The organism is Bradyrhizobium nitroreducens (genome assembly GCF_002776695.1).
In the GTDB taxonomy this organism is placed as follows: Bacteria; Pseudomonadota; Alphaproteobacteria; order Rhizobiales; family Xanthobacteraceae; genus Bradyrhizobium; species Bradyrhizobium nitroreducens.
This window is the reverse complement of the sequence record NZ_LFJC01000003.1, coordinates 1484684-1598770: the sequence shown is the minus strand read 5'-3', so window position 1 is coordinate 1598770 and position 114087 is coordinate 1484684. Positions and strand designations below refer to the sequence as shown.

Sequence of the window (114087 nt, the reverse complement as noted above, 5' to 3'; positions counted from 1 at the left end):
CGACCTCGACCAGCGCCGCCTTGGGCCCGCGCGGATCGGCCCAGATGAAGTCGCCGACCAGCACGAAATCGGCGCCGCTGAGAGCGAAGTCGTGGGCTTCCTGCAGTGACATGGCAAAGCCGACGCAGGGCGGCTCGAACAGCTCGGCCCACCAGTCCAGCCGCTCCGCGATCGCCTGCGCCGAGGGGCGCTGTCCCTTCGCATCGGGCTCGCCGAACAGCAAATAATCCGCGCCCATCTCGCCCGCGTCCATGGAATGGTGCCGTGTCGTCAACCCGCCGACACCGGCGATGCGATCGGGCTTGAGCGATGGCAGCGCCTCTTTCAGCGCGGCGAGGCCGGGCAGGTGTGCACCGTCGGCGCCGCCGCGCGCCACCAGCTCGGCATGGCCCTCGACCAGCAGCGCGGCGCCCGCCTTCTGCACCGGCGGCGCCAGCGCCTTGATGCGCGAGATCATGCTGCGCTGATCGGTCTCCTTCAGGCGCAGCAGCACGGCGGCGATATCGGCGGCGGCGAGCAGGCCCGGCAGCTCGGCGACCAGAGTAGCGGGATCATCGACGACGGGCGTCGCGAGATAGAGGCGCGGCGCGGGACGCGGCGGAGGCGATTTGTTCGACAAGGTCTAGGCCGCTTTCTTTTCCAGGCTACTTTGCCATTCGCCCTTGGAGGCGAGGCCGTTCATGCGTGCACGATGGCTGAAGGCGGCTTGGCCGGCCGCGATGTTCTCAGGCCTGCCGGACCAGGCCTTCTGCGGCGCGGCCTGCAGCGCGCGGCCGTAGGAGAAGGTCAGGCCCCAGGGTAGCGGACCGAGCTTGTGCATGGCGTTGAGATGCGCGGTCGCTTCTTCATCCGACTGGCCGCCGGAGAGGAAGGCGATGCCGGGCACCGCCGCCGGCACGCAGGCCTTCAGCATCCGGATGGTCTTCTCCGCGACCTCCTCGACGGAAGCCTGCTTCACGCATTTCTTGCCCGATATCGCCATGTTCGGCTTCAGCACCATGCCTTCGAGCGCGACGCGCTGCACGCGCAATTCCTGGAACGTCTTGTTGAGCACGCGGCTCGTGACGTCATAGCAGCGGTCGATGTCGTGGTCGCCGTCCATCAGCACCTCCGGCTCGACGATCGGCACGATCTGCGCGGCCTGGCACAGTGCGGCATAGCGCGCCAGCGCATGGGCGTTGACGCTGATCGCGGTCATCGAGGGGATGCCCCGGCCGTCAGTGCCGCTGCCGATGTCGATCACCGCGCGCCATTTGGCGAAGCGCGCGCCGCGCTCGTAATATTTCTTCAGCCGCTCGGCGAGCTTGTCGAGCCCGACGGTCACCGTTTCACCCGGGCACATCGGCAGGGCCTGCGTGCCCTCGTCGACCTTGATGCCGGGAATGGCGCCGCTCTGTTCGATCAGCTTCACCAGCGGCGTGCCGTCCGCAGCATTCTGCCAGATCGTCTCGTCATAGAGGATCACGCCGGAGATATACTGGCTCATGGCCTCCTTCGACCGGAACAGCATCTCGCGATAGTCGCGGCGGTTCTCTTCAGTCGATTCCACGCCGATCGCGTCGAAGCGCTTCTTGATGGTGCCGGAGGATTCGTCGGCGGCGAGGATACCCTTGCCGGATGCGACCATGGCGGTCGCGATTCTGTTGAGCTCAGTCAGATTCATCGAGAGGTCCTCCCAAAACGATTCTGCCCTTGCCTGTGAAAATAGACCGTTCTCGGGCAATTGCCGAGTTAACGTTGGTCGCAGGGTAAAGGGGCGGGAGGTCAGGGTTGTTCGCCTCTCCCCGCTTGCGGGGAGAGGCCGGAATGCGCGCTGAAAGCGCGTATTCCGGGTGAGGGGGACTCTCCGCGGGTCCAATTGCCAGCGTCCCCGGGGAGAGTCCCCCTCACCCCAACCCTCTCTCCGCAAGCGGAGAGAGGGAGAGGATAGGGCGCAGCCAGCCTCACGCCGCCGCGCGATCGCTTACGCCACCTTCGGATCGAGCTCGCCCTTGGCGTAGCGCTTGGCCATCTCGGCGGTGGTCAGGACGCGCTTGATCTTGGAGGCATGGCCGGCGGTGTTGAACTCCTGCAGCCGCTGTTTGCACAGCTTGGTCATGGCTTCCATCGCCGGCTTCAGGTACTTGCGCGGATCGAACTCTTCCGGGCTGTCCTTCAACACCTTGCGGATCTGACCGGTCATCGCCATGCGGTTGTCGGTGTCGATGTTGATCTTGCGCACGCCGTTCTTGATGCCGCGCTGGATCTCGGCCACCGGCACGCCCCAGGTCGGCTTCATCTTGCCGCCATAGGCGTTGATGATGTCCTGGAGGTCCTGCGGCACCGACGAGGAGCCGTGCATGACCAGATGCGTGTTCGGCAGCTTGCGGTGAATCTCCTCGATCACGTTCATGGCGAGGATGTCGCCGTCGGGCTTGCGGGTGAACTTGTAGGCGCCATGCGAGGTGCCCATCGCGATCGCGAGCGCGTCGACCTTGGTCTCCTGCACGAACTTCACGGCCTCGTCCGGATTGGTCAGGAGCTGGTCGTGGCTGAGCTTGCCCTCGGCGCCGTGGCCGTCTTCCTTGTCGCCCATGCCGGTCTCGAGCGAGCCGAGCACGCCGAGCTCGCCTTCCACCGAGATGCCGCCGAGATGGGCCATGTCGGTCACGGTCTTGGTGACGCCGACATTGTAGCTCCAATCGCCGGGCGTCTTGCCGTCGGCCTTGAGCGAGCCGTCCATCATGACGGAGGTGAAGCCGGCCTGGATCGCGGTCATGCAGGTCGCGGCCTCGTTGCCGTGGTCGAGATGCACGCAGACCGGGATGTGCGGGTAGATTTCGGTGACGGCGTCCATCATGTGCTTGAGCATGATGTCGTTGGCGTAGGAGCGCGCACCTCGCGAGGCCTGGATGATGACGGGCGCGTCGACCTGGTTGGCCGCGTCCATGATCGCCAGCGCCTGCTCCATATTGTTGATGTTGAAGGCCGGTACGCCGTAATCGTTCTCCGCCGCGTGGTCGAGCAATTGACGTAACGTGATCCGAGCCATCTGTCTTGTTCTCCCGTTGGGGCCTCTCGGGCCGCTTGCTTACTTGATGCGCAGAACTTCAACGCCGGGCAGGGGCTTGCCTTCCATCCATTCGAGGAATGCGCCACCGGCGGTCGAGACATAGGTGAAGTCGCCGGCCACGTGGGCCTGGTTGAGGGCCGCGACGGTGTCGCCGCCGCCCGCGATCGAGATCAGCTTCTTGGCCTTGGTGCGCTCGGCGGCGTGCTTGGCGGCCGCCACCGTGCCACGGTCGAACGGCTGCATCTCGAACGCGCCGAGCGGCCCGTTCCAGACCAGCGTCGCCGCGTCGTCGATCGCCGCATGAACGCGGGCGATCGATTGCGGGCCGACGTCGAGGATCATGCCGTCGGCGGGGATCGCGTCGAGGCCATAGGCGTGCGACGGCGCGTTCGCCGCGAAGTGATACGCGACCGTGGCGTCGACCGGGAGGATGATGGCGCAGTTGGCGGCGTCCGCCTTCTCCATGATGCGCAGCGCGGTCGGCGCGAGGTCCTTCTCGGCCAGCGACTTGCCGACGGCGACGCCCTGGGCGTGCAGGAAGGTGTTGGCCATGCCGCCGCCGATCACGAGCGCGTCGACCTTGGTGACGAGATTTTCCAGGAGGTCGATCTTGGTCGAGACCTTTGCGCCGCCGATGATGGCGATGACGGGCTTGGTCGGCGAGCCCAGCGCCTTCTCCAGCGCATCGAGCTCGGCCTGCATGGTGCGGCCGGCATAGGCCGGCAGCTTGTGGCCGAGCCCTTCGGTCGAGGCGTGGGCGCGGTGCGCGGCCGAGAACGCGTCATTGACCCAGATGTCGCCGAGCTTTGCGAGTTCGGCGACGAAAGCGGGATCGTTCTTTTCTTCCTCTTTGTGGAAGCGGGTGTTTTCGAGGCAGAGGATGTCGCCATCGCTCAGGGCCGCGACCGCCTTGGCCGCGGGCTCACCGATGCAATCCTCGGCAAACGCGACGGGTTTCTTCACGACCTTCGACAGCGCCTCGGCGACGGGCTTCAGCGAGTCCTTGGCGTCGCGCCCCTTCGGCCGGCCGAAATGCGCGAGCAGGATGACCTTGCCGCCCTTGTCCGAGATCTCGGTGATGGTCGGCGCGACGCGCTCCAGCCGGGTCGTGTCGCTGACACGCCCATTGTCCATGGGCACGTTGAGGTCCACGCGCAGCAGCACGCGCTTGCCCTTCAATTCGACGTCGTCGAGGGTGCGGAATTTGTTGGTCATCTGTCTTGTCCCGGGCGCTGCGCAGCGCGCAAGCGGTGCGCTGCAGAACCGGGACCCACATGACAGCGAGTCCCGCGGTTGAATGGGTCCCGGCTCTGCGGAGCAGCGCCGAGGCGCTGCACCGCGTCCGGGACACGAGACCTACGTTCTCAGATCACCTTCGCAATCGCGGCGGCGGTGTCCGCCATGCGGTTCGAGAAGCCCCACTCGTTGTCGTACCAGGACATCACGCGCACCAGCGTGCCGTTCTGCACCTTGGTCTGGTCCTCGTGGAAGGTCGAGGAGTGCGGGTCGTGGTTGAAGTCGATCGAAACGTTCGGCGCGCTGGTGTAGCCGAGGATGCCCTTGAGCTGCTGCTCGCTGGCGCGCTTCATCGCCGCGTTGATCTCCTTGGCGTCGGTGGCGCGCTTGGCGACGATCTTGAGGTCGACCACCGAGACGTTCGGGGTCGGCACGCGGATCGCGACGCCGTCGAGCTTGCCCTTCAGCTCGGGCAGCACGAGGCCGATCGCCTTCGCGGCGCCCGTCGAGGTCGGGATCATCGACATCGCCGCCGCACGGCCGCGGTAGAGATCCTTGTGCATCGTGTCGAGCGTCGGCTGGTCGCCGGTATAGGCGTGGATCGTGGTCATGAAGCCGGTCTCGATGCCGACGAGATCGTTCAGCACCTTGGCGACCGGTGCGAGGCAGTTCGTGGTGCAGGAGCCGTTGGAGATGACGAGGTGATCCTTGGTCAGCGTCTCATGGTTGACGCCGTAGACGATGGTGGCATCGGCGCCGTCGGCGGGCGCGGAGACCAGCACGCGCTTGGCGCCGGCGGTCAGATGCGCGGACGCCTTGTCCTTCGAGGTGAAGATGCCGGTGCATTCCATCGCGATGTCGACGCCGAGATCCTTCCAGGGCAGCTTGGAGGGATCGCGCTCGGCGGTCACCTTGATCTTGCCGCTGCCGAGGTTGATGGAGTCGCCGTCGACGGTCACGGTGCCGGGGAAGCGGCCATGGACAGAGTCGAAACGGAGCAGATGGGCGTTGGTCTCGACCGGGCCGAGGTCGTTGATGCCGACGACCTCGATGTCCTTGCGGCCGGACTCGGCGATAGCCCGCAGGATGTTGCGGCCGATGCGGCCAAAACCGTTAATTCCAACGCGGACTGCCATGTTTCGTCTCCTTCAATGACCGTTGTCATCCCGCACAACGCGCTCTACGCGCCTGCGAGGGTTTTTTTAGGGGCGGACGCCCGGTTCGGCCGGGCGGTGCTTGATCATATGAGAGACTACGTAGTCCTTTTTTACGGCAAGCTCAACTCTCAGGAAACGCGCTTCAGCACAGCGTTAACCGCAGCCTCGGCGGTAATACCGAAGTGCTTGTAAAGCTCCTTTGCAGGGCCGCTTTCGCCGAAGGAATGCATGCCGATGAATTCGCCATCCTGGCCGATCACGGCGTCCCAGCCCCAGCGCACCGCGGCCTCGATCGCCACCTTCACCGGCGCGTTGCCGATGATCGCAGCACGCTTGGCCTCTGGTTGCGCTAACAAGAGCTCGAGCGAGGGGACCGAGACCACCCGTGTCGGAATGCCGCGCTCGGCGAGCTGTTTCTGGGCCGCGACCGCCATCTCGACCTCGGAGCCGGAGGCGAACAGCGTGGCCTTGGCTTCGCCCTGGGCTGCGACAAGCTCGTAGGCGCCGGCCGCGCAGGGATTGTCGTTCGGTGCGGTGGTACGCAGCTGCGGCAGGTTCTGGCGCGTCAGCGCCAGCACGGTCGGTCCGTCGACGCGGTTGAGCGCGAGCTCCCAGCACTCGGCGACCTCGATGGAATCGCAGGGACGGAACACGCGCATGTTGGGGATGGCACGCAGCGCGGCGAGATGCTCGACCGGCTGATGGGTCGGGCCGTCTTCGCCGAGCCCGATCGAGTCATGGGTCATGACGTAGACGACGCCGGCGCCCATCAGGGCGGCAAGGCGCATCGCAGGCCGCGCGTAGTCGGTGAACACCAGGAAGGTCGCGCCGTTCGGCGCGAAGCCGCCATGCAGGAAAATGCCGTTCATCGCGGCGGCCATGCCGTGCTCGCGAATGCCGTAATGGATGAAGCGGCCCTTCGGCGTCTTGGCCGAGAAGGCGGTCGCCGACTTCGCCTTGTTGTTGTTGGAGCCGGTGAGGTCGGCCGAGCCGGCCAAAAATTCCATCGGCATGGCGCCGGCGATGACTTCGATCACCGCTTCCGAGGATTTCCGGGTGGCCGCATTCATCGGCTTTTCCAGCAGCTCCTTCTTGTAGGCGCGCACGGCCTTCGCCAGCGACGCCGGACGCTCGTGGCGCAGGCGGCGCTCGAACTCGGCGCGCTTGCGGCTGCCGAGCTCGCCGAGCCGGGTTTCCCATTCCTGCCGTGCGGCCGCGCCGCGGCTGCCGGCAGCGCGCCAGGCCTTCAACACGTCGTCGGGCACCGAGAACGGCTCGAGCGAGATGCCGAGATTTTCCTTGGTGGCCTTGAGCTCGTCGGCCCCGAGCGCCTCGCCATGCACCTTCGAGGTGCCGGCCTTGTGCGGCGAGCCGAAGCCGATGGTGGTGCGGCAGGCGATCAGCGTCGGCTTGTTGGATTTCTTGGCGCGCGTGATGGCATCTGCAATCGCCGCCTGGTCATGGCCGTCGATCTTCTCGGCGGCCCAGCCCGCCGACTTGAAGCGCTTCACCTGGTCGACGGAATCGGCGATCGAGGTCGGGCCGTCGATCGAGATGCCGTTGTCGTCGTAGAGCACGATCAGCTTGTTGAGCTTCCAGTGGCCGGCCATCGCGATCGCTTCCTGCGAGATGCCTTCCATCAGGTCGCCGTCGGAGGCGAGCACGAAAGTGTGGTGGTCGACGATCTTCTTGCCGAACTCGGCAGCGAGCATCTTCTCGGCGAGCGCCATGCCTACCGCGGTCGAGATGCCCTGGCCGAGCGGCCCGGTCGTGGTCTCGATGCCCTTGGTGCGGAAGTTCTCTGGATGGCCCGGCGTCAGCGAGTCGACCTGCCGGAACTGCTTGATCTGGTCCAGCGTCATCTCGGCATTGCCGGTCAAATAGAGCAGCGAATAGAGCAGCATCGAGCCGTGGCCGGCCGACAGCACGAAGCGGTCGCGGTCCGGCCAGGCGGGCGCGGCGGCGTCGAATTTCAGGAACTGCGTGAACAGCACCGTGGCGATGTCGGCGGCACCCATCGGCAGGCCGGGATGGCCCGATTTCGCCTTCTCGACGGCGTCCATCGAAAGGCCGCGGATCGCGTTGGCCATACGGGTGTGATCGACCTGCGTCATGTCTGAAATCCGTCTGAAATGAGGCGCTTGGAGGCGACGTGCGCCCGCGCGGGAGGAGCCTGGCGGCCACTGAAGGTCGGGGCTGGGATAGCACCTCGGTTCCGGGAGTCCAAGGTGATCAAACGCCGATTTGGCCGCAAAAGTTGCCTCTGTGGAGATCGGTTTTCCGCAAGATGCGGCACGGGAGGAACCGAGGGATCGCAGCAGCCTCCGTCCGATTGATCGGTGCATAGTTTCGCGGCGGCGTTGCGCTCGGCTAGCTTGCCACGTAAATTTCTGCTTCTAACCGCTTGCCGAACCGAGTCTTTTGCCGGGCGGCAAGCCCCAGGAAAAGGCCACTGGGCAAAGGCCGCCAGGTTCCACCGCTGACTACATGAACGATCGCGTGTCCAACAGTGCCGCCATGACGGAGTCCTCCGCGGTCGAGATCGAGATCGCGACCCGCAGGCTGATGGCAGCACTCGACGCGCTCGAAAGCGCGGTGGAGCGGCGGCGCGATGCCGATCGCGACGAGAACGAGCTGGCGGCGCGGATTCAGGCGCTGGGCGCCGACCGTTCGCGGCTCGCCGACGAGCTCGACGGCGCGCTGGTGAAGGCGCGCAAGCTCGAGCGCACCAATCGCGAGATCTCCGACCGGCTGGATTCCGCCATCGTCACGATACGCTCGGTGCTCGATACCGGAGAGGACGGATGAGCCACATCAACGTCACCATCAACGGCCGGCAGTACCGCATGGCCTGCGAGGAGGGCCAGGAGGTGCGGCTGCTCAAGCTCGCCGAAACCCTGGAAACACGCATTCAGTCGCTGCGCGGAAAATTCGGCGAGATCGGCGATGCGCGCCTCACGGTGATGGCGGCGCTGACCGTCTGTGACGAACTGGTCGACACCAGCAACCGCGTCCGCACCCTGGAGCAGGAGCTGACCGAGCTCAGGGATTTCCGCAACGCCGCCGTCGAGCGCGCCCGCATGACGCAGACCGCCGTGGTCAACGCCCTGAACGCCGCTGCCGAGCGCATCGAGAAATCGACCCAGGTGCTGAACCGCACCGTCGGGAATGGGATTGCGATCGGGTAGAGATTGGCGAGGCCGCTTCTCTTACCCTCCCCTGGAGGGGGAGGGTCGGCTTACATTGAGCGCAGCGAAATGTGAGACGGGGTGGGGTGACGGTCTCTCCGCATCGAACAGTGCCCGCGTGGAGAGATCACCCCACCCCGCTCGCGCTCCGCGCGATCGACCCGCCCCCTCCAGGGGAGGGTAAGAAAGCCCGGGCTGGCGATTCGTCAGTATCGTTGTTACATTGGCTTTGCGAGGCTGCGACGCGCGTCAGGAGCCATATATCCCCGGGGCCTTATCGATCCTTTAGGGAACTGTCCCTGGCCGGGCCCGTGGGCCCGGACATATGGTGCCCACCTACTTTCGTAGGGAACTCCGGGATCGAGTGCTTCAACGGCGTACGCGGCTTCGCACTGTTTCTTCTGGTTCGCGCTTGTTGAATGACGGCGGCCAATTCAACAGGTGTCATGCCCCGGCTTGACCGGGGCATCCAGTACGCCGCGGCATTTGTGTGAATCACTAACGCCTCTGGAATACTGGATCACCCGCATGCGTGGGTGATGACATGGGGGACCAGCACATGCCCAACACCAAATCCGAACTCCGTGCCAAAGCCCTCGCCGCGCGCGACGCGCTGAGCGAGAAGAAGCGCAGCGCCGCCGCTGCAAAGCTCGCCAAGCGCGGGCTGCCGTTCAAGCTGCTGCCCGGCAGCATCGTCTCCGGCTATTCGCCGATCCGCAGCGAGATCGATCCGATGCCGCTGATGAAGAAGCTCGCGGAGGAAGGCGCAAGGCTGGCGCTGCCTTGCGTCACCGCGCGCGGCCAGTCGCTGGTCTTCCGCCTCTTTCATCCAAACGACCGTCTGATGATGGGCCCGCTCGGCATTCCCGAGCCGTCGCCGGCCGCCGCCGAGGTCATCCCCGACATCATGCTGACGCCGCTCGCGGCGTTCGACCGCCTCGGCCATCGCATCGGCTATGGTGCCGGGCATTACGATTTCACCTTCGCGCATCTGCGCAAGACCAAGAATATCCTCGGCATCGGGCTCGCTTTCGCGGCGCAGGAGATCAAGGCGGTTCCGGCACTAGCCCACGACGTCGCGCTGGATTATGTGCTAACGGAATCGGACGTGTTCGATTTCCGGAGTTCTGAAGTTGCGCATTCTGTTCGTGGGTGATGTCGTCGGGCGCGCGGGGCGAAACGCCATCGCCGAATATCTGCCCGGCCTGGTCAAGGACTGGTCGCTCGATTTCGTCGTCGTCAACGGCGAGAATTCCGCCGGCGGCTTCGGCATCACGGAAGCGATCTATCAGGAGTTTCTCGACGCCGGCGCCGACGCGGTGACGCTCGGCAACCACTCCTGGGACCAGCGCGAGGCCCTCGTTTTCATCGAACGCGCCGAGCGCCTGGTGCGCCCCGCGAACTATCCGCGTGGCACGCCCGGCCGCGGCGCCGCCCTGGTCGAGACCAAGAACGGCAAGCATGCCCTCGTCGTCAACGCTTTGGGCCGCGTCTTCATGACCCCGTTCGACGATCCCTTCGCCGCGCTCGAGCGCGAGTTGGGGGCCTGTCCGCTCGGCGTCGCCGCCGATGCCATCGTCGTCGATTTCCATTGCGAGGCCAGCAGCGAGAAGCAGGGCATCGGCTTCTTCTGCGACGGCCGCGCCAGCCTCGTCGTCGGCACGCATACGCACGTGCCGACCGCCGACCACCAGATCCTCGCAGGCGGCACCGCCTACATGACCGACGCCGGCATGACCGGCGATTACGACTCCATCATCGGCATGCAGAAGGAAGAGCCGCTGCGCCGGTTCACCTCGGGGATTCCGTCGGGCCGGTTCGAGCCGGCGGCGGGCGCGGCGACGCTGAGCGGTGTTGCGGTGGAGACGGATGACGCAACGGGACTCGCGCTACGGGTCGCACCGGTGCGCGTCGGCGGCCGACTGGAGCCGACGACGCCGCGGTTCTGGTTGAGTTAGCTGGCGCGGCATCCGCGCCACCCTCCCCTGGAGGGGGAGGGTCGATCGCGCGCAGCGCGAGCGGGGTGGGGTGATCTCTCCACTCGGGCAGTGTTGGATGTGGAGAGACCGTCACCCCACCCCGCTACGCATTGCGCTTCGCTGCATGCGTAGCGACCCTCCCCCTCCAGGGGAGGGTAAGAGAAGCATCACTCCGCCGTCTGCTGCCGCAGCCCCGCCACATCCTTCGCCGTCAGCTTCGAGCCCTTCGTCCCGAACCGCGCCGTCACGTAATTCGCCACCGCCGCGATCTCGTCGTCGGTATACGCCTCGCCGAACGCCGGCATCGACAGCGCGCCGTCAGGCGTATGCCGCTTGGTGCCCGAGATCACGATCTGCGCGACGTTGGTGGCGGCGGGGTCGTTGACGGCCCAGGTGCCGGTGAGTGTTGCCATCGGCGAGACCGGGCTTTCGCCGCTCCAGCCATGGCAGCTGGCGCAGGCGCCGGCGAACAGCATCTTGCCGCGTGCGTCTGCCGTGATGCCTTCCTTGTGCGAGGCGGGCGCGACCGGGGCCGTGGTGGCGGGCAGCTCGGGCGAGGGCTGCGGCGGCACGCTGCGCAAGTAAGCAACGATAGCGCGGATGTCTTCCGGCGCGAACTGGCTGAAGCTGCGGTCGACGGCTTCACCCATGGGGCCCGAGGCCGAGCCATGGCCAGGTGCGTGCCCGAGCGACAGATACGAGATCAGGTCCTGGTCGCTCCAATTGCCGAGACCCGTGGCCTTGTCGGATGAAATGTTGAAGGCGCGCCAGCCCGCCGTGATCGCGCCTGCGAACTTCTTGCGGTTGTCGAGTGCAAGACCGAGATTGCGCGGGGTGTGGCACTCGCCGCAATGCGCCAGCGCTTCAGCAAGATACGCACCGCGATTCCACTCCGGGCTCTTCGAGGTGTCGGGCGCAAAGCGCGTGTCAGGATTGAACACGGCCGACCAGACGATCATCGCCCAGCGCTGGTTGAACGGGAACGACAGCGTGTTGTCGGGCGCTTTCGCGCGCACCGCCGGCAGGCTGAACAGATAAGCCTTCACCGCCAGCACGTCCTCGTCGGTCATGAACGTGTAGGAGGTGTACGGCATTGCCGGATAGAGCCGCGCGCCGTCACGACGCTTGCCATGCTGGACCGCGTTCAAAAAATCCTGGTCGCTGTAATTGCCGATGCCGGTGTCCTTGTCCGGCGTGATGTTGGTGGAATAGAGCGTGCCGAACGGCAGCTTGAAGGCGAGCCCGCCGGAATAGTCCTTCTCGCCGGGCTTGGTGTGGCAGACCATGCAGTCGGCCGCCTTCGCCAGATATTCGCCGCGTTCGACCAGGCTCGCTTTCTCCAGCTTGGCCGGCACGCCCGTGGGCTTGCCGGCGCGATAGTCCGCCAGCGCCACTTTCGTGCCGCCGGCGAAGTCGAGCGGGCCCGGTCCGCGGATGATCCAGGCGCCGAGCCCTGCCGCGACGACGCCGATCACAACGACGCTCGTGAGGATACGCATCTTGCCGCTCATGCCTTCTTCCCCGCAGCCAGCAGTTTCCGATCGATCGGCAGGCGCCGCAGCGCCACGCCGGTTGCGGCGTAGATCGCGTTGCGCAGGGCAGGCGGTCCCGCGGTCGTGCCGGTCTCGCCGATGCCGCCGGGCGCCTCGCCGCTCCTCACGACGTGAACCTCGATCTTGGGCATCTGGTTGATCCGCAGCATCCGGTAGTCGTTGAAGTTGGATTGCTGGACGCGGCCCTTCTCGATGGTGATCTCGCCGTAGAGCGCGGCGGTCAGGCCGAAGACCAGACCGCCCTCGACCTGGGCGACGATCGTATCGGGATTGACGGCAATGCCGGTATCCACCACCGAGGTCGCGCGGCGCAGATTGATCTCGCCTTGCTCGTCCACCTCCGCTTCCACGACCGTTGCGATGAAACTTCCGAACGACGGCTGCAGGCACACGCCGCGCCCGACGCGGGCCGGCAGGGGCTGCCCCCAATTGGACTTCTCGGCCGCGAGGTTGAGGACGGAGAGGAAGCGCGGCGAATTGGCCAGCATGCCGCGGCGAAACTCGACCGGGTCCTTGCCGGCCTTCCGCGCCAACTCGTCGATGAAGCATTCGACCGCAAACACGTTGTTGTTCGGGCCGACCCCGCGCCAGAAACCGGTCGGGATCGCCGGCGGTTCGGCCCTGACATACTCGACGTGGACATTCGGGATCTCGTAGGGCACGTTGACCGCGCTGTCGACCGCGTCGATGTCGATGCCCTTCTGGAACGCCGGCGGCAGCCAGCGTGCGATGATCGCAGCGCCCGTGATCTTGTATTTCCAGCCGACGATCTTGCCGCCCGACAGGGTTGCCGCGATCGTGTCGCGATAGACCGGCCGATAGACGTCGTGCTGAATGTCCTCCTCGCGGGTCCACACCACCTTGACCGGACCTTCGACCTGCTTGGCGATGCGAACGGCCGTGACCACCATGTCGGGCTCGAGCTTGCGGCCGAAGCCGCCGCCCAGCAGGTGCTGGTTGACCGTCACCTTCTCGACCGGAAGCCCGGCGGCCTTGGCCGCCTCCGATTGCACGCGCGCCATGATCTGCGTGCCGGTCCAGATCTCGCAGGAATCAGGCTTGCAATGCACCGTGGCGTTCAACGGCTCCATCGTCGCGTGGGCGAGAAACGGCAATTCGAACGACGCCTCGAATTTTTCACCGGTCGCGAGGCCCTTGGCGACGTCGCCGGTGGATTTGGCGACCACGCCGTCCTTGGCGCTGGCGGCGCGCAGATCGTCCCAGATCGCCTTCGAATTGATCTTTGCGTTCGGTCCCTCGTTCCACTCGATCACGAGCGCATCGAGGCCTTTCTTGGCCGCCCACATGTGATCGCCGACGACGGCGACGAGATCGTCGAGCACGACGATCTGCCGCACGCCCGGGATCTTCTTCGCGGCGCGGTCGTCGACCTTGCCGACTTTGCCGCCGAACACCGGGCACTGCGCCAGCGTCGCGAACTTCATGTTCGGCACGATGGCGTCGATGCCATAGACGGCCTTGCCGTTGACCTTGTCGGGGGTGTCGAGCCGCTTGAACGGCTGGCCGATATAGACGAAATCCTTGGGGTCCTTGAGCGGGACGTTGTTGGGTGGCGTCTGGCCGCTCGCGGCAGCCGCGAGCGCGCCATAAGCGAGCGTCCGGCCGCTCGCCTTGTGGGTCACCACACCCTTCGATGTCGTGCAACTGGCGGGATCGACGCCCCATTGCGCAGCCGCAGCCTGCACCAGCATGGCGCGCGCGCTGGCGCCGGCGTCGCGCAGCGGCTTCCAGAAGGCCCGGACCGATGTGGAGCCTCCGGTGGCCTGAATGATGAAGATCGGATTGCCGTAGAGTTTCTCGTTGGCCGGTGCGTGCAGCAGCTGGACCTTCGACCAGTCGGCGTCGAGTTCTTCCGCCAGGATCATCGAGACGGCGGTGTAGATGCCCTGTCCCATCTCGACCTGCGGCATCACCAGCGTGGTCACGCCCTCCGGGTCGATCCGGATGAACGCGTTGGGTGCGAACTTGCCGTCGGTCGTATCCTTCGGCTGCACCGGCTCGTTGACGGCCGCGCGCAGCGGCAGATGGAAGGCGAGCAGGAAGCCGGTGGCGATGCCGCCGGTCAGAAGCGAGCGGCGCGAGACGGTGTCGAGTGCATTCATGGCGGACCTCACGACTGCCGGCCGTTGGCGGCCTGCTTGATGGCCTCGCGGATGCGCACATAGGTGCCGCAGCGGCAGATGTTGCCGGCCATCGCGGCGTCGATGTCGGAATCGTCAGGATTGGGCGTTGTCGCCAGCAGCGCGGCGGCCGCCATGATCTGGCCGGACTGGCAATAGCCGCACTGGATCACCTCGGCTTCCAACCAGGCCTTCTGCACCTTGGCGCCTGCGGGCGTGCTGCCGACATGTTCGATGGTGGTCACAGTGCGGTTCGAGACAGCGCTCACCGGCAACACGCAGGAGCGCACCGCCTTGCCGTCGACATGCACCGTGCAGGCCCCGCATTGCGCGATGCCGCAGCCGAATTTGGTGCCGGTCATGCCGAGGATGTCGCGCAGCACCCACAGCAGCGGCATGTCGGGTGGTGCGTCGAAAGTCTTCTGTTCGCCGTTGACGGTGAGTGTCGTTGCCATATGCATCCCCTTGCTCGACGAACGCTCGCGGCGTTCGGCGATTTGCGCGCGACCATAATCATACCGATGCGAAACGATGAAGCTTCCAAATTCGCAGCAATGCATATTTGCGCAGCTGAGCCGGCAGACCATGACGTTCACGAATTTGTGCGGCGATCACTGCAGCCCATTTGGGCTAAATGATATGATAATCGTCATTTTTTGGCGCATTTTCATCGCGCGCGTCGTCGTCCTTCGCAAATTGTCGTGCGAATGTGCAAATGATGCGGTGATGAAATTCGTGCGTTTGTAAAAGTCAGTCGGCGGTGGTCCGACGGATCATCCGCGACGCCGATTGCTGTGCCCTCTCCCCTTGTGGGAGAGGGCGGCGACGTCAGTAGATGCAGACTCACTCGGGTGAGGGGTCTGTCTCCGCGTATGATCCTCTCTCATTCTCACGCAGCTCGGCCCGCGGTAGGCAGACCCCTCATCCGGCGCTTCGCGCCACCTTCCCACAAGGGGAGAAGGGAAGAGGATGACAATGATTTCGGAATAATAGCATTATGCGCCTGTTTTGCCCGGCGAGTCAAAACGGGCCGCAGGCTGTCGGCGTAAGCCATTGATTTCGCATGCCCCGGCTACTGTGCATGGGGTTGTTTTTCATATTTTTGGTTGAGCGGTGGTCAGCCCTGCCGGAATCCCATCCGGAAGGCGCCCCAGTGCTTGCCGCGGATCATGATCGGCGAGGACAGATCCTTCATCAGAACGAACTGCCCGCCGCCCATGTCGCGGCGGTAGGTCTGGAGCAGGAACGGCTTGGTGCTGCCGGCGACCTTCTTCACCGTGCGGTCGTTGAACAGGCGCCGGTTGCGGCAATTGGCGTTGTTCCAGACCGGGTCCTTGCCCTGCGGCAGGCGGTAGTTCGGGTTGTGGGTCGGCAGGTAGCCGCTCCGCGCCCAGGCCACGCAATAGACGATGCGCGGATCCGATTTCTGGATCGGGTCCTGGATCGCCGGCAGCACGCGGTCGGTGAACTCGACGTAATTGGTGAGATACTGCTTCGGGTCGGTGCCCGGAATTTCGCGGTAGGTCTCGTCGAGCAGCTGGTCGAGTGTGATGTCGCCACGATCGAGCGCGGCTTCGAATTCGGCCGAGATCCGCTTCGCGGTGTCGACCACGATGCGGATCAGCGGCGTGTCCGACGTCTCCACGCCGCTGTCGGCGATCAGCGCGATCAGGCCCTCGGACGTGTCGAGCAGCTTCGCCACCCGCTCGTCGGCGTTCTTGAGGTCGCGCGAGGAGAGATCGACGCCCTTGGCGAGCTCGCTGAGCTCGCTGATGACGGTGTCGCAATGTCCGAGATTGGAGGTCGCCGCGCGCGTGACGCTGCCGATCTCCGCCTCCACGGAAGCGAACCCTTGCTGGACGCGCGAGATGATGCCGGAGATCGCTTGCGCGCCTTCGCCGGCGGTCTTGGCGCGCTGCGAGGCGTCGCTGCTCTCGCCGATCAGGCCTTCGATCTGGCCGTCGAGATCGCGCACGGTGTCGGAGATCTGGTGCGTGGCCTGACGGGTGGCTTCCGCGAGGTTCTTCACCTCGCTTGCGACCACCGCAAAGCCGCGGCCGGCATTGCCGGCGCGCGCGGCTTCGATGGTGGCGTTGAGCGCGAGCAGATTGGTCTGCTTGGCGATCGCCTCGATCGAACCGGAGACTTTCGCGACCTGGGCCAGCGCCGAGCCGACGGCGCTGAGGCGGGCCTCGATCCGCTCCACCGCTGCAACGAGCTCGGAGATATGGCTGACGGCGGTGTCGACGGCGCTGCGCGACTGCGTGATCTCGCCGACCGCGGCCGACGTCGTGGTCTGCACGGCCTGCGAGGCGTTGGCGATGTCGTGGTTGGCCGAGACCATCGTCTCGGCCGTCTTCTGCAAATGGTGGAACCGTTCCGACTGGTTTGCGACGCGGCTGGCGACTTCCTGAACGTTGCCGGCAATATCGGCGAGTTCCACGCCGAGACCGCCGATGCGGTCGGCAAGCTGGTCGATCAGCCGCTCGGCCAGCGTGCGATTGGAGCCGGTGTCCATGACTGCAAGTTGTACGACGGACATGTTCGATGAGTCCTCCAGTCAGAGCCGCAACCCGGCTCACGGCGGCATTCCCATTCCGATTCAGCTTAAAAGGACGATTCGCGGCCGGCGTCTTGCCTGAGCGTGCACTCAGACGAAATCTACGCCCTATTTCTCTATTTCGAGCGGGGGCCGTTCGAAATAATGCGGCACCCTTTTGAAATCTACGAGAGCTTGTAAGCCGTGCGGAATCCACCCCAGTGCCGGCCCTGCACGCGGATCGGGACGTCGATCTCGCGCATCATCACCGTATTTCCATTGCCCATGTCGCGCGCATAGCTCTGGACCAGGTACGATCGCAGGTTGCGCGCGGCAGCGAGCCCCGCCGGATCGTTGAATATCCGCCGGTTGCGGCTGTTGGCCGTGTTCCAGGCGGCGTCGCCCGGTCGCTGCGGGTGCGAATAGATCTTGTTGTGCACCGGCAGGAAGCCGTTGCGGTCGACCATGGCGCAGAACGCCATGCGTTGGTCCTTCGCCAGAAAGGCCTCCTGGAACGGCGGCAAGGCGCGGTCGGCCCAGTCGAGATATTTCGTGCGGAATTGCTGCGGATTGGTTCCGGCGATTTCGACATAGTCGGTGTCGAAGAGGTCGTCGATCTTGATCTCGCCGCGCGCGACCGCCTGCTCGAAGATCGCAGTCAGCGCGTTGCCCGCCTCCATGGCGCGGGTAACGAACTCGGTGTTCTCCCCGTGGATCGACCAGAGCTTGTCCTCGATCTTTTCGCGGAGCTCGGCATTGGGGGCGACGAATTGCGCGCGGGCGCCCGCCTTGGATTGCTCGATCACGCGCAGGCGGCAGGCGCCGACGTCTTCCAGCGTGCCCTCGATCATGGCTTGCGCTGCGAGCCGGCCTGCGTCCGTGCCGCCGATCAGCACACCGTCCATCGAGATTTCATAGACCGGCATGATGCCGCGCGCGCTCTCGAACTTGAGATGGCAGGGCAGCCGCTCGGTCTTGCGGCGGTCGTCGTGCTCGCTCTGGCGCAGCAGCACGGCGCAGCGCGATTTCAGCTTCTGTGCGAAGGTGGTGACGGCCTTGCCGGCGCTGGCGACGTTCTCGCCGTGGGATTCGGCCGCCTTGGTCGCGGCGTCGATCTCGGCCGCGCTCTCGCCGACCGAGACGATGAACTCCGAGGCGCTGGCGGCGTTGCCGGAAACTTCGCTCGTGGTGGCGTTCTGTTCCGCGACCGCGCCGTTGACGGTTTCGAACACCGGGCGGATCGCCTCGATCGCCTGCGAGATGCGGTGCACGGCATCCGCGGAGCCTGCGGCGTCGCGCTGCAGCGCGTCGATCTTCTTCGTGATCTCTTCGGTCGCGCTCTGCGTCTGCACCGCGAGGGCCTTGACCTCGGTGGCGACGACCGCAAAGCCCTTGCCGGCTGCGCCCGCGCGCGCGGCCTCGATCGTCGAATTGAGCGCGAGCAGCGTCGTCTGCCGCGCGATCTGCGCGATCAGATTGACGACGTTGCCGATGGCGGCGGAGGATTCGCGCAGGCGATCGACATTGGCGCGGGCTTCCTGCGCCGCGGCGCTGGCCTCGTCGGCGAGCTTGCCGGCTTCGCGAACCTGCGCGCCGATGCCCTGGGCGGACTGGGTGAACTTGTCGGCGGCATGGGCGAAGGTGGAGGCGGTCGATTGCGCCGCGTTGGTCCGGCCGGTCAGGGCGTCGGTGCGGTCGCGGATGGCGGCAAGGGTCGCGGCGGTCGCCTCGGCCCCGCCGGCCACCGAATTGGCGGCGCGTTCGAGTTGGCGGATCATGGCGCCGAGCTCGAGTTCCAGCAGCTCCAGGATTTCCCGGGCCGAATCAGTTTCGGCCATGGCCGCGGGCTCGGAATGGGCCGCCGGGTGCGGAGCCGCCGGGGCGGCCGCCGGCGCAGCCGGGTCCGGCAGACGCTTCCGAAATAGTCCGAACGCCATCAGCTCTCTCTTGTCAGGGAAAACGGTCGGACGCTATTTTCGCAGCCCGGAATGAAATCAGGGTTAACAATGCCCGATCTCTAGGCACCCGGCCGTACCCAGGGCTACCTTTACGGTGCTACCTTAGGAGTAGGAGATCCCTTTGATTCCGGTGGGCGGCGGCCTATAAGGCCGCGCTTCCCACGCTCACCTTTGGCTGACGATTCCTCGAGAGACCACGCATGGCCGGACATTCCCAATTCAAGAACATCATGCACCGCAAGGGGCGGCAGGATGCCCAGAAGTCCAAGCTGTTCGGCAAGCTGGCGCGGGAAATCACGGTCGCCGCCAAGCTGGGGACGCCCGACCCCAACATGAACCCCCGCCTGCGCGCCGCCGTGATCGCGGCGCGGCAGGAGAACATGCCCAAGGACAATATCGAGCGCGCCATCAAGAAGGCGCTCGGCAGCGACGGGGAGAACTACGACGAGATCCGCTACGAGGGCTATGGCCCCGGCGGCGTCGCTGTCATCGTCGAGGCGCTGACCGACAACCGCAACCGCGCCGCCTCCGATATCCGCTCCTTCTTCACCAAATCGGGCGGCAATCTCGGTGAAACCGGCTCGGTCTCCTTCATGTTCGACCGCACCGGCATCATCGAATACGATCGCTCGGTTGCCTCCGACGACGCCGTGCTCGATGCCGCGATCGAGGCCGGCGCCGACGACGTCGTGTCCGGCGAAGGCGGCCATGAGATCTACGCCTCGACCGAAGGCTATCGCGACGTCGCCAAGGCGCTGGAAGCCAAGTTCGGCGAGCCGCGCAAGGCCGCGCTGATCTGGAAGCCGCAGAACACGGTCGCCGTCGACGACGAGACCGGCGAGAAGCTGCTCAAGCTGATGGACTTGCTCAACGAGCATGACGACGTCCAGCAGGTTTACGCGAATTTCGAGGTGTCGGACGCGCTGATGGCGAAGATGGGCGGGTGAAGGCCTCCACCGCTGTCGTCGCCCGGCTTGACCGGGCGACCCAGTATTCCAGAGACGCCAGAGAGATACGGATAAGCCGCGGCGTACTGGATACCCCGCCTTCGCGGGGGATGACGACGGAGTTTGCCGCGGGCGGCAGCGCGCCCGCCACTTCCCCTGTTACTTCCGTTCTGTTTCTGTTTCGCTTCCAGCGGCCAGCCGCTATCACTGGCCCATGACTGCGCTCCCGATTCGTGGCCCCGTCCGCATCATCGGCATCGACCCCGGCCTGCGCCGCACCGGCTGGGGCGTGATCGAGGCTGACGGCAACCGCCTGATCTATGTGGCCTGCGGCTCGGTGGAACCGCCGAACGACCTGCCACTGGCAAGCCGGCTGCTCGCGATCCACGAAGGGCTCGCTTCCGTCCTGTCCGATCACCAGCCGATGGAAGCCGCGGTCGAGCAGACCTTCGTCAACAAGGACGGCGTTGCGACGCTGAAGCTCGGCCAGGCCCGCGGCGTCGCCATGCTGGCGCCCGCAATGTTTGGCATCTCGGTCGCCGAATACGCGCCCAACCAGGTCAAGAAAACCGTCGTCGGCGCCGGTCACGCCGAGAAGGCCCAGATCGCGATGATGCTGAAGATTCTTCTGCCGAAGGCCGATCCGCCATCGGCCGACGCGGCCGACGCGCTCGCCATCGCCATCACCCACGCCCATCACCGCCAGAGCACCGCGCTGCGGCTGAAGGTGGCGAGCCTATGATCGGCAAGCTCAAGGGCCTGATCGATTCCTACGGCGAGGATTTTGTCATCCTCGACGTCGGCGGTGTCGGTTACCAGGTGCATTGCTCATCGCGTACCTTGCAACATCTGCCCTCGCCCGGTGAAGCGGCGGTGCTGTCGATCGAGACCTATGTTCGCGAGGACGCGATAAAGCTGTTCGGCTTCCGCACCGACCAGGAGCGCGAATGGTTTCGCCTGCTCCAGACCGTGCAGGGCGTCGGCGCCAAGGTCGCGCTCGCGGTGCTCGGCACGCTGGCGCCGGCCGATCTCGCCAATGCCATTGCGCTCCGCGACAAGGCCGCGGTGGCGCGCACGCCCGGCGTCGGCCCCAAGGTCGCCGAGCGCATCGTCACCGAGTTGAAGGACAAGGCGCCGGCCTTCGCCAATGTGGACCCGGCCGTGGTGCATCTCGCCGGTGCCGTCGACGACCAGCGCGCGCCGCGCCCGGTGGCGGACGCGATCTCCGCGCTGGTCAATCTCGGCTACGGCCAGCCGCAGGCAGCCGCCGCCATCGCATCGGCCTCGCGGAGTGCGGGTGAGGGCGCCGAGACCGCGCAGCTCATTCGCCTCGGCCTGAAGGAATTGGCGAAGTGAGCGATCCCAAGGCCAGCCGCATGGTCTCGCCCGAGCGCCGCAGCGACGATGTCGGCGACACCGCCTTGCGCCCGCAATCGCTGTCCGACTTCGTCGGCCAGCAGCAGGCGCGCAAGAATCTCTCGATCTTCATCGAGGCGGCGCGCAAGCGCGGCGAGGCGCTGGATCATGTGCTGTTCGTAGGTCCTCCGGGCCTCGGCAAGACCACGTTGGCGCAGATCGTGGCGAAGGAGCTCGGCGTCGGCTTTCGCGCCACCTCGGGCCCTGTCATCGCCAAGGCCGGCGATCTCGCAGCCCTTCTCACCAATCTCGAAGAGCGCGACGTGCTCTTCATCGACGAGATTCATCGCCTCAGCCCCGCGGTGGAGGAGGTGCTCTATCCCGCGATGGAGGATTTTCAGCTCGACCTCATCATCGGCGAGGGCCCGGCGGCGCGCTCGGTGAAGATCGAGCTGTCGAAATTCACCCTCATCGGCGCCACCACGCGCGCCGGCCTGCTCACCAATCCCTTGCGCGACCGCTTCGGCATTCCGGTGCGGCTGAATTTCTACACCATCGAGGAGTTGGAAAGCATCGTCAGCCGCGGCGCCCGCGTGCTCAACGTCGGCATGAGTGCCGACGGCGCCAACGAGATCGCGCGCCGCGCCCGCGGCACGCCGCGCATCGCCGGCCGCCTCCTGCGCCGGGTGCGCGATTTCGCCTCGGCGGCCGATGCCGACAAGATCGACCGCAAGATTGCCGACCACGCGCTCAGCGCGCTCGAGGTCGATGCCGCTGGCCTCGATGCCATGGACCGCCGCTACCTCACGACCATCGCGACGAACTATGGCGGCGGCCCGGTGGGTGTCGAGACCATGGCCGCGGCCCTTTCCGAGCCGCGCGATGCGATCGAGGACATCATCGAGCCCTATCTGATCCAGTGCGGCTATCTCCAGCGCACCCCGCGCGGCCGCCTGCTCACCTCGCACGCCTTCCGCCATCTCGGCATCGCCGAGCCCTCGCGCGATGCAGCGGCACAATTCGGCTTGTTCGGCACCGACCAGGCCGAGGACGACTGACTGCCGCCGCCGGTGAACCCTCAGGTCCAATCCCGTCACTAATCGAACGCGCGGCGGACTTCGCCGCTGATGCAGACGGATTGGAGTGGGAAGAATGGAGCCGACGGGAGACGCTGGATTGCTCGGGGTGATCGCGGCCGTGCCGCAACTGCGCACGCCCGACGAGACCGAGGCGTTCCTCGATTCCCTGGCCCTCGACGAGTTGGCGTCGATGTGGTGCGCGCTTCAGCGCGTCAGCCGCCGCGACCAGGTCAGCAGCGTCTGGACTCTCAAGCTCTATTTCGATCATCTGCCGCATCGCAGGCCTGAAGCCGCGCTCGATCTCGTGCTGGAGGTGCTCAGGACCGAGGCTGACAAGCCGACGGTCATGCAGCTCGACGACAAATTCCTTCCGGTGCTGCTCCATGCGCGCGATCCTGATCTGATCGCGCGTATCGAGCACGAGGCCGGACACAATGACCGGCTGCGCTGGCTGCTCGGTGGTGTGCATGTCGCGCCCGACGACCCCTCGATGTCGCGCATTGCAGGACTTGCCGACAGCAAGGCCTGGCAGGCCGACCGTCAGGCGCAGCGCACGCCGCGCGCGCCGCTGGATTGCGCCGGCATGTCGGTGCCCGCGCTGGCGCGCGCCTGGGTCGAGCAATATTCCAGATCCGAGCGTGACCAGGACGACAATCTGTTCGCGATCATGGATTTCGAGCGCGACCTGTGCGAGGACGATCCCGACAAGTTGATCGATCTCATTCTGGAAATCCTGGAGATCGAAGCCAACCCGGTGCTGCTGTCGCTGCTGGCCGCAGGTCCCCTCGAAGACGTGATCAGCGCCGCCACGATCGACCGCATCGAGCGCGAGGCGCGGAGCAACGAACGTTTTCGTGATCTGCTCGGTGGCGTCTGGTACTACCGCGCGTCCGACGAGTTGAAGGCGCGGCTCGACGCGCTGGTCGGCGAGAGCCGTTGGTAATCCCTGTGCAGACCGTCTGCACGCAGATGCTGGCCGTCTGCACGCGTGCACCCCAATTCCGCTCCAATCCGATCGCATCGAGAGGCTGTAGCTGAAGCGGGTTTTTCATGATCACGCGCCGTCACTTCATTCGCTCCATCGGCGGTCTGTCCGCCCTCGGCATCTCGACCGCCGCCTATGGTGTCGGCGTCGAGCCGGTGCTGCGGCTCCGCGTCACCCGCTATCATCCGACGCCGCGGCAATGGCCGAAGGATTTCCCGCTGAAGATCGCCGCCATCGCCGACATCCACGCCTGCGATCCCTGGATGTCGCTGGAGCGGATCGAGGGCATCGTCGAGCGCACCAATGCGCTGAAGCCCGATATCATCGTGCTGCTCGGCGACTATGTCGCCGGCCTCCACCACGTCACGCGGCTGATCCCGTCGCGCGAATGGGCGAGGGTGCTGGCCGGCCTCAAGGCGCCGCTCGGCGTCCATGCCGTCATGGGTAATCACGACTATTGGGACGACCGGACCGTGCAGCGGGCGGGGCACGGGCCGACCATCGCGCATCGGGCGCTGGAGGCGGCCGGCATTCCCGTCTACGAGAACGACGTCGTGCGTCTGTCCAAGGACGGCCGTTCGTTCTGGCTCGCCGGGCTCGGCGATCAACTGGCTTATTATCCTTCGAAGCGTTATGGCCGCGCGCACCGGCTGGGCGCCGACGATCTCGCAGGCACGCTGGCGAAGATCTCCGACGATGCGCCGGTCATCCTGCTCGCGCACGAGCCCAACATCGCGCCGCTCGTGCCCGCGCGCGTCGCGCTGCAACTGTCCGGCCATACCCATGGCGGCCAGGTCCGCCTGCTCGGCTGGTCGCCGGCCGTGTCGCCCAAGAACGGCATGCGGCTCGCCTATGGCCACTTCCGCCTGAAATGCGATCTCATCGTCTCCGGCGGCCTCGGTTGCAGCATCATGCCGGTCCGCGTCGGCGTGCCGCCCGAGATCGTCGAGGTGACGCTGGGAAGGACAGGGCTGGTTGTATCCGATAGCGTTTTCGAGCGAAGTGGAGACCGGTTCGCGTAAAGAAAACGCGACCAAGAAAAAGCGACACGCTTGCGCGGCCGGCCGTTTTTGCGCAAAACGGGCCGGTTACCGACAAGCGAAGAGGCTCGCGACGTGACAGCTCATCTCGACGGCGAGATCCGCGATGGCCGCCACCACATGCAGGTCCGCGTCTATTACGAGGACACGGATTTTTCCGGCATCGTCTATCACGCCAATTATCTGCGCTACATGGAACGTGGCCGCACCAATCATTTGCGGTTGATGGGCGCCGAGCAGCAGGCGCTGTTCGAGCAGGCCGAGACCGAAGGCACAGGCTTTGCCTTCGTGGTGCGCTCGATGCATCTCGATTTCCTCAAGCCCGCGCGGATGGACGACGTGCTCGACGTCGTGACCTGGCCGGTCGCGGTGAAGGGCGCCTCGATCATGCTGGCGCAGGAAGTCCGTCGCGGCGGGGAGGTTCTGGTGAAAGCCGAGGTCCGCGTCGCCTTCATCAGCGGCGGCCGCGCCCAGCCGATCCCGAAATCGATCCGCGCATTGATGAAGGCCGATTTGATTTCGTGATCGCCCGATAAGTGATCAGCCGATTTGCGGTGGCCTATCGACTCCACCCATTGCGGCGATAGATTGCGGCCCCGACCAACCGATGAGGCCATCATGTCGCGCCCGCCGCTTCCACCCTTCACCCGCGAAACCGCCGCGCAAAAGGCCCGCATGGCCGAGGACGCCTGGAATTCACGCGACCCGGTGCGCGTCTCGCTCGCCTATACCGAGGACAGCCGCTGGCGCAATCGCTCCGAGGTGTTCCAGGGCCGCGAGGCCATCGTCGCCTTCCTCACCCGCAAATGGGAGAAGGAGCACGACTACCGCCTGATCAAGGACCTCTGGGCCTTCGACGAGAACCGCATCGCGGTGCGCTTCCAGTACGAATGGCACGATGGAAACGGCCAGTGGTATCGCTCCTACGGCAACGAGCAGTGGGAGTTCGACGAGCACGGCCTGATGCGGCGGCGCGAGGCGTCGATCAACGACATCATGATCGCCGAGAAGGATCGCCGGTTTCACTGGGCGGCGCCTGGGCCGCGGCCGGCGGATGTGGCGGGATTGGGAAGTGAGCCGTTCTGAACTATCTCTCCTCATGGTGAGGAGCCGCGAAGCGGCGTCTCGAACCATGCCGGCCCCGCTACCGCAGCGGGGCCTCGATCCTTCGAGACGCGCGCGAAGAGCGCGCTCCTCAGGATGAGGAGATGGATTTGCGCGCCAGAAACCTCGTGATCGCCCCACCCAGCTTCGCGTTGTCCATCGGCTCCGCCAGTGACTGCCTCGCCTTAGCCACAACATCCTCCGGCGCCTTGCCGTCGCGCAGATCGCAGCACACCTGCGCGAAGTCCACGTCGAACTCGGGGTGAGGCTGCACGGTCAGCGTCGCGCCGTTGGCGTAGAGCAGACCGGCATGCGGGGTGAAGTCGGACGAGAGGATCGTCAGCGCATCACTTGGGGGCTCGATCACCTGGTCCTGATGCGAGGCGGCGATCGCGACTGCCTCGCCGCCAATGACGCCATTCTCCGGCAGCACCTGGTAGACGTGCCGGCCGATGCTCCAGCCCTTTTCCGACTTGCGCACGGTGCCGCCGAGCGCCTGCGCGATCAGCTGATGGCCGAAACAGACGCCGACCATCGGTGTCTTGTTGGCATAGGCGGCGCGCACGAAGTCTTCCAGCGGCGCGATCCAGTCGAGCCCGTCATAGACGCCGGCGGCCGCGCCGGTGATCAGCACCGCTTCGAGCTTGCTCGGATCGGGCAATGCATCGCCATTGGGGATGCTGACGATCTCGACCGTGGCCGCCGGATCCTCGGCGCGGACCATGCGCTCGAACATGTCGGGAAACGAGCCGTGGCGCTCGCGATATTCGGAAGGGACGAGCCCGGTCTCGATGATGGTGATGCGTGCCATGTGCCCTGCTTCGGTTGCATCGCTATAACACCGCGCCCGTGGCGGCCGCGTCAACCGCCTTCGGACGGGCTCTGTCTAATCCTCGAAGCTGTCGAGCGCCTTGCGCATGGTTTCCACGAGATCCAGCGCCACCGGCGACGGACTGCGCTGTGCCGGGAAGACGGCGGAGAATTCGAAGTCGATGCGCGGCAGGAAGCGGCGGGCGACCACGCCGCGGGTGGCGAACTCCCGCGCGGTGAAGGGATCGCAGATCGCAACGCCGAGCCCCGAGGAGACCATGCCGCACATGATCTCCGACAAGGTGGTCTCGACCCGGAGCACGCGGCGAACCTCATGCCGATTGAAGACCTGGTCGACGAGATGCCGGCTCGATGATCCCGCCGACAGCGAGATGAACGTCTCGCCCTCGAAATCGCGCGGCTCCAGCACGTCCTTTTCCGCGAGGCGATGGCCGGTTGGCAGCACCGCGACGCGCGCGGGCGCCGGCAGCCGCAGGCTCGGCAGCCCGGAATGGGCGATGGGTACCTCGGCAAAGCCGATGTCGCATTGATTGTTCAGGACCCAGTCGACCACGATCGGCGAGATCACGCCGAAGAAAGCGAGGTTGAGGTTTGGCCGCTCCTGCAGGAAGTGCCCGGCCAGGCGCGGCAGATAGCCATTCGCGAGCGCCGGCAGCGCGGCGATGCGCAGCGAGCCGGTGCGGCGTCCCCGGATTTCCTCGGCCGCGGCCGTGATGCGTTCGAGGCCGACGAAGGAGCGCTCGACCTCGGTATAGAGTGCCATCGCCGCGGCGGTCGGCACCAGGCCGGTGCCGCGCCGCTCGAACAGCTCCATCTTCAACAGGGCCTGGAGGTCACGCAGCAACCGGCTCACCGCAGGCTGCGTCACCACCATCAGCTTCGCAGCCTCCGTGACGCTGCCGGTCAGCATCATCGCGCGGAAGGCCTCGACCTGCCGTGAATTGATCCGCGCCATCTCACCTTCCAATCATAACATTTTGGCATGCAGAGGGTGCCATTATTCATTGGACGATGGAAGTATAGGTCTGCGATCTTTTTCATCAGGGCTGGAGCTAGCCCGCTTTTTCGGCAGATTGGAGGGGTTCAAACCTCCAAATCGCGCCAAATCCCACCGAACAGGGGCCGGAGCCCTGGGCCGGGGAGGGGTTTGCGCGGAAGGAAATGCGGAAGGCGACCCAGCCGGAGATTTGTCGGCACGTCACCTCATTCCGGTATGGAGATCGGTCCACATGACAACTTTTCGCCTTCTGACCGCGGTCAGCATCGCAGCGCTCATTGCCGCCCCGTCGGTCGCCCCGGCCCAGCAGAAAACGCTCTACGTCGCCGGCTATGGCGGCTCGTTCGAGAAGACCATCCGCGACGAGGTGATCCCGGCCTTCGAGAAGGAAAACGGCGTCAAGGTCGAATACGTCGCCGGCAACTCCACCGACACGCTGGCCAAGCTGCAGGCGCAGAAGGGCAACCAGCAGATCGACGTCGCCATCGTCGATGACGGCCCGATGTATCAGGCGATCCAGCTCGGCTTCTGCGGTAAGCTCGACGGCCTGCCTGCCGATCTCTACGACGCCGCGCGCTTCAAGGACGACCGGGCCGTCGCCATCGGCATCGTCGCGACCGGCCTGATGTACAACACCAAGGTGTTCAAGGAAAAAGGCTGGGCGCCGCCGACCTCGTGGAACGATCTGAAGGATGCCAAATACGCCAAGCAGCTGGTGATCCCGCCGATCAACAACACCTACGGGCTGGAAGCGCTGGTGATGCTGTCGAAGATGAACGGCGGCGGCGAGACCAACGTCGATTCCGGCTTCAAGATCTTCAAGGAAGAGATCAATCCGAACGTGCTCGCCTATGAGCCGTCGCCGGGCAAGATGACCGAGCTGTTCCAGTCCGGCCAGGCTGTGATCGCGGTGTGGGGCACCGGCCGCGTGCAGAGCTTTGCCAATACCGGCTTCCCCGTCGACTTCGTCTACCCGAAGGAAGGCGCGGCGACGCTGCTGACGACGGCATGCCCGATCGCCAAGCCGAATGCTTCGCCGCTCGCCTCCAGCTTCGTCAAGATGCTGCTCGACCCGAAGATCCAGCTGGTGATGCTGAAGGATTACGGCTACGGCCCGGTGCTGAAATCGCTGGCGATCCCGCCGGAGCTCGGCAAGATGGCGCCGATCGGCGAGCGCGCGGCCAAGCTCTATAATCCGGACTGGACCGTCATCAACGAGAAGCGCGAGGAGTGGACCAAGCGCTGGAATCGCGAGGTCGAACGCTGACCGGTCGCGGCGGAGACAGCGTCATGGCCTATCTCGAACTCGATCGGGTCGCAAAGCAGTTCGGCGCGCAGACTGTGGTCGAAGACTTCAGCCTGTCGGTGGGGAAGGGGGAGTTCATCTCCTTTCTCGGCCCGTCCGGCTGCGGCAAGACCACGACCTTGCAGATGATCGCGGGCTTCCTCGATCCCACGCGCGGCGCGATCCGCCTCGAGGGCAAGGACCTGACCGCGATCCATCCGGCCAAGCGCGGTCTTGGCATCGTGTTCCAGAGCTACGCGCTGTTCCCGCACATGACAGCGGCGGAAAACGTCGCCTTCGGCCTCGAGATGCGCAACGTGCCGCGCAATGAGCGCGCCGAGCGCGTGCGTGCCGCGCTCGCGATGGTGGGTCTCGCCGGTTACGAGGACCGCCACCCCCGCCGCATGTCCGGCGGCCAGCAGCAACGCGTGGCGCTGGCGCGGGCGCTGGTGATCAAGCCGAGCGTGCTGCTGCTCGACGAGCCGCTGTCGAACCTCGACGCAAAACTGCGCGAGGAGATGCAGATCGAGCTGCGCCAGATCCAGCGCACCATCGGCACCACCACCATCCTCGTGACCCACGACCAGAACGAGGCGATGTCGCTGTCCGACCGCATCGTGGTGATGAGCCAGGGCAAGATCGAGCAGATCGGCACCCCGCAGGAGACCTATGAGCGGCCGGCCTCGGCCTTCGTCTCGCAGTTCTTGGGCAAGACCAATGATTTTGCCGGAACGATCGACCGGACCGTCGCGCCCACGCAACTGTTGGCGGGCTCCTGGCGCGCACCGGCGCCGGCCGGGCTCGGCGGCCCTGTTACCGTCAGCATTCGTCCCGAACGAATCGGCTTCGGCGATGCCGGCCTCAGCGCAAAGATCATCACGCGCATCTTCCAGGGCAATCACTGGCTGTTCCAGTGCGACAGCGAATGCGGCCCGGCGATCGTGATCCGCCAGAATGACGGCCAGGCGCAGCCGGCCGAAGGCGACGCGGTTCGCCTCACCTGGCGTCCCGAGGACATGAGCGTACGCGCGAGGGCCGGCGCATGAGCATGGCCGCCGAGGAGCGCAGCGTACGCGCGCCGTGGGCGCTGACGGCGCCCGCCCTGATGCTGTTCGTCGGCGTGCTGCTGATTCCGCTGGCGATGACGGTGATGCTGTCGTTCCACGATTGGGGTCAGTACAAGGGCATCGAGCCGGTCTTCATCCTCAAGAACTGGCACGAGATCGCGACCGATCCCTATTACGCCGAAATGTTCTGGCGGACGTTCCGCATTGCCATCCTGACCACGCTGCTCACGGCCCTGCTCGGCGCGCCCGAGGCCTACATCCTCAACCGCATGGACGGCCGCTGGAAGAGCTTCTTCCTGCTGGTCATCCTCGGCCCGCTGCTGATCTCCGTCGTCGCGCGCACGCTCGGCTGGGCGCTGCTGTTCGGCGGCAACAACGGCCTCGTCAACAAGCTCCTGATGTCGCTCGGGGTGATGCGTTCCCCCATTCCCTTCATGTTTACCGAGACGGGCATGATCATCGCGCTCGCGCATGTGATGATGCCGTTCATGGTGCTGTCGGTGTGGGCGGCGCTGCAGCGGCTCGATCCGCAGATCGAGAATGCCGCGATGTCGCTCGGTGCCGGACCCGTCACCATCATCCGCCGCATCATCATGCCGCAGATCATGCCGGGCGTGCTATCGGGCGCGATCATCGTGTTCTCGCTCTCGGCCAGCGCCTTTGCGACGCCCGCGATCATCGGCGGCCGCCGGCTCAAGGTCGCGGCGACGCTCGCCTATGACGAATTCCTCAATACGCTGAACTGGCCGCTGGGCGCCGCCGTCGCGACGCTGCTGCTGGTCGCGCTGGTCTTGATCGTCGTCGGCAGCAACGCGCTGATCGAGCGCCGTTACGCGGAGGTGTTCCGATGAGACGGAACGGTCCGCTCGCGCTGATCTTCCATACCATCTTCGTCATCGTCATGGTGGCGCCGATCCTGGTGGTCTGTCTCGTCGCCTTCACGCCCGAAGGCTTTCTGTCGCTGCCGACCAACGGGTTTTCGCTGCGCTGGTTCAGGGCGATCGCGAACTACCCCGAATTCATCCACGCCTTCTGGGTCAGCCTCGGGTTGGGCGCGCTGTCGTCCTTCGTGGCGCTGCTGTTCGCGGTGCCGGCCGCGCTGGCGATCGCGCGCTATCGCTTCCGCGGCCGTGATGCGCTGGCGGCGTTGTTCCTGTCGCCGCTGATGATCCCGCACGTCGTGCTCGGCATCGCTTTCCTGCGCTTCTTCACATCAGTCGGCCTCGGCGGCAGCTTTGCCGCGCTGATCATCGCGCATGTCATCATCGTGTTTCCGTTCGCGCTGCGGCTGACGCTGGCGGCGGCGACCGGCATGGATCGCACGGTCGAGATGGCCGCAGTGTCGCTCGGCGCCGGCGGCTGGACGCTGTTTCGTCGCGTGACCTTGCCGCTGATCCTGCCCGGCGTCATCAGCGGCTGGGCGCTCGCCTTCATCCAGTCCTTCGACGACCTCACCATGACCGTCTTCCTCGCGGCACCCGGCACCGAGACGTTGCCGGTGCGCATGTTCCTTTATATCCAGGACAACATCGATCCGCTGGTGACGTCGGTCTCGGCCTGCGTGATCGCTGTGACCATGACCGCCCTCATTCTGCTCGACCGCTTCTACGGGCTCGACCGCGTGCTCGCAGGCAAGGGCGGCGATACGGGGCGATAGGAGAACCCATGTCAGGAGAATACGACGTCGCCGTCGTCGGCGGCGGACTGCTCGGCTCCGCCATTGCCTGGGGCCTCGGCCGGCTCGGCAAGCGCGTCGCCGTGCTCGACGAAGGCGACATCACCAAGCGCGCCTCGCGCGCGAACTTTGCGCTGGTGTGGGTGCAGAGCAAGGGCCTCGGCATGCCGGCCTATACGGTGTGGACAGTCCAGGCATCGCAGGCATGGGCCCGGCTTGCGTCCGAGCTGAAGCAGCAGACCGGGCTCGATGTTGCCCTTCAGCAGAATGGCGGCTTTCACCTGACGCTCGGCGAGGACGAATTCGGCCAGCGCACCGAGCTCGTCAAGCGCATGCACAATCAGGTCGGCGCCGCCGATTACAAGATGGAGATGCTGCGGCCCTCCGAGATCAAGAAGGCGCTGCCGCTGATCGGGCCCGAGGTCTCCGGCGGCAGCTATTGTCCGCTCGACGGTCACGTCAATTCGCTGCGCACGTTCCGCGCGTTCCATACCGGCTTTGGGGCGTTCGGTATCGATTATCTTCCGGAGCGGCCGGTTTCGGCGATCAGCAAGAGCGGCGGCGAATTCCGCCTGACCACGCCGAAGGGCGAGCTGCGCGCTGCCAAGATCGTGCTCGCCGCCGGCAATGCCAACCAGACGCTCGCGCCGATGGTCGGCCTCCATGCGCCGATGGGTCCGACCCGCGGCCAGGTCGTCGTGACCGAGCGCACCATGCCGTTCCTGCCGCATCCGCTGACCACGATCCGCCAGACCGACGAGGGCACGGTGATGATCGGCGACAGCAAGGAAGACGAGCTCGACGACCGCACGCTGAAACATTCGATCAGTGCCGTCATGACCGATCGTGCCCAGCGCATGTTCCCGCATCTGTCGCGGCTCAACGTGGTCAGGAGCTGGGCCGGCATCCGCGTGATGCCGGAGGACGGCTTTCCGATCTACGACCAGTCGGAGACCCATCCCGGCGCCTTCGTCGCCTGCTGCCATTCCGGCGTGACGCTCGCCTCCAACCACGCTTTCGAGATCGCGCGCATGGTGGCGCAGGGCGCGCTCGAGCCCGAGCTGGTCGGCGCGTTCTCCGCCAGCCGCTTCGGCCGCGCGGGTGCCGCGAACAACAGCGGCTATTAGAGATTCCAAAGGAGCCATGAGGCATCCCATGTTCAAGAGATCCGAACAGGACAAGCGTGCGCAGGTCCAGATCTTCGTCGACGGCGTGGCCGTCGCGGCGCGCCAGGGCGACACTGTCTCCGCTGCGCTGTTGGCGTCCGGTCGCGACGTGCGGCGGTCCACCGCCGTCAGCGGCGCGCCGCGTCTGCCTTACTGCATGATGGGCGTGTGCTTCGACTGCCTCGTCACCATCGACGGCGTCGGCAACCGCCAGGGTTGCCTCGTGCCCGTCGCCGAGGGCATGCAGATCGAAATCCAGAAGGGCAAGCGGGAGATTGGACGATGAGCGTGGCTCCCAAGCGTGAAGACTACGACGTCGTGGTGATCGGCGCCGGTCCGGCCGGGCTTGCTGCTGCGGCGACCTCGGCCGGCGCAGGTCTGACGACGCTGATGCTCGACGAGAACATCGGCCCCGGCGGTCAGGTGTTTCGCGCGATTTCCTCGACGCCCGTGACCGACCGCAACCAGCTCGGTGCGGATTATTGGGTCGGTGCTGATCTCGTGCAGGCGCTGCGCGCGAGCAATGCCGAGGTCATTCATCGCGCCACGGTCTGGAGCCTCGACCGCAATCTCGACATCGCCGTCTCCATCGGCGGCGCCTCCGCCTTCGTTAGGGCGAAGCGCGTGATCCTCGCGACCGGCGCGCTGGAGCGGCCGTTCCCGATTCCCGGCTGGACGGTGCCGGGCGTGATGACCGCCGGCGCGGCGCAGACCATGCTGAAATCATCGGCGCTGGTGCCTGACGGCCGCACCGTGATCGCGGGGCAGGGGCCGCTGCTCTGGCTGCTCGCCGCGCAGATCCTGCGGCTCGGCGGCCGCATCGACCGCATCCTCGACACCACCGGGCGCGGCAATTATTTCGCGGCGCTGCCGCACGCCTTCGCGTTCCTGACCTCGCCTTATTTCGCCAAGGGCCTGTCGATGATGCGCGAGGTCAAGGCCAAGGTGCAGGTCGTCTCCGGTGTCACCGAGCTTGCGGCGGCCGGCGACGGCCAGCTTGCGAGCGTCAGCTATGTCGCGGGCGGCAAGCGCGAGACCATTCCTGCGGATTTGCTTCTGTTGCATCAGGGCGTCGTGCCCAACGTCAATCTGGCGATGGCGGCCGGTGTCGAGCATCGCTGGGATGATCTGCAACTCTGCTGGTCGCCGGTGCTGGATGCGAGCGGCAATTCGTCGGTCGCCGGCATCGCGATCGCCGGTGACGGCGCGGGCATCGGTGGTGCCAATGCCGCCGTGGTCCGCGGTCGCATCGCCGCGCGTGCGGCGGTCGAAGCGCTTGCGCCCGCAGTTGCGGCGAAGCTCCCTGCAATGGCAGCGCTGCGTGCCGATCTCGCCAAGGCCGAACGCGGCCGCGTGTTCCTCGACACGCTGTTCCGGCCCGCGCCGCAGTTCCGCATTCCCTCGGGCGATACCATCGTCTGCCGCTGCGAGGAGGTGACGGCCAAGGACGTCCTCGATTCCGTCGCGATCGGCGCGACCGGGCCGAACCAGCTCAAGGCCTATCGCCGCACCGGCATGGGCCCGTGCCAGGGCCGGCTCTGCGGTCTCACCGTCACCGAGCTGATGGCGCAGGCGCGGGCTAAGACCCCGCAGGAGATCGGCTACTACCGGCTGCGCGCGCCGGTGAAGCCCATCACGCTCGCCGAGCTCGCCGCGGTGCCGAAGAGCGAGGCCGACGTCAAGGCCGTGGTGCGCGGATGACTGTGAATGTGGATGCGATCGTCATTGGCGGCGGCATCCATGGCTGCTCGACCACGCTGCATCTCTGTCTCGCCGGCCTGAAGCCGGTGCTGATCGAGAAGGACTATGCGGGCCGCCACGCCTCCGGCGTCAACGCCGGCGGCGTGCGTCAGCTCATGCGGCACATCCCGGAGATTCCGCTCTCGATCCGGTCGATGGGGATCTGGGAGAAGATCAACGATCTCCTCGACGACGATTGCAGCTTCGAGAGCTACGGCCAGGTGCTGGTCGCCGAGAACGAGGAGGAGCTCGCGGCTTGCCGTGCGCGCGTCGCCGAGCTCAACGCGCTCGGCTTCACCCATGAGGAGCTGATCGACGCGGCTGAATTGCGGCGGTTGGTACCGGCGGTCGCCGAGACCTGTCCCGGCGGCGTGGTCTCGCGCCGCGACGGCGCGGCCAATCCGGCACAGACGACGACGGCGTTCCGCCGCAAGGCCGCGCAGCTCGGCGCTGCCGTGCGCGAGGGCGTCGCCGCCAGCAACATCCGCTACAGCGACGGCCTCTGGCATGTCGATGCCGGCACGGAGACCTTTGCTGCGCCGGTGCTCGTCAATGCCGCCGGCGCCTGGGCCGGCAGGATCGCGGCCGATCTCGGTGAGCCCGTGCCGGTCGAGACCGTGGCGCCGATGCTGATGATTACCTCGCGCGTGCCGCACTTCATCGATCCCGTCGTGATCCTGCGCGGCCGAAAACTGTCCTTCAAGCAGTTCAAGAACGGCACCGTGCTGATCGGCGGCGGCCATCTGGCGACACCCTATCAGGATCGCAACGAGACGGTGCTCGACTGGAAGAGCCTTGCGACCAGCGCGCAGACCGTGTTTGAGCTGTTCCCGGTGATGCGTAGCGCGACGATCGTCCGCGCCTGGGCCGGCATCGAGGCCAAGATGAAGGACGATATTCCCGTGTTCGGGCCGAGCAGCCGCCACAGGGGGCTCTACCACCAGTTCGGCTTCTCGCTGCACGGCTTCCAGCTCGGTCCCGGCGCCGGCGCCGTGATGGCGGAGCTGATCGTCAACGGCGGCACGCAGACCAGAATCGGCGATCTCGGCATTGATCGCTTCCATCCCTCCACGCTCTAAACTCAAGAGGACATCATGAGCATCACCCGCAGCATTCGCACGCCCATTCAGCACCGCGCCGTCGAAGCCAACGGCTTCGTCTTCATCGGCGGCACCATCGCTGACGACATTTCGGGCTCGATGGGCGACCAGACCCGCAACATCCTTGGCAAGATCGCCGGCTACCTGAAGGAAGCCGGCACCGACAAGAGCCGCGTCGTCAGCGCCTCGATCTTCGTGACCGACCTCTCCAAGAAGAACGAGATGGACCCGGTCTGGACCGAGTTCTTTGGCGACAACCTGCCGACCCGCGCCACCGTCGGCGTCGCCGATCTCGGTGGCGCGCTGATCGAGGTGGTGGTCACCGCGCTCAAGGGCTGAGCGCGCTTGCCGACGAAGGGACGACAGCGCCTCTCGCGCGGTCGTCTCCTCGCGCCGCGCCTTGATCTCGCCCTTCGAAGGGAATACTTGGAGGGTTCCTCAACCAGGATCTTCGCAGCCATGGATTTCACCCCAACCGCAATGCCCATCCGCCTTGCTCACGGGGAATTCCATGCCTGCTTCAATCATCCTGTCGAACCTGTCGCTGTCCACGCCTGACGGCCGTTCTCTCCTCTCCAACCTCGATCTGACATTCGCGGCCGAGCGGACCGGTCTCGTCGGCCGCAACGGCGTCGGCAAAACCACGCTGCTTGCCTCGATCTCGGGGCACCATCTTCCCCAGTCAGGACGCGTTCTCGTCAACGGCAGCATCGGCCTGCTGCGCCAGGACGTGCAATTGCCTGCAGGTGCGACCGTGGCCGACCTGTTCGGCATACGGCCGGCGCTGGACTTGCTGCGCCGGGCCGAGCGGGGCGATGCTTCGGTCGACGACATCGCGGAGGTCGACTGGACGCTCGAAGCGCGGCTCGAGGCCGCGCTGGCACGCCTGGGGTTCGATCCGTCGCCCGACACGGAGCTGTCGTGCCTGTCCGGCGGACAGATCACGCGGGTTCGGCTCGCTGCGCTGATCTTCGCCCGGCCGGACTTCCTGTTGCTGGACGAGCCCACCAACAATCTCGACCAGGATGGACGCAAGGCGGTGACCGATCTCCTCGCCGCCTGGCGCGGCGGCGCGATCGTCGTCAGCCACGACCGGAACTTGCTCGAAGCCATGGATGCGATCGTCGAAGTGACGTCGCTGGGCGCAACCCGATATGGCGGCAATTGGACGAGCTACCGCGAGCGGAAGGCCGTCGAGCTCGCGGCCGTCAGGCACGATCTCGCGCATGCCGAGAGGCGTCTTTCGGAGATCGACGGCAAGGCGCAGGAGGCCGCGGAGAAGAAAGCGCGCAAGGACAGCGGCGGGCGGAAGAAGCGAGCCAAGGGCGACATGCCGCGCATTCTCGCCGGCGCGCGCAAGGATCGCAGCGAAGATACCGGCGGCAAGACCGCGCAGATCGCCGAGCGGCAGCGCGCGGAGGCGCGCGAGGCCGTTGACGCCGCGCGCCGCCGCATCGAGATTCTTCAGCCGATGTCGGTGAAGCTGCCCGTGGCGAGCCTGCCGGCGGGCCGGGAGGTGGTCTCGCTCGACGGCGTCAGCGCCGGCTATCAGCCGGAGCGGCCGATCTTGCGCGATCTGTCGTTCTCGATCGTCGGACCCGAGCGGGTCGCCCTGGCGGGGCCGAACGGCTCGGGCAAGACCACGCTGCTGAAGCTGATCGCGGGCGACATGCGGCCGCTCGCCGGCATCGTGCGGGTTCGGCCCGACTTCGCGCTGTTCGACCAGAAGGTCAGCCTGCTCGATCCCGGAATCTCGATCCTCGGGAACTTCCAGCGTCTTAACCAGAAGGCGGGTGCGAATGAATGTCATGCGGCGCTGGCGCGGTTCATGTTTCGCGCAGATGCGGCCTTGCAGATCGTCGGGAGCTTGAGCGGCGGACAGATGTTTCGCGCAGGGCTTGCCTGTGTGCTGGGCGGTTCAGCGCCGCCCTCGCTGCTGATCCTGGACGAGCCGACCAATCATCTCGACATCGAGTCCATCGAAGCGGTCGAAGCGGGCCTGCGGGCCTATGACGGCGCGCTGCTCGTCGTCAGCCATGACGAAGCATTCCTGGAAGCGATCGGGATTGCGCGGCGGATCGATCTTGCCGCCAAGGCGCAGCACAATGGCGGGATCCTCTGATCCCGCGTGGCGATTTGGATATGGCAGTGATTTTCAAAAACCCGACGCCCTGCCCCCAGCGCGTCGGGTGGAAAAAATGAGTATCAATCGGTGATCCCAATCCGATTGTTGTGACGCGTGCCGCATCACTTTGCTACTCCGGGAAACTACCGCGTTGGAACCGGGCTTTGCCTTCCCCGCGCGTGTCTACGAGGCAGCGCTTCCACCCGGCTCCAGTGCTTCGCCGATCTCCAGCGGATGCGCCATGGTCTCGTGCAGCGCCTCGCGGTCGAGCTCGCCTTCGGAGATGCTGATGACGACGCAGGCAACGCCGTTGCCGATCAGGTTGGTCAGCGCGCGGCATTCGCTCATGAACTTGTCGATCCCGACCAGGATCGCGATCGACTGGATCGGAATGTCGGGCACGATCGACAGCGTCGCGGCGAGCGTGATGAAGCCGGCGCCGGTGACGCCCGAAGCGCCCTTCGAGGTGATCATGGCGATGCCCAAAATGCCGAGCTCCTGCCAGATCGTCAGATGGGTGTTGGTCGCCTGCGCCAGGAACAGCGTCGCCAGCGTCATGTAGATGTTGGTGCCGTCGAGGTTGAAGCTGTAGCCGGTCGGGATCACGAGGCCGACCACCGAGCGCGAGGCGCCGAGATGCTCCATCTTCTGGATCATCTGCGGCAGCACCGTCTCCGACGACGAGGTGCCGAGCACGATCAGGAGTTCGTCCTTGATGTAGGCGATGAAGCGCAGGATCGAGAAGCCGGCGAGCCGCGCGATCGCACCCAGGACCACGAGCACGAACAGCATGCTGGTGAGGTAGAACGTGCCGATCAGCGCGGCTAGATTGAGCAGCGAGCCGAGGCCATAGGCGCCTACCGTGAACGCCATCGCACCGAAGGCGCCGATCGGCGCTACGCGCACGATGATGCGGATGATGCCGAAGAACATCTTAGCGGCCTTGTCGATCGCATCCGCAATGGGCTCGCCGGCCTTGCCGAGGAAGGCGATGGCGAAGCCTGATAGAATCGAGATCAACAGCACCTGCAGCAGGTCGCCACGCGCGATCGCGCCGACATAGCTGTCCGGAATGATCGCCATGAGATGGGCGACGATGCCGTCTTCGTGGGCCTTGTTGACGTATGACGCCACCGATTTCGGATCGATGGTGGCAGGATCGATGTTGAAGCCGTGGCCCGGCTGGAGGATTTCGCCGACCAAGAGGCCGACGGCGAGCGCGACGGTCGAGACCGTCTCGAAATAGATCAGCGACTTCAGCCCGACGCGGCCGACGCGCTTGAGGTCGCCCATCGAGGAGATGCCGTGTACGACGGTGCAGAAGATGACGGGCGCGATCATCATCTTGATCAGCGCGATGAAGCCGTCGCCGAGCGGCTTCAGGGCCTTGCCGAGATCAGGATAGAAATAGCCGATCAGCACCCCGAACGCGATGGCGATCAGCACCTGCACATAAAGGATCTTGTACCAGGGCTGATGCCGGCGGTGGATGGCTGGCTGGATCGCGACTTGTGTCATAGGCTGGGCCCTGGAACGCATTGATCTTGCAAAGATTTGAATCTTTGCATCATGTGATGGTCACCGCAGAAGCGACAATCACATTTTTGTCGGATCGCACGACGATCGATCGCTGCACCGCAACTGGGGGGAACATGTCGACTGCAACCGGCTCGGACGAGCAAGCACAGAGCTATTTTCCGCGCTGGACGCTGAAGACCTCGGGCGTGATCATGCCCGAGGAGCGGCTGTCATGGGGCCAGACCGTCGTCTCCGGTCTTCAGCATTGCGTCGCGATGTCCGGCTCGACGATCATCGCGCCGTTGCTGATGGGGTTCGATCCCAATGTAGCGGTCCTGTTCTCCGGCATCGGCACGCTGATCTTCTTCGTGATCGTGGCCGGGCGCGTGCCAAGCTATCTCGGGTCGAGCTTCGCGTTCATCGCCGTCGTCATCGCCGCCACGGGCTATGCCGGACATGGGGCGAACCCCAATATCTCGGTCGCGCTCGGCGGCATCGTCGGAGCCGGCGTGCTCTACGGGGTGATCGCGCTGGTCGTGATGTGGTCGGGGGTCGGCTGGGTCGAGAGGCTGCTGCCGCCGGCCGTCACCGGCGCCGTGGTCGCGGCGATCGGCCTCAACCTCGCGCCCGTGGCGGTCAAGGCGGTGAGCGCCAACGCCTTCGACACGGGGATCGGGCTCGCCACCGTTCTGATCATCGGCGTGGTTGCGGTTGCAGCTCCCGGCCTTTGGCGCCGGCTGCCGATCATCCTCGGCGCGATCGGTGGATACCTCTTGTACCTGCTGTTTGCGAACGGCCTCGGCTTCGGCAAGCCGATCGACTTCGCGCAGCTGAAGGCCGCGCCGTGGATCGGCCTGCCGAACTTCACCGCGCCGACGTTCGAGGCCAATGCCATCTTCCTGATTGCGCCGGTCGCCATCATCCTCGTCGCCGAGAACCTCGGTCACATCAAGGCGGTCGGCGCCATGACGGGCCGGAGCCTGGACGCCTATCTCGGGCGCGCGCTGTTCGCCGACAGCCTGGCGACCATCGTCGCGGCCTGCGGCGGCGGCACCGGGGTCACCACCTATGCCGAGAACATCGGCGTCATGGCGGCGACGAAGGTCTATTCGACATTGCTGTTTGCCTTCGCCGCCATCGTGTCGATCCTGCTCGGCTTCTCGCCGAAATTCGGCGCGCTGATTCTGTCGATCCCGGGGCCGGTCATCGGCGGTCTCTCGATCGTGCTGTTCGGACTGATCGCGGCGATGGCGGGCCGGATCTGGGTCGAGAACAAGGTCGACTTTGCAAATCCTGCAAACCTGATCACCGCCGCCGTGGCGTTGACCGCGGGCGCGGGCGACCTCACGCTCAGATTTGGCGCATTCACGATCGGCGGCATCGGCACCGCAACCTTCGGCGCCATCATCCTCCACCAGATTCTGACCTCGCCGCTGGCGAGCCGCGCGGAGTGAATCCCAGCGATGCGCTGGAGGGATGGAACAAAAACCCCGTTCCATCCATGATGCATGGCATTCCGGAGAGACCCCATGCCGCAACCCAACCTCCCGACTTCCTATCCTTCGCGCCTTGTCGGCCGATACGCGCTGGTGACCGGCGCCTCGCAAGGCATTGGCCGCGCCGTCGCTATCAGGCTCGCCGAGGAGGGCGCCACCGTCGCCATCAACTATTTCGATCACGCCGGGAGGGCCGAGGAGACGCTCGCGCTGGCGCGGACCGCATCGAGCGACCGCGGCCACGGCAGACTCGATCACATCGTCGTCAAGGCCGACGTCAGCAATGAGCGGGACATCGCCGCGATGTTCGAGACCATCCTGGCGCGCTGGAAGCGTCTCGACTGCCTCGTCAACAATGCCGGCTTCCAGCAGGAATCGCCGAGCGAGGCGCTTGACGTCGAAACCTATCGCCGCATCATCGACGTCAACCTGAACGGCGCCGTGCTCTGCGCGCAGAAGGCGCTCGCGCATTTCGTGGCGCGCGGGGGAGGCGGCAGCATCATCAATTGCTCCAGCGTGCACCAGATCATCCCGAAGCCCGGCTATCTCGCCTATTCGATCAGCAAGGGCGGCATGGCCAACCTGACGCGCACGCTGGCGCTGGAGTTCGCCAGCCGGGGCATTCGCGTCAACGCCGTGGGTCCCGGCGCGATCGACACGCCGATCAACGCGGCCTGGACCGGCGATCCAGAAAAGCGCGGCGTCGTCACCAGCCACATTCCGATGGGGCGCGTCGGCACGCCGGAGGAGATCGCCGCCGTGTTCGCCTTCCTCGCTTCGGACGATGCGAGCTACATCACCGGACAGACCCTCTATGCCTGCGGAGGCCTGACGCTGTTTCCGGAGTTTCGCGAGAACTGGGCGAGCTAGCAGTCTGCTGAAAAACCGGCAAATTCGTTGCTGATTGGCGTTTGGGTTGGACCTTGGTCGGAAGTTTGATGTCGGAGCGGCGATTGCCTCTCCGATCGGCGACCTCAACCTGCGACGAGCTTGGGTATCCGGACGAGGTTGTAGGCAATCAGATTGAGCAGGAAGTCGGCGGCGACGCGAGCGATGCCCCGATGTTTGGTCTTGCGCATGGTGCCATGCTGCTTGCCCCATCCGAAGATGCACTCGACCATCGCCCGCCGTGACTGGGACATGCTGTAGCCCGGGTGCCGCGTTGTGCGCTCGTCGATGGCGCTGTTGCGGGTCTTGCCGGTTTTGGTGACGGCCTGGTTCTGGGTCACATGCGGCGTCACGCCGATGGCACGAAGATTGTCGACATGCTCGGCCGTATCGTACGCCTTGTCCTCACCGGCGGTGATGCGGCGGCCTGCGGCTTTGCGTCTCGCCTTCAGCATCGCCTCTGAAGCCCGGCGTTCGGCGGTACCATTGGCATGCGTGACCTTGCCGGCTACCGCCAGCCCGTGCCGGTTCTCCATGGTGGCGTGGCCCATATAGCAAAGCCTGGCCTCTCGCCCGGCCGCCTTGCGATAGAGCCGGCTGTCAGGGTCGCTGGTGCTCGCATGGGTGTCGTTCTTGCGCTTCTGGCCATGGAAGTTGGCGCCGTCATCATCGTCGCCGCTGCCGTCCTTGGGGCGAAAGCTCTTCTGTGAAGCCCAGGCCTCGATCAGCGTGCCATCCACCGAGAAGTGCTCGCTCGACAACAGGGGCTTCACATCCGGATGGTTCAGAAGCTTCGCCATGAACTTGGCGAACACCTCGCCGTTCTCCAACCGGGCACGGTTCTTCGTAAACGTTGTCGGGTCCCAGACCGGATCATCCGGCGAAAGCCCCACGAACCAACGATACAGCAAATTATAGTCCAGCTGTTCCATCAGCTGTCGTTCCGAGCGGATGCCATAAAAGGCCTGCAGCAGCAGAGCACTCAACAACTGCTCGGGCGGGATCGAAGGACGACCTTCCTTCGAATACAGCCCGCTCAATGTCCGGTTCAGATCGCTCAGAACGGCACGTACAAGATCTCGTATCTTGCGCAACGGGTGGTCCTTCGGAACCAGCGCCTCAGGCAAAACATACGAGAACAGTCCACCCTGATCCTCGAACTTGCCACGCATCCCCAGCCTCCGAGATCCAATGCAAATCAGTGAATCACGAAACTCCGACAAAAACGATAGTTTTTCAGCAGACTGCTAGCGCTTGGCCGGGACTTCCTGCGGCGGCTCGTCGTCGGCAATGGCGCGCCAGGCGGCGCCGTCGAGATCGTCGTACTGGCCGCTCTTGAGCGACCACAGGAAAGCGACGAGGCCGGCGCCGCCGAGCATCAAGGCCAGCGGGACCAGGATGACCAGGATCTCCATCACACGATCTCCCGCGAGGACGTGCGCGCACGCAGCGAATTCAGCATGACCAGGATCGAGGATCCGCTCATGGCGGCCGCCGCGATCAGCGGCGTCACGATGCCACTGATCGCAACCGGCACCGCGAGCACATTGTAGCCGATGGCGAGCCAAAGGTTTTGCCGCATCAGGTGCAGCGCCTTGCGCGAAGCGTCGATGGCGGCAACCACCGGGGCGAGCGGCCGGCCGAGGAAGACGAGGTCGGCGGTGGCCTGGCTGAGATGCGCAGCCGAGATCGGCGACATTGAGACATGGGCCGCCGCCAGCGACGGCGCGTCGTTCATGCCGTCGCCGACCATCAGCACCTTGGCGCCGCGCTGCTTCAGTTCCTCGATCCGCGCGATCTTGTCGGCCGGCGTGACGCCGGCGCGCCATTCGGGAATTTCAAGCGCTTCGGCCGCCGCCCTCACGGCCGGCTCGCGATCGCCGGAGAGGATCTCGATGCCGATATTGCGCGCCTTCAGCGCCGCGATCACAACCTTGGCATCCGGCCGCAGGCCCTGGCGGACCGAGAGGACGAACCGCTCACTGCCTCTGCTGAATGCGACGATGGAGGCCTCGGGATCGACGAGAGTGCTGCCGATCAGCGCCTCCGCACCGCAGAAGGAGGGGCGGCCAAGGCGGAGCTCGACGCCGTCCACGGTCGCGCGGACGCCCTGACCGGCCTCTTCGACCGCACCGACAACGGGCGATTTGGCGCCGGCAGCCTGCGCCACGGCGGCGGCAACCGGATGATGGCTCGACAGTGCGAGCCGGCCGGCGACCTCGAAGATGTCGGCGGGGATATCGGCGGCATTCATCACTTCGAGATCGGGCAGCGTCAGCGTGCCGGTCTTGTCGAAGATGACATGGTCCGCCTCGGCCAGCCGCTCGATCGCGTCGCCGGAATTGAGTAGCACGCCGGACTTGAACATCGCGCCGGAGGCGATGGTCTGCACGGTCGGAATGGCGAGGCCCAGCGCGCACGGGCAGGTAATGATCAGCACGGCGACGCCCGTCACGATCGCATCATGCCAGCTCGCGCCGGCGATGACCCAGCCAAGGATGGTCAGAAGCGCGGTCGCATGCACCACCGGCGCATAAAGCCGCGAGGCGCGGTCGGCCAGCCGCATGTAGCGCGAGCGCGCCTGCAACGCGTTGTCGAGCAGCCGGGTGATCTCAGCCAGCAAGGTCGCCTCGGATGCCGCCGAGACCCGCACCCGTAGCGTGCCGGAGATATTCATCGAGCCCGCATAGACCGGCGTACCCTGCTCGGCCGTGACGTAGAGCGTCTCGCCGGTGATCAGGCTCTGGTCGATCTCCGAACGCCCCTCGATCACGGTGCCGTCGACCGCGCAACGCTCGCCGGGCCTGAGCAGCACGATGTCGCCGGGATGGATCGCGGCCACCGGCACCTGCGAGATCTCGTCGGGACCGACGAACTTGGCCGCCGTCTCCGCCTTCAGCGCGGCGAGATTGCCGGCGACCGCGCGGGTCCGCCGTCGCATGTTCTGGTCGAGGAAGCGGCCGACCAGCAGGAAAGTCAGCAGCATGATCGCCGCGTCGAAATAGGCGTGCTCGGCGTGGTGGATGGTCTCGACCACCGACATGCCGAGCGCCAGGATCACGCCGATCGAGATCGGCACGTCCATGTTGGTCGTCTTGGCCGACAGCGCGCGCCAGGCCGAGCGGAAGAACGGCTGGCCGGCATAGGCGGCCGCCGGCAGCGCGATCAGCGCCGAGAGCCAGTGAAAGAAGTCACGCTGCTCGGGCAGCATGTCCGAGACGTTGCCCGACCACACCGGGATCGACAGCATCATCACGTTCATAGTGGCGAAGGCGGCGACGCCGAGGCAGCGCAGCAGGAAGCGCGATTCGGCGACCTCCGCCACTTCAGCGCTTTCGGTTTCGAACGGATAGGCCTTGTAGCCGAGCTCTTCGAGCCGGTCGATGAAGCGGCCGGGGTCGAGTGTGCCCGCCTTCCATTCCAGCGCGACGCGGCGGTCGGTGAGATTGACGCGCGCCAGCGTGACGTCGGGGATGGCGGACAGGCCGCGCTCGATCTTGGCCATGCAGCCGGCGCAGTGAACGCCTTCGACCGCGAGATCGATGTGCTGGACGCCCTCGCCCGCTTCGCGAACGTAGTGAGAGAAATCGCGCGTGACCTGCATGACAAAATCCTTCAGTTCAGGATCACGCGGTTGCGCGACAGGAACACGCGCGTGCCCCGCGCCTCGCCCTCGATCACCAGGTCCCACTGGCCCGGCGCGACGGATGCGGCATCGCCGCGATAGAGGCCGATGCCGGCCTCGGTGAGCTCGACGGCGAGATCGGCGCGCTTGTCGGTCGGCCGCTCCAGCCGTCCGCCGAATTTCAGTCCGGAGATCGGCTGGCCGCCGGCATCGCGCGCCTCGACCTGGACCACGGCGCTGCCGTCGTTGCGGCGCTCGATATGGGCGTTGACCTTCCATTTGCGCGCGGCCTGGTCCTGCGCCGCCGAGATCTCGCGGTCGTAGGTCAGGCCGGCGGCATAGGGGCTGTCGACCTCGGTGCCGGGCAGCGTCGCGATCGCGAGCTTCATCATCGTGACGTTGACGCCGATCACGAGGCCGAAGAAGGCGAGCAGCATCAGGAAGACCTTGGTTCCGGTCAGCGGCTTGGATGACATGATGCTCTCCTGGACTTACGGCGCGACGAAATTGTCGGTGGCGCTCGCGGCGACGCCCAGCCCGATGTCCATGACGTGGAAGCGGACCGGAATCGACTTCTCCGGATTGTTTTCAGCCGGCGCGGTGACGAGCAGCCGCAGCTCGCTGGTGGAGTCGCGCGGGATCACGATGATCGGCCGGTCCGGCGTCACCGAATCGGCGCCGACGACGTGCATCGTCGGGTTGATCGGTCCCTCCACGTCGATGGCGATGGCGCGATCGTAGCCGCTCTTGTTCAGCAGCCGCACCGTGTAGGCGTTGCGGATCGAGCCGTCGCTGAGCTTGACCGCGACCGGGTTGCGGTCATGCAGCACGTTGACGTCGAGCAGGCTGCGGGTTGCGAGCATGTAGACCATGAAGCCGCCAATCGCGGCGATGATCGCGCTGTAGACGATGGTGCGCGGCCGGACGATCCGGTAGATCGGCGCCTTGCCTTCCTGGCGGCGATGGATGTTGATGTCGTTGTCGTAGCCGATCAGCCGCTTCGGACGGCCGATCTTGGCCATCACGTTGTCGCAAGCGTCGATGCAGAGGCCGCACTGGATGCATTCCATCTGCGGTCCGTTGCGGATGTCGATGCCGGTCGGGCAGACCGCGACGCATTGGTAGCAATCGACGCAGTCGCCGACCTGCTGGCCGAGCGCGCGCAGCTCGGCGGCCTTCTTGACCGAGGTGCGCTTCTCGCCGCGGTCGTAGCGATAGGTGACGTTGAGCGCCCATTCGTCGGTGAGCGCGGCCTGGATGCGCGGCCACGGGCACATGTAGGTGCAGACCTGCTCGCGCATGTAGCCGGCGAGGACGTAGGTCGTCGCGGTGAGGATGCCGATCCAGATATAGGCGATCATCGGCCCCTGGAAGGTGACGAGCTCCTTCACCAGGGTCGGCGCGTCGTTGAAGTAGAGCACCCAGGCGCCGCCGGTCCACCAGGCGATCATGAGCCAGATCGAATGCTTGAGCACGATCTCGGATATCCGCTCGAGCTTCAGCGGATCGGACGATTTGTCCTTCTTCATCCGCTCGCGGCGGTCACCCTCGATCAGGCGCTCGACGGCATAGAACACGTCGGTCCACACCGTCTGCGGACAGAGATAGCCGCACCAGATGCGGCCGCCGACCGAGTTCATCAGGAACAGCGCCACCGCGGCCACGATCAGCAGGCCGGTAAAGTAGTAGACCTCCTGCGGCCACAGCTCGATGAAGAAGAAGTAGAAGCGACTGTTGGGAAGATCGATCAGCACCGCCTGGCTGGGGGCACCGAGGCCGCGGTTCCAGCGCACGAACGGCAGGAAGTAGTAGACGCCGAGGCAGACCGCCATCAGGCCCCACTTGATCCGGCGAAACGTGCCGGAGACGCTCTGGGGATAGACCTTCTTGCGGGCCGCATAGAGCGGCCCGACGTCGCCGGCAGGCTTGAGCTCGTTCGGGTTGACGGTCTTGTTCATCGCTTGGAACTTCTAAAAAGAGGTGCGATTAAACCTAGACCCGACACCGCCGCGCCAGTTGATCCAGCTCAAACGGGGGCACTTTTGTTCACCCCCGTTTGAAGCCTTTGAGCCGCGGATCTGCTACTTTCCGCCGCCGAGCGAGTGGACGTAGACCGCCATCGCCTTGATGGTGGCGGGATCGAGCCGCCCTTCCCAGGCCGGCATGACGCCGGCGCGGCCTTGGCTGATGGTCTCGATCAGAGCCGCTTCGTCGGAGCCATAGAGCCAGATCTTGTCGGTCAGGTTCGGTGCACCCATCTCCTGGTTGCCCTTGCCGCCGTCGCCGTGGCAGGCAACGCAGTTTTCCGCGAAGATCTTCTCACCCTTGGCCTTGTCGAAGCCCTGGCGGGTCGGCAGGCCCGACAGCGACCGCACGTAATTGGCGACCGTGACGATCTCGTCCGGCTTCAGCACGCCGTCCTTGCCGAAGGCGAGCATCTGGCCCTCATGCGTCTTGGCATGACCGGAGCGCGCGCCGAACTGGATGGTCTGCATGATCTGGTCGAGCGTGCCGCCCCACAGCCAGTCGTCGTCGTTCAGGTTCGGATAGCCCTTGGCGCCGGCGGCGCCGGAGCCGTGGCACGGCGCGCAATTGTCGCCGAACACGGTCTTGCCCTTGGCACGGGCGAGCGCCAGCAAGGCCGGGTCCTTCTCGATGTCGGCGAGCGAAGCGGTACCCAGCGCCGCCATCTTGTCACCGCGGATCTTCTCGAGGTTGGCGAGCTCGACCGCGACGTCGGCGCGCGAGGAGTAGCCGAACATGCCCGTGGTGTTGCTGGAGATCAGCGGCCAGGCCGGATAGACGACCCAGTAGGCGATTGCCCAGACGATGGTGAGGTAGAAGGTGATCACCCACCAGCGTGGCAGCGGTGTGTTGAGCTCCTTGATGCCGTCCCACTCGTGCCCGGTCGTGGACTTGCCGGAGACGGAATCGATGTCGCTATGATGGTCGGTCATGTCTCTCACTCCTCCCGCAACGGCAGGTGCGCTGCTTCGTCGAAGGCAGCCTTGTTACGGGGCCAAAAAGCGTAGGCGACGATCGCGAGAAAGATCGCGACGAACACCGGGGTCCAGATCGTCGTCACGAGCTCGGACGCTAGATTGTGGACTGTCAGGATGGCTTTCATCGTTCATGCCTTCTCAGCGAAGATTGGCTTTCTCGTTGTAGATCTTGAAGTCGACCAGGGTGCCGAGCATCTGCAGGTACGCGATCAGCGCGTCCATCTCGGTCGGCGTGCCGGCCTTGCCGTCGAAATTGCGCACGACGGCCTTGGCGTAGCGCTTGTTGAAGGCGTCGGTGCCCGCATTCTCCGGATCGGCCTGAGCCTTCATGTCGGCACCGGCGCTGGCGATCTGGTCATCGGTGTAGGGCACACCGACGGTTCTCAGCGTGCGCATGTGATCGGCGATGGAGTCCGGATCGAGCTCGTTGCGGCTGAGGAACGGATAGCCCGGCATCACCGACTGCGGCACGATCGCGCGCGGATTGGTCAGATGGGTCACGTGCCAGTCGTCGGAATATTTGGCGCCGACGCGGGCGAGATCGGGACCGGTACGCTTGGAGCCCCACTGGAACGGGTGGTCGAACATGCTCTCGGCGGCGAGCGAGAAGTGACCGTAGCGCTCGACCTCGTCGCGCAGCGGCCGGATCATCTGCGAGTGGCAGAGATAGCAGCCCTCGCGGACGTAGACGTTGCGCCCGGCGAGCTCCAGCGGCGTGTAGGGCCTGACCCCATCGACCTTCTCGATCGTGCTCTTGAGGTAGAACAACGGGGTGATCTCGACGAGGCCGCCGATCGCGATCACCAGCAGGATGCCGACGACCAGGATGATCGAGTTCTTTTCGAAGACTTGATGACGTGTCCAGAATGACATTGTTTGCTCCTCATTCCGCCGGCTGAAGAGCGACGGGCATCTGGACTTCCGCCTCGCCGACGCGAACCGTCATCCAGAGATTATAGGCCATGATCAGCGCTCCGATCAGGAACAGGCCGCCGCCGGCTGCGCGGATGATGTAGAAGGGATGCATCGCCTCGACGGTCTCGATGAAGGAGTATTCGAGGAAGCCGAGCGAGGTGTAGGCGCGCCACATCAGACCCTGCAGGATGCCGGACACCCACATCGCCGAGATGTAGAGGACGATGCCGAGGGTCGCGACCCAGAAGTGCCAGTTGACGAGCTTCAGGCTGTAGAGCCCCTTGCGATTCCAGGCCCACGGCACCAGGCAGTACAGCGCGCCGAAGGAGACGAAGCCGACCCAGCCGAGCGCACCGGAATGCACGTGGCCGATGGTCCAGTCGGTGTAGTGGCTGAGCGAGTTGACCACCTTGATCGACATCATCGGGCCTTCGAAGGTCGACATGCCGTAGAAGGCGACGGAGACCACGAGCATGCGCAGCACGGGGTCGGTGCGCAGCTTGTCCCAGGCACCCGACAGCGTCATCAGGCCGTTGATCATGCCGCCCCAGGAGGGCATCCACAGCATGATCGAGAAGGTCATGCCGAGCGTCTGCGTCCAGTCAGGCAGCGCCGTGTAGTGCAGATGGTGGGGACCTGCCCAGATATACAGGAAGATCAGCGCCCAGAAGTGGATGATCGACAGCCGGTAGGAATAGATCGGCCGCTCGGCGCGCTTCGGGATGAAGTAGTACATGATGGCGAGGAAGCCGGCGGTCAGGAAGAAGCCGACCGCGTTGTGGCCGTACCACCACTGGAACATGGCGTCCTGGATGCCGCCCCAGGCGACGTAGGACTTGGAGCCGAACACCGAGACCGGAAGTGCCGGGTTGTTGCCGAGATGCAGCACCGCGATCGTCACGATGAAAGCGAGATAGAACCAGTTCGCGACGAAGATGTGCGGTTCCTTGCGTTTGATGATGGTGACAAGGAAGACGAGCAGATAGACGACCCAGACGATGGTCAGCCACAGATCGGCGTACCATTCCGGCTCGGCATATTCCTTCGACTGGGTAACGCCGAGCAGATAGCCGGTGCCGGCGATCAGAATGAAGAAATTGTAGCCCACCACGACGAACCACGGCGCGAGATCGCCGGCGAGGCGCGCACGGCAGGACTTCTGCACCACGTAGAAGGAGGTCGCGAGCAGGACGTTGCCGCCAAAGGCGAAGATCACCGCGGAGGTGTGCAGCGGCCTCAAACGGCCGAAGCTGGTCCAGGGCAGATCGAAGTTCAGCGCGGGCCAGGCCAGCTGCGAGGCGATGATGAGGCCGACCAGGAAGCCGGCAATGCCCCAGAACATCGCCATGAAGGAGGAGAACTTGATCGGGCCCATGTTGTAGTTCGGGCGACCGTTGATCTCCTGCGGCGGCAGCGCCGCCGGGCGGTCGAGGTAGCGGTTGATGATGACAAACACCGCCGCCAAGCTCGCCGCCGCGCCGAGCGCGGCGTGGAAGGCGAACGGCGCATCGAGCGCCTTGGCCGAGGCGATTACGCAGAGGAAGGCGGTGACTGCGAACACGACAGCCAAGCCGCTTTCACCGATGGTCATGGATTTGGAGATGGAGGGCTGGCTCATGCGGATTCTCTCTGAAAGAACACAGCGCCAAAAACCACATTCACCTTCACCGGGAATTGATTGAAATCAAGAACGGCACTTAAGTTCTTCGGAACTGACGAAGATCCGTTAATTCCCGACAGATTTCCGCATCGCAGCCGGGATGTTTCGCGTGGAAGGAGACCTCTGATCCGGCGCCGCGACCGAAGCTTCGCTTCGGCGTTCTCGAGGACGCCAAAGGCTCTTTCTTTCCAGCGGATGCGGGAAAGCGGGTCGAACGTGACGCGCGAAGGGGCGCGGCCTCCGTATAATCACGGAGCCGACAGCGAATTCCGATCAGGGATGGTCGATCAGTCGCGGGCCGTCGCCTTGAGTGCCGCGATGACATCCTCGCGGGCGATGATTCCGACCAGCTTCTGCGCGCTGTCGAGCACGATGATGCTCCTGATGCGGTGCTCGACCATGATCTGGAGCACGCGCGTCAGGCGCGTGTCGGGACTGACATAGATGAACTCGGGCGTCATGACGTCGCCGATCTTGCGGCTCATCAGATCGTCGTAGCGCGGCAACATCTGGGTCGGCGTGAAGGCGAAGCACTTCAGGATGTCGAATTTGGTGACGATGCCGACCACCTGCCCGTCGTCCTCGACCGGATAGGAGTTGAAGTCGTCGGTCTCGAACATCTCGCTGAGCTCGAACAAGTCGAGGCCGCGCGGCACCGTCTTGACGTTGCGCGTCATGTAGCCGTCAACGGTCTGTTCAAGAAATTTGTACACGGCGCGTCCTCCTCGATTCGATTCCGGCCGGCCGTCAATGCGACAGCAGCACGCTGCGGGCAGTCTGCGTGACCAGATATTGGGTGACGCCTCCCAGGATCAGTTCACGAAATCTCGAATGACCATAGGCGCCCGCTACGATCAGGCCGGCATCGACATCGCCGGCGACTTTCTCCAGCTGCGCGGCGGTGGTCTCGTTCCGGGCGCCTTCGCAGATTCGCGCCGTCGCGGCGACGCCGTGACGGGCGAGCCAGGCGGCAACGTCGGTGACGCCTGCCGTCACGACCGAACGGTCGTCGTCGCGCTCCGGAATTGCGGCGATGGTGACGTCCCTCGCCTTGCGCAGCATCGGCAGCGCATCGGCCACCGCCCGCCGCGCCTCCGGCGTGTCCTTCCACGCCACCAGCACGCTGCGCAGGTCGAGCCAGTTGACCCGGTCGGGGACGACGAGAAGCGGACGGCCGGCCTGCATCACCAGATCCTTGGGGCTTGCAAGCGCGAACGCATCGGAGAAGGCCGGGCTCTGCCCGCCGCTCACGACGATGTCGGCGCAGCGCGCCTGCGCCAGGGCGAATCGCGCCGGAAAGTCCATGGCGCTGCGCCACTCGGCATGTCCGCCGCGATTCTTGGTCGCGGCCCGGAATTGCGCCTCGAGGCCAGCCAGCCGCCGCTTGACCGAGGCTTCGCCCTCGTCGATCACCGCTTGCGCCTCGGCGCCGTCGGTGAAATAGAGCGGCGGTGCGAACTGTGCCGCGGCGACCCCGACGATGGCCGCCTCGAATCGTTCGGCGAGCTCGCCCGCGACCTGAAGACGCGCTTCGTTGGACTGGTCGAGCGCCAGGCTGACCATCACCGTCGCGTATGTCATCGGAATTCTCCAGTGCAGAAACCTTGATGAAATCTACGCCGGCCTCCGCACTTGGAGATGAGATAGATCAAGGAGGCCGCCGGCGCCCGGCCTGCCGTCAATCCGCAAGCGACGGAACTTGCCACCGACCCCGCCTTGAGCGACATTAGGGAGCGGTAACCGCGTCCGGAGCCGCCGCATCAGAATAGGAGCATCACTTGTCGCCGACCCGCGTAACGCACTTGCACGACGATGGTCGGGGCGAACGTTTTCGCGTTCGGATCGAAGGGTTTGGCGTCGGCACCTGGGATCTCGACCTCGCGACACGGGCATTGGACTGGTCCGACACCACCAGGGCTCTGCTCGGGATCGAGCGGGATCAGCCAGCGACCTACGAGCTCTTCCTGTCGCGGCTTCAGCCCGCGGACAGGGAGCGGGTCGAGAGCGCAATCAAGCGCGTCTCCGAGCGCGGCGGCAGCTTCGACGTGTCTTTCAGGGTGGCGAATGCCTCCGGCAACGGGCAGTGGATCCGCGCCCGGGCCGGGGTCATTCGGGACGAAGCCGGCGCGGCCCGTCATCTCAGCGGCATCTTTCTCGACGTCGACGAGGAAAAGCAGGTCGAGGAGGCGCTGCGCACCCGCGAAACCCACCTCCGCTCCATTCTCCACACCATTCCCGACGCCATGATCGTGATCGACGGTCACGGCATCATGCAGCTCTTCAGCACGGCCGCGGAGCGCCTGTTCGGCTGGTTGGAGCACGAGGCGATCGGCCAGAACGTCAGCATCCTGATGCCGGAGCCCGATCGCAGCCGCCACGACGACTACATCGCCCGTTACCGCACCACAAACGATCCGCACATCATCGGCATCGGCCGCATCGTGACCGGCAAGCGCCGCGACGGCACGACCTTTCCAATGCACCTGTCGATCGGCGAGATGGAATCCGGCGGCGAGCCCTATTTCACGGGCTTCGTCCGCGACCTCACCGAGCACCAGCAGACCCAGGCCCGGCTGCAGGAATTGCAGGCCGAGCTCGTCCACGTCTCGCGGCTGACCGCGATGGGCGAAATGGCCTCCGCGCTCGCCCACGAGCTCAACCAGCCGCTGGCGGCGATCAGCAATTACATGAAGGGATCGCGGCGCCTGCTCGCCGGGAGCAGCGATCCCAACTCACCGAAGGTCGAAAGCGCGCTGGACCGCGCGGCGGAGCAGGCCTTGCGCGCCGGCCAGATCATCCGACGCCTGCGCGACTTCGTCTCTCGCGGCGAATCGGAGAAGCGGGTCGAGAGCCTGTCCAAGCTGATCGAGGAGGCCGGCGCGCTCGGGCTCGCCGGCGCACGCGAGCAGAACGTGCAGCTCCGCTTCAGCCTCGATCCGGACGCCGATCTCGTCCTTGCCGACCGGGTGCAGATTCAGCAGGTGCTGGTCAATCTGTTCCGCAACGCGTTGGAGGCGATGGCGCAGTCGCCGCGGCGCGAGCTCGTCGTCGCCAACACCCGCGTCGGCGACGGCATGATCGAGGTGGAGGTTTCCGACTCCGGCACCGGCTTCCGGGACGACGTCATTCCAAACCTGTTCCAGACCTTCTTCACCACCAAAGACACCGGCATGGGCGTTGGGCTCTCCATCAGCCGCTCGATCATCGAGGCACACGGCGGCCGCATGTGGGCCGAGAACAATGCATCGGGCGGCGCGACATTCCGCTTCACCCTGCCGGCAACCGACGAAAGCTGATTCATGGCGACCAAGGGACATGTCTACGTCATCGACGACGACGCAGCGATGCGCGATTCGCTCAATTTCCTGCTGGAGTCCGCCGGATTTGGCGTCACGCTGTTCGATGACGCACTCGCCTTTCTCGATGCCCTGCCCGGCCTCGGCTTCGGCTGCGTCGTCTCCGACGTGCGCATGCCCGGCCTCGACGGGATCGAGCTCCTGAAGCGGATGAAGGCGCAGCAAAGCACATTCCCGATCCTGATCATGACCGGTCATGGCGACGTGCCGCTCGCGGTCGAGGCGATGAAGCTCGGGGCGGTCGATTTCCTGGAAAAGCCGTTCGATGACGACCGTCTCACCGCGATGATCGAGTCGGCGATCCGCCAGGCAGAGCCCGCCGCCAAGAACGAAGCCGTCGCGCAGGACATCACCGCCCGCGTGGCCTCCTTGAGCCCCCGGGAGCGCCAGGTCATGGAAGGGCTGATCGCGGGCCTGTCGAACAAGCTGATCGCCCGCGAATACGACATCAGCCCGCGCACCATCGAGGTCTACCGGGCCAACGTCATGACCAAGATGCAGGCCAACAGCCTGTCGGAGCTGGTCCGGCTGGCGATGCGCGCCGGCATGCTCAACGACTGAGGCTGGTCAACTGAGGCAGGCCGGATTGAGGCAAGTCAAGGCCGCATTCCGGCGCCATGCTAGCCATGCAGTATGATTGAGGTCAGTTCACATATTGAGCGGCCGCCATCGTCAGCGCTCCCCACCGTCTATGTGGTCGATGATGATGCCGCCGTTCTGGGCTCTCTGCGGTTCCTGCTGGAAACCGACGGCTTTGCCGTGCGGACTTTCAGGAGCGGCACCGCGCTGCTCAATGCGGGCAGCGCGCACGGGGCGGATTGCTACGTCATCGACTACAAGATGCCTGACATCAACGGCATCGATCTGGCCGGCCGCCTGCGCGAGACCTATGGCAGCACGCCCGTAATCTTGATCACCGGCTATCCGGACGAGAACATTTCGGCCCGGGCTGCGGCGGTTGGCGTCAAGGACGTGGTCTTGAAGCCCCTTCTTGACGAGAATCTGGTCAAGCGCATCCGCAGGGCGATCCAGGATCGCTCCAACTAATCCTCTGTTTGATCTAGCTTTTTTTGAATATCGCGGGATGCACTTGCCCGCGCGGCCGAACGGGTGCGGATCGGGGTCCGACCTCCGGAATTCTACGTAAGGCAACCCCCTTAAGATATCGCTCTAAATTTTCGAAGCCCCGGATACCGCGTACCAAAGCGCCATCACAACGGAGATGGCGCAGATGCTCACCCAGACACTCAACACCCAAGCGATCAACACCCAGATCGTTGGCAAGATTGCTCCCGCCCATCCCGTCGCCGACCAGTTCGGCGCCATCACCGGCCATGTGGGCCTGGTCGCCACGGAATTCTCCTACCGCAAGGACGAGGAGATCTACGGCGAGGACGAGCCGGCCGAATATGTCTACCAGGTCGTCACCGGCGCGGTCAGCAGCTACAAGCTCCTGTCCGACGGCCGCCGCCAGATCGGCGCCTTCCATCTTCCCGGCGACGTGTTCGGCCTCGAATCTGGTCCCGCGCACCGTCTTGCTGCCGAAGCGATCATCGACACCACCGTGCGCCTCGTGAAGCGCGCCAGCCTTGAGAAGGCGGCAGCCACCGACGTCCAGGTTGCCCGCAAGCTCTGGGCCATGACGGCCGGCGAGCTTCGCCACGCCGAGGACCACATGCTGCTGCTGGGTCGCAAGACCGCGATGGAGCGCGTTGCGACCTTCCTGCTCGAAATGGACCGTCGCCTCGCCGTTGCCGGCATGATGGCCCTGCCGATGTGCCGACGCGACATCGGCGACTATCTCGGCCTCACGCTCGAAACCGTGTCGCGCGCGCTGTCGCAGCTTCACGCCCAGGGCATTCTCGGTTTCTCCGGCGCCCGCCAGATCGTGCTGCGCAATCGCCAGCGCCTGCAGCATCTCGACGCCTGATCGGTTTCTCCCCCGTGACTTGGCCGGCCGAACTCGCTTCGGCCGGCTTTTCCTTTGCGGCTATCGCACGGTGCGCCGCGTCTCCGGCATCACCAAGAGAATCAGCAGCAGCCCGGTCGCGGCAACGCCGGACAGCCCGATGAAGGCGGTCGCGTTGCCGAACTTGTCGCTGACATAGCCGCCGAGCACCGTGCTCAGGGACGCGCCGATGCCGGTCGCGGTGCCGACAATGCCCTGCGCCAGGTTGAAATGGCCGCTGCCGAAGGCGACGTCGGCGACGATCAGCGGGATCATGACCGCGAATACCGCCGCGGTAATGCCGTCAAACACTTGCACGAGCACCAGGAGATACGGGTCGCGCACGGTCGCGAACAACAAACCGCGAATCGCCAGCGCGCCGAAACCGATCAGCAGCAGCGGCCGCCGGCCCCAGAGCTGTGCCTTGCGCCCCACCGTCGGCGACAGCAGGGCCACGATCGCCTGGGGAACCACGATGCAAAAGGCGACGAGCACCGTCGCCCATTGGGCGGACCGCGCCGTCACCGCGCTTGCCATCAGCGGCATCATGGAAGCGTTCGCCAGCTGCAACAGCAGAACGCTGAGGGCGAAGACGATGAGCGGACGCTGCCGGATCAGATGCCAGATGTTGGTGTCGCCGCGATCTGCCGATTCGCGCGGCATCTCGCCGTGACAGCGGGCGATGTCGACCTCCTTCTCGCGGATGTACGAGAGCGCGATCAGGGTCGGGATCGCGAGCAGGAAAGTGACCAGGAACACCGAGCGGCTCGACAACAGATATCCCGCGGTGCCCATCACGGCCGCCGCGACGCCGTTGCCGAGGGAGGCGAAGCGCGCGTTGCGGCCGAGCCGCTCGCCGATCGCGAGCGGGCCGACCAGGCCAAGGCTGATCGCCGCAATCGCCGGCCCGAGCACACAGCTCGCCGCCGCATGCAGGGTAGCGGCGGCCACCACGACCGGGAAGATCGGCATTGCGGCATAGGCCAGCGCGCAAGCCCCGATGGTCGCGATCGCGAGCCCCGCGACCAGACGCTCCGATTTGGCGGCGTCGATGATCGCGCCGCCCGGCATCTGCCCGATCAGGGCGACGATGCCGCCGATCGACAGCACGAGACCGATCTCGACCTGGGTCCATTTCTGCGTGGTCAGATAGACCGCGATGAAGGGGCCGAACCCGGTCTGCACGTCGGCGAGGAAGAAGATGAACCAATCGAGACCGCGCAAGCTCCGGCGCGACGGCGCCGGAATGCCGGCGGCCGGTGGCGCGGCGACGTTGTCCTGTTCAACGCGGCCTTCGCGATCTGCACGGTTGGGCTTCCTCGACAACAGCACAGGCGGTCATCCCTCCCTGCGCCTCACTGGATCGCTTGCAGCGGTTGAAGGCTGCCGGACGCACCGAGCACGACGATCGGCGTGTCCTCCTTGTATTCCGGCGCGGCCGCGACCTGCGCCTTGGTCAATTCCAGCGTGATGCTGTCCTTCTTGTTGGCGATCTTGCCGAAGCGCAGTGCGTTCCAGTCCACCACGATCTTGCGGCTGCCAACGCCGAGAAACCCGCCGAAATCGATCGCCGCCGCGCGCACATGGCCGGTGCGATCGACGATGACGTCGACGATGCGGCCCATGTCCTCGCCGGCTGCGCTGCGCACGTCGCGGCCTAGCACGCCATGGGCCTCGCTCGCGCCGATGATGGTCACCGACGGCGGCGGGGCGGCATCCTTCGGCGTCACGGCGACGGTCGAGGCCGGCGGCTGGGCCGTCGCCGGCGCATTGGCCTCACTCTGGCCTACGGGCGGCTCGTCCGCGGCACGCACGGTCGCGACCGCCAGGCTCGCGACGACGGCCGTACCAAGGATCAATGCTGCTATCCCACGCATGACGTCCTCCTTGCGCGCCGCTAGCGCGCCAGCACGATCGAGACCTGGATCTGGCCGCGCGTGCGCAACACCTCCAGCGCCACGTCGTCGCCGTGGCGGCTGACGCGAAGATCGACGCTGGATTCGCCGAGGCGCAGATCGCGCAGGATCACCTCGTTGAGGAACGCCGGCAGGTGCGGGTTGCGCAGGCGAATCTCGCCGCGTGCGACGTCGAACTCGAGGCCGAGCGCCGCTTCCAGCAGCGTGAACGGCGTCGCGCTGGCCCAGGCCTGCGGCGCGCAGGCGACCGGATAGAGCGTCGGGCCGCGCCGCTTCTCGCGCCGGAAGCCGCAGAACAATTCGGGCAGCCGGCGCAGATCCATGTAGGTCGCCGCGTCGAACAGTCCCTTGAAGACGTGCGCCACCGAATGCTTGAGGCCATAGCGCGCGAGCCCGAGCGCGATCAGCGCGTTGTCGTGCGGCCAGATCGACCCGTCATGATAGGACATCGGGTTGTAGCGCACCTCTCCGACGGCGACCGTGCGGATACCCCAGCCCGAGAAGAAATGCGGCCGCATCAGGTCGGCGGCGACGAGGCGGGCGCGGTCCTCGCGGATCATACCGCTGAACAGGACCTGACCGGCGTTCGAGGTCCGCACCTTGCACGGCCGCTTCTTGCCGTCGAGCGCGAGCGCATAGGTGCCGAGCTCCTCACACCAGAACGCCTTCTCGAAGCGTTCGGCCAGCGCCCTGGCGTCAGCCTCGAGCTTGCGCACGCGGTCCGGCTTGCCGAGCCGCAAGGCGCAACGCGCAGCGAGCTGCTTGGCGGCGTAGACGTAGCCCTGGACTTCGGCGAGTGCGATATTGCCTTCCGCGAGCTGGCCGTCGGCGTGGAAGATCGCGTCATACGAATCCTTCCAACCCTGATTGGCCAGCCCCTTTTCGGTCGCGCGCTGGTATTCGACGAAGCCGTCCTGATCGGGATCGCCGGGACCGTCGATCCAGGCCAGCCCCGCCTCGATCGCCGGCCACAGCTCGATCAGGGTCTTCTCGTCGCCGGTGCGTTCGAAATAGCTTCCGGCGAGCAGCACGAACAGCGCGGTCGAATCGACGCTGCCGTAATATTGCGCGAATGGCACCTCGCGCAGCGCCGCCATCTCTCCGCCGCGCATCTCATGCAGGATCTTGCCCGGCGCGGCATCGGCAAGCGGATCCGTCGCCTGGGCCTGGAAATGCGCGAGCCGGCGCAGGACGCCCTTGGCGACCCGCGGATCGACCCACAGCATCTGGAGCGCGGTGATCAGACCGTCGCGGCCGAACGTCGTCGAATACCAGGGAATGCCGGCATAGGGATAACGCCCCTGCGGCGTCTCCGTCATCAGCATGTTGAGGTCGGCCATGGCCTGGCACAGCACCTCGTTGAAGATGTTGTTGGAGGTCTCGATGCTGGCGGCGCCAACGGTGGACTGGCGCATCTCGCGGCGATGGGCGAGCAGGCCCCGGAAGAAGCGCGCCGGCTTCTCCGCCATCGGGCGGTTGCAGGACACGGCCACGAACAGCGATTTCGATTCATGCGGATCCAGCTCGAGCTGCCAGGTCGCGGCATTGACCGACAGTCGCGTCGGACGCGGATCGAGATGCAGGCCCGTGGTGCGCTCGACGTCGTCGAGACCGCGATATTCGAACAGCACGTCGGTCGGCCCGAGCAGCTTGCTCGTGCCCACCCCGCGGCGCGGGCGGCGCTCGCCGCGAACCTCGAACAGGTCGGCAAAGTCGTTGTCGAACAGCAGCGTCAGCTCGAAGCTGGTGCGCCGGTCACCGTGATTCTGCACGCCGATGCGCTGATACGCGGTGCCACGCCACAGGAAAATGGTGCGCACGATGTGCAGCAGGTCCTTTTGCAGAACGAGGCTGTTCTGCCGGTAGATGTCGGGATTGGTGAGGTCAACCGTCAGCGCCGAATTGTCGTCGCGCAGATTGGAGCCGAGCAACAGCGGCTGGAGATCGTCGAGCACGAGCTCCAGCCGCGCCAGATAGCGCGTGTCGTGGTGGAACAGACCGTCCGGCCCGCCGGCGGAGGCACCGATGTCGCCATGGCTGTCGAGCACGATGAACATGTCGTCGTGCTTGAGAGACCGCCGCGGTCGGGCGGCAGGCCCGGTCATGGGAATGTAGAAAGGCTGCTCCGCGACCTGTTCGGAGGTCCGTGTCACGGAGACGAATTGAGCTACGGCTTCGGCCGACATGAGCTGCTTCCCTGCGCTTGTTTTCGAAACGCAACCGACTCGAGAACGCGACTGTGGGTTTACGCGGCGGCTTGCGCGAGCCGGCTCATTTCCTGCGTCACCAGCTCGCGATATGGCCCGTGGCCCTGCATCAGGCGCTCCGGCGAGCCATCCTCGATGATCTTACCATTCCTCAGCACCACCACGCGGTCGAAATTGCGCAGCGTCGCCAGCCGGTGCGCGATCGCGATCACGGTGCGGCCGCGCATCAGGCGCGACAGCGCCTCGCGGATGGCCTCCTCGGACTCGCTGTCGAGCGCCGCGGTGGCTTCATCCAGCAGCAGGATCGGCGCATCCTTCAGGAAAGCGCGCGCGATGGCGATGCGCTGGCGCTGGCCGCCGGACATTTTGACACCGCGGTCGCCGACCATGGTGTCGAGACCATCCGGCAGGCCATCGATGAAATCGCAGCGCGCCGCGATCGCGGCCCGCAGCACCTCGTCGTCGGTCGCGTTCGGCCGGCCATAGCGGATGTTCTCGCGGATGGAGCGGTGGAACAGGGAAATGTCCTGCGGCACGACCGAGATCGCCTCGCGCAAGCTGAGCTGCGTGACCATCGAAATGTCCTGGCCATCGATGGTGATGTTACCCTCGTCGGCGTCGTAGAAACGTTGCAGCAGCGTGAACAGCGTGGACTTGCCGCCGCCGGACTGGCCGACCAGGCCGACGCGCTGGCCGGGCTGGAGCCGCAGACTGAACCGCTCGAAGATCTTCTCTCCGCCGGGATAGCCGAAGGTGACGTTGTTGAACGCGATTGCCGCACCGCTCTTCACCAGCGGCTCGGCGTCGGGGTGGTCGCGCAGCTCGTGCGGCACCAGCAGGGTGGCGATCGCCTCGGTCAGCCGCGCGACATGCTGGGTGACGTCGACCAGCGCCACCGCGAGATCGCGCGTCGCGTTGAGAATGGACAGGCCGAGGGTGCAGACCAGCACCACGTCGCCTGTGGTCGCCTCGCCCTTCTGCCAGAGCGTGATCGCCCAGGCCATCAGCGCCACCGTCAACAGTACGGTGACGCCGGCATGGATGAGCCGCAGCTTCTCCAGATAGCGCAGGCTGCGGCCGCGCGCGGTGAGCTCCCGGTTCACGGTCGCGTCGAACCGCTCGTGCTCGTGGCTGATGCCGCAGAACGCGCGGACCAGCGGCATGTTGCTGATGACGTCGATCATCTCGCCGTCGACCACGGCGGCCTTGTCGGCGAAATCGTCATGCAGCGGCTTGCCCGCGGCGGCGAGGCGGAACATCGCGATCACCATGCCGCCGGCAATCGCGATCAGGCCGAGCGCCATGTAGGGACTGACGGTTCCAATCAAGGCGATTGCCGCAATTGTGGCAATGCACGGCGGCAGCACATTCCATACGAACATGTTCTCGACCGTGAACACCGCATTTGACGTCGCTGTGATGCGGCTCGTCAGCATGCCCGGCATCCGGTCCGAGAAGTAGCTCGGCGCATGACCGGTCAGATGACGAAATATGTCACGTCGTAAATCGCCCGTGACCCCGACAAAGGTAAAGCTCGCCGTCCAGCTCGCGATCCGCCAGAGAAAGTTGTCGGCGGCGATCAGCGACATGAGCAGAATGAATGCCAGCCATACACCGCCGCCCTGTGACGGGCCAGCGGACAAGGCGTCGACGAGAGATTTGACGCCGTATTGCGTGCCTACAGAGCAGGCAACTGCTCCCACCACCGCAGTCAGGATCACCAGATGCGACGCCATTCGCATCTGAAGATAGCGCAAGACAAAGGCAAATGGCCTGCGCGCGTATCCAGAAAGATGATCCATATGGCTATCGCCCCGTTATGCTGATTTTTGTTTTGCGACTGATCGACTGAACATCGACCGTTCGCCACCGGTTCCCGGCCGAGCGATCACGACATGCAGATGCGGACGATGTGAGATGAGGTGATGGCATCATCGCGACCACGCTGCAGTGTGTCGAAGAAGTAACGTCTGGGGAAGGAACTTCGCAGATGCGAGAACGTTCCCAGTCTGGCGTGCCGGTGCCAAGACACGGCGGGGGCTTTGACTCCATGATCGCAGAGGAGATGGTGAGATGCGCATCGCGCAGGTAGCTCCGTTGACGGAGGCTGTTCCACCCAAGCTGTATGGCGGCACCGAGCGGGTGGTGCATTGGTTGACGGAAGAGCTGGTGGCCCTTGGACACGACGTGACGCTGTTCGCCAGCGGCGATTCGCAGACATCGGCCAAGCTGGATGCCCTGTGGCCGAGAGCGCTACGCCTCGACGGTTCCGTGCGCGATCCCAATGCGCTGCACATGGTGCTGCTCGAGCGCGTGCGGCAGAAATGTGACGACGAGGAATTCGACTTCCTCCACTTCCATCTCGACTATTATCCCTGGTCGCTATTCCATCGGCAGCCGACGCCGTTCTTGACCACGCTGCACGGCCGGCTCGATCTTCCGGAGCATCAGCCGGTCTTCAACACCTTCTCCAAGATGCCCGTCATCTCGATCTCCAATGCGCAGCGCCGTCCGGTGCCGCAGGCGAACTGGGTGAAGACGATTTACCACGGCTTGCCGGAGAAACTGCTGACGCCGAAGCCGGCAAAACAGGAATATCTCGCCGTACTCGGCCGCATCGCGCCCGAGAAGGGCGTCGACCGCGCCATCAAGATCGCGTCCCATTGCGGCATCCCGCTGAAGATTGCGGCCAAGGTCGATCGCGCCGACAAGGACTACTACGACGAGCTGATCCGTCCCATGATCGAGAACAATCCGCTGGTGGAGTTCATCGGCGAGATCAGCGATCACGAGAAGTCGGATTTCCTCAGCGGTGCGCTCGGGCTTCTGCTGCCGATCGACTGGCCGGAGCCGTTCGGCCTGGTGATGATCGAGGCCATGGCCTGCGGAACGCCCGTCGTCGCCTTCAACCGCGGCTCGGTGCCTGAGATCATCGACGAAGGCCTGACCGGATTCGTGGTCGAGGACGTGCTCAGCGCGGCCGGCGTCGTCGGCCGCCTCGCGCAACTCGACCGCGCCGCGATCCGCAAGCAGTTCGAGACGCGCTTCACCGCACGGCGCATGGCGCTCGACTATCTCGCAGCCTACCGCAGCCTCGCCGAGGAAAAGGCCCCGCGGATCAAACTGGTGAGCAGCGCGGAGTAAGGGCGGCCGCGACCGCAACTGTCGTCCCGGACAAGCGCGCCTTGAGCGCGCGCCGATCCGGGACCCATACTCCGCAGCATTGGTTTTGCGAAGGCTCGGAGTTACCAGCTTCCTGTGGCTATGGCTCCCCGCGTTCGCGGGGACGACAGCGGAGTGTGACGCGCCCTCAGCGCGTCAACGCGGGCCTCCCCCTACCTCACCACCGCCCGCTTCGGCTCAACGATCTCGAACATCCTCGGGAATTCGTCCATCAGGCCCATCAGCTCGGCAAGCTTCATCGGGTTGCCCGACAGCTTGACCTTGCCGGCGGCGACGACTTCCGGGAAGCTCGTCAGCTTCGCGATGACCTCATCGAGCGTGGCACGCGCCAGCGTGAAGCTGGCGTCGGCGCCCTCCGCCTGCACGCCCTCGGTATAAGTGAGCGCGCAGTTCTCGAGGTTGAGCACGAAGGTCTCCCCGGTGTCGGAAAAGCGCCAGTTCAAGACGATATGCTTGCCTTCCGCCTTGGGGCCGTTGAGGCGAATGCCCAGCACGTCCCAGAGCTGCGAGGTGCGCAGCGCCGCCAGCGTCTCGCGCGGCATCGGCGGCCGGGCCGGCACCTTCGGCATTCCCTGGCGCAATTCCTGCGCGCCGAACAGATAGGCGTTGCGCCAGGTCGCGCTTTCGGCGGCGTAGCCGAGCTGCTCCAGCGTGTCGGCGAGCAGAGCGCGCGCCGCCGCATGATCAGGCTCGGCGAAGACCAGATGACTGAGCGCCTGCGCGACGAAGCGAAACTCCCCCTTGTCGAAATCCGCTCGTGCGCGCACAAGGATGGCATCGGCGCCGCCCATGTACTCGACGTATTTCCTTCCCGACTCCACCGGCGGCAGCGGATCGAGATTGACCGGGTTGGCGTCGTACCAGCCGAGATATTTCTGGTAGATCGCCTTCACATTGTGCCGGATGTGGCCGTAATAGCCGCGGCCGTGCCAGGCGCCCTCCAGGCTGTTCGGCAGCCGGATCGTCTCGGCGATCTCGGCCGCGGTGAGGCCGTGGTTCATCAGGCGGATGGTCTGGTCGTGCGCGAATTTGTAGAGGTCGCGCTGCTGGCGGATCATCGTGCCGATGCGCTCGCGTCCCCACACCGGCCAGTGGTGCTGACCGCACATCGCCTCCGCCTTGCCGTCCCACAGCTGCAGCGCCTCGCCCAGATATTTCGACCAGGCCAGCGCATCGCGCACGTCGGCGCCGCGGAACGGCAGCAGATTGTGGAAATTGTGAGTGCAGTTCTCGGCGAGGTTCAGGAGCTTGTAGCGCGGGATGAAGAAGTGCATCTCCGCCGGCGCTTCGCTGTTCGGCGCCATCTGGAATTCGAATTCGACGCCGTCGATGACGCGCCTGTCGCCGGTCGCCATGATCAGATCGGTCGGGCGCAGCAGCGCCACCGATCCTGCCGCCATCGACTTGCCGAGCCCGCAATCGACCTGCCCGCGCGCGCCCTTGGCGAGCAGCGGCCCGAACTGATATTGCGCCCGGCGCAGCATGGCCGGTCCCGCGATGATGTTCTCGGAGACGGCATGCTCCATGAACAGGTTCGGTGCGATGATGGGCACGCGGCCTGTCGCCAGCGCATCCTCCTCCAGCACGCCGCGCACGCCGCCCCAATGGTCGGTGTGGGTGTGCGTGAAGATGACGGCCGCAACCGGCTTCAGGCCGCGGTGCTTGAAGTAGAGATCGAGTGCGGCCCGCGCCCCCTCGATCGAGGTCAGGGTGTCGACGACGATGACGCCGTTGTCACTCTCGATCAGCGTCATGTTGGCGATGTCGAGCCCGCGCACCTGGTAGACGCCGGGCACGACCTCGAACAGGCCGTGCTGCATGTTCAGCCGCGACTGCCGCCACAGGCTCGGATTGACCGTCGGCGGCGCCTTCTCGGGGGACAGGAAGCCGTAAGGCTCGAGACTCCAGACCGTCCGCCCCTGCGGGTTGGTAATCGTCGCGTTCTCGATCGTGCCGAGGAAGCCGCGCGCGGCGTCGTCGAAATCCCGCGTGTCGGAAAACGGCAGCGCGTTCAGCATCGCCTCATGCTGCGCGATGACGGACGCGCTCGCGTCCTTCGGCTCGTTGCTGGCGTCGGTCATGTTTCTCCCTCCCGGCCGGTTGCGCGGCATCTAACCGCATCTCGCGGTCGATTGCCATCACTGGCGGAGGTGAAAGGACAATGGCCTTTTCTTCTTCCCCATTCCCTTTATGGGAGAAGGTGGCGCCGTCTATGCCGCTTGCGCGGTCAATCCTTCGGTCACCGCCGTTGCAACACCCGCCTCGGCCACGCGCAATTCCCGCGCCAGCACATAGCCGCCGCGATGTTGCTTGGCCCGGTACAGCGCCTTGTCGGAGCGCGACAGCAGCGCTTCCGCGGTGCGCCCGTCGTCCGGCGCGACGGCAACGCCGACGCTGACGCCAAGCTCGATCACCTGTCCGTCGACGTCGTACGGCGCGCTGATCGACTGCACGATGCGCTGCGCCATCGCCTCCGCATCAGCCGCCGCGCTCTGGACCAGAACGAATTCATCGCCCCCCATGCGGATCAACAGGTCGTCTTGCGTGACGAGCGCCTTGAGCCGCCCGGCGACCTGCTTCAGCAGCGCATCACCCGCGGGATGGCCGAACCTGTCATTGGCTTCCTTGAAGCGGTCGAGATCGAGCGTATGGACCGCAACCATCCCGGCTGACAGCATCAGGGGCAGATCCGCCGCCAGCACCGAGCGGTTGGATACGCCGGTCATCGAATCCGAGCGCGCGAGCTGCTCGAATTTCCGCTTCAGCGTGATCTGGCTGATCGAGGCGTTGAAGCTCAACCGCACCATCTCGAAACTCGCGACCACGTACATCAGAATGAGAAGCCCGAGGCCGACGTGGCGCAGATCCGGCTGCATGAACGTGACGATCGCGGTAGGCCCGGCGATCGCGACCAGATCGAGCAGCGCCGCGACGGGACGCAGCGCCAGCCGCGCCACCACGCCGGCGCCGAAGCCGAATCCGATCCCGATCGCCATCACGGAGCAGAGCGCATCACCCAGCACGATGCTGCGCGCCGCGAACACGCCAAGCACCAACGCCGTCGCGACGGTGCCGGCAATGTAACGCCGCTCCCAGGTCGCGGCCTCGGCCCGACCGAGTTGCGGTGAACGGGTGAGACGACGACGGAAAGCAAGAATCTCGAGCAGACGGACGATTGCCACCACGACACCGGCGACCGTCAGGATCGCCGTCACCATGTCTCCGGTCTCGTAGGTCGTGATCGCGCCGACCATTGCAAGGCAGGAGGCCGCGAGAATGTTCGGCATCGTGGTGCCGTGAAGGCCCCCGATGACTTCCAGATAGACGGCATCGGAAATCGACGCCCGTCCGGATTCCATTCTGTCGAAGAACATGCCAGCTCCCATCTGCTGGCATGGTCCTACCTCATATCCGTAAAAAGGGGTGCGTCGCACCACGCCAGCATTTTAGCGCGCGGGTTAACCGCGCGTTAGCCATGCGTGATCTTCGCCCACATTACATCCCGAGCAGCCTCGGCAGCCACAACGACAGGCCCGGCCAGTAGGTCACCACCACCAGGAATCCCAGCATCGTCAGCAGCCACGGCCACACCGCGACCGTGAGCTCGGTGATGCCCATCTTGGCGATGCCCGAGGCCACGTAGAGATTGAGGCCGACAGGCGGATGGCACAGGCCGACCTCCATGTTGACCGTCATCAGGATGCCGAAGTGAATGGGGTCGATGCCGAGCTTGACCGCGACCGGAAACAGGATCGGGGCCATGATCAGGATGATCGAGGACGGCTCCATCACGTTGCCGGCCACCAGCAGCAGGAGGTTGACGAGCAGCAGGAAGCCGATCCACCCCAAGCCCTGGTCGATCATCCATTGCGCCAGCGCCTGCGGCACGTTCTCGTAGGTCATCAGGAACGAGAACAGCACGGCGTTGGTGATGATGTAGAGCAGCATCGCCGACAGGTTCGCCGACGACAGCAGCACCCTCGGCACGTCCCGCAGCTTGAGGTCCTTGTAGATGAACACCGCGACGATGAAGGCGTAGACGGCGCTGACGGCGGCCGCCTCGGTCGGCGTGAACAGGCCGCTATAGATGCCGCCGATCACGATCACGATCAGCAGGATGCCCCAGATCGACTTGCGGAAGGCGTCGAGACGCTCGAGGAAGGTGGCCTTCCGCATCCGCGGATAGTCGTTGCGCCAGGCCCGGTAGAACGTCGTGGCGCCGAGCAGCGAGGCCAGCACGAATCCCGGTACGATGCCGGCGATGAACAGCTTGCCGACCGAGCTGTTGGTGGAGACGGCGTACAGCACCATCGGGATCGACGGCGGAATCAGGATTCCGAGCGAGCCCGACGTCGTGATCACACCGGCGCCGAACCGCTTCGGGAAGCCTTGCGCGACCATCGCCGGCAGGATCACCGAGCCGATCGCCACCACGGTTGCCGGCGAGGAGCCCGAAATCGCGGCGAACAGCGCGCAGGCGACCACCCCGGACAGCGCCAGACCGCCGTACCAATGGCCGACCAGCGAGGTTGCGAAGGTGATCATCCGCCGCGCCACCCCGCCATGGGTCAGGAAATTGCCGGCGAGGATGAAGAACGGGATCGCCATGATCTCGAAATTCTCGATCCCGGTGAACAGCTTCAGCGCCACCGATTCCGTTCGCACGTCGGTCAGCGTGAACATGAAGCTGAGCACGGTGAGACCCAGCGCGATCGAGATCGGCATGCCCGTCAGCATCAAGGACAGCAGCAGCGCGAACACGATGACGACGCGCAGGCCCTGAGGCAGCGTGATGATGTGAGCCGAATGAGCGAAGCACAGGGCGACGATCAGCACCGGCAGCAACATCAGGATCCAGCCGAGCGGGCTGCGCTCGTCCCGGACCACCTGGGTGGGCGTCACCGGCGCCGGATGCACCGGGTCCACCTCGACGCCTTCGACGCCGGCCATGTCGTGATGCGGCAGCTCGCCGGTGCGATAGAACGACCAGGCGACCTGCAGGAAGCGGAAGCACATCAGGCCGGAGCCGAGCGGGATGGTGAGATACACCATCCACATCGGTGCTTCCAGATCGTTGGACTGCTGGCCGGTCTGCCACATCTGGCCGACGAACGCGGCGCCGAAATAGGCGACGATGGCGGTGAAGAGCGCGCCGCACAGAAGACCGAAGGTGATGACGCGCCGGCGCGATCCGCCGGGAAGGATGTTGACCAGCACGTCGACGCCGACATGGATGCCGGTCCGCACGCCGTAGGCGGCGCCGAACTTGGCCATCCAGATGAACATGTAGATGCAGAGTTCCTGCGCCCAGGACAGGTCCAGCGCAGCGAGCCAGACGAACGCGGCTCGCATGGGGACCGCAAGGAAGGTCAGGTTGCGGGCTTCCGCCCATTTGGCGATGTCGATCGACAGCCCGGCGCCGTAACGGTGCAGCACGGCGACGAAAATGAGCGACGTCGCGGCCGCGATCATCGTCGCGATCAGCCATTCCTCGAGATGATCGAGAAAACGATTCAGCACACGCAGCAACTTGGTCCCCCCAGCATTGGCTCGTCCCTTCAAGAGCGAAACGGCCGGGAGTGCGATCACCCCCGACCGTTGCTGTTGTTCTTGTTGGGCCGCGGCCGTCAGTTCATCTTGACGTCGAGTTCCTTGGCGACGAGATCGAGCACCTCCTGCCCGACCCGGCCCTTCGCCCATTTGTAAGTCGGCTGCATCGCCTCCTGCCATGCCTTGCGATCGGCATCGGTGAGGTAATGAAGCGTGGTCTTGCCCGTCTTCTTGATCTCGGCCAGCGCGTCCTCGTTCTCCTGTCGCGCGATCGAGTTGGTGTAGTCGGTCGCCTCGGCCATCGCCTTGTCGAGCTGGGTGCGGATATCAGGCGGCAGACCCGACCAGAACTTCGAGTTGACGATGACGGCATATTGCAGGTGCGCGTGATAGGATACGGTGATGTCCTTCTGCACCTCGTAGAACTTCTGCGTCAGGTAGTTGGACGCAGTGTTCTCGCAGCCGTCGACCACGCCGGTCTGCAGAGCCTGGTAGACTTCGGAGAACGCCATGATCTGCGGGATCGAGCCCATGATGCGGAGATATTGGTCGGCGATCTTCGACCCGGAGATGCGGAACTTGAGACCCTGGAAATCGGTCGGCTTCAGCAAGGGGCGGTTGGCCGAGAGCATGTGGAAGCCATTGTCCCAATAGGCGAGCCCGATGATGCCTTTGGCCTCCAGCTTCTGGAACAGCCACTTGCCGACCGTGCCCTTCATCGCGTTGGCATAGGTCTGGTCGTCCTTGAACAGCCAGGGCAGGTCGAGCGCTTCGAACTCCTTGACGCCGAGCGGCGCGAACTTCGCGGTGGAGGGCGCGAGCATCTGCACAGAGCCGAGCTGCAGCGCCTCGATCTCCTCCTTGTCCTTGTAGAGCGTGGAGTTCGGGTACACTTCGACCTTGACCTTGCCGTCGGTGTATTTCTCCGCAAGCTCCTTGAACTTCAGCGCGCCTTTGCCTTTCGGGGTGTCGTTGGCGACGACGTGGCTGAACTTGATGACGATCGGCGTCTGGGCCTGCGCAACGGCAGGAGCGAGAATCAGCGCGGCCGCCGCGACCGCAAGAAGCAGTTTGCGCATGAAGACCTCCCCAACAACCCCAGACAAACCGGGTGCTTTTTTGTTTTCCGGTTTGAGTAGTGGCAGCAATCCGCAAGCCGAACAACTAGACCTAAGCCCAATTTGCCGCAGCCAAGCTATCTTGACGAGCGCAGTTAATGCAACCTCGCTCCCGCGCTCGTCCCAGGGAACGAGCGCTTATGTCGCATTGCGGCAGCGCATCAATCCTTGCGCTGGGCGACCATGAACAGACGGCGGAACGGGAACAGGGTCTGCCCTGCCGCATTCTTGGGATAGGCCTTCGCCACACGCGCGCCATAGGCGGCTTCGAACGCGCTTCTCTCGTCGCCCTCGAGCACGTCGAGATAGCGCGTCAGCCAGGTCCCCTTGGTCCATTCCTTGACCGGGTTCTCGCCTTCGAGAACTTGCAGATATTCGGTCTCCCAGATGTCGATATTGGCCGACATCGGCGCGAGAAGATCATGGTAGTAGGCCGGCCCCTCGACCGGCGGCGGCGTGACGAGGTGCTCGACCTTGGAGCGCCACGGACCACCGAGCGCGGTCTCGCCGATCAGCACGTGCGAAGGCGCCAGGAAGTTGCGCGGCATCTGTACCGCAAGCATGCCGCTAGGCTTCACCTTCTCCATCACCGAGGGAAACAGTGCCGCATGATTGGGCAACCAGTGCAGTGCGGCATTGGAATAGATCAGGTCGTATTGCCTGGCGGGGCGCCAATGGCCGAGATCTTCATGCGACCATTCCACGTCGGGCGCGGCCTTGCGGCCGGCGGCGACCATCTCGGCCGAACCCTCGACGCCGGTTACGCTCGCCTCCGGCCAACGCTCCTTGATCAGCTTGGTGACGTTGCCGGCCCCTGCCCCGAGATCGGCAATCTCGCGCGGGCCAAAATCCGGAATCCGCACCAGGAGGTCGACGGCGGGCCGGAGCCGGTGGCCGGAGAACTTCAGATATTGCTGCGGATCCCAGACCATCGATTCTGCCCTTTTCTTTTTCGTGTTTCCTTCACCGTGGCTCTTCGTTACCACTGCTCGTCCCGCTCAGGCAATTCGCAAGGCCGGCGGGACGGGCAGGAAACGAACGGCAACAGGCAAAAGCAAACAAGAGAGCGTGTGACCATGGATCTCGGGCTCAAATCCAAAACCGCTGTCGTGACGGGCGCAAGCATCGGTATCGGCCGCGCCATCGCCAAGGGCCTGGCCGCCGAAGGCGTGCGCGTCGTCGGCGTGGCACGCCGGACCGACCTGCTCGCAGAGCTGGTGAAGGAGGTCGGTGGTGGACTGATCATTCCGCTCGAGCAGGACGTGATGGCCAAGGACGCCGCGGAGAAGATCGCCGCTTTCGCGGTGAAGGAGCTCGGCCATGCCGACATCCTCGTCAACAATGCCGGCGGCAGCCGCCCCCTGCCCGTCGATGCGCCCGACAGCAAATGGGACGAGGCGATCGCACTGAACTTCACCAGCTACCGCCGCATCGCGCACGCGCTGCTGCCCCAGATGATCGCGCGCAAATGGGGCCGCATCGTCAACATCACCGGCAAGTCCGAGCCGGAAGGCCTCAACGCAGCCTTCGCGGCAAAGGCCGCCGTGCACGCCTGGGCCAAGGGCCTGTCGCGCGAGATCGGCGAGCACGGCATCACCATCAACTGCATCCCGCCCGGCCGCATCATGAGCGAACAGATCCGCCGCAACTATCCGCCGGATTATCGCGAACGGTTTGCGGAGGAGGAAATTCCGGTCGGCTATTGGGGCGAACCGGAGGATCTCGCCGCGCTTGCGGTGTTCCTGGCGTCGCCGGTGGCGCGGTACATCACGGGGACGGTGATCCCGGTGGATGGAGGGCTGCGGAGGTATCAGTTCTGACGCCTTCTCGCAGCAACAGGAGCGCTGCCCGGATCGATCGCCTCGATCCAATCGGAGAAGAGCATCATGGAAAATTATCCGTTCCGAGATCTCCCTTTTATCGGCGTTCCGATCTTTCTCGCCATGCTCTACTACGCAATCTTCGAAATGAGGAAGCAGCATGGGCGTGAGATCTATCTCATCTGGTACATCTTCTCTTTCTGCTTCCTGATCTTCCTTGCCTTGGGCTACGGCAGCGGAACCCAAGAGCGTCACATGCTCGCCGAGAATGTCGAACAGATGCTCGGATCATCACGTTCGATTTTTCGGCCTGTTTATCACGCTCTGACCGACTTCGACGGGGAGATGAAGTTACTCGCGACGCTATTCGGCATCGTCGTAGGACCTCAGATCATGGCGTATCTCCTGAGCGGAATATCAGGGTCGGCCTCACCGCCGGTTTTCATTTCTCAGGTTACCAATGTAGTTGAATGGAGCTACATCAAGTTCATGGCCGGCTTGGGCGGAGTCATCCTTGGCAGTTCGAGCGCCGCAATTATAACAAGCATGAAATTCGACTGGGGCGACATTGGTAGCGGGCTTGCGCCGATAGCTATGAGCTTTACTTACGCCTCGGTAAAATGCAGCACCGCCGATAGAGAGACGGAGTTCCTGCGGATCTTCCGCAAGGTTCACAGGTATTGCACGAGGCACGCGCAAGTGGAGCGGGCAAGAATTTCGAGCCAGAACGACAATGACCGAGACCGAGGGCCGACATGACCAGCGAGCCTTAGTCAGCAGGATGGATCGGGCGCAGCGAAACCGATCGACGAACATCCAACTTGAAGGATGATGGGTTTCGCAGGTGCTCTACCCATCCTACAGCCTACCCCCTATTCATGCAGCAACGTTTGCCAGTCTGAAGGCACGGCCCCAGCCGGCCCGGGCACCGGCTGATCCGACGGATGGGATTGAGGGCCCTGAAGCTTCGGGCCGATGAAAGCCTCTCCCGTCCGATAGTCGTAGAACCATCGCTCGCCCGGCTCGAAGCTCGTGATAACAGGGTGACCTGTCGCCGCGTTGTGTTTCGACGCATGCTGGTTGGGCGACGCATCGCAGCAGCCGATGTGGCCGCATTCGGCACATCTGCGGAGATGAAACCACCACCCGCCTGCCGCTGAACAGTCCGCGCAACCCGTTCCGCTCGGTTTAGCTGCGAGGTTGATGCCATCGCTCTCAGACGTCATAGGTCAATCCACTGGAAGCACCGGCGGGCACCGCCGATACATTCACGCCGCGATCTCGGCCATGATCGCATCTTGCCAATGTTTTGTCCGACGGGTCAACGTCACGGTCGCCCGGAGCCCTCTGCCGGCACCGCGCGAAAATCACGTGATCGATCAACGGACATTCTACTGTGCGATGGCGGCTTGCGGCGACATCAGTTTTAAGGGGTGCCCGAATGGTGGAAACGCCCGGATCATCAGCATTCGCGAGCCGGTAGGTTCCGCGCAAATTGGCGTCGGTTCGATGCCGGAACGGTCGGTCGGCCAACGCGTTGTCTCCCATATAGAAGGAGAACATCATGAGCGTTGAAGGCAAGATCAAGGAAGGCGCCGGCTACATCAAGGAAGAGATGAACGAGCACGGCAAGGATCCCGAGAGCCAGCGCAAGGCTCAGGAGGGACGCGATCTTCGCAACGAGGGCCGCATGGAAGACGGCAAGCCCCCAAAGACCACGAAGCCGGGCACCGGCCACTAATCCGATCTGATTCAAACCGCCTCCGGCTGTGTCGGGGGCGGTTTTATTTTTGGAAGCAAAGAGCGCACGGGGCGTTACCCTGAAGCCGCCGTTGTGTAACCCTGACTGAGGAAAGTTCATGTCCAAGAAACCGCTGGCCGAGATCGCAAAGGACATGGCCGGCATCGACATCGCCATTCTCTCGACCCACACCGACAACGGCGAGATCGCCAATCGTCCGATGAGCAATAACGGCGATGTCGCCTATGATGGCACGTCATATTACTTTGCCTATGAGCAGACCCGTACCGTATCGGACATCCAGCGAAATCCGAAAGTCGCGCTCGGATTTTCGTCAGAAGCGGGTCTCTTCTCGAAAGGGATCTATGTCGCCGTCGAGGGGACCGCCGAGCTGATCCGGGACAAGGCCGTCCTCCGACAGCATTGGACCAGCGACCTCGACAAGTGGTTCGACAACGGCATCGACACGCCTGGCATCGTCCTGATCAAGGTGAAAGCCAACCGCGTCACGTACTGGAAAGGCCGTGAAGAGGGCGAGATTGCGCTCTGATCGGTACGATCACAATGCGGCAATTCCTTCAGTGGTTCTTCCGCAATCGCGCAACGGGCGCCATCACCATCGCGCAATGGCCCAATCTTCTCCTTTGGATCGTGATCGTTGCGGGCGTTCTGCTCTGGATCTGGCCTTCCGCAGACAAAGCCAGCGTCGGCTTGACCATCGTCATGAAAGGCGGCCTCATCATCTGGGGCGCGGACGAGATCTTCCGCGGCGTGAATCCCTGGCGGCGCTGCATCGGCGCCGCCGTGGTGACTTATGTATTCATGACGCTCATGCCGTGAAGCCTGGAAAAGACATCGAGGAGCGTCATGCTCGAACGCGAACGGCGCGTCAGTCCATCGCGTGATCGGCGCCGACGGGAAAATTCTCGGGGATCACGAGGCCGAGCGCCTTGACCGCCTTCAGATTGATGGTCAGCACAGCGCCGCCGCTCCTGCCAAAACGACCGTTCGCGTCTTCGCCGGAGCCTCCTGCCACAAGGCCGGTCATCGTCCCGACATCGCGAGCCGGCGCTCGCGAGGTGCCACGCGCCCCGCCTCTACGAACGATGTGCGAGCACACATCGTCGGCCCCCCCCAGTGTTCTGCCCGACGGGTCAACTTGATCGCAGCCTCAAATGATGTGGCAATACTTCGAACGTCCCGTGTCGCGTCGCGAAGGTGTCGAGGCGTCGACAATGTTGATTTGCGTCAAGGGAGCGGTCGAGGCATTGCGGGATCCTTGCGCCCTGCCGGCGCGTGCCAATCGAGCCCTTGCGATGACATTGCCAAGGACCTTGCCAAGGACCTTGCCAAGGCAGATCAGATAGGTTTTCTCGCCCCCGCCGCCACAATCCACATGGCGATAGGCTTTGGGAGTGAGCGCAGTGAGCGGTTGGACGCGTTGGGTGCCCGGGATCGACACGCTTCGCCACTACGAAGCTGATTGGCTTCGGCGCGATGTATTCGCAGGTCTCGTGCTGGCGACCATGCTCGTCCCGGTCGGAATTGCCTATTCCGCGGCGTCTGGTCTGCCGGGCATCCACGGCCTTTACGCAACGATCGTCCCTCTTCTGGCCTACGCGATGTTCGGTCCGAGCCGCATCATAGTGCTCGGGCCCGACTCGGCGCTGGCTGCGGTCATCCTCGGTGTTATTGCGCCCCTGTCCGGCGGCGATCCGGTACGCGCCGCAATGCTCGCCGCGATGATGGCGCTCGTTTCAGGAGCTGTGCTCATTGTCGCCGGCATCGCGCGATTGGGGTTTGTGACCGAGCTTCTGTCCAAGCCGATACGCTACGGCTATATGAACGGGATCGCACTGACCGTTTTGATCAGCCAGTTGCCGAAGCTGCTCGGCTTCTCGATGCAGAGTGAGGGCCCGCTGGGAGACCTGTGGGCAATCGCCGTCGGGATCAGCACTGGCAGGATCAATTGGGCCGCCTTCGCAGTCGGACTTGGCACGCTGATCGTGATCCTGCTGCTCAAGGACAGCAAGCGACTGCCGGGAATCCTGATTGCCGTCGTCGGGGCGACCCTTGTCGTCTCGCTCCTCGACCTCGGAACGGGTTATGGTGTGAAAGTTTTGGGGCCGCTTCCACAAGGCCTGCCGGCCTTCTCCATACCCTCGATCGACTATAGCGACCTGATCCCCGTGCTGGCCGGCGGGTGCGCCGTCGCTCTGGTCTCTTTCGCCGATACCAGCGTGTTGTCGCGAACCTATGCTGCTCGTCTGGGCGACAAGGTCGATCCGAACCAGGAGATGGTGGGTCTCGGCGCCGCCAACCTGGCGACCGGCTTCTTTCAAGGCTTCCCGATCAGCAGCAGTTCCTCGCGCACGCCAGTTGCCGAGGCGGCCGGTGCCCGCACCCAGCTCACATGCGTGGTAGGTGCGCTTGCCATCGCGTTCCTTCTGATGGCTGCGCCAAATCTCTTGCAGCACCTGCCAAGCTCTGCCTTGGCCGCGGTGGTGATCGCAGCCTCAATCGGCTTGATCGAGATTGGCGACCTCAAACGGATCTACCGGATCCAGCGCTGGGAGTTCTGGCTGACGGTGCTGTGCTTCGTGGGCGTGGCCGTGCTCGGGGCAATTCCGGGAATCGGCCTTGCCATCGCGGTCGCCATCGCAGAGTTCCTGTGGGACGGCTGGCGTCCGCACTCTGCGATTCTGGGGCGGGCGCAAGGCGTCAAGGGCTATCACGACATCACGAGATATCCCGATGCCCGCCTGATCCCCGGGCTCGTGCTGTTCCGCTGGGATGCGCCGCTGTTCTTCGCCAATGCCGAGTTTTTCAAGGAGCGCATTCTGGCCGCGATCGAGACATCGCCAACACCTGTGCGCTGGCTGGTCGTCGCCGCCGAACCGGTCACGAGCGTGGACGTCACCGCCTGCGACACCGTTGCCGAACTGGACGAAGCGCTCCACGCCAGGGGCATCGAACTTTGCTTTGCCGAGCTCAAGGATCCGGTGAAGGACAAGCTAAAGCGTTTTGGTTTGTATGCGCAGGTCGGCGAATCCCAGTTCTTTCCAACCATTGGCTCGGCCGTTGCCAGCTATCTCGAAATCAACAACGTGGCGTGGGAGGACTGGGAGGACCAGGTCAAGGTGGGCCGCAGCGTCGAACCGTGACTTCGGGCCAAGGCAATGTGCGACCCTGGTTCGTCTCAGGTGCGAACCTCATCCCTGGCCCGCCAGCGGAGCACATACAGCGTCAGTGCGAACACCGCGTAGATGAAGACCATCAGCGCACCTCATTGAAGCCTTCACCAGCATCCAGAGCAAAGGGTTCTCGCGGATTTCCCTGAACAGAGTCTGCATGTCGGCTCCCTTCATCGATGCGATCACGGGAAGGTCCGCTGACGCGCTACGGATCTGGCTCAATGAGAGGCTGGGAGATGCGTGCCGCCATGCGGCGAGGACATCGCGGGTGACGACAGCGTGCTAGCGCTCAGCCCCCGCTCACGACCAGCGCCTTGGTGTTTTGCCCGACGGGTCAACGTCATCGCCGCCGCGAATGTCGCCGCAACACGGTCGGAAAACCCCTTATCGATCAAGGGCATTCTACTGTGCATGGGGTTGTTTTGCGACTTTTTGGTTCGAGCCCCGGAAAAAATTGCGAGAGGTCCTCACCCCGCCTGCAGGGTCTCGGCAATCGCCGCCCCCGCCGCGATCGTGCCGAGCCTGCCGCCGACGTCGCGCGTCGCCCTGCCCTCGCGAAGCGCCTTCGCCACCGCCGCCTCGATCGCACGCGCCGCCTCCTCGTAGCGGACAGCGCCGGTCTTCTCTCCGTGCCAGGCGAGCAGCAGCGCAGTCGACAGGATCAGCGACACCGGATTGGCGACGTCCTGCCCTGCGATGTCAGGCGCCGAGCCGTGCGCGGCCTGCGCCATCGCGTAGCGGTCGCCGACATTGAGCGAGCCGCCGAGGCCGAGGCTGCCTGACAGCTCCGCGGTGAGATCGGACAGGATGTCGCCGAACATGTTGGTGGCGACGATGACGTCGAACCGGTCGGGGTTGCGCACCACATGCGCCATCATGGCATCAACGAGGATGTCGTCGACCGCGAGGCCGGGATAATCCCTCGCCGCCGCGCGGCAGATGTCGAGGAACATGCCGTCGCCGAGCTTGAGGACATTGGCCTTGTGCACGATGGTGAGGTGCCTGCGCCGCTTCATCGCCAGCCGGCAGGCAGCGTGCGCGATGCGCTCGCAGCACAGCCGCGTGATCCGTCGCAGCGAGATCACGACATCGGGCGTGACCAGCATTTCGCCATTGCCCTGCTCGAGGTTGCGGTCGGCGTAGAAGCCCTCGGTGTTCTCGCGCACCACGACGAGGTCGAAGTCACTGATGCGGCCGGGCTTCCCCGCATAGGTGCGCGCGGGCCGGACATTGGCGTAGAGGTCGAGGTTCTTGCGGAAGTGGCGCGAGGGGTTGATCTCGCCATGTGCCTCGTCCTTGAAGTCGAAGGTCGCGGTCGGCCCCAGGATCAGGCCGTCGGCGGCACGGACGATATCGAGCAGATCGGGCCGTACGGTGGTGCCTGACAGCTTCAGGCTGGCATGCCCGACCGCATGCTCCTCCAGCCGCAGATTGAGCTGGAAGCGCTCGGAGGCCGCGCGCAGCACGCCCGTGGTCGCGGTCGTGATCTCGGGTCCGATGCCGTCACCCGGCAGAACGACGATTTGCATGGCGATCCCCTGAATTTGCCGTCGTGCCGCGATCATATGCCGGCACGCGGCCACATCGCCTTACCTTCGCGCATACACAGCATGCAAGCATGCGCCTGTGGAAGGCGGTCCCACCGTAGTACATGCCGAATGTCCCTTTTGAGCCGCGCCGCCGGAGCCACGCGTCCACGCAATGACAATCACGTTACCCTCCGCCGCACGCGAGCCCGACCATCCTGTCGCCGATGGACTTCCGGCGGCCCAGCGCCGCTGGGCGATCGCGGCGATCTTCACCGCGCTGGCGATGGCCTCGCTCGACACCGCGATCGCCAACATCGCGCTGCCCGCCATTGCCGCCGATCTGCATGTCTCGCCGGAGCAGTCGGTGTGGGTCGTCAACGTCTACCAGATCGCGCTGGTGGCGACGCTGCTGCCGCTCGGAGCGCTCGGCGAGATCGTCGGGCACCAGCGCATCTATCTCGGCGGCCTGATCCTGTTCACCATCGCATCGCTGCTCTGCGCGGTCGCGTGGTCGCTGGACAGCCTCCTCGTCGCGCGCACGCTGCAGGGCCTCGGCGCCAGCGGCATCATGAGCGTCAACACCGCGCTGGTGCGCTTCGTCTATCCCGGCAGGATGCTCGGCCGCGGCTTCGGCCACAACGCGCTGGTGGTCGCGACCGCGTTCACGTTCGGACCTTCGGTCGCCTCCGCCATTCTCGCGCTCGGCCCGTGGCCGTGGCTGTTCGCCGTCAACATTCCGTTCGGCCTCGTCGCCACCGGCATCGGCTTTGCGATGCTGCCGAAGACGCCGCGGGCCGATCACGGTTTCGATTTTCTCGGCGCGCTCCTGGCGTCGGCCTGCCTCGGCCTGTTCATCACCGGCATCGGCAGCGCCGCGCACAATCTGTCGCCAATTGTCGTCGGCATCGAGCTGATCGCGGCGCTCGCGCTCGGCTTCGTCCTGACCCGTCGGCACGCCGATCATCCCGCGCCGATGCTGCCGATCGACCTGTTCGCGCGGCCGATGTTCGCGCTGTCGGCGGCGACGGCCGTCTGCTCCTTCGCCGTGCAGGGCCTCGCCTTCGTCTCGCTGCCATTCTATTTCGAGGACGTGCTGGGGCGCTCGCAGGTCGAGACCGGCTTCTTCATGACGCCTTGGCCGCTGGTGGTCGGCATCATGGCGCCGATCGCCGGCCGCCTCTCCGACCGCCACGCGGTCGGCCTGCTCGGCGGCATCGGTCTCGTGCTGCTCGGCCTCGGCATGGCGCTGCTCGCGATGCTGCCGTCCAATCCGGCCATTCCTGATATCATCTGGCGAATGGTGATCTGCGGCATGGGCTTCGGCTTCTTCCAGGCGCCGAACATGAAGGCGGTGATGTCGAGCGCACCGCCGCATCGCAGCGGCAGCGCCTCCGGCATCGTCGCCACCGCGCGCCTGACCGGGCAGACGACCGGAGCGGCGCTCGCCGCAGCCTGCTTTGCACTCGCCGGTCACGAGGGTGCGACGCTGGCACTGGCCCTCGGCGCCGGCTTTGCCGCGCTCGGCAGCGTGATGAGCTTCCTGCGGCTGGCGGTGAAGTAACCCCCTCAGGCCAGATGTCTGGCCGCCGTGACGTCGATGCTCGCAGCGAGCATGGTCGGCGCGTCATCGAGCTCGGCGAGGCGCGCGTCGATGGCGTCGATGACCTTGCGCGAGAACGGCCCGAGATGCGCATAGGCCGCGATCATCTGCACCGCGATGCGCGCCGACGAGGTATCGCGCTTGGCGCAGTTCATGAAAGTCTGCCACAGCGGTCCGCGTGCCTCGGGGATCGCGGTGATCACGCGATGCACGGTCTCCATCGCTCCGACCCGCGACCGGATGTCGCCCTCCGCAAGCTCGTGACGCTGCCGCGAACGGTCGAGCAGCGTCATCAGCTTGTCCACGCGTCCCGCATAAGCGGCCGGGCTATAAATGCGCTCCAGCACGGTCCTGTAGTCCATCAAGATATCCCGCAACGGCCGCACCGGATCGAAATTGATGCCGCTGGTGCACTGGTCGCCCCCCTTCGTCGATGCCAGATCATGGTCGGCATGCAGCCGTCCCTCCTTCTCCAGCCGCCGCGTCAGCTGCGTGTTCGGCAACGCATAGAGCAGCCCGACCATCGCGACCGGGATGGCGGCTTCCTCGATGAAATCGACCATGGCGTCCGCCATCGAGACCTTCTCATTGTCGAAGCCGACAATGAAGCCGGCAGTGACCAGCATGCCGGCCGCATAGATCTTGTGGATGCTCTCGGCGATGTTGCGCCGCGTGTTCTGCTTCTTCCGCATCGCGACCAGCGTCGCAGGATCCGGGCTTTCGATGCCGACGAAGATGCCGAAGAAATTGGCGGCCCCCATCATCTCCAATAGCTCGGGATCGTCGGCGAGATTGACCGACGCTTCGGTCGACAATTCGAAGGGATAATTGTGGGCGCGCTGCCACTCGGCGAGCTGGGGCAGGAACTGGCGCAGCGACTTCTTGTTGCCGATGAAATTGTCGTCGACGAAATCGAGATGGCCGCGATAGCCCATCTTGTAGAGCGTCTCGAGCTCGACGAACATCTGCTCGGCCGTCTTGGTCCTGGGCACGCGGCCGTAGAGCTCGATGATGTCGCAGAACTCGCAGGTGAACGGACAGCCGCGCGAATATTGCACACCGAGATAGAGATAGTCCTCGAACTTCAAGAGGTCGAAACGCGGCACCGGCGTCCTGGTGACGTCGGCCTGGAACTTCGGCGCGGTGAAGACGCCGGACCGCTTTCCGCCCTCCCAGGCCGCGATGAAGTCGTCGATCACACTCTCGGCCTCGCCGAGCACCTGGAAGTCGGCCTTCTCGTAGATATGCGGGCTCGAGGTCGGATCGGGACCGCCGACGACGACCGGCTTGCCCGCCGCGCGGCACGTGTCGATCAGGCGCAGCGTGTCGGCTTGCTGCGGCAACATGCCGCCGGTGAAGACGACGTCGGACCAGGCGAGATCGTCGTCACCGAAGGCCTGCGTATTGCAGTCGATCAGCCGGACGATCCAGCTCGAAGGCAGCATCGCAGCGACCGTGATCAGGCCGAGCGGAGCCGCAGGCCGCCGAACGCCCATCAGCTTGCAGGATTCGCCGAAGCTCCAGAACGATTCCGCCGTGAACAGCGGATAGAGCATCAGCACGTTGCAGGGGCTCGGCACCATCATGGAACTCCTCGAGGCGTCGCCCCAGTGTAGCAAAGCATCGCCGCGTTGCATCCCGACAATGGTGGCAAACCTCCCGATCGATGCGCCCGGAACAATCGGGGCGTCGTCCCAGACCGCATCCTGGCGGCGAGAGAGGACCCTTGTCTGCGCCGGGCACGTCTCGGCCGTGACACCGCTCGGCCCGTTATCTTCCCATGCCGTGAAATTTTCCGGCAGCCACCCCTCGCACTGTTGATTTGAACAGTTCCAATTTGCCGGACACATTGCGCCCCGGAGTTCAATCGGTGGATTGGGCCAATCAGGGGACTGCGATGGCAAACCTAACAATCAACGGAAAAACCTTCACGCTCGACGTCGAGCCGGATACGCCGCTGCTCTGGGCGATCCGCGAGAATGCCGGCCTGACCGGCACCAAATACGGTTGCGGCATTGCACAATGCGGCGCCTGCACCGTCCACATCGAAGGCGTCGCGACCCGCTCCTGCGGCGTCTCGGTCAGCGAAGCCGAGGGCAAGAAGATCACCACGATCGAGGGACTTTCCTCGGGCGACACGCTGCACAAGGTGCAGGAGGCCTGGATCGCCCAGGACGTACCGCAATGCGGCTATTGCCAGAGCGGCATGATCATGGCGGTGGCGGCGCTGCTGAGCGAGAAGCCGAAACCGACCGACGCCGACATCGACGAAGCCATCACCAACATCTGCCGCTGCGGCACCTTCCAGCAGGTGCGCGAAGCGATCCACACGATCGCAAGCGCTTAAGGGAGCCGCCCCATGAACAAGCATGTTTCTCCCAAGATGAACCGCCGCGCCTTCGTCATCGGCAGCGCCACGCTGGGCGCCGGCCTTGCCATCGGCCTCGACCTCCCCTTCGGCGGCCCCGCATTGGTCCGCGCCGCCGACGGATCGCCCGAGATCGGCGCATGGGTCGTGATCAGGCCCGACGACACCGTGGTGATCCGCATCGCCCGCTCCGAGATGGGCCAGGGCTCGCTGACGGGCCTTGCCCAGCTCGTCGCCGAGGAGCTCGAATGCGACTGGACCAAGGTCACGACCGAATATCCGACACCCGGCCAGAGCGTCGCCCGCAAGCGTGTCTGGGGCGATTTCTCCACCGGCGGCAGCCGCGGCATCCGCTCCTCGCAGGACTACGTCCGCAAGGGCGGCGCAACCGCGCGCGTGATGCTGATCCAGGCCGCCGCCGACACATGGAAGGTGCCGGCCTCCGAATGCGCGGCCGAGAACAGCGTCATCACCCATAAGCCCTCGGGCCGGACCACGACCTACGGCAAGGTCGCGGAAGCCGCGGCAAAGCTGACGCCGCCGGCGGACGTCAAGCTGAAGGACCCGAAGGACTGGAAGCTGATCGGCAAGGGCGTGAAGCGCCTTGACACCGTCGACAAGACCAACGGCGCCATGATCTACGGCGTCGACGTCAAGCTGCCGGGCATGCTGAATGCCGCGATCAAGGATTGCCCGGTGTTCGGCGGCAAGCTGAAGAGCTTTGACGAAGCCAAGATCGCCGGCATGAAAGGCGTCAAGAAGGTCGTCAAGGTCGGCGATACCGCGGTCGCGGTCGTTGCCGACACCTGGTGGCACGCCAAGACTGCTCTGGACGCATTGCCGATCGTCTGGGACGAGGGCGACAACGCAAAGGTCTCCAGCGCATCGATTGCGAAGTGGTTGGCCGAAGGCCTCGACAACGACCAGCCGGCCTATGTCGGCAACAAGAACGGCGACGCCAAGGCGGCGATAGCGAGTGCGGCGAAGAAGGTCGAAGCCGTCTACTCCTATCCCTACCAGAACCACGCCACGATGGAGCCGATGAACGCCACCGCGCTCTACACCGCGGACAAATGCGAGGTCTGGTGCGGCACGCAGAATGGCGAAGCGGCGTTCGCCGCGGTGCTGGAGGCCTCAGGCCTGCCGGCCGACAAGTGCGACGTCCAAAAGGTGATGTTAGGTGGGGGCTTCGGCCGGCGCGGCCAGACCGACTATGTCCGCCAGGCCGTGATGATCGCCAAGCAGATGCCGGGCACGCCGATCAAGCTGTTGTGGTCGCGTGAAGAGGACATGGCGCACGGCCGGTATCACCCGATCACCCAGTGCAAGATGACCGGCGCATTCGATGCCAACAACAATCTGGTCGCGCTGCACTACCGCCTGTCCGGGCAGTCGATCCTGTTCTCGCTGCGCCCCGAAGCGCTGCAGAACGGCATGGACCCGGCGGCCTTCCAGGGCGTCGCCCAGTCCGGCGAGGCCGCGTTCGGCTATTCGGTGCCGAACCTGTTGATCGAGCATGCAATGCGCAACCCGCACGTTCCGCCGGGATTCTGGCGCGGCGTCAACGTCAATCACAACGCGATCTACATGGAATGCTTCATGGACGAGCTGGCCCAGGCCGCAGGCCAGGACCCGCTCGAATTCCGCCGCAAGCTGATGGGCAACCATCCCAAGCATCTGGCTGTGCTCAATGCGGTCGCCGAGAAGATCGGCTGGGACCAGCCGGCGCCGCAGGGCGTCTATCGCGGCATCGCCCAGGTCATGGGCTATGGCAGCTACGTTGCCGGCGCCGCCGAGATCTCGGTGACCGACGGCAGCAAGATCAAGGTGCATCGCATCGTCGCCTCCACCGATCCCGGCTACGTCGTCAATCCGGCGCAGGTGGAGCGGCAGATCGCCGGCTCCTTCGTCTACGGCCTCTCCGCGCTATTCTATGGCGGCTGCACCGTCAAGGACGGCAAGATCGAGCAAACCAACTTCGACACCTACAATTCGATGCGCATCGGCGAGATGCCGAAGGTGGAATCGGTGATGGTGCCGAGCGGCGGGTTCTGGGGCGGTGTCGGCGAGCCCACCATCGGCGTCGCGGCGCCGGCGGTGCTCAATGCGTATTTCGCCGCGACCGGCAAACGCATCCGCTCGGTGCCGCTGCGCGACCAGAACATCACCTTCGCCTGAGAAACGCCGCGGCGGCCACGACGGCCGCCGCGGCACACTTTTTCGGACAGGACTCATGAATGTGCCGGTGACACGGCGGACTGCCGTTCTCGGCATCACCGCCGCGGCCACATCGCTCGCCACACCTTCGATCCTGCGTGCGCAATCGGCAGGCCGCATCGTCGTGATCGGCGGCGGCTTCGGCGGCGCGGCCTGCGCGCGTGCGCTGAAGCGCGCCGACGCGAAACTGCAGGTTACGCTGATCGAGCCGAACAAGATCTTCACCTCCTGCCCGTTCAGCAACGAGGTGATCGCTGGCCTGCGCGAGATGGAGACGCAACATTTCGGCTATGACAAGCTCGCCGCCGACGGCATCGCCGTGATCGGCCAGGCGGCCGCGAAGATCGAGCCGCAGCAGCGAAGCGTCACGACGACCGATGGCACAGTGTTGACCTATGATCGTCTCGTGCTCTCGCCCGGCATCGACTTCCATGGCGAAGCCCTGCCCGGCTACGACGACGCCGCATCGGAGAAGATGCCGCACGCCTGGAGGGCCGGCGCGCAGACATTGCTGCTGCGCAGGCAGCTGGAGGCGATGGCCGATGGCGGCACGGTCGTCATTGCAATCCCGGCCAATCCCTCGCGCTGCCCGCCGGCGCCTTACGAGCGCGCCAGCCTGATTGCGCATTACCTGAAGACGAAGAAGCCGCGCTCGAAAGTTCTGATCCTCGACGCCAAGGACAATTTCTCCCAGCAGCGGCTGTTCGAGAAAGCATGGAAGGAGCTGTACGGCGACATGATCGAGCGGATCGGCTTGTCGCAAGGCGGCCGCGTCACCTCGGTCGATCCGGCGACCATGACTATCGTCACCGAGTTCGGCAACTACACGCCCGATGTCGCCAACGTCATCCCGCCGCAACGCGCAGGCCGCATCGCCGAAATCGCGGGCGCTGCGGACGCAACCGGCTGGTGTCCGATCGACCCCATGAGCTTCGAATCGAAACGGGTCAGGAACGTCCATGTCATCGGCGATGCCTGCCTCGGCGGCGGGATTCCCAAATCGGCGTCGGCCGCAAGCGCGCAAGGCAAGGCCTGCGCCGCCGCGATCGTCGCTTTGCTCGCCGGCCGCACGCCGGAGCCGCCGCGACTGACCGGCGTCTGCTACAACACCGTCGCGCCCGACTACGGCTTCTCGCTCGCGGGCAATTACCAGCCCAAGGGCGACATCTTCGCCGAAGTCGAGGGCGGCGCGACGAGCCCGGTCGATGCGCCGCGCGAGTTGCGGGCCCGCGAGGCGGCGGAGGCGGAGCGCTGGTTTCAGACCATCACGACGGATACTTTCGGCTGATGCGATGATGGGACGAGCCTATTGCCACGACCACAGTGCGCCCCCTCCCCCGCCTTCGGGGAAGGGTCGGGGAGAGGGTGTCTCCACTCGCGAGCCCCCCCAAGAGGGAAGAGCCCTCACCCTCGCCTTCGGCTCGACCTCTCCCGCTGGCGGGAGAGATAAGAGGACTCCGCGGCGCCGCCGCACATCCCGTTCGACAGCTGCGATTGCAACATTCATCGTGGTGAGCCTCGCCTTCGCCTCGCCCACCAAGGCGGACGAACTCGTCGCCTACAACATCGTCGGCGACGGCATCCCGCAATCACTCACGGGCTCGCCCGGGGACGTGGCGCGCGGCCGCGCGCTGGTGCTGGCGCGCACCACGACCTGCATCCTCTGCCATTCCGGCCCGTTCCCGGAAACGCGATTCCAGGGCGACCTCGCACCCGACCTCACCGGCGCCGGGAACCGGTGGACGACGAGCCAGTTGCGGCTTCGACTGGTCGATGCGTCGCGATTCAACGCCCAGACCATCATGCCGTCCTATTATCGCAGCGACGGCCTCGTGCGGGTGGGCCGCAACTTCGCCGGCAAGCCGATCTTGTCGGCTGCGGAGATCGAGGACATCGTGGCCTTTCTTGCAACGCTTCGGGACTAGCTTCATGCCAACCACGCGACGACAATTCTTGAACCTTGCCGGAGGCGTGACAGTCGTCGGGGCGATCCCCATCGTCACCCTGCGTCCACTTCGAGCAACGCCCGCGATGCTCAACACCGCGGTCCGCAACGTCGTCGGCGAAGCTCAGATCCGCACGGGCAAGGTGAAGCTCGACATTCCGCCGCTGGTCGAGAACGGCAATACCGTGCCGATGACGGTAACCGTCGCAAGCCCGATGACGGCTGACGACCACGTCAAGAGCATCCACGTCTTCAATGAGAAGAACCCGCAACCGAACATCGGCAATTTCTATCTCAACCCCGCCTCCGGCCGCGCCCAGATCTCGACCCGGATCCGCCTTGCCGACACCCAGAAGGTAATCGCGATCGCGCGCCTGTCCGACGACACGTTCTGGCAGGTCGCCGCGGACGTGGTCGTGACATTGGCCGCCTGCACCGAGGAGATGAACTGATGGCCGCACTCGTCAACGTTCCCGCCAGGGCCAAACGCGGCGATGTCATCGAGATCCGGACGCTGACCTCGCACATCATGGAAACGGGCTTCCGTCACACTGCCGACGGCAAGCTGGTGCCGCGCGACATCATCACGGGCTTCACCTGCCGCTACAACGGCGCGGAGATCTTTCGTGCCGATCTCTTTCCCGCGATCGCTGCCAATCCCTACCTGTCGTTCTTCACAATCGCCAAGGAGAGCGGCAAGTTCGAGTTCGAGTGGATCGGCGACAACGGCTATTCGTCCACCGCATCGGCATCGATCACCGTCGAATGACCATTTGGCGCGCGATAGCGGCGGCGGCACTGTTCGCCACGGCCCCGGCCCTGCTCGCCGGCGAAATTCCGCCCGATGCGCGCCGGTCAGGCTATTCCTTCATGGGGCCAGAGACGCGCACCATGCAGGACGACGACACCTCCAATCCCGGCATGCTGTTCGTGCTCGACGGCGAGCAGCTGTGGGGCAAGCAGTCCGGCAGCGCGGAGAAAGCCTGCGCGGATTGTCATGGCGATGCGCGCAACAGCATGAAGGGCGTCGCCGCACGCTACCCGGCCTTCGACAAGGCGGTGGGGCGCCCGGTCACGCTCGACCAGCGCATCAATCTCTGCCGGGCCAATCATCAGCAGGCAGCGCCGCTGCCCTATGAGAGCCGCGACCTGCTGGCGCTGTCCGCTTTCGTCGCCCATCAATCGCGCGGCGTCGCGATCACCGCCGGCGACGATCCGCAGGTAAAGTCCTTCGTGGATCAGGGCCGCGACCTCTTCATGCAGCGGAAGGGCCAGCTCAACCTCGCCTGCACCAATTGCCACGACGACAATTTCGACAGACGCCTCGCGGGCGCGCCGATCACGCAAGGACAGCCCACCGGCTATCCGCTCTACCGCCTGGAATGGCAGACGCTGGGTTCGCTGGAGCGGCGCCTGCGCAGCTGCATGAGTGGCGTCCGCGCCCAGGCCTATGATTACGGCTCACCCGAGCTGGTCGCGCTCGAGCTCTATCTGATGTCGCGGGCGCGGGGCCTGGCGATGGAGACGCCGGCCGTCCGGCCCTGAGACTAGTGCTTCGAGGCTTCTGCTTGCGGCGGAGCAGCTTGCGCCGCAGCGGCGGGTGTCGCGACCGACAGTCCATGGAGCCTCCAACTGCCGCCGACATTTTGAAACACCAGATCGAAATCGATCTGCAACGGCCTCGTTGGAATGGTGCCGCTGAGCCGCAGCATGCCGCGGGCATTCACATTGGGTGGCATCGACAATCGCGGGGCGAGAAGTGCTGCGCCAAACAGGTCGAACCTGCGGGCGCGCAGGTCGGAGAACGCAAGTGCGAGATCGGCGGCACTGTTCCGGGCCTGGAATTCGGGTGCGGCAAGGTCGCGCAACACCGAATAATTGCCGGAGCGATTCGCGTCATTCAGGCTCATGAGCGAGGAGCGGATGAGATAGAGCGCCTGCTCGATGGTGACCTGCGGACCGCCCTGTCCTGTGGAGCCTGCCGCCGGCTGAACCGCCCAACGATCGGCGAAGCCGGAAGACGATTGCGTCTCTGCTCGCAGGGGCGCGCACGCAACCATGAGGATCAGGCATGCGGCCAATCGTGGGGATACGACCATGCTTTTCACCAGCCCAGGCGTAAGCCGACGCGCCCGCCGGCGATACGCTGGTCGGGTCCGTACCCTATTCCCCCGTTGAACTGCATGTTCTGATTGAGGCGCAGCGCCGCGTTGAACGCGAGGCCGTTGGCCCGCTCGAAGGTTCCGTAGTTCATGGTCACGGCAAAACTCTCGTTCGGTAGCAGCGTCGGTACACCGGCCATGGCGAAGGCCATGGCGACGCCGCTGGTCACCTTGCTGGTCCGGCTGCTGAGGTCGTCGAGGCGACCGTTGATGCTGGCGAGCTGGCCGTTAATGGCGCTGAGATCGCTGGACGAGGCAATGCCGAGATTGGCAAGCGTGGTGGTCGCGAGATTGCCGGCGCCATCGGAGGTGACGAGCTGCGTCGTACCGCCTTGCGCCGCCTTGCTCGCCGACGAGGTGATGCCGGCCATGGTGTAGGTGTTGCCGGCGGTGCCGAACGTCTGCTGGTTGGCGCGGGTCACTGTAGCGCCATTGCCGAAGGCGGCGGAATTGGAGAAGCCGGCGCTGGAATTGTTGCCGACGGCGACGGCATTGGCGCCGGCGACCGAAACGGAGTTGCCGATTGCGATACCCCCTGCGCCGGTCACGGTCGCCGCGTTCGCCATCACCAGCGCATTGGGCGCATTGACGGTGTTGCCAGAGCCGAACACGGAGGATCCCGCAGCGCTCGCCGCGCCGGCCACCGCATTGTTGGAGCCGACCACATTGACGTTGTCGCCCCGGCCGGTCTGGTTGGTGCCGTTGATGGTGTTGTTGTCGCCGAGCACGAAGCTGCCATTGCCGTTCAGCGTATTGGGGTCGCCGATGGCGTAGCTGCCATTGCCGCGCACGGTCTGACCGGTCCCGAATGCACCGCTGTTGGTGCCGGTGACGCTGTTGAACGCACCGACCGCGGTGCTGTTGACGCCGGTCACCGTGGTGTTGTTGCCGACAGCCGTTCCGCTCGTGCTGCCTGCATTGACGACCGCCCACGATCCGACCGCCACTGAACTATCGGCATACGCATAGCTGTCCATGCCGTAAGCTGAGCTGGACAGGCCGGTCGCGGTGCTCCGGCCACCGGTCGCAGTTGCGAAGTCGGTGGACGCGCGGGAGTCGGCGCCCACCGCCGTGGAATACCAGCCGGCGGCACTGCTGTTGGTGCCAACGGCCACGGCTTGATTGCCGGCCGCATTGCTCACATAACCGTAGGCGGTGCTGGATGCACCGCCCGCCGCGCTGCTGGCGCCGCACGCCGTGCTTCCGGCAGCACCGGCGACGGCGCCGCCGGCGCTGTTACTGGCGTCGACGCAGACGAACTGCGCCTGCGCGGATGGCGCATCGAGCAAGACGCCGAGCACGATCGCCGCGGCCACGCAGATCGAAGCTGGCCGCATTCGCGGCCACGCCGCTTCCCTCCCCGTTCGCGCCGCCATCTCGCCTGTCCGCCGATCGGCCAACCGCGTCGCAAACCCCGTCCCCCGCGCCGTCATCGCTCACCCTTCACGTCATTGCAAATTGTCCGGGCCGCGAAACACACGTCTGGCCCGTGCGCGATAATATGAATATTCATGTCCGGAGACTGCGGTTCGACGGCGTGGAAACTTGCCTGATCGTCCCAATTTGCAGACCAACTGCCGGAGGGAGCGGCCTGGCATGACGAAAATTCCGTATCTGCGTTTCGATACCGCGGAGCTGCCCGCCGCCGAGCGGCTCGACCGCTACCGCGCGATTCTCACGCATTACGAGGTGTCGGTCCCTGAGGGCACGGCCAGCGACGACTTCGAGGTTCTCGCCGAGGCCTGGCTGCTCGGCGGCCTCGTGACCGCATCCACCCGGATGGGGCCGGTGCGCTTCACCCGCTCCGCCGCGCTGGCAAAGGCCGATGGCCGCAACTCATTCGCGCTGCTGCTGCTCCGTCGCGGTGCCTGGAGCGGCGAGGTCGACGGCGAGCCGATCTCCGCCGGTCCTGGCCAGGTCCTGGTGCTCGACCTGACCCGACCTTTCGATGGCATCGCCACCGCGACCGACACGATCAGCCTCGACGTCGAGCGCGACCCAATCGTCAGCGCTGCGCCCGATGGCCTCGACCTGCACGGGCTCGTGCTTGACGGCGCCGCCGGCCGGGTGCTTGCCGATCAGATGGGACTGCTACGGCGGCGGCTTCCGGCAATGGACGCGAATGAGGCGCCCGAAGCGGTGCAGACGACGCTCGGGCTGCTGCGCGGATGTTTTGGCATGGCTGCGCGGCCGCGCGGGCTTGCCCGGCGTGACATCGCCATCCTTCATCGCGCCAGCCGTTTCATCGATCAGAACCTCGGTCGTGCCGATCTCTCGGTGGCAACCATCTGCCGCGAGATCGGCGTTTCCCGCTCGGTGCTCTATCGGGTCTTCGCGCCGCTCGCGGGCGTCGCCGACTACATTCGCGGGCGACGCCTTGAGGCCATTCATGTGCTGCTCGATGACGCCGACGAAGATCGCTGGAATGCGGAGATCGCCGCTGAATTCGGCTTCGTGAGCCAGGCGCATTTCAGCCGCAGCTTCCGGCAGCGCTTCGGCTACTCGCCGCGCGCAGCGCGCGACTCCCGCGATCTCGCAGCCGCGGTCGACGCCAGCCCGGAGCTATTCCGCGAGTGGATCAATCAGTTGGGTTGACTTGCCTTCGCGTGCGGCCGGAAAGAGAGCGGCCGGGCGACATCACGTCCCCGGCCGCAATCTCCGCTTCGCTTCTACTCCGCCGGTGCGGCCGACATTTCCGGATGCGCGGCATAGTGCTCGCTGGCACCGAGCTTGCCGGCCGCAAACAGGCCGGCGGCCATCACGGCATAGGCCAGCGCGACGGCAGGCGTCACGCCGAAGCCACCGCCGATGCCGACGGCCTCGCCGTGCATGAAGCCGAAATAGGTCAGCACCGCACCGACCAGCGCGAAGCCCGAGGCCTTTTCGAAGTCGCGCTCGATGATGAAGACACCGATCGCCCCCAGGATCAGGCCGCCGAGGATGGAGCCGCCACCCATCACCTCAAGGCCGTGATAGAACACGCCCTGCTGCGGCAGCGCGGCGATCGCGGCAGCCTTGACCGCGTCCGCCTTGTCCGCAGCCAGACCACCGACTGACGTCGCGGCCATCATGGTCGAGCCGAGCATCGTGTCGATCTGGAGCTTGGCCCAGGCGGCCAGATGCGGCGTCAGCGCCAGCACGATCGCGGGCGCGTGCTTGACCGGGGTGGTCTGGAACGCCTGCGCGCCGATCAGCATGCCGATATAGAGCAGGATCGGCGAGATCGCGACCACGGGCACGAGTGCCAGCAGCACCGAAATGATGCCGAACCAGGCCAGCACGATCACCATGAGGCCAGTTGCGGCGGAGTATCCGATGCGGCCGCCCATCGCCTTCCAGCCGGGATGACCGATATAGACGGCGTTGATGAATGGATTGCCCATCAGGCAGCCGATCAGGCTGACGACGCCGTCGGCCGTCAGCACACGCGTGGTCGGATATTCGTCGCCGGCGGCTTCCGCGCTCTCGACATTGTCCATGGCCTCGACGAGGTCGTAGATGCCGAACGGAATGGCGGTGACGAGGATGATGCCGAGGAATTCGAAGCCGGAGAAGACGTAACCCACGGCGGGAAGCGGCACCGAGAAGCCGAAATTGGCGAAGGCAGCGCCGACGCCCGCGATGCTCAATCCGCCGAGGCCGAGCCCGAACAGGTTCGACCCCCAGGCGATGATCATGCCGGCGGCAATGGCGACGAGGCCTGCGGGAATGCCGCGCGGATATTTCACGCCGCCGAACCAGCTCACCAGGATGATGGCGAAGCAAACGAGGCCGATCTGCGGCGTCATAAACATTTCCAGCGCCGGCCGCATCGAGATGAAGGTGACGGAGACGCCGGCGAGCGTGCCGAGCAGCGCCGCACGCGGCGTGATCTTGCGGATGAACGGCGCGATGAAGCCGCCGATCATCAGGATGAAGCTCTGGAAGAACACCCAGACGAGCCCCGCCGACCACCCCTTGAGCGGATCGCCTGTCTTGATCGTGATCGGCAGCATGATCACGAAGGTGACGATGAACATGTGCGGCACGCTGACGCCCGAGGGCAGCGCGCAGACGTCGTTTCGGCCGGTCTTCTGCGCGAGCCGATAGGCGAGGTATGCATAGTAGAAGGTGGATAGGCACATCATCAGCCCGAGCGCGGGCAGGATGCGGCCGAACACCAGACTGTCAGGCATCTTCAGGACGAAGCGCAACAGGCCCGTAAGCACCAGCATGTTGACGAGGATGTTGGTGCCGAAGCCGAAAAACGCGTTCCAGTCGCCCGATGTCCATAGTGCCGGCTTGAACTCGGACGTGTTGCTCTCAGATCTGCCGGCCGTCCCCGTCATGCTTGTGCTCATGGTGATGCCCCTAAGCTGAAATGTTCGAAGTCTTCATCGCCTCCAGGACCGCGGCCGAGTCCGTGACCCAGCCGAAGATGCCGCCCTGGGCCTTGATCATCTTCAGGCCCATCTCGTGAAACTCGGGGAAGTAGGACGCGCAGCCGTCCGAGATGACGACGCAGCGATAGCCGCGGTCGTTGGCCTCGCGCACGGTGGTGTTGACGCACACTTCGGTGGTGACGCCGCACACCAGCAAATTCTCGATGCCGTACTTCTCCAGCACGTCGCCAAGCTCAGTGGCGTAGAACGCGCCCTTGCCGGGCTTGTCGATCACGACCTCGCTGTCGAGCGGATAGAGCTCGGGGATGATGTCGTGGCCGGCCTCGCCGCGGATGAGTATGCGCCCCATCGGGCCGGGATCGCCGATGCGAAGGCTCGGCGCGCCGCGCTCGACCTTCGCCGGCGGCGCATCGGAGAGATCGGGAAGATGACCCTCGCGGGTGTGGATCACCAGCATCCCGGAGTCGCGTGCCGCCGTCAGCACCGCGCTGATCGGCTTCACCGCGCGCGCAAGCTGACTGACGTCGTTGCCGAGCGTCTCCCCGAAGCCGCCGGGCTCCATGAAGTCGCGCTGCATGTCGATGATCAGAAGCGCGGTGGCGGGCCAGTCGAGCTTGATCGGCTCGGGCTCGGCGCCGATGACGCCCCATGTCCGCTTGCTCGAGTCCAGCATGACGCCCGCCCCTCGCGAGAACTCACTTTGTCAGGAGTTCTGCAAGCGCCGTGCCATTGTGTACAATTGCGATTGGCGCCGAGGTGCGGAAAAATTCGCAGCGGAGTCAAAATCTTATGAGTCGATATCAGGTCTGCTTATTCACTGTGCGACCGCCTCGCCCCACGCAATTTGCTCAAGTCTTGGGCGGACTGTTTGCTTTCTCGACCGCGGCGCCTGGGTCGGGCCAGGCGTTGCGGGCCCCTCCTCGCGAGGTGGCCAAGCTCGCGCAGAGGGGTGCAGCGCGACGCGCGCGGCTATGAAGGCGCCGGACAATTCCTGGCCGGCCTGCAGCTCAGGACCACTGGCCGATCCAGAGATTATGCCCCGAAACCCCATCGAACTGTGTTCCGCCCTGGCTGACATAAATGTCGATGGGTGTTGGATTGAGATTGGTCTGGAGGGAGAACTTGTCTCCCGCGACGGTGTAGGCCGCACTGGCATCCGTGCTGTTGTTGAGTGTCACCTTGCAGGTCCCGGACGAGGCATTCTGAGCATGCAGAAGCTGGATGGCTATGGTGAAGGCGCCGCTGCTTCCGAATGCATTGTACGAGCCGGTGAACGCCGCGAAGTTGGAGTTGAACGAGGTGAAGCTGCCAGATCCGACCTTGAACGGCCCCACATAGATCTTCAGATTCCCCGTATGCGTTCCGAAATATTGATCCAGTCCAACCATCGCCACCCTCCTCAAAGCGCTTCCACGAGATCCTTGATTGCCTTCGCGACCTTGTCGCGGTTGTCCTTCGAGTTTGCTTTCTCGATCTTTTCGCCGATCGCTATGATCCGCATGGCCGCCTGCCAGATCGCGTTGAAGGACGGCGCATCGTCCTGACCCGACGCGATCTTGGCGAGATTGGTGTTGATCTTCTCGAACGCATCCAGTTCCTGCCTGGTGCCGACGTCGGCATGCTGGTCATAGTCCGCGGCAGCCTTGGCAAGATCGATCACGGGGTCCTTCATGGCGCCCCAGATCGCCGCGAAGCACGTCACGAACTCGCGTGACGGCAATCCGGTCGCGGGCAGTCCGCGCTTCTCCGGGGCAAGGCTGTTGAAGTCGGCACACTCCTTGACATCCTTGGCCGGCTTGAAGCTCGCATTCAGCCTCGTGTGAGCCTCGACGAAATGCCCAACGGCTTCGGCCGTCTTGATCTGCTCGACCTTGACGAGGTAGTCGCGCAAATTTGCGGCATTCGCCGTGATGAGCTTCTGGTTCTTCTCCTCCTTGAGGAACTTCTTGATCCTATCGAGACGCCTCTGTTCATCGATGAACTTCGCGCCTTCGACGATCACCGGCGCGACGATCGATTTGAACAAGTCGAACAGGGTCGTGAAGGCCGCGATCACTCCGGACTCGTCGACTGGCTTCAGGCCGTAGTAGGTGCCGGCGAAGCCGTTGATGTCGTCCTCGCAGCTCTTCTTGATCTGGGCCTCCACCTCCTCCGAGGACATGTCCTTGGCGTCGACCTGGATCTGGTAATCCGCAAACAGTGACTTGAAAGCGAGGATGATGTTGTTGAAATCGGTCGAGTCCGTGATCGCGGATTTCGCGGTCTTCTTGACCTCCGCAGTCACCGCGTCGAGGTAGGTGATCGATGCGCGCAATGCCAATTGCTTGACGCGGGGCTCGCATAGCAGGTTGCTGATCTTGGGCAAGGAAGGCGGCTGCGCCAGATCCTTCTCCGTCAGGTACAGGGAGAGTGCCTGGCGTATGCGATAGGCCCGGACCTCGGCCCGCCTGCTATCGAGAGGCGGTGCGGCCGACTTCGTCAAGGCGCCGGCGGCCTGAACAAGTGCCGAGACCGTCGGCGGAAGACCCTCGGGCTGATCCTCATCGCCGCGCGCCGAACCGGTGGCTGCGATCGTCAGCAGGGCGAATGCCGCAAGTCGTCCCTTCCACATTGTCATTCCTCCCAGAGTATCGAAGCCGCTTCGGGAATCTTTGGCAACCCCGAGGCGTCGTAGAGAGCGCTGCGAATTTCGGAGCTCGGAAGCGCGCAGTTGGAATCGTCGTCGATCCGTCCATTGGTGTGGACCGCGACGATGCTGCTGCCACCTCTCAGCAGGATGGGTGCGCCACTCGAATCTTCCGTGGTGTCGCAACCGTGAACACGCCGGCCGCGCTCACCCACGCAGGTGGCTTTCGTCTTCGTGACACATTGAGAGTCAGCAGACACCTTTTTGGTGACGCGCTTTTCGCTCTCATGCCACGTCACATAGGCTTCCAGGTCGGCGCCGTCCTTGCACGCCTTCCACGGATCGCCCACCGCCAGCTTCAGGAATGCTCCGGCGAATTCGTCCGGCAGGCTTTGAATCTTGATCAGCAGGAAGTCCAGCTCGCTTGCCGATGGATCATCGCCGTTGAGAGGGCTGGCGGACAGGCCGCCCGGCCACGGCGACTTCAGCTCGTCGGAGTTGAAGTAGACGCGATACTTCTCGGCCACAAAGGAGTCGTGCCGGTGACAGTGATGCGCAGACAGGACGATCCCGTGACCTAGATGGGCGCCGGTGCATATCTGGGTTCTGCCATCGGTGCTGTCCACCAGGATCGTCACGGTCGCGAGATTCGCGATTGCGTCGCGCCGCCTGAAGGCATCCTCTGGAGGATCTCCGACGGGAAAGGCGCGATATGGCGGAAGGTCGAACGCGCATGACGGGTCTTTGGGGCGGCTGATCGTGCCGACGCAGTTCGGGGCTGGCGACCCGGCCGGCCGTTCGGGGAGCTTTGGCAACGGCTTGGTTCCGTCATCGCCGACAACGAAGAAGGGCGAGGCCATCTGCTTGCTGGATCGAATGATGTCGGTTGACCACGGCTTCGTGTGCACCCTTGCAACGGCGTCGCTGGATGACGGATTCAGCCGGAGCGGATCGGCAGTCAGCCGAAGGCGGTCATGCTCGCTCAGCTGGGCGATGTTCATCTGCCCGCCACTGAGGTTGCGAAGCGAACGCAACGCGCTGTCGTCGAAGCGCAAGGTCGGCCTGCTGCCCCCCGATCCGCTTGCCGACGCGCCGTTATCAAGAAGAGAATTGAGCGGATGGAGTACTCTGGTCTCGATGTTCACCAGGCTCATTGCCTTGGATCGGATCTGGGCGCTCTTGGCAGTCTCGAGCGAGCACGGGCCCGCGATCGCGAGGCCCGGCGCAAGCCCCACAGCGAACAACGCAAGGACATACGGATGGCAAGGGACCAAACGCATAAGATGATTCCATCGGCCGGCGAAACGCGGCTCTTCAGGAGTGCCTGACGGTTAGAAAACGATGACCTGCGACGGCTGGGCTATTTTCGCCCGACTTGAAAAAGATGGCTCGTAAGAGGACTGAACGAACCTCGAATATCATTCTCCGCTGGTACGCAATAATCTTGGGAGGCTCGTCGCTCGACGAAATTCATGATGCCAAGCAGACACGCGCCTTCGAATAGACCGCTCTCCCCCACCCTCTGGTTGCAATCTTTCGAATTTGGGCGGAGTTGTCAATCGTGTAGAAGCTCGACCGCTGGCCTGACGACGGGCTGTCAGTTGCGCCCCGCTCCATACAGCCGTTGGTACTCCTCCTCGTACGGCGCGTAGGAGTCCTTCAGCGTCGCCATGTTCAGCAGCATGGTCGCGACCACCGCGCCCGTCTTGTCGAACACGCGCGTCTTGGCCCAGGCGCTTTCGGTGCGGCGGCTGCCCGAGAGCGCGACCACCTCGCGCTCGACCTCGTAATCTTCATCGACGAAGAGCGGCCCCTTCACGAGCCGGATCTCCTGGTCGGCGAACAGGCCGACGGCCGGGCCCTTGGCGGGCAGTGGATCGTCCTTGGAGCGGTACTGGAACAGCACGCTCAGCATCTCCATCGGGATGACCGGTCTGCCCCAGGGGTTGTCGGCGCCGGAATAGTATGGCGAGTTCTCGGTGATGACGGCGAGCTTCTGCCGCAGCGAGAAGGGATAAAGGTCACCCATGGCCTGATCGAACGCCATGCGGACGGTCTGGCGCTTGCCGGTCCGTGCCACCTTGACGTCGCGCAGGATCACCGGATCGGCCAGCGGCTTGAGCTCGGCGAGACGGGCCTCCAGCGCCGTCGCGGCGTGCGGTTCGCCGACCGAAGCCGTGCCGCGCAGCACCTCCGTGCCGTCGCGCTTGACCATCTGGATCTGGCACTGGCTTGTCCCGGGCAGCGGCTTCGACAGGATCGCCTGCACCTCCTCACCCTCGTAGCAGACGCTGCGATAATGCGCGGAGAGACAGCCGCTCTCGAACCAGGCCTGTCCCCACAGCCGCGCACCGAGCGGGGCGAACTGGCTGAAATGGGTGGGGCCTTCGATGGTGCCGCCCTTGAAGCCGAGCTTCTGCGCGGTGGCGTCGTCGTGGATGGAGGCGTGCGCGTCGTAGGTTTGCGCCTGAAGCATCTGGCCCGGCCGCCGCCACGGGCCGATCAGCGACTCGGCCGTCTCGGTGATTTCGGTCTCGAACGCGTTTGCAGCCATTGGTGTCCTCCACAGACAGCCATGACTAGCAGGAGCGCCACGGATGCGGCTAGCCGTATTGACTTCGGCGACCCATGCTTTTGACTGCGAACATCCGCTTCGCAAGCCGCATCTCCATCCGCGGCGCAAAATCCCCGCCAGACCAAGAAGAACAAGGACCTCCGAAATGACGCTGTTGCAGGTCGAGCTGGACGACAAATACCGGCTCGAATCCAAGCGGATCTTCCTGTCCGGGACGCAGGCGCTCGTCCGTCTGCCCATGTTGCAGCGCGAACGAGACCGGCTCCAGGGGCTCAACACCGGCGGCTTCATCTCGGGCTACCGCGGTTCCCCGCTCGGCATGTACGATCATGCGCTGTGGCGCGCGAAGTCGCACCTCCAGCAGCACGATATCGCCTTCGTCCCCGGCCTGAACGAGGATCTGGCGGCGACCGCCGTCTGGGGCAGCCAGCAGGTCGGCCTGTTCCCCGGCGCCAAGGTCGATGGCGTGTTCGGCATCTGGTACGGCAAGGGTCCGGGCGTCGATCGCTCGGTCGATGCGCTTAAGCATGCCAATGCGGCCGGCACCTCACGCAACGGCGGCGTGCTGGCGCTGGCCGGCGACGACCATGGCTGCCAATCCTCGACGCTGGCGCATCAGAGCGAGCAGGTGTTCGCGGCGGCGCTGATCCCCGTGATCAATCCGGCGACGCTGCAGGATTATCTCGATCTCGGGCTCTACGGCTTCGCATTGTCGCGCTTCTCCGGCTGCTGGGTCGGCTTCAAGGCGATCAGCGAGACCGTGGAAAGCTCGGCCTCGATCGATAGCGATCCGGAACGCGTCCAGATCAAGCTGCCCGATGATTTCGAGATGCCGCCCGGCGGCCTCAACATACGCTGGCCCGATCCTCCTTTGGAGGCCGAGCGGCGCCTGTTCGGCCCCAAGATGGCCGCCGTGCAGGCCTTTGCCCGCGCCAACCAGCTCGACCGCATCGTGCTCGATTCCAAGCCCGCGCGGCTCGGCATCGTCGCGACCGGCAAGGCCTATCTCGACCTGCGCCAGGCGCTCGCCGACTTGGGGATCACCGACAAGGACGCGCAGGACCTCGGCCTTCGCATCTACAAGGTCGCGCTGACCTGGCCGCTGGAGGAAAGCGGCGCCAGGCGGTTCGCTGAAGGGCTCCAGGACGTGCTGGTGGTCGAGGAGAAGCGCGGCTTCATCGAAGACCAGCTCATGCGCATCCTCTACAACATCGATGCCTCGAAGCGCCCGACGATTACGGGCAAGCGCGACGAGCGCGGCGCGCCGCTCTTGCCGAGCGAAGGCGAGCTGACGCCGACCATCGTCGCCGGCGCCCTGGTGGCGCGCTTGCGCAAGCTTGGTCATCACAGCCCGGTGCTGGAGCAGCGCCTCGCCCGGCTGGAGGCCTTCGACAATCCCGTCACCACCAGCACCCAGATCAAGCTCGCGCGCACGCCGTTCTTCTGCTCGGGCTGTCCGCACAACACCTCGACGCGCGTCCCCGAAGGCAGCCGCGCCATGGCCGGCATCGGCTGCCACGGCATGGCCCTGAGCATGCCGACCCGCCGCACCGATCTGATCTCGCATATGGGCGCCGAGGGCGTGAACTGGATCGGCCAGTCGCCCTTCACCAGCGAGAAGCACATCTTCCAGAATCTGGGCGACGGCACCTACACCCATTCCGGCCTTCTCGCCCTTCGTGCGGCATCGGCCGCCGGCATCAACATCACCTACAAGATCCTCTACAACGACGCCGTGGCGATGACCGGCGGCCAGCCGGCCGAAGGCGCCTTCAACGTCGCACAGATCGCGCATCAGGTCTGGGCCGAGGGCGTCAAGCGGCTCGCGATCGTCTCCGACGATCCCACGAAATATCCTGAAGGCAATTACTTCCCGCAAGGCGCGACCATCCACCACCGCCGCGAGCTCGACGCCGTGCAGCGCGAGCTGCGCGACATCAAGGGCCTCACGGTCGTGATCTACGACCAGACCTGCGCCGCCGAAAAGCGCCGCCGCCGCAAGCGCGGGCTCTATCCAGATCCCGCCAAGCGCGCCTTCATCAACGAGCTGGTCTGCGAAGGCTGCGGCGATTGCTCGCAGGCCTCCAACTGCGTCTCGGTGCAGCCGCTGGAAACCGAGTTCGGCCGCAAGCGCCAGATCGACCAGTCGAACTGCAACAAGGACTTTTCCTGCGTCGAAGGTTTTTGCCCGAGCTTTGTCACCGTGCATGGCGGCACCCTCAAGCGCATGAAGACTTCGGCGGTGGATTCCGGTCGGCTGTTCGCCGATCTGCCGCTGCCGCCCGCGCGCGAACTTGACGGCCCCTACAACATCCTCGTCACCGGCATCGGCGGCACCGGCGTCATCACCATCGGCGCCCTGCTCGGCATGGCCGCGCATGTCGACGGCCGCGGCTGCTCGGCACTCGACTTCACCGGCCTGTCGCAGAAGAACGGCGCGGTGATGAGCCATGTGCGCATCGCACCGAAGCCGGAGGATATCTCGGCGGTCCGTATCACCACCGGCGGCGCCGACGTCATCCTCGGCTGCGACATGATCGTCTCGGCAGGCCCCTCCGCGCTCAGCCGCGCCGAGCGCGGCGTGACCAAGGCCTACATCAACGCCGATCTGCAGCCGACAGCGAGCTTCGTGCAGAACCCCGACCTCGATTTCGAGATGGGCACGATGCAGACCGTGTTGCGCGACGCCGTCGGCGACAAGAACCTCGACATCATCGACGCGACAGGCATTGCCGCCGCATTGATGGGCGACAGCATCGCGACCAATCCCTTCATGCTCGGCTTCGCCTTCCAGAAGGGCGCGATCCCGCTGTCGCTGGAGGCGCTGCTCCGCGCCATCGAGATCAACGGCGCCGCGATCGAGATGAACAAGCTCGCCTTCACCTGGGGCCGCCTCGCCGCCCACGACATGTCGCGGGTGCGCAGCGTGCTGCAGTTCAAGAACAGGGCCGCCGCGCCGACCAAGTCGCTCGACGACATCATCGCGACCCGCGCGGAATTCCTGACCGGCTATCAGGACAAGGCCTATGCCGACCGCTACCTCGCGGCCGTCGCCAAGGTGCGCGAGGCCGAGAGCACGGCTTCGCCCGCATCCACGGAGTTGACCGAGGCGGTCGCGAAGAACCTGTTCAAGCTGATGTCCTACAAGGACGAGTACGAAGTCGCACGACTCTACACCGACGGCAGCTTCGCCAGGAAGGTGTCGGAGAAGTTCGACGGCGACTTCACGCTGAAGTACCACTTGGCCCCTCCGATCTTCGCCAAGCGCGACAAGACCACGGGGCATCTCCAGAAGCAGGAATTCGGCGGCTGGATGATCCACGCCTTCCGCGTTCTCGCCAAGTTGAAGTTCCTGCGCGGCGGCGCGTTCGATCCGTTCGGCCGCACCGAGGAGCGCCGCACCGAGCGGAAGCTGGTTGTGGATTATCTGGCGATGATTGATCAGCGGATGACCGGGCTGAAGGCCGAGCAGATCCCGCTGCTGGCAAGGCTCGCCCGCGTGCCGGAGACGATCCGCGGCTTCGGGCACGTCAAGGAAGCCAATGTCAAATTGGCGGCAGCCGAGAAGGCGCGGCTGGAGGCTGAGCTGGACAACAGCCGCTTTGCGGCGGCTGCGGAGTAAAGGGACGCACTTGCCTCACACTCGATGTCATCGCCCGGCTTGACCGGGCGATCCAGTACGCCGAGATGGCAGTGATTGAACCGATGGGCCGCGGCGTACTGGATGCCCCGCTTTCGCGGAGCATGACAGCAGTGGAGATGGCTAGACGGACGCCGACACGCCTGCAGCGGTCTTGCATGTCATGCTCCCCTCGGCCAGATGCCGCCCCGCGATATACCCGAACGTCAGCGCCGGCCCTAACGTGATCCCCGGCGCCGGATAATTGCCGTTCATGATCGAGCCCATGTCGTTGCCGCAGGCATGGAGACCCGCGACCGGCGTGCCGTCCGCGCGCAGCACGCGGGCCTGGGCGTCCACCTGCATGCCGATCGCGGTGCCGAGATCGGCTGGGTAGATGCGCATCGCGAAGAACGGGGCGCGGAGGATCGGCGCGACGCAGGGGTTGGGCTTGTGGCTGATGTCGCCGAGATGCCGCTGATAGATGGTGCTGCCGCGGCCGAACTCGGGATCGCGCCCCTGCTTTGCGCCTTCGTTGTAGCGCGCGAGCGTGGCCGTCAGCACGGAAGGCCTGGTGCCGATCTTCGTCGCCAACTGCGCGATGTCAGCCGCCTCGATCAGTTCGCCGCTCATCACATAGCGCCGCACACTCCACGTGAACGGCTTGATGCGGCCGAGGCCGTAAGCCCACAGGAACGGACGGTCGCAGATCAGAAAGAACGGCCGATCCGGCTCGCCATTGCCGTCACGGAGCATGGCGAGCGCGAATTCGTGGTGGGATAGCGCCTCATTCACGAAGCGTCGTCCGGCCGCATTCACGGCAATCACGCCGGGCTTGGCGCGGTCGGTCACGGTGTGCGGGAACACGCCACGGCTGCCGTCGGCCCTGCGGAATAGCGAGGCCGGCACCCAATAGGCCGGACTTGTCGCTTCCGCGGTGAGTGCGGCACCGGCCGCGGTCGCGAGTCGAAGTCCGTCGCCGGTGCTGGCGGTGTTGGTCGCCGAGACAAGTCGCGCTGCCGCAGGGAAGAAGCGTTTGCGCAAGACGGCGTCGTGCGAGAAGCCGCCGGTCGCCAGCACCACGCCGCGGCGCGCTGCGATCGGCCGGTCGCGCGAGCCATGGCGGATGACCACACCGCCGACACGATCGCCCTGCATCGAGAGGTCTTCGACGTCGGCGCTGAAGAGAACCTCAACCCGCCGCGCCAGCAGCGAAGCATAGAGCCGTGCGGCAAGCGCGTTGCCGAGATGCAGCGTCGTCCCGCGCGGGCTGCACAACCGTTGCAACGCGTATGCCGACACCAGCCGCGCCGCGCGCAAGGTCGAGCGCAGCGATCTTCCGACGCGGCGCAAATGCGGGATGTCGAGAGGATCGACCATCATCCCACCGAACAGCGTGAACTCCGGCAGCGGCGGCCGCAGCCGCGCAAAAGCCTGGCCGAGCCGCGCGCCGTCGAACGCCACCGGCTCCAGCACGCGACCGCCTGACGCCGCACCCAATCGCTCGGGATAACAGTCAGGATAGGCCTTCACCGGCTGGAGGCGGACCTCGGTGTTAGCTTCGAGCCAGGTGACCGCCTCGGGCCCGCGCGCGAGGAAGGCGGCGCGCAGGCCGGCATTGGCCGGCTCCGGCACGGTGCTCGACAGATATTGAACGGCATCCGTGACGCTGTCCGACAGCCCCGCTTCCTTCATCTTGGCATTGGCGGGAATCCAGACCATGCCACCGGACCAGGCGGTGGTGCCGCCGACGAACGCGGTCTTCTCGATCACCAGCACGCGCAGGCCTTCGGCCGCGGCCACGGCCGCCGCCGTCATGCCACCGGCACCCGCGCCGATGACGATGACGTCGTAGGTCTCATGCGCCGGCATCATGCGGCAAGGGTCCGAGGACGAGGCATGACACCGTCATACCTCGCCCGGAGGGGCCAATGCTAGCGCGCCGGCCTCCGCTCGATCGGGTCGATGTCGATCGCCCGCAGGCGGCCGAGCCGCAGCACGTCCATGGCGAGCCGCCGGCCGATCCGGTCGCGGTCGAGCACGCGGATCAGATCGTCGACGCCGTTGATCTCGACACCGTCGAGCCTGATGACGACGTCGCCGGGCAACAGGCCCGCCTTCGCCGCAGGGCCGTCAGGCTCGATCTGTGCGATCAGCGCGCCCATCTTGTTCTCGACGCCGGCCAGCACCGCATGCCGCCGCGGGACCGGCGCGGTCTGCCCGGCGACGCCGATGTAGGCGCGCCGGACATAGCCGTGACGAATGATCTCCGACAGCACGAATTGCGCGGTGTTGCTGGCGACCGCGAAGCAGATGCCCTGCGCGCCGTTGATGATCGCCGTGTTGATGCCGATCACCTCGGCATGCGACGACACCAGCGGTCCGCCCGAATTGCCGGGATTGAGCGCGGCATCGGTCTGGATCACGTCCTCGATGGTGCGCCCGCTGACCGAGCGGATCGAGCGTCCGAGCGCCGAGACCACGCCGGCGGTCACGGTCGATTCGAAGCCGAGAGGATTGCCGATCGCGATCACGAGCTGGCCGCGGCGCAACGTCTTGGAATTGCCGAGCGCAGCATAAGGCAGATGCCGCACGCCATTGGCGCGCAGCAGCGCAAGATCGGTGTCGGGATCGACACCGAGCACCTGGGCCTCGCCGACATGGCCCTCGACGTCGCGCAGCCGGATCTCCTTGGACGTGCCGACCACATGGCTGTTGGTGAGGACGAGGCCGTCAGGCGAGATCACGATGCCCGAGCCGAGCCCGCCGCGCTCGCGTCTATCAGGCACTTTGGGACCCGTCTCGACGCGCACGACCGCAGGGCCGACACGGTCGGTGACGTCGATCACGGCGTTGGAATAGGCGTCGAGCAGTGCCCGGTCGTCGTCCGGGGCAGCAGCCGCTGTTCGCGATGACGGGGTGTCATCGACGATATCTGAGGTGAAATCCAGCATGGCAAGAGTCCTTGAAGGCACACACAGATGGTGGCCTGCTCACTGCCGCGCAAGATGCCCGCCTGGCGCGCAGGGCTGGACTGCCGGGTCTTGACTGCCCAGGTGGCTAGGGGACCTGCCTCAGCGAGCCGCCCCTCGCCTTGACCGGATCGAGCAGCGACCAGTCGCCGTCCGGCAGCACATGGCCCTTGGGGAACGGCGCGCGCAGCTCGATCCCCAGCGAGCGCAGCACGCGGTCGTCGCGATAGTAGCATTGCAGCACGACACGGGCGAGCGTGGCCGCAGCAGCACCGCCGCTCTTGCGAAACTGCTGCGCCACCGCTTCGCGTTTCTCGGCATCGAGCCCGGCGAGCGGCGCTCCTGCCAACCGGGCCAGATGATCCAGGGCCGCCGCCACCAATTTGGTGTCGCGCCCGAGCGTTGCCAGCATGTCGGCCTGGATCGCGGGATCGTCCGCGCCGGGCACCTTGTACTCGTCGCTGGCGGGAACGATCATCGCGGCTATGGTGCGGAGGTCGTCGCGCTGAGTGCGCGTCAGTTGATTGTCTGCGGACATGACGGCCTCAATCGAACAAATTGGCGAGGCGCTGCTTCATCTGGTCGGCGATGTAGAGCGCGAGGGCCTGGATGGTGGAGGTCGGGTTCACACCGCCCGAGGTGACGAAGATGCTGCCATCGACGATGAAGAGGTTCTTCACGTCGTGGCTGCGGCCCCATTCGTTGACCACGGAGCGTTCGGGGTCGATACCCATCCGCGCGGTGCCGAGCAGGTGCCAGCCGCCCCAGGGGATCGGCGAGTTGATGCAGATATCGGTCGCGCCTGCCGTTTCCAGAAACTCGCGGCCGCGGGCAAGCGCGTGCTCCATCATCTTCCGGCTGTTCTCGCTGATGGTATAGTCGATCTTCGGCGCGGGAATGCCGTGGCTGTCCTTCAGGACGGGATCGAGCGTGACTTGATTGTGCTCCTCCGGCAAATCCTCGCAGATCGCCGAGAAGCCGAGCCGATGGCCGTTGAGCTTGCGGAAGACGCGGTGATGATCCTCGCCCCACGGCAAAATGCCCTTCTGCTCGCTGACGACCGCTTCGAACACCGGACCGGCGCCGCGCACGAACTGGACGCCATAGCCACGCACGAATCCGCGCGACAGGTCGGTGTCGTACCACTCCTTGCTCCACAGGCAGGTCGGCGGCGCGCGGTTGCTGTCGGTCGGCTCCTTCACATAACCGTAGATCTGCGCATAGGGATGGAACATCAGGTTCTTGCCGACGAGGCCTGACGAATTGGCAAGGCCGTTCGGAAAGCGGCTGGATTTCGAATTGAGCAGCAGCCGCGGCGTGCCGACGCCGTTGCAGGCGATGATGACGACATGCGCGGGCTGGAACTGCTCGACGCCGTCCTTGTCGTAATAGACCACGCCCGAAGCCATGCCGTTCTCGTCGGTGGTGATCTCGCGCACCCGGCAATGGGTTCGCAGCTCGACGCCGGCGCGGATCGCGTGCGGCCAATAGGTGATGTCCGTGGAGGATTTCGCGCCTTGCGCGCAGGCCGGCGTGCAATGGCCGAGATTGATGCAGCGCGCCCGGCCCTCGTAGTCCATGGTCGCGACCGTCGTGTCCGACGGCCACCAGTGCCAGCCGAGCTTGTTCATGGCCTTGCCGATGATGGCGCCGGACAATCCCATCGGTTGCTGCGGCATCGGCGGATGCGTCAGCGGCGAGAGCGGATCGCCTGAGAGCCCCGACGTGCCCATCATGCGGTCGTTCTCCTCGAAGAACGGCGTCAGCGCGTCGTAGTCGATCGGCCAGTCGTCAGCGACGCCATCGAGCGTTTTGACCTTGAAATCGGAAGGATGCAGCCGCGGCCAATGCGCGGTGTACATCACGGTCGAGCCACCGACCGCGTTGTAGTTCACGACCTTGATCGGCGAATTGTCGTCGTTGATCGGATAGTCCTCGGGCCGGCCGCGCACGTTCGGGCTCGACGACCACTCACCGAAGAACTTGGCCTCCCAGTCCCGGCCCGTGCTCGGATATTCCGCCGGGTTCATCCAGCCGCCCTGCTCGAGACAGAGAATGTGCATCCTGGTGTCGGCCAGCGACCACGCCACCGCCGCGCCCGAAGCGCCGGCGCCGATGATCAGGACGTCCACGGGGTCTTTCATCGCAACCTCTTCCTCCCGCCCTCGCCGCTTACCGGGCGATTCGGCCTGCATGGTCGGCAAGGCCTGCGAACGATAGGGTCAGAGCGGGCGGGGAGTAAAGCCGCAGGGCCGGAATGTCGCACTTCGCAGGGTGCAGACCATTGGTATCGCCACATCCGGATGCTAGGAACGAGGTGCACGAGCAATCGATAGCGAGATCGTATGTCCTTCCGAAATGTCTTTGCCGCCGCCCGCGCTTTTGCGCTCATTTTGACTTTCGCCTTGTCCGGATTTCTGGCGTCTTCCGAGCCGGCTTCCGCGCTGACCGCCGCCGCGACAGTCCGTGACGGCAACTCCATCCAGCTTGGCGACGTCACCTACCGGCTCGACGGTGTCGACGCGCCCGAGCTGGACCAGGTCTGCATCGACGATCACGCCGATCCCTGGACCTGCGGTATCGAGGCCCGCGACCAGCTGGCGAAGCTGATCAACAAGCGCTCGGTGCGTTGTGACGATGTCGGACCGGAGAAGAGCTTCGGTAAGCGGCATCGCGCCATCTGCACGGCCGAGGGCGACAAGGCCACCTTGAACGAGCAGCTGGTCAAGCTCGGATTTGCCGTCGCGCGGGAGCCGATCAAGGCGAACGTCAAGCCGGCGGCGGGCGAAGCCAAGACGGCCTCGGCCGGAATCTGGAAGGGCTGCTTTGTTGCACCGCAAGACTTTCGCAGTGGCAAGAAGGACGGCGCCCTCCTGGGCGCTGCCTGCCGCCAGGACCGCGACAAGGAAATTCGAGCCGTGCTCTTCCCGGAGGAGCTGACGATGCCGCCGAGCTGCAGCATCAAGGGCAAGCTTGCGGTGCGCGCCCGCGTCACCGGTAATATCGGCATCTATCATTTGCGGGGTTGCCCGAGCTACCCGGCCACCACCAAGCCGGACCGCTGGTTCTGCTCGGAGGACGACGCCCAGGCTGCCGGCTTCCGCAAGGCCTACAACTGCCGCCGGCCGAAGTGAATGAAGTCGCTCACGCAGCCGTGAGTGGTAGTCCGGGACCGTATTGATCCGGAATTGAACTCAGGCGGGACTTGCTGCATTTGTATGCGTACGCAAGCGCTTGCGCATGCGTTTCCTTGGCAGCAATCCGGCTTCGGCCGATTGCCTTGCTTGGGCGTTTCCTCCCTAGACTTGGGCCGCTTGTCACAACAAGCGGCTCTTCTTTTTTGCGCCGGTCCTATCACTGCATCCGCATGATCTGGTCCATCGGCGGCATGTTGGCGTTCAGATGCGCCATGATCCAGACCGTGCCGCCGACCACGAGGAAGACCACCAGAAGGCCGAAGGCGAGCGCCAGCACGTTGTTGGTGTTGTCCGGGCCGGTGGTGATGTGCAGGAAGAACACCAGATGCACGCCCATCTGCGCGATCGCGAGCACGATCAGGGCGACCGGAATCGAGGGCTGCCACACCAGATCGGTGCCGGCGATGAAGAACGACGTCGCCGTGAGAAGCAGCGCAAGCACGAGCCCGACGACGTAGCCGAGGATACGGACCCCGACACTATGTTGCTCCTCGTCGCCCGGTGCGAGGTCATGTTCGGCATGCATGTGCGTCTGATCGCTCATACGCCACTCCCAAGCAGGTAGACCACGGAGAACACCCCGACCCAGATGATGTCGAGCGCGTGCCAGAACAGCGCAAAGCATATCATCCGGCGTAAGACATCGGCGCGGAAACCCTTGGCGAACACTTGGGCCATCATGGTGAGCAGCCACAGGACGCCGGCAGAGACATGCAGGCCGTGGCAGCCGACCAGCGAGAAGAAAGCGGTCAGGAACGCACTACGGGACGGGCCATAGCCGCGGGCGACGAGATCGGCGAACTCGCGGAACTCGATGGCGAGGAAGATCAGCCCGAGCACGCAGGTCGCGGCCATGCCGAGATAGAACCAGAAGCGGTTGCGGACGTCGGCGGCAATGCTGGCCATGCCGCAGGTGAAGCTCGACAGCAGCAGGCAGACCGTCTCGATCGCGACATTCCCCTGCTCGAAAATCTCCGAGCCTTTCGGGCCACCGGCGGTCTGGCCGGACAGCACCGCATAGGCGGCGAAGAAGCAGGAGAACATCACGATGTCGGAGAGCAGGAACACCCAGAAGCCGTAGGCGGTGACGATCCGCTTCGACGCAGGCCCGGGATGCTCGATCACGACGCCGATGTGATGGGGATCGGCATGCGCACGGCCGGCGGTTGCAGTCATCGACATCAGATCGCTCCCGCCATGCTGACGAGGCTGCGGCGCTCCTCGATATTGACGCGGTCGATGCGGGCGACGTCCTCGGCCGGAATGACGTATTCGTCATGGTCGCGCCAGGCGAACACGACGAAGGTCGCGAATGCGCCGAGGCCGCCGAGGATCACCATCCACCAGATATGCCAGATCAGCGCAAAACCCATGACGGTGGCGAAGAACGCGCAGACGAAGCCGGTCGGCGAGTTCCTGGGCATCTCGATGTCACGATACTCGGGCACGTCATGCTCGAGCGATTGCTGCCGGGCGCGTACCTTCATGTCCCAATAGGCGTCCTCGCCGCGCACGTCGGGATTGAAGGCGAAATTGAACACCGGCGGGGGCGACGACGTCGCCCATTCCAGCGAGCGGCCGTCCCAGGGATCGCCGGTGCGGTCGCGCAGCGCTTCGCGATTGCGGATGCTGACCACGAGCTGCACGATCTGGCAGATCACCCCGATCGTCAGCACCACCATGCCGAATGCGGCCACGATCATCCAAGGCCGCCAGGCCGCAACGTCGTAATGCTGCATGCGGCGGGTCATGCCGAGCATGCCGGCAATGTAGAGCGGGACGAAGGTGATGAAGAAGCCGAGGAAGGTGAACCAGAACGCAGCCTTGCCCCAGCGTTCGTCGAGGCGGAAGCCGAACGCCTTCGGAAACCAGTATTCGAAGCCGGCGAAGGCGCCGAACAGCACGCCGCCGATGATGACGTTGTGGAAGTGCGCCACCAGGAACATGCTGTTGTGAAGCATGAAGTCGGCCGGCGGCACCGCGAGAAGCACGCCCGTCAGGCCGCCGATGATGAAGGTGACCATGAAGCCGACCGACCACAGCATCGGCGTCGCGAAGCGGATGCGGCCGCCATACATCGTGAACAGCCAATTGTAGATCTTCACCCCCGTCGGTATCGCGATGATCATGCTGGCGATGCCGAAGATGGCGTTGACGTCGGGCCCTGCGCCCATCGTGAAGAAATGATGCAGCCAGACCATGAAGGAGATGACGCAGATCGCCATGGTCGCGAGCACCATCGAGCGATAGCCGAACAGCGCCTTGCCGGAGAAGGTCGAGACGACCTCGGAAAAAATGCCGAAGGCCGGCAGCACCAGGATGTAGACCTCCGGATGGCCCCAGGCCCAGATCAGGTTCATGAACATCATGACGTTGCCGCCGGCTTCGTTGGTGAAGAAGTGGAAGCCGAGATAACGGTCGAGCAGCAGCATCGCGAGCGTGGCGGTGAGGATCGGAAAGGCCGCGACGATGAGCAGGTTCGAAGCCAGCGTGGTCCAGCAGAACATCGGCATACGCAGATAGTTCATGCCCTTGGTGCGCAGCTTCAGCACGGTCGTGACGAGATTGATGCCGGCCACCAGCGTGCCGACGCCCGAGATCTGCAGCGACCAGGCGTAATAATCGACGCCGACGCCCGGCGAATAGGACAATTCCGACAGCGGCGGAAAGGCGAGCCAGCCGGTGCGCGCAAACTCCCCGATCACGAGGGAGAGATTGACCAGCAGCGCGCCGGTCGCGGTCAGCCAGAAGCCGACCGAATTGAGCGTCGGGAACGCGACGTCGCGCACGCCGAGCTGGAGCGGCACCACGAGGTTCATCAGCCCGATCACGAACGGCATCGCCACGAAGAAGATCATGATGGTGCCGTGCGCCGAGAAGATCTGGTTGTAGTGCTCCGGCGGCAGATAGCCCTGCGACTGGTAGGCGACGGCCTGCTGGATCCGCATCATGATGGCGTCGCTGCCGCCGCGCAGCAGCATTACAGACGCCAGCAGGATGTACATGACGCCGATGCGCTTGTGATCGACGCTCGTGATCCATTCGTGCCAGAGATAGGGCAGATGCCCCTTCGCCACGACCCAGATCAGCACGCCCAGAATCGCGACCAGCACCACCGCGCCCGCGACGAGCGGGATCGGCTGATCGAGGGGGATCGCGGACCAATCGAGCTTACCGAGCATCCTGGCCTCCACTGTGCGGACGGCCGGCCTCGGAGATCAGCTCAGGCCCCGGTCCCGGCGGAATGTGCTGGTTCGCGATCAGGTCGAACAGGCGCGGGTCTTCGAGACGATAGGCCGGCCTGCCCTTCTCGATCCCCTGCTGCATCAGCTTCCTGTAGCTGGCCTCGTCCAGCACCGCGTCCGTCTTCGCCGTGGTCGCCACCCAGTCCGGAAAGGCGAGCGGCGAGATCACGTTGACGTCGAACATCATGTCGGGAAAGCCGTCGCCGGAGAAATGCGCCGACAGTCCTTGCAGCTTGCCTTCATTGTCGGCGCGCAGGTTCAGCTTCGTCACCATGCCGTTCATGGTGTAGATCATGCTGCCGAGCTGCGGGATGAAGAACGTGTTCATGACGCTCGACGACGTCAGCTGGAAATTCAGCTCGGCGCCGGCCGGCACCGTCAGCGTGTTGACGGTGGCAATGCGCTGGTCCGGATAGATGAACAGCCATTTCCAGTCGAGCGAGACGGCCTGGATGCGGACCGGACTGCCCGTCCCCGGCACGGGCGCTGCGGGATCGAGCTGGTGCGAGCCGATCCAGGCGACGCCGCCGAGCAGGATGACGGTGAGCGCCGGGATCGACCACACCACCATCTCGACCCGGCCGGAATAGACGAAGTCCGGCTGGTAGCGCGCTTTGGTGTTCGAGGCGCGAAACCAGAACGCAAAGGCCAGGATCGCGACAATGGTCGGCACCACGATCGCGAGCATGATGAAGACGGAATCGATCAGGATGGTGCTGTTGGCCGCAGCCACGGGCCCTTGCGGATCGAGCAGATTCATCGGCAAGCCACTGGCGGTTGGGAAGCCCCGGGAGACAGCCTAGCGCGGGACAGGCTCCGCAACAAACGCGATCGCGTGAAGCCGGTTCCAAGTCGCGCGATCCCTGCGGTCTCCAATCTCGTGCGGCGGCATGCAATTCCATGCGATGTCAATGACATCGGCGCGGGACCACCGGCCTTCTCTCTCGTCGGCACGATTGCTAGTCTGCACGAAAATCGTGGGATGAAACGACATGCAGGGCCCAGAGGACGATGCCGGCCTCGCCGGCAAGGTGGCGCTCGTCAGCGGCGGCGGCGCCGCAGGCGACGGCATCGGCAACGGCCGCGCCGCAGCAATTCTGCTGGCTCGCGCCGGTGCAAGAGTGCTGGTGGCCGATCGCGACCTCAAGCTTGCCGAACGCACCGTGGGAATGATCGCCGCCGAAGGCGGCACCGCCGCTGCGCATGGCGGTGATGTCACCGATGAAGCCGATTGCAAGCGGCTCGTCGAAGCCGCGCTCGACCGCTGGGGTCGGCTCGATTTCCTCGACAACAATGTCGGCATCGGCAGCCGCGGCAGCGTGGTGGACGAAGCACCCGAGCAATACCGCCGTGTCATGCAGGTCAATGTCGAGACCATGTTCCTGATGTCGAAGCATGCGATCCCCGCCATGATCAGGACCGCCGGGGGCGGCGCGATCGTCAACATCTCCTCGATCTCGGCGTTGCGGCCGCGCGGGCTCACGACTTACTCGACATCGAAGGCCGCCATCATCGGCCTGACGCGCGCGATGGCCGTCGACCACGGTCGCGACAACATCCGCGTCAACTGCATTTGCCCCGGCCCCATGTACACGCCGATGGTCTACGCCCGTGGCATGAGCGAGCAGGCGCGCGCCAACCGCGCCAGGGCTTCCCTGCTCAAGACCGAAGGCACCGGCAGGGACGTCGGCCACGCCGTCAGATTCCTGCTCAGCAACTTCGCACGCTACATCACCGGCCAGGTGCTGGTGGTCGACGGCGGCGTGACGCTGCAAGCCCCCGAACGCGAGTCGCAAGAACACTAGAGGAACATGGAAATGGCCCGCCTGCCTTACCTCGAGGCCGACCAGGTCGCGCCCGAATATCGCGACATGCTCAAGCGCAACACCAATCTCCACAAGCTGCTGGTCAACTCGCCGGAGATGGCACGCGCCTTCAACGGCATCGGCGGCTACATCCGCTTCAAGAGCAAGCTCGACCCGCGCCTGCGCGAGCTCGCGATCCTCCAGATCGGCTGGATGGAGAAGTCGGAATACGAGTTCACCCACCACGTGAAGATCGGCAAGGAGTTCGGCGTCACCGACGCTGATATCGCCGGCCTGATGGCGGAGACCGAGGGCAAGCCGTCGAAGCTCGAGCCGCTGGCGAGAGCGATCCTGAAGGGCGCCCGCGAGATGGTGCGCGAGCTCGCGATGTCCGATGCGACCTTCGCCGAAATCAAGGCGCACCTCTCCGACGAGCACATGGTCGACCTCGTGCTCACCATCGCCTTCTATTGCGGCGTGGTCCGCGTGCTCGCGACCATGAAGATCGACAACGAGCCGTATTACAAAGAGGTACTCCAGCAGTACCCGATCCCGGGAGTGAACTGAGATGCGCTTGAAGGACAAGGTTGCGATCGTGGTCGGCGCCGGACAGAGCCCCGGCGAAGGCATGGGCAACGGCCGCGCCACCGCGCTGACTTTCGCGCGCGAGGGCGCGAAGGTCCTGTGCGTCGACCATCATCTGGAATCGGCACAGGAGACGGTTGCGATGATCGCCGCGAAAGGCGGCACTGCCGCGGCTTTCAAGGCTGACGTCACAAAGTCCGCCGACATCAAGGCAATGGTGGCGGACGCGCAGGCGCGCTGGGGCCGGATCGACGTGCTGCACAACAATGTCGGCGTCAGCCTGTCCGGCGGCGACGCCGAGCTGCTGCAACTCACCGAGGAGGCGTTCGACCGCGTCGTCGCCATCAATCTCAAGAGCTGCATTCTCGCTGCGAAGGAAGTCATCCCGATCATGCGCGCGCAAGGCAGCGGCGCGATCATCAACATCTCCTCGATGGCGGCGATCACGACCTATCCTTACGTCGCCTACAAGGCGACGAAGTCGGCGATGATCGCCTTCACCGAGCAGCTCGCCTACCAGAACGCCGAATACGGCATCCGCGCCAACGTCATCCTGCCCGGGCTGATGAACACACCGATGGCCGTCGACACCCGCGCCCGCGAATGGCACAAGACCCGCGCCGAGGTCGAAGCCGAGCGCGACAGCAAGGTACCGCTGCGCAGGAAAATGGGCACGGGCTGGGACGTCGCCAACGCCGCGCTGTTCCTGGCGTCGGACGAGGCGAACTTCATCACGGGCGTGACGCTTCCGGTCGATGGCGGCGCCAGCGTGAGACGGGGGTAGTCTCTCTTCTCCCTCTCCCCGCTTGCGGGGAGAGGGTCG

Annotated in this window: 103 protein-coding genes, 1 other RNA gene and 1 pseudogene (1 of these 105 running past the window's edge); 50 read left to right on the top strand and 55 right to left on the bottom strand. The window is 65.0% G+C overall.

The window, feature by feature from the left end; all coding sequences use genetic code 11:
- The 6 genes from TSA1_RS08020 to tkt all read right to left on the bottom strand — a co-directional run.
- Window positions 1-619, bottom strand: partial view of a thiamine phosphate synthase gene (locus TSA1_RS08020; protein ID WP_100175884.1) — the 5' portion only. It extends 71 nt beyond the left edge of the window; the window shows 619 of its 690 coding nt (coding positions 1-619); it begins with the start codon at window positions 617-619; its stop codon lies beyond the left edge, outside the window.
- Window positions 620-622: 3 nt separating this feature from the next.
- On the bottom strand, window positions 623-1663 hold the full coding sequence (locus TSA1_RS08015; protein WP_100175883.1) for a class I fructose-bisphosphate aldolase: 1041 nt from the start codon (window positions 1661-1663) through the stop codon (window positions 623-625).
- 300 nt (window positions 1664-1963) lie between these two features.
- The gene (fba, locus tag TSA1_RS08010) at window positions 1964-3031 is read right to left on the bottom strand and encodes a class II fructose-bisphosphate aldolase (protein WP_100175882.1); all 1068 of its coding nucleotides are present in this window, start codon (window positions 3029-3031) and stop codon (window positions 1964-1966) included.
- Window positions 3032-3070: 39 nt separating this feature from the next.
- Window positions 3071-4267 (bottom strand): phosphoglycerate kinase, encoded by a 1197-nt coding sequence (locus tag TSA1_RS08005; RefSeq protein WP_100175881.1) that lies wholly within the window; start codon window positions 4265-4267, stop codon window positions 3071-3073.
- A gap of 149 nt (window positions 4268-4416) precedes the next feature.
- Window positions 4417-5424, bottom strand: a complete 1008-nt coding sequence (gap, locus tag TSA1_RS08000) for a type I glyceraldehyde-3-phosphate dehydrogenase (RefSeq protein ID WP_100175880.1) — start codon at window positions 5422-5424, stop codon at window positions 4417-4419.
- A gap of 149 nt (window positions 5425-5573) precedes the next feature.
- A complete protein-coding gene (gene tkt / locus TSA1_RS07995) occupies window positions 5574-7559 on the bottom strand; it encodes a transketolase (protein ID WP_100175879.1) in 1986 nt (661 codons plus the stop codon).
- Window positions 7560-7932: 373 nt separating this feature from the next.
- Here tkt and TSA1_RS07990 point away from each other — a divergent pair, with 373 nt between their 5' ends.
- The 5 genes from TSA1_RS07990 to TSA1_RS07970 all read left to right on the top strand — a co-directional run bounded on the left by TSA1_RS07990 (window position 7933) and on the right by TSA1_RS07970 (window position 10591).
- Window positions 7933-8253 (top strand): DUF4164 domain-containing protein, encoded by a 321-nt coding sequence (locus TSA1_RS07990; protein ID WP_018318703.1) that lies wholly within the window; start codon window positions 7933-7935, stop codon window positions 8251-8253.
- Window positions 8250-8633, top strand: a complete 384-nt coding sequence (locus TSA1_RS07985) for a cell division protein ZapA (RefSeq protein ID WP_060737138.1) — start codon at window positions 8250-8252, stop codon at window positions 8631-8633. The genes TSA1_RS07990 and TSA1_RS07985 overlap by 4 nt, the downstream gene beginning before the upstream one ends.
- A 231-nt stretch (window positions 8634-8864) precedes the next feature.
- Window positions 8865-9025: non-coding RNA, 6S RNA (ssrS, locus tag TSA1_RS07980), on the top strand.
- A 167-nt stretch (window positions 9026-9192) separates the two neighbouring features.
- Window positions 9193-9789 (top strand): 5-formyltetrahydrofolate cyclo-ligase, encoded by a 597-nt coding sequence (locus TSA1_RS07975; RefSeq protein WP_100175878.1) that lies wholly within the window; start codon window positions 9193-9195, stop codon window positions 9787-9789.
- Window positions 9767-10591, top strand: a complete 825-nt coding sequence (locus tag TSA1_RS07970) for a TIGR00282 family metallophosphoesterase (protein WP_174718810.1) — start codon at window positions 9767-9769, stop codon at window positions 10589-10591. The genes TSA1_RS07975 and TSA1_RS07970 overlap by 23 nt, the downstream gene beginning before the upstream one ends.
- 188 nt (window positions 10592-10779) lie before the next feature.
- Here TSA1_RS07970 and TSA1_RS07965 read toward each other — a convergent pair whose 3' ends face one another.
- The 5 genes from TSA1_RS07965 to TSA1_RS07945 all read right to left on the bottom strand — a co-directional run bounded on the left by TSA1_RS07965 (window position 10780) and on the right by TSA1_RS07945 (window position 18782).
- Window positions 10780-12123 carry a c-type cytochrome gene (locus tag TSA1_RS07965; protein ID WP_100175877.1) on the bottom strand — a complete coding sequence of 448 codons (1344 nt, stop codon included), beginning with the start codon at window positions 12121-12123 and terminating at the stop codon, window positions 10780-10782.
- Window positions 12120-14288, bottom strand: a complete 2169-nt coding sequence (locus TSA1_RS07960) for a xanthine dehydrogenase family protein molybdopterin-binding subunit (protein ID WP_174718809.1) — start codon at window positions 14286-14288, stop codon at window positions 12120-12122. The genes TSA1_RS07965 and TSA1_RS07960 overlap by 4 nt, the downstream gene beginning before the upstream one ends.
- Window positions 14289-14296: 8 nt before the next feature.
- Window positions 14297-14761, bottom strand: coding sequence for a (2Fe-2S)-binding protein (locus TSA1_RS07955; protein WP_174718808.1), 465 nt, complete (start codon window positions 14759-14761; stop codon window positions 14297-14299).
- 662 nt (window positions 14762-15423) lie between these two features.
- Window positions 15424-16848 (bottom strand): methyl-accepting chemotaxis protein, encoded by a 1425-nt coding sequence (locus TSA1_RS07950; protein WP_100175875.1) that lies wholly within the window; start codon window positions 16846-16848, stop codon window positions 15424-15426.
- A gap of 182 nt (window positions 16849-17030) precedes the next feature.
- Window positions 17031-18782 carry a methyl-accepting chemotaxis protein gene (locus TSA1_RS07945; protein ID WP_100175874.1) on the bottom strand — a complete coding sequence of 584 codons (1752 nt, stop codon included), beginning with the start codon at window positions 18780-18782 and terminating at the stop codon, window positions 17031-17033.
- A 221-nt stretch (window positions 18783-19003) separates the two neighbouring features.
- Here TSA1_RS07945 and TSA1_RS07940 point away from each other — a divergent pair, with 221 nt between their 5' ends.
- From TSA1_RS07940 to TSA1_RS07900, 8 genes are all read left to right on the top strand, one after another.
- Window positions 19004-19750, top strand: a complete 747-nt coding sequence (locus tag TSA1_RS07940) for a YebC/PmpR family DNA-binding transcriptional regulator (RefSeq protein ID WP_100175873.1) — start codon at window positions 19004-19006, stop codon at window positions 19748-19750.
- Window positions 19751-19964: 214 nt separating this feature from the next.
- On the top strand, window positions 19965-20492 hold the full coding sequence (ruvC, locus tag TSA1_RS07930; protein WP_100175872.1) for a crossover junction endodeoxyribonuclease RuvC: 528 nt from the start codon (window positions 19965-19967) through the stop codon (window positions 20490-20492).
- Entirely contained in the window at window positions 20489-21106 is a 618-nt protein-coding gene (gene ruvA / locus TSA1_RS07925) for a Holliday junction branch migration protein RuvA (protein ID WP_100175871.1), read from the top strand. Before ruvC ends, ruvA begins: the two co-directional genes overlap by 4 nt.
- 20 nt (window positions 21107-21126) lie before the next feature.
- On the top strand, window positions 21127-22164 hold the full coding sequence (gene ruvB / locus TSA1_RS07920) for a Holliday junction branch migration DNA helicase RuvB (RefSeq protein WP_174719287.1): 1038 nt from the start codon (window positions 21127-21129) through the stop codon (window positions 22162-22164).
- Window positions 22165-22258: 94 nt separating this feature from the next.
- Entirely contained in the window at window positions 22259-23128 is an 870-nt protein-coding gene (locus TSA1_RS07915; RefSeq protein ID WP_100175869.1) for a DUF6869 domain-containing protein, read from the top strand.
- A gap of 107 nt (window positions 23129-23235) precedes the next feature.
- On the top strand, window positions 23236-24192 hold the full coding sequence (locus TSA1_RS07910) for a metallophosphoesterase (RefSeq protein ID WP_100175868.1): 957 nt from the start codon (window positions 23236-23238) through the stop codon (window positions 24190-24192).
- Window positions 24193-24285: 93 nt separating this feature from the next.
- Entirely contained in the window at window positions 24286-24735 is a 450-nt protein-coding gene (ybgC, locus tag TSA1_RS07905) for a tol-pal system-associated acyl-CoA thioesterase (RefSeq protein ID WP_100175867.1), read from the top strand.
- Between the two features lie 93 nt (window positions 24736-24828).
- Window positions 24829-25296 (top strand): nuclear transport factor 2 family protein, encoded by a 468-nt coding sequence (locus TSA1_RS07900; protein WP_100175866.1) that lies wholly within the window; start codon window positions 24829-24831, stop codon window positions 25294-25296.
- 109 nt (window positions 25297-25405) lie between these two features.
- Here TSA1_RS07900 and TSA1_RS07895 read toward each other — a convergent pair whose 3' ends face one another.
- Both TSA1_RS07895 and TSA1_RS07890 read right to left on the bottom strand, forming a co-directional pair.
- Window positions 25406-26125, bottom strand: coding sequence for a type 1 glutamine amidotransferase (locus TSA1_RS07895; RefSeq protein ID WP_100175865.1), 720 nt, complete (start codon window positions 26123-26125; stop codon window positions 25406-25408).
- A gap of 75 nt (window positions 26126-26200) precedes the next feature.
- Window positions 26201-27100 carry a LysR substrate-binding domain-containing protein gene (locus TSA1_RS07890; RefSeq protein ID WP_100175864.1) on the bottom strand — a complete coding sequence of 300 codons (900 nt, stop codon included), beginning with the start codon at window positions 27098-27100 and terminating at the stop codon, window positions 26201-26203.
- Between the two features lie 274 nt (window positions 27101-27374).
- Here TSA1_RS07890 and TSA1_RS07885 point away from each other — a divergent pair, with 274 nt between their 5' ends.
- The 10 genes from TSA1_RS07885 to TSA1_RS07835 all read left to right on the top strand — a co-directional run bounded on the left by TSA1_RS07885 (window position 27375) and on the right by TSA1_RS07835 (window position 37297).
- Complete coding sequence (locus TSA1_RS07885; RefSeq protein ID WP_100175863.1) at window positions 27375-28409, top strand: ABC transporter substrate-binding protein; 1035 nt, start codon at window positions 27375-27377, stop codon at window positions 28407-28409.
- A gap of 23 nt (window positions 28410-28432) precedes the next feature.
- A complete protein-coding gene (locus tag TSA1_RS07880) occupies window positions 28433-29473 on the top strand; it encodes an ABC transporter ATP-binding protein (RefSeq protein WP_174718807.1) in 1041 nt (346 codons plus the stop codon).
- Window positions 29470-30345 (top strand): ABC transporter permease, encoded by an 876-nt coding sequence (locus TSA1_RS07875; RefSeq protein WP_100175861.1) that lies wholly within the window; start codon window positions 29470-29472, stop codon window positions 30343-30345. Before TSA1_RS07880 ends, TSA1_RS07875 begins: the two co-directional genes overlap by 4 nt.
- Window positions 30342-31151, top strand: a complete 810-nt coding sequence (locus tag TSA1_RS07870; RefSeq protein WP_100175860.1) for an ABC transporter permease — start codon at window positions 30342-30344, stop codon at window positions 31149-31151. The genes TSA1_RS07875 and TSA1_RS07870 overlap by 4 nt, the downstream gene beginning before the upstream one ends.
- 8 nt (window positions 31152-31159) lie before the next feature.
- The gene (locus tag TSA1_RS07865; protein ID WP_100175859.1) at window positions 31160-32296 is read left to right on the top strand and encodes an NAD(P)/FAD-dependent oxidoreductase; all 1137 of its coding nucleotides are present in this window, start codon (window positions 31160-31162) and stop codon (window positions 32294-32296) included.
- A gap of 28 nt (window positions 32297-32324) precedes the next feature.
- Window positions 32325-32621, top strand: a complete 297-nt coding sequence (locus TSA1_RS07860) for a (2Fe-2S)-binding protein (protein WP_100175858.1) — start codon at window positions 32325-32327, stop codon at window positions 32619-32621.
- Window positions 32618-34036: an FAD/NAD(P)-dependent oxidoreductase gene (locus TSA1_RS07855; protein ID WP_100175857.1), complete on the top strand. Its 1419-nt coding sequence runs from the start codon at window positions 32618-32620 to the stop codon at window positions 34034-34036. Before TSA1_RS07860 ends, TSA1_RS07855 begins: the two co-directional genes overlap by 4 nt.
- On the top strand, window positions 34033-35154 hold the full coding sequence (locus tag TSA1_RS07850) for an NAD(P)/FAD-dependent oxidoreductase (protein WP_100175856.1): 1122 nt from the start codon (window positions 34033-34035) through the stop codon (window positions 35152-35154). The genes TSA1_RS07855 and TSA1_RS07850 overlap by 4 nt, the downstream gene beginning before the upstream one ends.
- A gap of 15 nt (window positions 35155-35169) precedes the next feature.
- Window positions 35170-35514 (top strand): RidA family protein, encoded by a 345-nt coding sequence (locus TSA1_RS07845; protein ID WP_100175855.1) that lies wholly within the window; start codon window positions 35170-35172, stop codon window positions 35512-35514.
- A 172-nt stretch (window positions 35515-35686) separates the two neighbouring features.
- Complete coding sequence (locus TSA1_RS07835) at window positions 35687-37297, top strand: ABC-F family ATP-binding cassette domain-containing protein (RefSeq protein ID WP_100175853.1); 1611 nt, start codon at window positions 35687-35689, stop codon at window positions 37295-37297.
- A gap of 186 nt (window positions 37298-37483) precedes the next feature.
- Here TSA1_RS07835 and TSA1_RS07830 read toward each other — a convergent pair whose 3' ends face one another.
- On the bottom strand, window positions 37484-38818 hold the full coding sequence (locus tag TSA1_RS07830; RefSeq protein WP_100175852.1) for a dicarboxylate/amino acid:cation symporter: 1335 nt from the start codon (window positions 38816-38818) through the stop codon (window positions 37484-37486).
- Between the two features lie 134 nt (window positions 38819-38952).
- Here TSA1_RS07830 and TSA1_RS07825 point away from each other — a divergent pair, with 134 nt between their 5' ends.
- The gene (locus TSA1_RS07825) at window positions 38953-40272 is read left to right on the top strand and encodes a solute carrier family 23 protein (RefSeq protein ID WP_100175851.1); all 1320 of its coding nucleotides are present in this window, start codon (window positions 38953-38955) and stop codon (window positions 40270-40272) included.
- A 75-nt stretch (window positions 40273-40347) separates the two neighbouring features.
- Window positions 40348-41184: an SDR family oxidoreductase gene (locus TSA1_RS07820; RefSeq protein WP_100175850.1), complete on the top strand. Its 837-nt coding sequence runs from the start codon at window positions 40348-40350 to the stop codon at window positions 41182-41184.
- A 104-nt stretch (window positions 41185-41288) separates the two neighbouring features.
- Here TSA1_RS07820 and TSA1_RS07815 read toward each other — a convergent pair whose 3' ends face one another.
- The 11 genes from TSA1_RS07815 to TSA1_RS07765 all read right to left on the bottom strand — a co-directional run bounded on the left by TSA1_RS07815 (window position 41289) and on the right by TSA1_RS07765 (window position 51985).
- On the bottom strand, window positions 41289-42374 hold the full coding sequence (locus tag TSA1_RS07815; RefSeq protein WP_100174552.1) for an IS5 family transposase: 1086 nt from the start codon (window positions 42372-42374) through the stop codon (window positions 41289-41291).
- A 75-nt stretch (window positions 42375-42449) separates the two neighbouring features.
- Complete coding sequence (ccoS, locus tag TSA1_RS07810; protein ID WP_100175849.1) at window positions 42450-42617, bottom strand: cbb3-type cytochrome oxidase assembly protein CcoS; 168 nt, start codon at window positions 42615-42617, stop codon at window positions 42450-42452.
- Window positions 42617-44806 carry a cation-translocating P-type ATPase gene (locus tag TSA1_RS07805; protein ID WP_100175848.1) on the bottom strand — a complete coding sequence of 730 codons (2190 nt, stop codon included), beginning with the start codon at window positions 44804-44806 and terminating at the stop codon, window positions 42617-42619. The genes ccoS and TSA1_RS07805 overlap by 1 nt, the downstream gene beginning before the upstream one ends.
- A gap of 11 nt (window positions 44807-44817) precedes the next feature.
- Window positions 44818-45303, bottom strand: a complete 486-nt coding sequence (locus TSA1_RS07800) for a FixH family protein (RefSeq protein WP_100175847.1) — start codon at window positions 45301-45303, stop codon at window positions 44818-44820.
- Window positions 45304-45318: 15 nt separating this feature from the next.
- Window positions 45319-46785, bottom strand: coding sequence for a cytochrome c oxidase accessory protein CcoG (ccoG, locus tag TSA1_RS07795; protein ID WP_100175846.1), 1467 nt, complete (start codon window positions 46783-46785; stop codon window positions 45319-45321).
- Window positions 46786-46908: 123 nt separating this feature from the next.
- On the bottom strand, window positions 46909-47784 hold the full coding sequence (gene ccoP, locus TSA1_RS07790) for a cytochrome-c oxidase, cbb3-type subunit III (protein WP_100175845.1): 876 nt from the start codon (window positions 47782-47784) through the stop codon (window positions 46909-46911).
- 5 nt (window positions 47785-47789) lie between these two features.
- Complete coding sequence (locus TSA1_RS07785) at window positions 47790-47954, bottom strand: cbb3-type cytochrome oxidase subunit 3 (protein WP_100175844.1); 165 nt, start codon at window positions 47952-47954, stop codon at window positions 47790-47792.
- Window positions 47955-47967: 13 nt separating this feature from the next.
- The gene (gene ccoO, locus TSA1_RS07780) at window positions 47968-48702 is read right to left on the bottom strand and encodes a cytochrome-c oxidase, cbb3-type subunit II (RefSeq protein ID WP_100175843.1); all 735 of its coding nucleotides are present in this window, start codon (window positions 48700-48702) and stop codon (window positions 47968-47970) included.
- Between the two features lie 10 nt (window positions 48703-48712).
- Window positions 48713-50362: a cytochrome-c oxidase, cbb3-type subunit I gene (ccoN, locus tag TSA1_RS07775; RefSeq protein WP_100175842.1), complete on the bottom strand. Its 1650-nt coding sequence runs from the start codon at window positions 50360-50362 to the stop codon at window positions 48713-48715.
- A 329-nt stretch (window positions 50363-50691) separates the two neighbouring features.
- Window positions 50692-51117, bottom strand: coding sequence for a CBS domain-containing protein (locus TSA1_RS07770; protein WP_100175841.1), 426 nt, complete (start codon window positions 51115-51117; stop codon window positions 50692-50694).
- Window positions 51118-51151: 34 nt separating this feature from the next.
- Window positions 51152-51985, bottom strand: a complete 834-nt coding sequence (locus tag TSA1_RS07765) for a universal stress protein (RefSeq protein WP_100175840.1) — start codon at window positions 51983-51985, stop codon at window positions 51152-51154.
- Between the two features lie 197 nt (window positions 51986-52182).
- On the opposite strand from TSA1_RS07765, the gene fixL reads away from it, so the two are divergent.
- The 4 genes from fixL to TSA1_RS07745 all read left to right on the top strand — a co-directional run bounded on the left by fixL (window position 52183) and on the right by TSA1_RS07745 (window position 55690).
- A complete protein-coding gene (gene fixL / locus TSA1_RS07760) occupies window positions 52183-53700 on the top strand; it encodes a sensor protein FixL (RefSeq protein WP_100175839.1) in 1518 nt (505 codons plus the stop codon).
- A gap of 3 nt (window positions 53701-53703) precedes the next feature.
- Window positions 53704-54321 carry a response regulator FixJ gene (fixJ, locus tag TSA1_RS07755; protein WP_100175838.1) on the top strand — a complete coding sequence of 206 codons (618 nt, stop codon included), beginning with the start codon at window positions 53704-53706 and terminating at the stop codon, window positions 54319-54321.
- A gap of 72 nt (window positions 54322-54393) precedes the next feature.
- Window positions 54394-54807 carry a response regulator gene (locus TSA1_RS07750; protein WP_100175837.1) on the top strand — a complete coding sequence of 138 codons (414 nt, stop codon included), beginning with the start codon at window positions 54394-54396 and terminating at the stop codon, window positions 54805-54807.
- Between the two features lie 184 nt (window positions 54808-54991).
- Window positions 54992-55690 (top strand): helix-turn-helix domain-containing protein, encoded by a 699-nt coding sequence (locus TSA1_RS07745; protein ID WP_174718806.1) that lies wholly within the window; start codon window positions 54992-54994, stop codon window positions 55688-55690.
- A gap of 60 nt (window positions 55691-55750) precedes the next feature.
- Here TSA1_RS07745 and TSA1_RS07740 read toward each other — a convergent pair whose 3' ends face one another.
- Genes TSA1_RS07740 through TSA1_RS07725 form a run of 4 tightly spaced genes read right to left on the bottom strand, consistent with a single transcriptional unit; the run spans window position 55751 to window position 61633 of the window.
- The gene (locus TSA1_RS07740; RefSeq protein ID WP_100175835.1) at window positions 55751-57040 is read right to left on the bottom strand and encodes an MFS transporter; all 1290 of its coding nucleotides are present in this window, start codon (window positions 57038-57040) and stop codon (window positions 55751-55753) included.
- A gap of 23 nt (window positions 57041-57063) precedes the next feature.
- On the bottom strand, window positions 57064-57585 hold the full coding sequence (locus TSA1_RS07735; protein WP_174718805.1) for a PRC-barrel domain-containing protein: 522 nt from the start codon (window positions 57583-57585) through the stop codon (window positions 57064-57066).
- A gap of 20 nt (window positions 57586-57605) precedes the next feature.
- Window positions 57606-59810 (bottom strand): amylo-alpha-1,6-glucosidase, encoded by a 2205-nt coding sequence (locus TSA1_RS07730; RefSeq protein ID WP_100175834.1) that lies wholly within the window; start codon window positions 59808-59810, stop codon window positions 57606-57608.
- Between the two features lie 59 nt (window positions 59811-59869).
- Complete coding sequence (locus TSA1_RS07725) at window positions 59870-61633, bottom strand: ABC transporter ATP-binding protein (RefSeq protein ID WP_100175833.1); 1764 nt, start codon at window positions 61631-61633, stop codon at window positions 59870-59872.
- 271 nt (window positions 61634-61904) lie between these two features.
- Between TSA1_RS07725 and TSA1_RS07720 the strand changes: the two genes are divergently transcribed.
- Complete coding sequence (locus TSA1_RS07720; RefSeq protein ID WP_100175832.1) at window positions 61905-62975, top strand: glycosyltransferase family 4 protein; 1071 nt, start codon at window positions 61905-61907, stop codon at window positions 62973-62975.
- A gap of 191 nt (window positions 62976-63166) precedes the next feature.
- Here TSA1_RS07720 and TSA1_RS07715 read toward each other — a convergent pair whose 3' ends face one another.
- The 6 genes and pseudogenes from TSA1_RS07715 to TSA1_RS07695 form a co-directional block, all read right to left on the bottom strand.
- Window positions 63167-65095, bottom strand: coding sequence for an alkyl/aryl-sulfatase (locus TSA1_RS07715; RefSeq protein WP_100175831.1), 1929 nt, complete (start codon window positions 65093-65095; stop codon window positions 63167-63169).
- 129 nt (window positions 65096-65224) lie between these two features.
- Window positions 65225-66388, bottom strand: a complete 1164-nt coding sequence (locus tag TSA1_RS07710; protein ID WP_100175830.1) for a GGDEF domain-containing protein — start codon at window positions 66386-66388, stop codon at window positions 65225-65227.
- A gap of 121 nt (window positions 66389-66509) precedes the next feature.
- Entirely contained in the window at window positions 66510-67790 is a 1281-nt protein-coding gene (locus TSA1_RS41010) for a TRAP transporter large permease (protein ID WP_245448521.1), read from the bottom strand.
- 216 nt (window positions 67791-68006) lie between these two features.
- Window positions 68007-68486 (bottom strand): annotated as a pseudogene (locus TSA1_RS41005) (TRAP transporter small permease); the annotation flags it as partial.
- Window positions 68487-68641: 155 nt separating this feature from the next.
- Window positions 68642-69643, bottom strand: a complete 1002-nt coding sequence (locus TSA1_RS07700; protein ID WP_100175828.1) for a DctP family TRAP transporter solute-binding subunit — start codon at window positions 69641-69643, stop codon at window positions 68642-68644.
- Between the two features lie 200 nt (window positions 69644-69843).
- On the bottom strand, window positions 69844-70614 hold the full coding sequence (locus tag TSA1_RS07695; protein WP_100175827.1) for a methyltransferase domain-containing protein: 771 nt from the start codon (window positions 70612-70614) through the stop codon (window positions 69844-69846).
- A gap of 144 nt (window positions 70615-70758) precedes the next feature.
- Between TSA1_RS07695 and TSA1_RS07690 the strand changes: the two genes are divergently transcribed.
- Window positions 70759-71502 carry an SDR family NAD(P)-dependent oxidoreductase gene (locus TSA1_RS07690; RefSeq protein WP_100175826.1) on the top strand — a complete coding sequence of 248 codons (744 nt, stop codon included), beginning with the start codon at window positions 70759-70761 and terminating at the stop codon, window positions 71500-71502.
- Between the two features lie 66 nt (window positions 71503-71568).
- A complete protein-coding gene (locus TSA1_RS07685; protein WP_100175825.1) occupies window positions 71569-72261 on the top strand; it encodes a hypothetical protein in 693 nt (230 codons plus the stop codon).
- Window positions 72262-72374: 113 nt separating this feature from the next.
- Here the strand turns inward: TSA1_RS07685 and TSA1_RS07680 are convergent, their stop codons facing one another.
- Window positions 72375-72728 carry a UBP-type zinc finger domain-containing protein gene (locus TSA1_RS07680; RefSeq protein WP_100175824.1) on the bottom strand — a complete coding sequence of 118 codons (354 nt, stop codon included), beginning with the start codon at window positions 72726-72728 and terminating at the stop codon, window positions 72375-72377.
- 338 nt (window positions 72729-73066) lie between these two features.
- Here TSA1_RS07680 and TSA1_RS39580 point away from each other — a divergent pair, with 338 nt between their 5' ends.
- The 3 genes from TSA1_RS39580 to TSA1_RS07670 all read left to right on the top strand — a co-directional run bounded on the left by TSA1_RS39580 (window position 73067) and on the right by TSA1_RS07670 (window position 74083).
- A complete protein-coding gene (locus TSA1_RS39580) occupies window positions 73067-73243 on the top strand; it encodes a hypothetical protein (protein WP_018322718.1) in 177 nt (58 codons plus the stop codon).
- 118 nt (window positions 73244-73361) lie between these two features.
- Window positions 73362-73793, top strand: coding sequence for a pyridoxamine 5'-phosphate oxidase family protein (locus TSA1_RS07675; protein WP_100175823.1), 432 nt, complete (start codon window positions 73362-73364; stop codon window positions 73791-73793).
- Between the two features lie 14 nt (window positions 73794-73807).
- A complete protein-coding gene (locus TSA1_RS07670) occupies window positions 73808-74083 on the top strand; it encodes a hypothetical protein (protein ID WP_100175822.1) in 276 nt (91 codons plus the stop codon).
- 49 nt (window positions 74084-74132) lie between these two features.
- Here the strand turns inward: TSA1_RS07670 and TSA1_RS39275 are convergent, their stop codons facing one another.
- On the bottom strand, window positions 74133-74291 hold the full coding sequence (locus tag TSA1_RS39275) for a hypothetical protein (RefSeq protein WP_161497193.1): 159 nt from the start codon (window positions 74289-74291) through the stop codon (window positions 74133-74135).
- Window positions 74292-74667: 376 nt separating this feature from the next.
- Between TSA1_RS39275 and TSA1_RS07665 the strand changes: the two genes are divergently transcribed.
- On the top strand, window positions 74668-76407 hold the full coding sequence (locus TSA1_RS07665) for a SulP family inorganic anion transporter (protein ID WP_100175821.1): 1740 nt from the start codon (window positions 74668-74670) through the stop codon (window positions 76405-76407).
- A 497-nt stretch (window positions 76408-76904) separates the two neighbouring features.
- On the opposite strand, the gene TSA1_RS07660 is transcribed toward TSA1_RS07665, so the two are convergent.
- The gene (locus TSA1_RS07660; protein ID WP_174718804.1) at window positions 76905-77966 is read right to left on the bottom strand and encodes an isocitrate/isopropylmalate dehydrogenase family protein; all 1062 of its coding nucleotides are present in this window, start codon (window positions 77964-77966) and stop codon (window positions 76905-76907) included.
- Window positions 77967-78138: 172 nt separating this feature from the next.
- On the opposite strand from TSA1_RS07660, the gene TSA1_RS07655 reads away from it, so the two are divergent.
- Entirely contained in the window at window positions 78139-79527 is a 1389-nt protein-coding gene (locus tag TSA1_RS07655) for an MFS transporter (protein ID WP_100175819.1), read from the top strand.
- Between the two features lie 5 nt (window positions 79528-79532).
- Here the strand turns inward: TSA1_RS07655 and TSA1_RS07650 are convergent, their stop codons facing one another.
- Window positions 79533-81152 carry a B12-binding domain-containing radical SAM protein gene (locus TSA1_RS07650; RefSeq protein ID WP_100175818.1) on the bottom strand — a complete coding sequence of 540 codons (1620 nt, stop codon included), beginning with the start codon at window positions 81150-81152 and terminating at the stop codon, window positions 79533-79535.
- A 311-nt stretch (window positions 81153-81463) separates the two neighbouring features.
- Here TSA1_RS07650 and TSA1_RS07645 point away from each other — a divergent pair, with 311 nt between their 5' ends.
- The 7 genes from TSA1_RS07645 (at window position 81464) to soxA (ending at window position 87641) form a co-directional block, all read left to right on the top strand.
- Window positions 81464-81913 (top strand): (2Fe-2S)-binding protein, encoded by a 450-nt coding sequence (locus TSA1_RS07645; RefSeq protein ID WP_174718803.1) that lies wholly within the window; start codon window positions 81464-81466, stop codon window positions 81911-81913.
- Window positions 81914-81925: 12 nt separating this feature from the next.
- Complete coding sequence (locus TSA1_RS07640; protein WP_100175816.1) at window positions 81926-84112, top strand: xanthine dehydrogenase family protein molybdopterin-binding subunit; 2187 nt, start codon at window positions 81926-81928, stop codon at window positions 84110-84112.
- Between the two features lie 55 nt (window positions 84113-84167).
- Complete coding sequence (locus tag TSA1_RS07635; RefSeq protein WP_100175815.1) at window positions 84168-85439, top strand: NAD(P)/FAD-dependent oxidoreductase; 1272 nt, start codon at window positions 84168-84170, stop codon at window positions 85437-85439.
- A gap of 220 nt (window positions 85440-85659) precedes the next feature.
- Window positions 85660-86076, top strand: coding sequence for a sulfur oxidation c-type cytochrome SoxX (soxX, locus tag TSA1_RS07630; RefSeq protein WP_245448148.1), 417 nt, complete (start codon window positions 85660-85662; stop codon window positions 86074-86076).
- 4 nt (window positions 86077-86080) lie between these two features.
- A complete protein-coding gene (locus tag TSA1_RS07625; RefSeq protein WP_100175814.1) occupies window positions 86081-86548 on the top strand; it encodes a SoxY-related AACIE arm protein in 468 nt (155 codons plus the stop codon).
- On the top strand, window positions 86548-86865 hold the full coding sequence (gene soxZ / locus TSA1_RS07620; protein WP_100175813.1) for a thiosulfate oxidation carrier complex protein SoxZ: 318 nt from the start codon (window positions 86548-86550) through the stop codon (window positions 86863-86865). Before TSA1_RS07625 ends, soxZ begins: the two co-directional genes overlap by 1 nt.
- Window positions 86862-87641, top strand: a complete 780-nt coding sequence (gene soxA, locus TSA1_RS07615; protein WP_174718802.1) for a sulfur oxidation c-type cytochrome SoxA — start codon at window positions 86862-86864, stop codon at window positions 87639-87641. The genes soxZ and soxA overlap by 4 nt, the downstream gene beginning before the upstream one ends.
- Window positions 87642-87643: 2 nt before the next feature.
- Here soxA and TSA1_RS07610 read toward each other — a convergent pair whose 3' ends face one another.
- Entirely contained in the window at window positions 87644-88195 is a 552-nt protein-coding gene (locus tag TSA1_RS07610) for a hypothetical protein (protein ID WP_245448146.1), read from the bottom strand.
- A gap of 5 nt (window positions 88196-88200) precedes the next feature.
- Window positions 88201-89595 (bottom strand): hypothetical protein, encoded by a 1395-nt coding sequence (locus TSA1_RS07605; protein ID WP_161497192.1) that lies wholly within the window; start codon window positions 89593-89595, stop codon window positions 88201-88203.
- Window positions 89596-89821: 226 nt separating this feature from the next.
- On the opposite strand from TSA1_RS07605, the gene TSA1_RS07600 reads away from it, so the two are divergent.
- Entirely contained in the window at window positions 89822-90853 is a 1032-nt protein-coding gene (locus TSA1_RS07600) for a helix-turn-helix domain-containing protein (RefSeq protein ID WP_245448144.1), read from the top strand.
- A gap of 74 nt (window positions 90854-90927) precedes the next feature.
- Here TSA1_RS07600 and TSA1_RS07595 read toward each other — a convergent pair whose 3' ends face one another.
- The 6 genes from TSA1_RS07595 to TSA1_RS07570 all read right to left on the bottom strand — a co-directional run bounded on the left by TSA1_RS07595 (window position 90928) and on the right by TSA1_RS07570 (window position 97820).
- Entirely contained in the window at window positions 90928-92598 is a 1671-nt protein-coding gene (locus tag TSA1_RS07595) for a regulator (RefSeq protein ID WP_100175809.1), read from the bottom strand.
- A 10-nt stretch (window positions 92599-92608) separates the two neighbouring features.
- Window positions 92609-93313: a cysteine hydrolase family protein gene (locus TSA1_RS07590; RefSeq protein ID WP_100175808.1), complete on the bottom strand. Its 705-nt coding sequence runs from the start codon at window positions 93311-93313 to the stop codon at window positions 92609-92611.
- 334 nt (window positions 93314-93647) lie between these two features.
- A complete protein-coding gene (locus tag TSA1_RS07585) occupies window positions 93648-94028 on the bottom strand; it encodes a hypothetical protein (protein WP_100175807.1) in 381 nt (126 codons plus the stop codon).
- 11 nt (window positions 94029-94039) lie between these two features.
- A complete protein-coding gene (locus tag TSA1_RS07580) occupies window positions 94040-95251 on the bottom strand; it encodes a hypothetical protein (protein ID WP_100175806.1) in 1212 nt (403 codons plus the stop codon).
- A 2-nt stretch (window positions 95252-95253) separates the two neighbouring features.
- Window positions 95254-96420, bottom strand: coding sequence for a trypsin-like serine peptidase (locus TSA1_RS07575; RefSeq protein ID WP_145984280.1), 1167 nt, complete (start codon window positions 96418-96420; stop codon window positions 95254-95256).
- A gap of 443 nt (window positions 96421-96863) precedes the next feature.
- On the bottom strand, window positions 96864-97820 hold the full coding sequence (locus TSA1_RS07570) for a hypothetical protein (RefSeq protein ID WP_100175804.1): 957 nt from the start codon (window positions 97818-97820) through the stop codon (window positions 96864-96866).
- Between the two features lie 166 nt (window positions 97821-97986).
- Here TSA1_RS07570 and TSA1_RS07565 point away from each other — a divergent pair, with 166 nt between their 5' ends.
- A complete protein-coding gene (locus TSA1_RS07565; protein WP_100175803.1) occupies window positions 97987-101463 on the top strand; it encodes an indolepyruvate ferredoxin oxidoreductase family protein in 3477 nt (1158 codons plus the stop codon).
- A gap of 141 nt (window positions 101464-101604) precedes the next feature.
- On the opposite strand, the gene TSA1_RS07555 is transcribed toward TSA1_RS07565, so the two are convergent.
- From TSA1_RS07555 to TSA1_RS07540, 4 genes are all read right to left on the bottom strand, one after another.
- The gene (locus TSA1_RS07555; RefSeq protein ID WP_100175802.1) at window positions 101605-103335 is read right to left on the bottom strand and encodes an FAD-dependent oxidoreductase; all 1731 of its coding nucleotides are present in this window, start codon (window positions 103333-103335) and stop codon (window positions 101605-101607) included.
- Window positions 103336-103394: 59 nt separating this feature from the next.
- Window positions 103395-104414 (bottom strand): S1C family serine protease, encoded by a 1020-nt coding sequence (locus tag TSA1_RS07550; RefSeq protein ID WP_100175801.1) that lies wholly within the window; start codon window positions 104412-104414, stop codon window positions 103395-103397.
- Between the two features lie 106 nt (window positions 104415-104520).
- Window positions 104521-104970, bottom strand: a complete 450-nt coding sequence (locus tag TSA1_RS07545; protein ID WP_100175800.1) for a hypothetical protein — start codon at window positions 104968-104970, stop codon at window positions 104521-104523.
- 7 nt (window positions 104971-104977) lie between these two features.
- The gene (locus TSA1_RS07540; RefSeq protein ID WP_100175799.1) at window positions 104978-106576 is read right to left on the bottom strand and encodes a GMC family oxidoreductase; all 1599 of its coding nucleotides are present in this window, start codon (window positions 106574-106576) and stop codon (window positions 104978-104980) included.
- A 201-nt stretch (window positions 106577-106777) separates the two neighbouring features.
- Here TSA1_RS07540 and TSA1_RS07535 point away from each other — a divergent pair, with 201 nt between their 5' ends.
- Entirely contained in the window at window positions 106778-107566 is a 789-nt protein-coding gene (locus tag TSA1_RS07535; protein ID WP_100175798.1) for a thermonuclease family protein, read from the top strand.
- 220 nt (window positions 107567-107786) lie between these two features.
- Here TSA1_RS07535 and cyoD read toward each other — a convergent pair whose 3' ends face one another.
- Genes cyoD through TSA1_RS07515 form a run of 4 tightly spaced genes read right to left on the bottom strand, consistent with a single transcriptional unit; the run spans window position 107787 to window position 111634 of the window.
- Entirely contained in the window at window positions 107787-108173 is a 387-nt protein-coding gene (gene cyoD, locus TSA1_RS07530; RefSeq protein WP_100175797.1) for a cytochrome o ubiquinol oxidase subunit IV, read from the bottom strand.
- On the bottom strand, window positions 108170-108811 hold the full coding sequence (locus TSA1_RS07525) for a cytochrome (ubi)quinol oxidase subunit III (RefSeq protein ID WP_100175796.1): 642 nt from the start codon (window positions 108809-108811) through the stop codon (window positions 108170-108172). Before TSA1_RS07525 ends, cyoD begins: the two co-directional genes overlap by 4 nt.
- Window positions 108811-110811, bottom strand: coding sequence for a cytochrome o ubiquinol oxidase subunit I (gene cyoB, locus TSA1_RS07520; RefSeq protein ID WP_100175795.1), 2001 nt, complete (start codon window positions 110809-110811; stop codon window positions 108811-108813). The genes TSA1_RS07525 and cyoB overlap by 1 nt, the downstream gene beginning before the upstream one ends.
- Window positions 110801-111634, bottom strand: a complete 834-nt coding sequence (locus TSA1_RS07515; RefSeq protein ID WP_100175794.1) for a cytochrome ubiquinol oxidase subunit II family protein — start codon at window positions 111632-111634, stop codon at window positions 110801-110803. Before TSA1_RS07515 ends, cyoB begins: the two co-directional genes overlap by 11 nt.
- A gap of 232 nt (window positions 111635-111866) precedes the next feature.
- On the opposite strand from TSA1_RS07515, the gene TSA1_RS07510 reads away from it, so the two are divergent.
- The 3 genes from TSA1_RS07510 to TSA1_RS07500 are packed head-to-tail and all read left to right on the top strand — an operon-like array spanning window position 111867 to window position 114048.
- Entirely contained in the window at window positions 111867-112679 is an 813-nt protein-coding gene (locus tag TSA1_RS07510; protein WP_100175793.1) for an SDR family NAD(P)-dependent oxidoreductase, read from the top strand.
- Window positions 112680-112691: 12 nt separating this feature from the next.
- On the top strand, window positions 112692-113246 hold the full coding sequence (locus TSA1_RS07505) for a carboxymuconolactone decarboxylase family protein (protein ID WP_100181020.1): 555 nt from the start codon (window positions 112692-112694) through the stop codon (window positions 113244-113246).
- Between the two features lies 1 nt (window position 113247).
- Entirely contained in the window at window positions 113248-114048 is an 801-nt protein-coding gene (locus TSA1_RS07500; RefSeq protein ID WP_100175792.1) for an SDR family NAD(P)-dependent oxidoreductase, read from the top strand.
- Window positions 114049-114087 lie beyond the last annotated feature (39 nt).

What these genes read in the sequence shown, in the direction of transcription:
- TSA1_RS08015 (WP_100175883.1), bottom strand. Translation starts at nt 1,663, where the DNA reads ATGAATCTGACTGAGCTCAACAGAATCGCGACCGCCATGGTCGCATCC.
- fba (WP_100175882.1), bottom strand. Translation starts at nt 3,031, where the DNA reads ATGGCTCGGATCACGTTACGTCAATTGCTCGACCACGCGGCGGAGAAC.
- TSA1_RS08005 (WP_100175881.1), bottom strand. Translation starts at nt 4,267, where the DNA reads ATGACCAACAAATTCCGCACCCTCGACGACGTCGAATTGAAGGGCAAG.
- gap (WP_100175880.1), bottom strand. Translation starts at nt 5,424, where the DNA reads ATGGCAGTCCGCGTTGGAATTAACGGTTTTGGCCGCATCGGCCGCAAC.
- tkt (WP_100175879.1), bottom strand. Translation starts at nt 7,559, where the DNA reads ATGACGCAGGTCGATCACACCCGTATGGCCAACGCGATCCGCGGCCTT.
- TSA1_RS07990 (WP_018318703.1), top strand. Translation starts at nt 7,933, where the DNA reads ATGAACGATCGCGTGTCCAACAGTGCCGCCATGACGGAGTCCTCCGCG.
- TSA1_RS07985 (WP_060737138.1), top strand. Translation starts at nt 8,250, where the DNA reads ATGAGCCACATCAACGTCACCATCAACGGCCGGCAGTACCGCATGGCC.
- TSA1_RS07975 (WP_100175878.1), top strand. Translation starts at nt 9,193, where the DNA reads ATGCCCAACACCAAATCCGAACTCCGTGCCAAAGCCCTCGCCGCGCGC.
- TSA1_RS07965 (WP_100175877.1), bottom strand. Translation starts at nt 12,123, where the DNA reads ATGAGCGGCAAGATGCGTATCCTCACGAGCGTCGTTGTGATCGGCGTC.
- TSA1_RS07960 (WP_174718809.1), bottom strand. Translation starts at nt 14,288, where the DNA reads ATGAATGCACTCGACACCGTCTCGCGCCGCTCGCTTCTGACCGGCGGC.
- TSA1_RS07955 (WP_174718808.1), bottom strand. Translation starts at nt 14,761, where the DNA reads ATGGCAACGACACTCACCGTCAACGGCGAACAGAAGACTTTCGACGCA.
- TSA1_RS07950 (WP_100175875.1), bottom strand. Translation starts at nt 16,848, where the DNA reads ATGTCCGTCGTACAACTTGCAGTCATGGACACCGGCTCCAATCGCACG.
- TSA1_RS07945 (WP_100175874.1), bottom strand. Translation starts at nt 18,782, where the DNA reads ATGGCGTTCGGACTATTTCGGAAGCGTCTGCCGGACCCGGCTGCGCCG.
- TSA1_RS07940 (WP_100175873.1), top strand. Translation starts at nt 19,004, where the DNA reads ATGGCCGGACATTCCCAATTCAAGAACATCATGCACCGCAAGGGGCGG.
- ruvC (WP_100175872.1), top strand. Translation starts at nt 19,965, where the DNA reads ATGACTGCGCTCCCGATTCGTGGCCCCGTCCGCATCATCGGCATCGAC.
- ruvA (WP_100175871.1), top strand. Translation starts at nt 20,489, where the DNA reads ATGATCGGCAAGCTCAAGGGCCTGATCGATTCCTACGGCGAGGATTTT.
- ruvB (WP_174719287.1), top strand. Translation starts at nt 21,127, where the DNA reads ATGGTCTCGCCCGAGCGCCGCAGCGACGATGTCGGCGACACCGCCTTG.
- TSA1_RS07915 (WP_100175869.1), top strand. Translation starts at nt 22,259, where the DNA reads ATGGAGCCGACGGGAGACGCTGGATTGCTCGGGGTGATCGCGGCCGTG.
- TSA1_RS07910 (WP_100175868.1), top strand. Translation starts at nt 23,236, where the DNA reads ATGATCACGCGCCGTCACTTCATTCGCTCCATCGGCGGTCTGTCCGCC.
- TSA1_RS07900 (WP_100175866.1), top strand. Translation starts at nt 24,829, where the DNA reads ATGTCGCGCCCGCCGCTTCCACCCTTCACCCGCGAAACCGCCGCGCAA.
- TSA1_RS07895 (WP_100175865.1), bottom strand. Translation starts at nt 26,125, where the DNA reads ATGGCACGCATCACCATCATCGAGACCGGGCTCGTCCCTTCCGAATAT.
- TSA1_RS07890 (WP_100175864.1), bottom strand. Translation starts at nt 27,100, where the DNA reads ATGGCGCGGATCAATTCACGGCAGGTCGAGGCCTTCCGCGCGATGATG.
- TSA1_RS07885 (WP_100175863.1), top strand. Translation starts at nt 27,375, where the DNA reads ATGACAACTTTTCGCCTTCTGACCGCGGTCAGCATCGCAGCGCTCATT.
- TSA1_RS07880 (WP_174718807.1), top strand. Translation starts at nt 28,433, where the DNA reads ATGGCCTATCTCGAACTCGATCGGGTCGCAAAGCAGTTCGGCGCGCAG.
- TSA1_RS07875 (WP_100175861.1), top strand. Translation starts at nt 29,470, where the DNA reads ATGAGCATGGCCGCCGAGGAGCGCAGCGTACGCGCGCCGTGGGCGCTG.
- TSA1_RS07870 (WP_100175860.1), top strand. Translation starts at nt 30,342, where the DNA reads ATGAGACGGAACGGTCCGCTCGCGCTGATCTTCCATACCATCTTCGTC.
- TSA1_RS07865 (WP_100175859.1), top strand. Translation starts at nt 31,160, where the DNA reads ATGTCAGGAGAATACGACGTCGCCGTCGTCGGCGGCGGACTGCTCGGC.
- TSA1_RS07860 (WP_100175858.1), top strand. Translation starts at nt 32,325, where the DNA reads ATGTTCAAGAGATCCGAACAGGACAAGCGTGCGCAGGTCCAGATCTTC.
- TSA1_RS07855 (WP_100175857.1), top strand. Translation starts at nt 32,618, where the DNA reads ATGAGCGTGGCTCCCAAGCGTGAAGACTACGACGTCGTGGTGATCGGC.
- TSA1_RS07850 (WP_100175856.1), top strand. Translation starts at nt 34,033, where the DNA reads ATGACTGTGAATGTGGATGCGATCGTCATTGGCGGCGGCATCCATGGC.
- TSA1_RS07845 (WP_100175855.1), top strand. Translation starts at nt 35,170, where the DNA reads ATGAGCATCACCCGCAGCATTCGCACGCCCATTCAGCACCGCGCCGTC.
- TSA1_RS07835 (WP_100175853.1), top strand. Translation starts at nt 35,687, where the DNA reads ATGCCTGCTTCAATCATCCTGTCGAACCTGTCGCTGTCCACGCCTGAC.
- TSA1_RS07830 (WP_100175852.1), bottom strand. Translation starts at nt 38,818, where the DNA reads ATGACACAAGTCGCGATCCAGCCAGCCATCCACCGCCGGCATCAGCCC.
- TSA1_RS07825 (WP_100175851.1), top strand. Translation starts at nt 38,953, where the DNA reads ATGTCGACTGCAACCGGCTCGGACGAGCAAGCACAGAGCTATTTTCCG.
- TSA1_RS07820 (WP_100175850.1), top strand. Translation starts at nt 40,348, where the DNA reads ATGCCGCAACCCAACCTCCCGACTTCCTATCCTTCGCGCCTTGTCGGC.
- TSA1_RS07815 (WP_100174552.1), bottom strand. Translation starts at nt 42,374, where the DNA reads ATGCGTGGCAAGTTCGAGGATCAGGGTGGACTGTTCTCGTATGTTTTG.
- ccoS (WP_100175849.1), bottom strand. Translation starts at nt 42,617, where the DNA reads ATGGAGATCCTGGTCATCCTGGTCCCGCTGGCCTTGATGCTCGGCGGC.
- TSA1_RS07805 (WP_100175848.1), bottom strand. Translation starts at nt 44,806, where the DNA reads ATGCAGGTCACGCGCGATTTCTCTCACTACGTTCGCGAAGCGGGCGAG.
- TSA1_RS07800 (WP_100175847.1), bottom strand. Translation starts at nt 45,303, where the DNA reads ATGTCATCCAAGCCGCTGACCGGAACCAAGGTCTTCCTGATGCTGCTC.
- ccoG (WP_100175846.1), bottom strand. Translation starts at nt 46,785, where the DNA reads ATGAACAAGACCGTCAACCCGAACGAGCTCAAGCCTGCCGGCGACGTC.
- ccoP (WP_100175845.1), bottom strand. Translation starts at nt 47,784, where the DNA reads ATGACCGACCATCATAGCGACATCGATTCCGTCTCCGGCAAGTCCACG.
- TSA1_RS07785 (WP_100175844.1), bottom strand. Translation starts at nt 47,954, where the DNA reads ATGAAAGCCATCCTGACAGTCCACAATCTAGCGTCCGAGCTCGTGACG.
- ccoO (WP_100175843.1), bottom strand. Translation starts at nt 48,702, where the DNA reads ATGTCATTCTGGACACGTCATCAAGTCTTCGAAAAGAACTCGATCATC.
- ccoN (WP_100175842.1), bottom strand. Translation starts at nt 50,362, where the DNA reads ATGAGCCAGCCCTCCATCTCCAAATCCATGACCATCGGTGAAAGCGGC.
- TSA1_RS07765 (WP_100175840.1), bottom strand. Translation starts at nt 51,985, where the DNA reads ATGACATACGCGACGGTGATGGTCAGCCTGGCGCTCGACCAGTCCAAC.
- fixJ (WP_100175838.1), top strand. Translation starts at nt 53,704, where the DNA reads ATGGCGACCAAGGGACATGTCTACGTCATCGACGACGACGCAGCGATG.
- TSA1_RS07750 (WP_100175837.1), top strand. Translation starts at nt 54,394, where the DNA reads ATGATTGAGGTCAGTTCACATATTGAGCGGCCGCCATCGTCAGCGCTC.
- TSA1_RS07745 (WP_174718806.1), top strand. Translation starts at nt 54,992, where the DNA reads ATGCTCACCCAGACACTCAACACCCAAGCGATCAACACCCAGATCGTT.
- TSA1_RS07735 (WP_174718805.1), bottom strand. Translation starts at nt 57,585, where the DNA reads ATGCGTGGGATAGCAGCATTGATCCTTGGTACGGCCGTCGTCGCGAGC.
- TSA1_RS07730 (WP_100175834.1), bottom strand. Translation starts at nt 59,810, where the DNA reads ATGTCGGCCGAAGCCGTAGCTCAATTCGTCTCCGTGACACGGACCTCC.
- TSA1_RS07725 (WP_100175833.1), bottom strand. Translation starts at nt 61,633, where the DNA reads ATGGATCATCTTTCTGGATACGCGCGCAGGCCATTTGCCTTTGTCTTG.
- TSA1_RS07720 (WP_100175832.1), top strand. Translation starts at nt 61,905, where the DNA reads ATGCGCATCGCGCAGGTAGCTCCGTTGACGGAGGCTGTTCCACCCAAG.
- TSA1_RS07715 (WP_100175831.1), bottom strand. Translation starts at nt 65,095, where the DNA reads ATGACCGACGCCAGCAACGAGCCGAAGGACGCGAGCGCGTCCGTCATC.
- TSA1_RS07710 (WP_100175830.1), bottom strand. Translation starts at nt 66,388, where the DNA reads ATGTTCTTCGACAGAATGGAATCCGGACGGGCGTCGATTTCCGATGCC.
- TSA1_RS07700 (WP_100175828.1), bottom strand. Translation starts at nt 69,643, where the DNA reads ATGCGCAAACTGCTTCTTGCGGTCGCGGCGGCCGCGCTGATTCTCGCT.
- TSA1_RS07695 (WP_100175827.1), bottom strand. Translation starts at nt 70,614, where the DNA reads ATGGTCTGGGATCCGCAGCAATATCTGAAGTTCTCCGGCCACCGGCTC.
- TSA1_RS07690 (WP_100175826.1), top strand. Translation starts at nt 70,759, where the DNA reads ATGGATCTCGGGCTCAAATCCAAAACCGCTGTCGTGACGGGCGCAAGC.
- TSA1_RS07685 (WP_100175825.1), top strand. Translation starts at nt 71,569, where the DNA reads ATGGAAAATTATCCGTTCCGAGATCTCCCTTTTATCGGCGTTCCGATC.
- TSA1_RS07680 (WP_100175824.1), bottom strand. Translation starts at nt 72,728, where the DNA reads ATGACGTCTGAGAGCGATGGCATCAACCTCGCAGCTAAACCGAGCGGA.
- TSA1_RS39580 (WP_018322718.1), top strand. Translation starts at nt 73,067, where the DNA reads ATGAGCGTTGAAGGCAAGATCAAGGAAGGCGCCGGCTACATCAAGGAA.
- TSA1_RS07675 (WP_100175823.1), top strand. Translation starts at nt 73,362, where the DNA reads ATGTCCAAGAAACCGCTGGCCGAGATCGCAAAGGACATGGCCGGCATC.
- TSA1_RS07670 (WP_100175822.1), top strand. Translation starts at nt 73,808, where the DNA reads ATGCGGCAATTCCTTCAGTGGTTCTTCCGCAATCGCGCAACGGGCGCC.
- TSA1_RS39275 (WP_161497193.1), bottom strand. Translation starts at nt 74,291, where the DNA reads ATGACCGGCCTTGTGGCAGGAGGCTCCGGCGAAGACGCGAACGGTCGT.
- TSA1_RS07660 (WP_174718804.1), bottom strand. Translation starts at nt 77,966, where the DNA reads ATGCAAATCGTCGTTCTGCCGGGTGACGGCATCGGACCCGAGATCACG.
- TSA1_RS07655 (WP_100175819.1), top strand. Translation starts at nt 78,139, where the DNA reads ATGACAATCACGTTACCCTCCGCCGCACGCGAGCCCGACCATCCTGTC.
- TSA1_RS07650 (WP_100175818.1), bottom strand. Translation starts at nt 81,152, where the DNA reads ATGATGGTGCCGAGCCCCTGCAACGTGCTGATGCTCTATCCGCTGTTC.
- TSA1_RS07645 (WP_174718803.1), top strand. Translation starts at nt 81,464, where the DNA reads ATGGCAAACCTAACAATCAACGGAAAAACCTTCACGCTCGACGTCGAG.
- TSA1_RS07640 (WP_100175816.1), top strand. Translation starts at nt 81,926, where the DNA reads ATGAACAAGCATGTTTCTCCCAAGATGAACCGCCGCGCCTTCGTCATC.
- TSA1_RS07635 (WP_100175815.1), top strand. Translation starts at nt 84,168, where the DNA reads ATGAATGTGCCGGTGACACGGCGGACTGCCGTTCTCGGCATCACCGCC.
- TSA1_RS07625 (WP_100175814.1), top strand. Translation starts at nt 86,081, where the DNA reads ATGCCAACCACGCGACGACAATTCTTGAACCTTGCCGGAGGCGTGACA.
- soxZ (WP_100175813.1), top strand. Translation starts at nt 86,548, where the DNA reads ATGGCCGCACTCGTCAACGTTCCCGCCAGGGCCAAACGCGGCGATGTC.
- soxA (WP_174718802.1), top strand. Translation starts at nt 86,862, where the DNA reads ATGACCATTTGGCGCGCGATAGCGGCGGCGGCACTGTTCGCCACGGCC.
- TSA1_RS07610 (WP_245448146.1), bottom strand. Translation starts at nt 88,195, where the DNA reads ATGGTCGTATCCCCACGATTGGCCGCATGCCTGATCCTCATGGTTGCG.
- TSA1_RS07605 (WP_161497192.1), bottom strand. Translation starts at nt 89,595, where the DNA reads ATGCGGCCAGCTTCGATCTGCGTGGCCGCGGCGATCGTGCTCGGCGTC.
- TSA1_RS07595 (WP_100175809.1), bottom strand. Translation starts at nt 92,598, where the DNA reads ATGAGCACAAGCATGACGGGGACGGCCGGCAGATCTGAGAGCAACACG.
- TSA1_RS07590 (WP_100175808.1), bottom strand. Translation starts at nt 93,313, where the DNA reads ATGCTGGACTCGAGCAAGCGGACATGGGGCGTCATCGGCGCCGAGCCC.
- TSA1_RS07585 (WP_100175807.1), bottom strand. Translation starts at nt 94,028, where the DNA reads ATGGTTGGACTGGATCAATATTTCGGAACGCATACGGGGAATCTGAAG.
- TSA1_RS07580 (WP_100175806.1), bottom strand. Translation starts at nt 95,251, where the DNA reads ATGTGGAAGGGACGACTTGCGGCATTCGCCCTGCTGACGATCGCAGCC.
- TSA1_RS07575 (WP_145984280.1), bottom strand. Translation starts at nt 96,420, where the DNA reads ATGAGCCTGGTGAACATCGAGACCAGAGTACTCCATCCGCTCAATTCT.
- TSA1_RS07570 (WP_100175804.1), bottom strand. Translation starts at nt 97,820, where the DNA reads ATGGCTGCAAACGCGTTCGAGACCGAAATCACCGAGACGGCCGAGTCG.
- TSA1_RS07565 (WP_100175803.1), top strand. Translation starts at nt 97,987, where the DNA reads ATGACGCTGTTGCAGGTCGAGCTGGACGACAAATACCGGCTCGAATCC.
- TSA1_RS07555 (WP_100175802.1), bottom strand. Translation starts at nt 103,335, where the DNA reads ATGATGCCGGCGCATGAGACCTACGACGTCATCGTCATCGGCGCGGGT.
- TSA1_RS07550 (WP_100175801.1), bottom strand. Translation starts at nt 104,414, where the DNA reads ATGCTGGATTTCACCTCAGATATCGTCGATGACACCCCGTCATCGCGA.
- TSA1_RS07545 (WP_100175800.1), bottom strand. Translation starts at nt 104,970, where the DNA reads ATGTCCGCAGACAATCAACTGACGCGCACTCAGCGCGACGACCTCCGC.
- TSA1_RS07540 (WP_100175799.1), bottom strand. Translation starts at nt 106,576, where the DNA reads ATGAAAGACCCCGTGGACGTCCTGATCATCGGCGCCGGCGCTTCGGGC.
- TSA1_RS07535 (WP_100175798.1), top strand. Translation starts at nt 106,778, where the DNA reads ATGTCCTTCCGAAATGTCTTTGCCGCCGCCCGCGCTTTTGCGCTCATT.
- cyoD (WP_100175797.1), bottom strand. Translation starts at nt 108,173, where the DNA reads ATGAGCGATCAGACGCACATGCATGCCGAACATGACCTCGCACCGGGC.
- TSA1_RS07525 (WP_100175796.1), bottom strand. Translation starts at nt 108,811, where the DNA reads ATGTCGATGACTGCAACCGCCGGCCGTGCGCATGCCGATCCCCATCAC.
- cyoB (WP_100175795.1), bottom strand. Translation starts at nt 110,811, where the DNA reads ATGCTCGGTAAGCTCGATTGGTCCGCGATCCCCCTCGATCAGCCGATC.
- TSA1_RS07515 (WP_100175794.1), bottom strand. Translation starts at nt 111,634, where the DNA reads ATGAATCTGCTCGATCCGCAAGGGCCCGTGGCTGCGGCCAACAGCACC.
- TSA1_RS07510 (WP_100175793.1), top strand. Translation starts at nt 111,867, where the DNA reads ATGCAGGGCCCAGAGGACGATGCCGGCCTCGCCGGCAAGGTGGCGCTC.
- TSA1_RS07505 (WP_100181020.1), top strand. Translation starts at nt 112,692, where the DNA reads ATGGCCCGCCTGCCTTACCTCGAGGCCGACCAGGTCGCGCCCGAATAT.
- TSA1_RS07500 (WP_100175792.1), top strand. Translation starts at nt 113,248, where the DNA reads ATGCGCTTGAAGGACAAGGTTGCGATCGTGGTCGGCGCCGGACAGAGC.